Annotated in this window: 110 protein-coding genes and 1 pseudogene (1 of these 111 running past the window's edge); 55 read left to right on the top strand and 56 right to left on the bottom strand. The window is 34.9% G+C overall.

All coding sequences use genetic code 11. The features are described 5' to 3' along the window. Positions 1–3883 carry the 3' portion of an InlB B-repeat-containing protein gene (locus tag CW751_RS06125; protein ID WP_101334120.1) on the top strand. Its footprint begins 752 nt before the window's first position, so only the last 3883 of its 4635 coding nucleotides appear in the window; its start codon lies off the left edge, out of view; it ends in the stop codon at positions 3881–3883. A gap of 68 nt (positions 3884–3951) precedes the next feature. Here CW751_RS06125 and CW751_RS06120 read toward each other — a convergent pair whose 3' ends face one another. From CW751_RS06120 to CW751_RS06105, 4 genes are all read right to left on the bottom strand, one after another. Next, positions 3952–4857 (bottom strand): hypothetical protein, encoded by a 906-nt coding sequence (locus tag CW751_RS06120; RefSeq protein ID WP_101334119.1) that lies wholly within the window; start codon positions 4855–4857, stop codon positions 3952–3954. Positions 4858–5019: 162 nt separating this feature from the next. Beyond that, entirely contained in the window at positions 5020–6453 is a 1434-nt protein-coding gene (locus CW751_RS06115) for a T9SS type A sorting domain-containing protein (RefSeq protein ID WP_101334118.1), read from the bottom strand. A 3-nt stretch (positions 6454–6456) separates the two neighbouring features. Next, positions 6457–6873: a hypothetical protein gene (locus CW751_RS06110; RefSeq protein WP_133122140.1), complete on the bottom strand. Its 417-nt coding sequence runs from the start codon at positions 6871–6873 to the stop codon at positions 6457–6459. A gap of 156 nt (positions 6874–7029) precedes the next feature. Next, positions 7030–8568 carry a YifB family Mg chelatase-like AAA ATPase gene (locus tag CW751_RS06105; RefSeq protein WP_101334116.1) on the bottom strand — a complete coding sequence of 513 codons (1539 nt, stop codon included), beginning with the start codon at positions 8566–8568 and terminating at the stop codon, positions 7030–7032. A 271-nt stretch (positions 8569–8839) separates the two neighbouring features. Between CW751_RS06105 and CW751_RS06100 the strand changes: the two genes are divergently transcribed. Then, positions 8840–9100: a hypothetical protein gene (locus CW751_RS06100; RefSeq protein ID WP_101334115.1), complete on the top strand. Its 261-nt coding sequence runs from the start codon at positions 8840–8842 to the stop codon at positions 9098–9100. A gap of 47 nt (positions 9101–9147) precedes the next feature. Here CW751_RS06100 and lpcA read toward each other — a convergent pair whose 3' ends face one another. Beyond that, entirely contained in the window at positions 9148–9711 is a 564-nt protein-coding gene (lpcA, locus tag CW751_RS06095; RefSeq protein ID WP_101334114.1) for a D-sedoheptulose 7-phosphate isomerase, read from the bottom strand. Positions 9712–9822: 111 nt separating this feature from the next. Here lpcA and CW751_RS06090 point away from each other — a divergent pair, with 111 nt between their 5' ends. Continuing rightward, positions 9823–10269 carry a hypothetical protein gene (locus CW751_RS06090; protein ID WP_101334113.1) on the top strand — a complete coding sequence of 149 codons (447 nt, stop codon included), beginning with the start codon at positions 9823–9825 and terminating at the stop codon, positions 10267–10269. 94 nt (positions 10270–10363) lie between these two features. Here CW751_RS06090 and rsmG read toward each other — a convergent pair whose 3' ends face one another. From rsmG to CW751_RS06075, 3 genes are all read right to left on the bottom strand, one after another. Next, positions 10364–10987, bottom strand: coding sequence for a 16S rRNA (guanine(527)-N(7))-methyltransferase RsmG (rsmG, locus tag CW751_RS06085; protein ID WP_101334112.1), 624 nt, complete (start codon positions 10985–10987; stop codon positions 10364–10366). An 86-nt stretch (positions 10988–11073) separates the two neighbouring features. After that, positions 11074–11682 (bottom strand): RNA polymerase sigma factor, encoded by a 609-nt coding sequence (locus CW751_RS06080; RefSeq protein WP_101334111.1) that lies wholly within the window; start codon positions 11680–11682, stop codon positions 11074–11076. Next, positions 11673–12806, bottom strand: coding sequence for a glycosyltransferase (locus CW751_RS06075; protein WP_101334110.1), 1134 nt, complete (start codon positions 12804–12806; stop codon positions 11673–11675). Before CW751_RS06075 ends, CW751_RS06080 begins: the two co-directional genes overlap by 10 nt. A 75-nt stretch (positions 12807–12881) precedes the next feature. Here CW751_RS06075 and tgt point away from each other — a divergent pair, with 75 nt between their 5' ends. Further along, positions 12882–14012 carry a tRNA guanosine(34) transglycosylase Tgt gene (gene tgt / locus CW751_RS06070; RefSeq protein WP_101334109.1) on the top strand — a complete coding sequence of 377 codons (1131 nt, stop codon included), beginning with the start codon at positions 12882–12884 and terminating at the stop codon, positions 14010–14012. Positions 14013–14019: 7 nt separating this feature from the next. After that, on the top strand, positions 14020–15108 hold the full coding sequence (locus CW751_RS06065) for an LptF/LptG family permease (protein WP_101334108.1): 1089 nt from the start codon (positions 14020–14022) through the stop codon (positions 15106–15108). Between the two features lie 399 nt (positions 15109–15507). Here CW751_RS06065 and CW751_RS06060 read toward each other — a convergent pair whose 3' ends face one another. Continuing rightward, positions 15508–16110, bottom strand: a complete 603-nt coding sequence (locus tag CW751_RS06060; RefSeq protein WP_101334107.1) for a NifU family protein — start codon at positions 16108–16110, stop codon at positions 15508–15510. A 161-nt stretch (positions 16111–16271) separates the two neighbouring features. On the opposite strand from CW751_RS06060, the gene CW751_RS06055 reads away from it, so the two are divergent. The 16 genes and pseudogenes from CW751_RS06055 to CW751_RS05980 all read left to right on the top strand — a co-directional run bounded on the left by CW751_RS06055 (position 16272) and on the right by CW751_RS05980 (position 37500). Further along, positions 16272–16709, top strand: coding sequence for an HYC_CC_PP family protein (locus CW751_RS06055; RefSeq protein WP_101334106.1), 438 nt, complete (start codon positions 16272–16274; stop codon positions 16707–16709). A gap of 87 nt (positions 16710–16796) precedes the next feature. Beyond that, a complete protein-coding gene (locus CW751_RS06050; protein WP_101334105.1) occupies positions 16797–19034 on the top strand; it encodes a TonB-dependent receptor in 2238 nt (745 codons plus the stop codon). A gap of 30 nt (positions 19035–19064) precedes the next feature. Next, entirely contained in the window at positions 19065–19409 is a 345-nt protein-coding gene (locus CW751_RS06045; RefSeq protein WP_101334104.1) for a heavy-metal-associated domain-containing protein, read from the top strand. A 142-nt stretch (positions 19410–19551) separates the two neighbouring features. After that, the gene (gene atpD / locus CW751_RS06040) at positions 19552–21054 is read left to right on the top strand and encodes a F0F1 ATP synthase subunit beta (protein ID WP_101334103.1); all 1503 of its coding nucleotides are present in this window, start codon (positions 19552–19554) and stop codon (positions 21052–21054) included. A gap of 11 nt (positions 21055–21065) precedes the next feature. Continuing rightward, on the top strand, positions 21066–21356 hold the full coding sequence (locus tag CW751_RS06035; RefSeq protein ID WP_101334102.1) for a F0F1 ATP synthase subunit epsilon: 291 nt from the start codon (positions 21066–21068) through the stop codon (positions 21354–21356). 131 nt (positions 21357–21487) lie between these two features. Further along, a pseudogene (locus CW751_RS06030) lies at positions 21488–22230 on the top strand (isoprenyl transferase). A gap of 1 nt (position 22231) precedes the next feature. Further along, complete coding sequence (gene bamA / locus CW751_RS06025) at positions 22232–24739, top strand: outer membrane protein assembly factor BamA (protein WP_101334101.1); 2508 nt, start codon at positions 22232–22234, stop codon at positions 24737–24739. A 68-nt stretch (positions 24740–24807) separates the two neighbouring features. Next, positions 24808–25326, top strand: coding sequence for an OmpH family outer membrane protein (locus tag CW751_RS06020; protein ID WP_101334100.1), 519 nt, complete (start codon positions 24808–24810; stop codon positions 25324–25326). 35 nt (positions 25327–25361) lie between these two features. Continuing rightward, the gene (locus CW751_RS06015; RefSeq protein ID WP_101334099.1) at positions 25362–25892 is read left to right on the top strand and encodes an OmpH family outer membrane protein; all 531 of its coding nucleotides are present in this window, start codon (positions 25362–25364) and stop codon (positions 25890–25892) included. Between the two features lie 63 nt (positions 25893–25955). Continuing rightward, entirely contained in the window at positions 25956–26777 is an 822-nt protein-coding gene (gene murI / locus CW751_RS06010; RefSeq protein ID WP_101334098.1) for a glutamate racemase, read from the top strand. A gap of 2 nt (positions 26778–26779) precedes the next feature. Continuing rightward, on the top strand, positions 26780–27304 hold the full coding sequence (locus tag CW751_RS06005) for a gamma carbonic anhydrase family protein (RefSeq protein ID WP_101334097.1): 525 nt from the start codon (positions 26780–26782) through the stop codon (positions 27302–27304). Positions 27305–27490: 186 nt separating this feature from the next. Beyond that, positions 27491–31261 (top strand): carboxypeptidase regulatory-like domain-containing protein, encoded by a 3771-nt coding sequence (locus tag CW751_RS06000; RefSeq protein WP_101334096.1) that lies wholly within the window; start codon positions 27491–27493, stop codon positions 31259–31261. 20 nt (positions 31262–31281) lie between these two features. Next, a complete protein-coding gene (locus CW751_RS05995; protein ID WP_101334095.1) occupies positions 31282–35469 on the top strand; it encodes a T9SS type A sorting domain-containing protein in 4188 nt (1395 codons plus the stop codon). A gap of 27 nt (positions 35470–35496) precedes the next feature. Next, positions 35497–36561, top strand: a complete 1065-nt coding sequence (locus CW751_RS05990; protein ID WP_101334094.1) for a PorV/PorQ family protein — start codon at positions 35497–35499, stop codon at positions 36559–36561. Positions 36562–36637: 76 nt separating this feature from the next. Further along, positions 36638–37114 carry a transcription elongation factor GreA gene (gene greA, locus CW751_RS05985; protein WP_101334093.1) on the top strand — a complete coding sequence of 159 codons (477 nt, stop codon included), beginning with the start codon at positions 36638–36640 and terminating at the stop codon, positions 37112–37114. Then, positions 37111–37500, top strand: a complete 390-nt coding sequence (locus CW751_RS05980) for an HIT family protein (RefSeq protein WP_101334092.1) — start codon at positions 37111–37113, stop codon at positions 37498–37500. The genes greA and CW751_RS05980 overlap by 4 nt, the downstream gene beginning before the upstream one ends. Before the next feature lie 12 nt (positions 37501–37512). Here CW751_RS05980 and ruvC read toward each other — a convergent pair whose 3' ends face one another. Further along, a complete protein-coding gene (gene ruvC / locus CW751_RS05975; RefSeq protein ID WP_101334091.1) occupies positions 37513–38079 on the bottom strand; it encodes a crossover junction endodeoxyribonuclease RuvC in 567 nt (188 codons plus the stop codon). Between the two features lie 8 nt (positions 38080–38087). Between ruvC and CW751_RS05970 the strand changes: the two genes are divergently transcribed. Further along, positions 38088–39050 (top strand): lysylphosphatidylglycerol synthase domain-containing protein, encoded by a 963-nt coding sequence (locus CW751_RS05970; protein ID WP_101334090.1) that lies wholly within the window; start codon positions 38088–38090, stop codon positions 39048–39050. 97 nt (positions 39051–39147) lie between these two features. Beyond that, on the top strand, positions 39148–40125 hold the full coding sequence (locus CW751_RS05965) for a glycosyltransferase (protein ID WP_165779230.1): 978 nt from the start codon (positions 39148–39150) through the stop codon (positions 40123–40125). Here CW751_RS05965 and CW751_RS05960 read toward each other — a convergent pair. The 8 genes from CW751_RS05960 to CW751_RS05925 all read right to left on the bottom strand — a co-directional run bounded on the left by CW751_RS05960 (position 40122) and on the right by CW751_RS05925 (position 47796). Continuing rightward, positions 40122–41336: a hypothetical protein gene (locus CW751_RS05960; protein WP_101334088.1), complete on the bottom strand. Its 1215-nt coding sequence runs from the start codon at positions 41334–41336 to the stop codon at positions 40122–40124. The two genes, CW751_RS05965 and CW751_RS05960, sit on opposite strands and share 4 nt — an antisense overlap. Before the next feature lie 6 nt (positions 41337–41342). Beyond that, positions 41343–42125 (bottom strand): ABC transporter permease, encoded by a 783-nt coding sequence (locus tag CW751_RS05955; RefSeq protein ID WP_101334087.1) that lies wholly within the window; start codon positions 42123–42125, stop codon positions 41343–41345. Next, positions 42118–42825 carry an ABC transporter ATP-binding protein gene (locus CW751_RS05950; RefSeq protein ID WP_101334086.1) on the bottom strand — a complete coding sequence of 236 codons (708 nt, stop codon included), beginning with the start codon at positions 42823–42825 and terminating at the stop codon, positions 42118–42120. Before CW751_RS05950 ends, CW751_RS05955 begins: the two co-directional genes overlap by 8 nt. Then, positions 42822–44066, bottom strand: a complete 1245-nt coding sequence (locus CW751_RS05945) for a nitrous oxide reductase family maturation protein NosD (protein ID WP_101334085.1) — start codon at positions 44064–44066, stop codon at positions 42822–42824. The genes CW751_RS05950 and CW751_RS05945 overlap by 4 nt, the downstream gene beginning before the upstream one ends. 3 nt (positions 44067–44069) lie before the next feature. Further along, entirely contained in the window at positions 44070–44501 is a 432-nt protein-coding gene (locus tag CW751_RS05940) for a nitrous oxide reductase accessory protein NosL (protein WP_101334084.1), read from the bottom strand. A gap of 14 nt (positions 44502–44515) precedes the next feature. Further along, positions 44516–45130, bottom strand: a complete 615-nt coding sequence (locus tag CW751_RS05935) for a hypothetical protein (RefSeq protein WP_101334083.1) — start codon at positions 45128–45130, stop codon at positions 44516–44518. A 116-nt stretch (positions 45131–45246) separates the two neighbouring features. Next, on the bottom strand, positions 45247–47217 hold the full coding sequence (nosZ, locus tag CW751_RS05930; protein ID WP_101334082.1) for a Sec-dependent nitrous-oxide reductase: 1971 nt from the start codon (positions 47215–47217) through the stop codon (positions 45247–45249). A gap of 39 nt (positions 47218–47256) precedes the next feature. Continuing rightward, entirely contained in the window at positions 47257–47796 is a 540-nt protein-coding gene (locus tag CW751_RS05925; RefSeq protein WP_101334081.1) for a c-type cytochrome, read from the bottom strand. 268 nt (positions 47797–48064) lie between these two features. Between CW751_RS05925 and CW751_RS05920 the strand changes: the two genes are divergently transcribed. From CW751_RS05920 to CW751_RS05900, 5 genes are all read left to right on the top strand, one after another. After that, on the top strand, positions 48065–48790 hold the full coding sequence (locus CW751_RS05920) for a DUF542 domain-containing protein (RefSeq protein ID WP_101334080.1): 726 nt from the start codon (positions 48065–48067) through the stop codon (positions 48788–48790). A 29-nt stretch (positions 48791–48819) separates the two neighbouring features. Next, entirely contained in the window at positions 48820–49257 is a 438-nt protein-coding gene (locus tag CW751_RS05915) for an RrF2 family transcriptional regulator (protein ID WP_101334079.1), read from the top strand. 203 nt (positions 49258–49460) lie between these two features. After that, positions 49461–49736: a hypothetical protein gene (locus tag CW751_RS05910; protein WP_101334078.1), complete on the top strand. Its 276-nt coding sequence runs from the start codon at positions 49461–49463 to the stop codon at positions 49734–49736. Between the two features lie 6 nt (positions 49737–49742). Further along, positions 49743–50165, top strand: coding sequence for a hypothetical protein (locus tag CW751_RS05905; protein WP_101334077.1), 423 nt, complete (start codon positions 49743–49745; stop codon positions 50163–50165). An 8-nt stretch (positions 50166–50173) separates the two neighbouring features. Beyond that, positions 50174–51076, top strand: a complete 903-nt coding sequence (locus CW751_RS05900) for a tryptophan 2,3-dioxygenase family protein (protein WP_101334076.1) — start codon at positions 50174–50176, stop codon at positions 51074–51076. A 73-nt stretch (positions 51077–51149) separates the two neighbouring features. On the opposite strand, the gene CW751_RS05895 is transcribed toward CW751_RS05900, so the two are convergent. After that, on the bottom strand, positions 51150–52559 hold the full coding sequence (locus CW751_RS05895; protein WP_101334075.1) for a TIGR00366 family protein: 1410 nt from the start codon (positions 52557–52559) through the stop codon (positions 51150–51152). A 267-nt stretch (positions 52560–52826) separates the two neighbouring features. Between CW751_RS05895 and lhgO the strand changes: the two genes are divergently transcribed. Further along, a complete protein-coding gene (gene lhgO / locus CW751_RS05890) occupies positions 52827–54047 on the top strand; it encodes an L-2-hydroxyglutarate oxidase (protein WP_101334074.1) in 1221 nt (406 codons plus the stop codon). Between the two features lie 122 nt (positions 54048–54169). Beyond that, positions 54170–54619 (top strand): DsrE family protein, encoded by a 450-nt coding sequence (locus tag CW751_RS05885; RefSeq protein WP_101334073.1) that lies wholly within the window; start codon positions 54170–54172, stop codon positions 54617–54619. A 180-nt stretch (positions 54620–54799) separates the two neighbouring features. On the opposite strand, the gene CW751_RS05880 is transcribed toward CW751_RS05885, so the two are convergent. After that, positions 54800–55279, bottom strand: a complete 480-nt coding sequence (locus CW751_RS05880) for a hypothetical protein (protein ID WP_101334072.1) — start codon at positions 55277–55279, stop codon at positions 54800–54802. A 74-nt stretch (positions 55280–55353) separates the two neighbouring features. Between CW751_RS05880 and CW751_RS05875 the strand changes: the two genes are divergently transcribed. Then, complete coding sequence (locus CW751_RS05875) at positions 55354–56028, top strand: DUF4294 domain-containing protein (protein WP_317045796.1); 675 nt, start codon at positions 55354–55356, stop codon at positions 56026–56028. Positions 56029–56164: 136 nt separating this feature from the next. On the opposite strand, the gene yajC is transcribed toward CW751_RS05875, so the two are convergent. The 5 genes from yajC to CW751_RS15895 are packed head-to-tail and all read right to left on the bottom strand — an operon-like array spanning position 56165 to position 58963. Further along, positions 56165–56452 (bottom strand): preprotein translocase subunit YajC, encoded by a 288-nt coding sequence (yajC, locus tag CW751_RS05870; protein ID WP_240612538.1) that lies wholly within the window; start codon positions 56450–56452, stop codon positions 56165–56167. Between the two features lie 29 nt (positions 56453–56481). Beyond that, a complete protein-coding gene (locus CW751_RS05865) occupies positions 56482–56883 on the bottom strand; it encodes a DUF1573 domain-containing protein (RefSeq protein WP_101334070.1) in 402 nt (133 codons plus the stop codon). A gap of 9 nt (positions 56884–56892) precedes the next feature. Then, entirely contained in the window at positions 56893–57861 is a 969-nt protein-coding gene (locus CW751_RS05860) for a transcription antitermination protein NusB (RefSeq protein ID WP_101334069.1), read from the bottom strand. A gap of 5 nt (positions 57862–57866) precedes the next feature. After that, the gene (locus CW751_RS05855; RefSeq protein WP_317045795.1) at positions 57867–58655 is read right to left on the bottom strand and encodes a Glu/Leu/Phe/Val dehydrogenase family protein; all 789 of its coding nucleotides are present in this window, start codon (positions 58653–58655) and stop codon (positions 57867–57869) included. After that, complete coding sequence (locus CW751_RS15895; protein ID WP_317045794.1) at positions 58652–58963, bottom strand: Glu/Leu/Phe/Val dehydrogenase dimerization domain-containing protein; 312 nt, start codon at positions 58961–58963, stop codon at positions 58652–58654. The genes CW751_RS05855 and CW751_RS15895 overlap by 4 nt, the downstream gene beginning before the upstream one ends. Before the next feature lie 99 nt (positions 58964–59062). Here CW751_RS15895 and CW751_RS05850 point away from each other — a divergent pair, with 99 nt between their 5' ends. The 8 genes from CW751_RS05850 (at position 59063) to CW751_RS05815 (ending at position 66917) form a co-directional block, all read left to right on the top strand. Next, complete coding sequence (locus tag CW751_RS05850) at positions 59063–60826, top strand: ABC transporter ATP-binding protein (protein ID WP_101334068.1); 1764 nt, start codon at positions 59063–59065, stop codon at positions 60824–60826. Positions 60827–60900: 74 nt separating this feature from the next. Further along, positions 60901–63684 (top strand): excinuclease ABC subunit UvrA, encoded by a 2784-nt coding sequence (gene uvrA, locus CW751_RS05845; protein ID WP_101334067.1) that lies wholly within the window; start codon positions 60901–60903, stop codon positions 63682–63684. Positions 63685–63848: 164 nt separating this feature from the next. Further along, positions 63849–64256 carry a hypothetical protein gene (locus CW751_RS05840; RefSeq protein WP_101334066.1) on the top strand — a complete coding sequence of 136 codons (408 nt, stop codon included), beginning with the start codon at positions 63849–63851 and terminating at the stop codon, positions 64254–64256. 486 nt (positions 64257–64742) lie between these two features. Then, a complete protein-coding gene (locus tag CW751_RS05835) occupies positions 64743–65090 on the top strand; it encodes a cupin domain-containing protein (protein WP_101334065.1) in 348 nt (115 codons plus the stop codon). After that, a complete protein-coding gene (locus tag CW751_RS05830) occupies positions 65090–65491 on the top strand; it encodes a group III truncated hemoglobin (protein ID WP_205677794.1) in 402 nt (133 codons plus the stop codon). Before CW751_RS05835 ends, CW751_RS05830 begins: the two co-directional genes overlap by 1 nt. Before the next feature lie 13 nt (positions 65492–65504). Continuing rightward, a complete protein-coding gene (gene tpx, locus CW751_RS05825) occupies positions 65505–65996 on the top strand; it encodes a thiol peroxidase (RefSeq protein WP_101334063.1) in 492 nt (163 codons plus the stop codon). 125 nt (positions 65997–66121) lie between these two features. Then, positions 66122–66448, top strand: coding sequence for a phosphoribosylpyrophosphate synthetase (locus CW751_RS05820; protein ID WP_101334062.1), 327 nt, complete (start codon positions 66122–66124; stop codon positions 66446–66448). Between the two features lies 1 nt (position 66449). After that, positions 66450–66917: a hemerythrin domain-containing protein gene (locus CW751_RS05815; protein WP_101334061.1), complete on the top strand. Its 468-nt coding sequence runs from the start codon at positions 66450–66452 to the stop codon at positions 66915–66917. 18 nt (positions 66918–66935) lie between these two features. On the opposite strand, the gene CW751_RS05810 is transcribed toward CW751_RS05815, so the two are convergent. The 3 genes from CW751_RS05810 to CW751_RS05800 form a co-directional block, all read right to left on the bottom strand. After that, positions 66936–68318, bottom strand: coding sequence for an FAD-binding oxidoreductase (locus CW751_RS05810; protein WP_101334060.1), 1383 nt, complete (start codon positions 68316–68318; stop codon positions 66936–66938). Between the two features lie 68 nt (positions 68319–68386). Continuing rightward, positions 68387–70462, bottom strand: coding sequence for an OmpA family protein (locus CW751_RS05805; protein WP_165779229.1), 2076 nt, complete (start codon positions 70460–70462; stop codon positions 68387–68389). A gap of 13 nt (positions 70463–70475) precedes the next feature. Beyond that, the gene (locus tag CW751_RS05800; RefSeq protein ID WP_101334058.1) at positions 70476–71570 is read right to left on the bottom strand and encodes a tetratricopeptide repeat protein; all 1095 of its coding nucleotides are present in this window, start codon (positions 71568–71570) and stop codon (positions 70476–70478) included. Positions 71571–71748: 178 nt separating this feature from the next. On the opposite strand from CW751_RS05800, the gene CW751_RS05795 reads away from it, so the two are divergent. Together CW751_RS05795 and CW751_RS05790 are read left to right on the top strand one after the other, a co-directional pair. Beyond that, positions 71749–72960 (top strand): acetyl-CoA C-acyltransferase, encoded by a 1212-nt coding sequence (locus CW751_RS05795; protein WP_101334057.1) that lies wholly within the window; start codon positions 71749–71751, stop codon positions 72958–72960. A 351-nt stretch (positions 72961–73311) separates the two neighbouring features. Beyond that, the gene (locus tag CW751_RS05790) at positions 73312–73515 is read left to right on the top strand and encodes a hypothetical protein (RefSeq protein ID WP_101334056.1); all 204 of its coding nucleotides are present in this window, start codon (positions 73312–73314) and stop codon (positions 73513–73515) included. Here the strand turns inward: CW751_RS05790 and CW751_RS05785 are convergent. The 6 genes from CW751_RS05785 to murB all read right to left on the bottom strand — a co-directional run bounded on the left by CW751_RS05785 (position 73499) and on the right by murB (position 78998). Next, the gene (locus CW751_RS05785) at positions 73499–74011 is read right to left on the bottom strand and encodes a GNAT family N-acetyltransferase (RefSeq protein ID WP_101334055.1); all 513 of its coding nucleotides are present in this window, start codon (positions 74009–74011) and stop codon (positions 73499–73501) included. The two genes, CW751_RS05790 and CW751_RS05785, sit on opposite strands and share 17 nt — an antisense overlap. Before the next feature lie 98 nt (positions 74012–74109). Then, positions 74110–74877, bottom strand: a complete 768-nt coding sequence (locus CW751_RS05780) for a CDP-alcohol phosphatidyltransferase family protein (protein ID WP_101334054.1) — start codon at positions 74875–74877, stop codon at positions 74110–74112. 210 nt (positions 74878–75087) lie between these two features. Next, on the bottom strand, positions 75088–75369 hold the full coding sequence (locus tag CW751_RS15280) for a TolC family protein (protein ID WP_240612540.1): 282 nt from the start codon (positions 75367–75369) through the stop codon (positions 75088–75090). Continuing rightward, positions 75333–75803, bottom strand: coding sequence for a TolC family protein (locus tag CW751_RS15640; protein ID WP_101334052.1), 471 nt, complete (start codon positions 75801–75803; stop codon positions 75333–75335). The genes CW751_RS15280 and CW751_RS15640 overlap by 37 nt, the downstream gene beginning before the upstream one ends. Positions 75804–76350: 547 nt before the next feature. Continuing rightward, the gene (locus CW751_RS05765; protein WP_101334051.1) at positions 76351–77616 is read right to left on the bottom strand and encodes an aminotransferase class I/II-fold pyridoxal phosphate-dependent enzyme; all 1266 of its coding nucleotides are present in this window, start codon (positions 77614–77616) and stop codon (positions 76351–76353) included. Between the two features lie 371 nt (positions 77617–77987). Continuing rightward, entirely contained in the window at positions 77988–78998 is a 1011-nt protein-coding gene (gene murB, locus CW751_RS05760; protein WP_101334050.1) for a UDP-N-acetylmuramate dehydrogenase, read from the bottom strand. Positions 78999–79102: 104 nt separating this feature from the next. On the opposite strand from murB, the gene CW751_RS05755 reads away from it, so the two are divergent. Next, positions 79103–79522 (top strand): PaaI family thioesterase, encoded by a 420-nt coding sequence (locus tag CW751_RS05755; protein WP_101334049.1) that lies wholly within the window; start codon positions 79103–79105, stop codon positions 79520–79522. A gap of 8 nt (positions 79523–79530) precedes the next feature. Next, positions 79531–80508, top strand: coding sequence for a chorismate-binding protein (locus CW751_RS05750; protein WP_101334048.1), 978 nt, complete (start codon positions 79531–79533; stop codon positions 80506–80508). Here CW751_RS05750 and CW751_RS05745 read toward each other — a convergent pair. The 5 genes from CW751_RS05745 to CW751_RS05725 all read right to left on the bottom strand — a co-directional run bounded on the left by CW751_RS05745 (position 80501) and on the right by CW751_RS05725 (position 84697). Next, positions 80501–81205: a glycoside hydrolase family 25 protein gene (locus CW751_RS05745; protein ID WP_101334047.1), complete on the bottom strand. Its 705-nt coding sequence runs from the start codon at positions 81203–81205 to the stop codon at positions 80501–80503. The genes CW751_RS05750 and CW751_RS05745 overlap by 8 nt on opposite strands. A gap of 223 nt (positions 81206–81428) precedes the next feature. Next, a complete protein-coding gene (rplS, locus tag CW751_RS05740; protein ID WP_101334046.1) occupies positions 81429–81779 on the bottom strand; it encodes a 50S ribosomal protein L19 in 351 nt (116 codons plus the stop codon). Positions 81780–81936: 157 nt separating this feature from the next. Then, positions 81937–82578 carry a hypothetical protein gene (locus CW751_RS05735; RefSeq protein WP_101334045.1) on the bottom strand — a complete coding sequence of 214 codons (642 nt, stop codon included), beginning with the start codon at positions 82576–82578 and terminating at the stop codon, positions 81937–81939. Beyond that, positions 82550–83668 (bottom strand): DNA polymerase III subunit gamma/tau, encoded by a 1119-nt coding sequence (dnaX, locus tag CW751_RS05730; protein ID WP_101334044.1) that lies wholly within the window; start codon positions 83666–83668, stop codon positions 82550–82552. Before dnaX ends, CW751_RS05735 begins: the two co-directional genes overlap by 29 nt. 159 nt (positions 83669–83827) lie before the next feature. After that, positions 83828–84697, bottom strand: a complete 870-nt coding sequence (locus CW751_RS05725; RefSeq protein WP_101334043.1) for a sigma-70 family RNA polymerase sigma factor — start codon at positions 84695–84697, stop codon at positions 83828–83830. 252 nt (positions 84698–84949) lie between these two features. Between CW751_RS05725 and CW751_RS05720 the strand changes: the two genes are divergently transcribed. Both CW751_RS05720 and meaB read left to right on the top strand, forming a co-directional pair. Continuing rightward, a complete protein-coding gene (locus tag CW751_RS05720) occupies positions 84950–85756 on the top strand; it encodes a 2,3,4,5-tetrahydropyridine-2,6-dicarboxylate N-succinyltransferase (protein ID WP_101334042.1) in 807 nt (268 codons plus the stop codon). A gap of 15 nt (positions 85757–85771) precedes the next feature. Further along, complete coding sequence (meaB, locus tag CW751_RS05715) at positions 85772–86803, top strand: methylmalonyl Co-A mutase-associated GTPase MeaB (RefSeq protein WP_101334041.1); 1032 nt, start codon at positions 85772–85774, stop codon at positions 86801–86803. A gap of 664 nt (positions 86804–87467) precedes the next feature. Here the strand turns inward: meaB and ffh are convergent. After that, positions 87468–88811 carry a signal recognition particle protein gene (gene ffh / locus CW751_RS05710; RefSeq protein ID WP_101334040.1) on the bottom strand — a complete coding sequence of 448 codons (1344 nt, stop codon included), beginning with the start codon at positions 88809–88811 and terminating at the stop codon, positions 87468–87470. Positions 88812–89201: 390 nt separating this feature from the next. Here ffh and CW751_RS05705 point away from each other — a divergent pair, with 390 nt between their 5' ends. The 7 genes from CW751_RS05705 to CW751_RS05675 all read left to right on the top strand — a co-directional run bounded on the left by CW751_RS05705 (position 89202) and on the right by CW751_RS05675 (position 96100). Then, complete coding sequence (locus CW751_RS05705; RefSeq protein WP_101334039.1) at positions 89202–90335, top strand: DegT/DnrJ/EryC1/StrS family aminotransferase; 1134 nt, start codon at positions 89202–89204, stop codon at positions 90333–90335. 75 nt (positions 90336–90410) lie between these two features. Further along, positions 90411–91400, top strand: coding sequence for a UDP-glucuronic acid decarboxylase family protein (locus CW751_RS05700; protein WP_101334038.1), 990 nt, complete (start codon positions 90411–90413; stop codon positions 91398–91400). 1 nt (position 91401) lies between these two features. After that, a complete protein-coding gene (locus tag CW751_RS05695) occupies positions 91402–91983 on the top strand; it encodes an acyltransferase (protein WP_101334037.1) in 582 nt (193 codons plus the stop codon). 4 nt (positions 91984–91987) lie between these two features. After that, positions 91988–93019 (top strand): Gfo/Idh/MocA family protein, encoded by a 1032-nt coding sequence (locus tag CW751_RS05690; RefSeq protein WP_101334036.1) that lies wholly within the window; start codon positions 91988–91990, stop codon positions 93017–93019. Then, positions 92997–94301 carry a nucleotide sugar dehydrogenase gene (locus CW751_RS05685; RefSeq protein ID WP_205677793.1) on the top strand — a complete coding sequence of 435 codons (1305 nt, stop codon included), beginning with the start codon at positions 92997–92999 and terminating at the stop codon, positions 94299–94301. Before CW751_RS05690 ends, CW751_RS05685 begins: the two co-directional genes overlap by 23 nt. Further along, a complete protein-coding gene (gene rfbB, locus CW751_RS05680) occupies positions 94301–95350 on the top strand; it encodes a dTDP-glucose 4,6-dehydratase (protein ID WP_101334035.1) in 1050 nt (349 codons plus the stop codon). The genes CW751_RS05685 and rfbB overlap by 1 nt, the downstream gene beginning before the upstream one ends. A 9-nt stretch (positions 95351–95359) precedes the next feature. After that, the gene (locus tag CW751_RS05675; protein WP_133122138.1) at positions 95360–96100 is read left to right on the top strand and encodes a tyrosine-protein phosphatase; all 741 of its coding nucleotides are present in this window, start codon (positions 95360–95362) and stop codon (positions 96098–96100) included. A 52-nt stretch (positions 96101–96152) separates the two neighbouring features. Here CW751_RS05675 and fabD read toward each other — a convergent pair whose 3' ends face one another. From fabD to cdd, 16 genes are all read right to left on the bottom strand, one after another. Next, positions 96153–97037, bottom strand: coding sequence for an ACP S-malonyltransferase (gene fabD / locus CW751_RS05670; RefSeq protein ID WP_101334033.1), 885 nt, complete (start codon positions 97035–97037; stop codon positions 96153–96155). Between the two features lie 121 nt (positions 97038–97158). Further along, a complete protein-coding gene (locus tag CW751_RS05665) occupies positions 97159–97500 on the bottom strand; it encodes a type II toxin-antitoxin system PemK/MazF family toxin (RefSeq protein ID WP_240612537.1) in 342 nt (113 codons plus the stop codon). Beyond that, positions 97487–97735 (bottom strand): CopG family transcriptional regulator, encoded by a 249-nt coding sequence (locus tag CW751_RS05660; protein WP_101334032.1) that lies wholly within the window; start codon positions 97733–97735, stop codon positions 97487–97489. Before CW751_RS05660 ends, CW751_RS05665 begins: the two co-directional genes overlap by 14 nt. Before the next feature lie 72 nt (positions 97736–97807). Beyond that, positions 97808–101296, bottom strand: a complete 3489-nt coding sequence (locus tag CW751_RS05655) for an ATP-binding protein (protein WP_133122137.1) — start codon at positions 101294–101296, stop codon at positions 97808–97810. Further along, positions 101293–102585 carry a metallophosphoesterase family protein gene (locus CW751_RS05650; RefSeq protein ID WP_101334030.1) on the bottom strand — a complete coding sequence of 431 codons (1293 nt, stop codon included), beginning with the start codon at positions 102583–102585 and terminating at the stop codon, positions 101293–101295. The genes CW751_RS05655 and CW751_RS05650 overlap by 4 nt, the downstream gene beginning before the upstream one ends. Before the next feature lie 309 nt (positions 102586–102894). Further along, positions 102895–103890 carry a S41 family peptidase gene (locus CW751_RS05645; protein WP_101334029.1) on the bottom strand — a complete coding sequence of 332 codons (996 nt, stop codon included), beginning with the start codon at positions 103888–103890 and terminating at the stop codon, positions 102895–102897. Between the two features lie 3 nt (positions 103891–103893). Further along, complete coding sequence (locus tag CW751_RS05640; protein WP_101334028.1) at positions 103894–104790, bottom strand: hypothetical protein; 897 nt, start codon at positions 104788–104790, stop codon at positions 103894–103896. Between the two features lie 60 nt (positions 104791–104850). Next, positions 104851–105438, bottom strand: coding sequence for an SOUL family heme-binding protein (locus CW751_RS05635; RefSeq protein WP_101334027.1), 588 nt, complete (start codon positions 105436–105438; stop codon positions 104851–104853). A 322-nt stretch (positions 105439–105760) separates the two neighbouring features. After that, positions 105761–106468, bottom strand: coding sequence for a ZIP family metal transporter (locus CW751_RS05630; RefSeq protein WP_101334026.1), 708 nt, complete (start codon positions 106466–106468; stop codon positions 105761–105763). Between the two features lie 272 nt (positions 106469–106740). After that, on the bottom strand, positions 106741–107310 hold the full coding sequence (locus CW751_RS05625; RefSeq protein ID WP_101334025.1) for a hypothetical protein: 570 nt from the start codon (positions 107308–107310) through the stop codon (positions 106741–106743). Then, positions 107307–107801, bottom strand: a complete 495-nt coding sequence (locus CW751_RS05620; protein WP_101334024.1) for a hypothetical protein — start codon at positions 107799–107801, stop codon at positions 107307–107309. Before CW751_RS05620 ends, CW751_RS05625 begins: the two co-directional genes overlap by 4 nt. Before the next feature lie 57 nt (positions 107802–107858). Beyond that, entirely contained in the window at positions 107859–108113 is a 255-nt protein-coding gene (locus CW751_RS05615; protein ID WP_101334023.1) for a TRL-like family protein, read from the bottom strand. 555 nt (positions 108114–108668) lie between these two features. Continuing rightward, complete coding sequence (locus CW751_RS05610; protein ID WP_101334022.1) at positions 108669–108902, bottom strand: FeoA family protein; 234 nt, start codon at positions 108900–108902, stop codon at positions 108669–108671. Between the two features lie 237 nt (positions 108903–109139). Continuing rightward, on the bottom strand, positions 109140–110444 hold the full coding sequence (locus tag CW751_RS05605) for a pyruvate dehydrogenase complex dihydrolipoamide acetyltransferase (RefSeq protein ID WP_101334021.1): 1305 nt from the start codon (positions 110442–110444) through the stop codon (positions 109140–109142). Between the two features lie 14 nt (positions 110445–110458). Further along, positions 110459–111511 carry a pyruvate dehydrogenase (acetyl-transferring) E1 component subunit alpha gene (pdhA, locus tag CW751_RS05600; protein WP_101334020.1) on the bottom strand — a complete coding sequence of 351 codons (1053 nt, stop codon included), beginning with the start codon at positions 111509–111511 and terminating at the stop codon, positions 110459–110461. A gap of 90 nt (positions 111512–111601) precedes the next feature. After that, complete coding sequence (gene cdd / locus CW751_RS05595; protein ID WP_101334019.1) at positions 111602–112072, bottom strand: cytidine deaminase; 471 nt, start codon at positions 112070–112072, stop codon at positions 111602–111604. Between the two features lie 145 nt (positions 112073–112217). Between cdd and CW751_RS05590 the strand changes: the two genes are divergently transcribed. From CW751_RS05590 to CW751_RS05580, 3 genes are all read left to right on the top strand, one after another. Continuing rightward, a complete protein-coding gene (locus tag CW751_RS05590; RefSeq protein WP_101334018.1) occupies positions 112218–112970 on the top strand; it encodes a polyphosphate polymerase domain-containing protein in 753 nt (250 codons plus the stop codon). After that, positions 112960–113580, top strand: a complete 621-nt coding sequence (locus CW751_RS05585) for a DUF4956 domain-containing protein (protein ID WP_240612536.1) — start codon at positions 112960–112962, stop codon at positions 113578–113580. Before CW751_RS05590 ends, CW751_RS05585 begins: the two co-directional genes overlap by 11 nt. 112 nt (positions 113581–113692) lie before the next feature. Beyond that, on the top strand, positions 113693–115343 hold a 1651-nt coding region (locus CW751_RS05580), incomplete at its 3' end, for an SBBP repeat-containing protein (RefSeq protein ID WP_205677792.1).

The raw sequence follows: 115343 nt of genomic DNA, 5'->3' as shown, positions 1-115343 counted from the left end.
GGGAAATTATAATGATATGATCTTAATTGCCGGTGGAGGTGTTCCTTCCGCAAATGAACCAGTCGTTAGTCTTTCAGGTGAGGTCTACGAAGCTTATGACATCATCTTTAATTCAAACGGAGGAACAGGAACCATGCCTAATCAAACTATTGTTTCAGGAGCTACGGCAAACTTAAACTCAAATACATTTACGAGAACAGGTTATGTCTTTGCTGGTTGGTCAACCTCTGCAAGTGGCGCTGTAGTTTATGCAGATAACGATGCGTATACAATGGGTGGCACAGATGTGACGCTGTATGCACAGTGGGATGTTTATGTTGGACCTTGTTTTTCAATGAATGGACCTGATTTTCCTAATACGTCTGGATATACATCTTCAGGACATACCGATTCTGGTGGTTCCCCTACAAATACAATTAGGTTGGCTTCGGGCAGTACTGCAGGTTCTATTTCAACAACTGCAACTGGTGTTACCGCTGGTGACATTACATTAAAGTTTAGAGCAAAAGGTTGGAGTGCTTCTGAAACAGAAGTAACGGTTACAGTAAATGGAACTTCGCAATTAGTAACTTCTCTGTCCACTTCTTTTGATGAAGTGGTGTTAACCTTTACATCAGTTCCAGCAGATCCGATTATTGAATTTAGTACTGTCTCAGGTAAAAGAGTCCATATAGGAAATGTTGAAATTATTTGTGAACCGATTGTTGTGTGCACACCCATAGCATCCATCACTTCTTTCCTCCCTAATTCTGGTCCGGCGGGAACAATAATTAGCATTACAGGTTCAGGTTTTACAGGAACAACAGAGGTGAAGTTTGGAACGGTGGATGCTACTAGTTTTACAATTGTTGATGATAACACGATTACTGCTGAAGTACCTGCAGGAATTGGAAACAGCGAAACGATCTCTGTCTTTGATGCAAGTGCTTGTGAAGAGGTGAGTGTTGACACCTATAGTTTGACAACTTCAAGTGGGACTTGCTCAGCATATCCTGGTTATACAGATTTGTTTATGTCTGAGGTTTATGATCACTCACCTGGAAATGGCTGGTATTTAGAGTTATACAATCCAACGAGTTCTCCAATTGTACTTACAGGAGTATATCAAATTGAAAGATATGGAGAGTTGAATTTAACAGGAAGTCATAATTTGATTGACTTAGTTGGAACGGTTCCACCCATGAGTGTTTTTGTAATTCAATTGCATTCAGATGTGACTTGCTCTGGTCTTTCGGTTGATTTTCAGACACCGGGAGAATGGGGGATTAATGAAAATGACAGAATTCGTTTAGTGAAAAATGGAACAGTGGTAGATGATGTTTCTACTCCAAATAATACTGGTTATACGATTATGAGAGATATTAATCCTTCAGGAGTCGCTCCTTCTGATGTTTATCCTACCGTGGGTTGGACAACAGGTAGTAATGATTGCTCCGATTTAGGTGTTTTTACCCTACCTCCTGCAACGAATATTGATGTTACTTCACCAACTGATGTTAGCGGATGTTCATTAAATATGTCTGTTACTTCAACAACTCCTGGAGTGACTTATTCTTGGAAATTTAACGATCCAACAACAAATACGTGGTTAACTGTTAACTCTACAAATTTACCAGGAGTAACAATTACGGGCGAAACAACTTCTAACTTATCTATCACTGGTGATCTTGCTTTTATGGAAGACTTTCAGTTCTATTGTGAAGTTTCAGAGTCAGGATGTTCATCTGCTTCAGATGCTGCACAATTTAACACAGATTCTCGTCCGATTTATCGTTCTGTAGCGGGGTCAAATGGAGTTTGGTCAGATTACACCAATTGGGAAATGTCTTTCGATTATATTACTTATGTTCCAGCGTGTACCTATCCAAGAGACATAAACTCTTCAGAAGTAATTATTCAAGCAGGAACGTATATTCGTTTGGATTTGACTGGAACTGATGATGTGACGATTGATAAGGTAACTATTGAAAATACAGGGACTTTAGAAATTGAAGCCAATGCTCAGTTAACCGTAAATAATAGCGTTGCCGCTTCAGATTTTATAGTAAACGGAACATTATTCGATAGGACAAACGCAACGAATGTAATGGTTTTCGTTACTGGTGCTACTTGGGAACTGGGTGCTAACGGTACTGTAATAAAAAGTAACGAAAGTGATGTTGACTTCTATAGAGATGTATACGAAGGTGGAATGGCTAATATTCCAGCAACAGCAGGTTGGATTTACCGATTTAATAATGACGGTGATCCAACTGTAGGGACAATTGACTTCTTTTATCCGAATCTATCATTTGAAAATACTACGGCTACTGCATATTCTTTTGGAGGAAACTTTAACTCTTTTAATGGAAGTACAGGGTTTGCAACAGTAAAAGGAGATTTCGACATTGGAGTAACAGGTAGTTCTACTTGTTTGGTAAGTAATGCGAATTTCAATGTGCAACCCATGTTGATTTATGGAAATATGCATGTTGATAATGGCTCTGGTTTAGTCAATTACAATACAGCAACAACAGAATTTGGAACTGGTTTTGAATTAAAAGGAGACCTGCTCGTTGATGGAACTTTAAGTGTTTTGTCAGGTACAACAGAAAGGGTTTTCCGTTTTACAGGAATAACAGACCAAACCGTTTCTGGCGCAGGTGTAATTGATTTTTATAAAATGACCGTCAATAAGCCTTCAGGAAATGTGTTGCTAAATAGAGATTTACAAGCGCAAAATGAATTGGTGATGACACAGGGACATATTTTTACCAATGCAAATTTATTGGAATTAGGGTTGTCAACAATACAAAAAGGAATCTTAAACCATAGTAACGGCTATGTAGTGGGAAGAATGAGACGTTGGTTTGATGGTACTAACTTAGGTGATCAAACGGGATTGTATCCAATGGGATATGATGATGGAGGTTTGAAAAATAGAAATACAAAAATTGAATTTACAACGGCATCAACAGATGGTGGACATTTAACGGTGGAGTACATTAATGTTCCGATGGGGCCAGCCGGTTTGACTATTCCAGCGGCCAACACAGGAGGAGCTTTATTTGATGTTACTACAACAGAAGACCAAGGGTATTGGAAAATTGATAATGAGGTTGGGAAGTTGATAGATGGTTTATACACAATTTCTTGTACTGGCGAAGGCTATACTACTATTACTGATTTGTCTAAGTTGACTTTGTTAAAACGTGTGGTGTTGAATAGTCCAGATTGGTTTTGTCCGGCGGTTCATTTGCCACCAACAGGAACAATTTTAATGCCGACAGTTTCTCGTGAAGGAGTTTCTGGATGGTCAAACTTTGGTTTTGGGAGTGTTTATGATATCAACCCATTGCCGGTAACTTTAACTTCATTTGAGGTTAATTGTTTTGAGGAAAGCGCAAGAATAAATTGGAGTACCTCAAGTGAGTCTAATTCCACGCATTTTATAGTTGAGAAAAGTCGTGATATGATCAGTTGGTCAACTGTTGGTGAGCTTGAAGCAGCGGGGAATTCAAGTGATATTATACACTACACTTTGGTGGACGAAAACCCAGGCAGCGGGATCTTTTATTATCGTTTGAAACAGGTTGATTACAATGGAACGTCTGAAGTGTTCAATGCAATTAGCGCTTCTTGTGAACCATATAATAACAAGGTGGTTGTTTATCCAAACCCTTCGAATGGTAGTTTCTCTGTAGAAGTGACTTGGGGTGAAGATACAGTGAACTCTCAATTACAAGTGTTAGATATGACAGGAAGAATAATTGAGCTTCGAGATGTGGAAATCAATAAGGGAGTTGCTCAGTTTTATATAGAAAGGGCAGATGTTCAGTCCGGAACTTATATTGTTGTATTTTCAAATACAGAATTGAAACCGATTCGAGTTATAGTGAATTAACAATTAAAATAAAGTCAAAAAAGAGAGCTCACATAGCTCTCTTTTTTTAATCAACAAACAAATTGTTTTTAATTTTCATCAGCCAAAACAGCATCACCAAAGCGTTCATAATTAACCAACCAAGCAGCAGCATTTTTAACGTAGCGGACTGTTCCAGCAGTATCCCATTTTATAAATAAACGTGTAAAACCTCCATCGATTAATAAACGTTTTCCCTCTTTTTCGTAGGCTGCGGTAACTAAATTACCTTGAGAGCCATAGATTATAGGAGTGAGTTCTGAATGCGTAGCAATTGTTGCTATAGTAATTCCTTCGTAAATATTTTGAAGGCCTGTCGTAATTAAATGATTAGGCATAATTCCAGATTTGCTGCCGTCTCTTAATAAACCTACAGTTTGGTCGCCCATAATATTTCCTTCCATTTTATTTCCAATGAGGTACTCCGCAATGTAATTTGCATCAGCATAGTAAGGCAAATTGTCGCCCCAGATATATACACCCTTTCCGCTGTCAAAATACTTTTTAATTACTTTCGCGTGTTCCTCATTTAGTTTTCTTACACTTGAAGAAATAATCCACAATTGACAAGATTTTGCTAAGGCAGAATCTAAAGCTTCAGGAGAAGGTGGATTGTTGAGCCAGCGATAAACAGAAAACCCTTTTTCTTTTAATGCCATATTCGGTAAAGAAAAATCAAATCCTTCTCCAGTGTACAAGTGTAAAACTGCAATGGTTTGACCTTCAAAAGCGCCATCAACTGCTAAATCATATTGGTTTCCTTCAGCATTCCCAAAGTTATCAGCTGCAACTTCGCGTTCTTGTTTGACAATGCGTGTTTGTTGAGTAGACTCGTCGTATACCTCTACGTTAACATCTTCAGTAATTACATTTTGTTTTGCTACTGCATTGTATTGCGCGTTAATATTTCCAATAAACAGCGTTGCAAGCAACCCAGATAATAATAGCTCTTTCATAATGATTTGTTTTAATTTTTATACTTGTACAACAAACCAAAGAATGGGTTCGATTCATTAATGAAATGATTGTAAAAATAAATTACTTTAATATCGTTAAAAAAAACACTAAATAGAGATTACTATTTAGTGTTTTTTACTCAAGGACTGTTTTTTTTGAATTTAGTAAATAACAATACGTTTATAATAAACTTGATGGTCTGTAGTGGAAATTTCAACAATATAGACACCAGGTGTTAAACTTTCGCAGTTAATAAAAACCGTCGCATTATTGTAATCAGTTAGATGAATGACTTCTTTTCCATTGTTATCTTTTATAGAGACCTCTTTTATTTTAGAATTATTAGCACTAATGTTGAACCAGTCTTTTGTCGGGTTGGGTGACAAATTAATTTCTCTTTTGTTTGTAGAGAATTCTACAGATCTAATAGGAAGAAGTTCAAATTGTCCATTAAAATCTACTTGCTTCAAACGATAATAAGAAATACCTCGATAAGGTTTTTTATCAATTTTATAATAAGAACTCTCTATGTTGGAAGTTCCGCTTCCTTTTTCAAATCCTATAGTTTCCCAAAATAGACCGTTCTGAGAACGTTGTATTTCATAATAATCACATTGTGTCTCTGTTGCGGTTCCCCATTTTAAATTTACCTCTCTTGAGTTTGCGGTCGCTTCAAAACTAATAAGTTGTATTGGGAGAATCGTACAATCAGTTGACGCTGAGTTTGAAGCTGCTTCGTTTACAACAATTGATTGAATAACACTTGCATAGTTGGTAACTAATAAAACATAAACTTCTCCACTATTTACTCCCGAAATATTAGCTTGCTCTATTGACGATGTTGAATAACTACAATCAACTGGAGGTCCGTAGCTTGAGCAATTATTCTGTGCGTCTGTTAGGTTGGGAAAAGGTCCCCATATAGCATAATCTATATCCGCTCCAGCAGTAATGTCAATAGAAAGTGTTCCAGGATTACTAATTTCTAGAAAAAACCATGTTGGATTTGGTTGTGTACTTAAACATCCATAATCATTTCCAATTGGTGCGGATCCACCAGCTCCTGAAGCTTGAAAAGAAATAGTTGAACCAGAACAAATAGGTTCCATAGCCGCACATGTTGTATTGCTAGGAGGCGGTGGCAGTGTACCAATACACAAATCAAAAGTTGTTGTGGCGCCACTAGAACTTGACCAACTATATACCCTGACTAAGTATGAATTTCCGGGGGTTAGTCCTGTCAAAGTGCTGTTGTTCATATCACTACATTCCAGTGCTGTGCCTAAGGCTCCGCAATTATTATTGTAGACTGAGTGATATAAATCAGTTGTAGAACCTGAAACATTTAATAAATCAATTGTGTGAGCTGAGTTGGTTGCCGTAAAAGAATACCATACATCATCATTGGCTGTTCCGCTACAACCGTTTGGTTGAGGGGAGTTAGTGGCGCTTGCAATAGATCCTGGTGTTATTGAGCCGCATAAAAGATCTGGGTTTACAGGAACACTTATCGCTCCTGAACACTCATCATTAGAGGGTTGACTATAGAGGTAAGGAAAAGTTAATATAAAAAGCATCAATGTTAGATTCTTCATACCTTAATTGTTTTCTGATTCGAAATTTAATATATCTTCCATTGTAATAAGCTCACCGATTAAAACAAGACACCTTAAACACTCCATGTATTCGGTTTGGCTGGAGGCCGGAGCGTTTATGAAGGTAGATTGTTTAATCAATTTTAGATCTTGATTAACACCAAGCCATCTTTTGATTTCATCTGCATGAGGTGAATTGGCGTCTTCATATGTTTTTGTAGAATGATCAAAGGCATATATGTCATCCATATTGATGTTTTGGTGATAGAATATAACCTTCAAGCTTTTTAAGCGTACTCGCTCCTCAGGACTCATTAATTCAAATCTTTCATAAGAAACAAATAAAACATTTGGATTTTGCTGTTGCCAAACTTTAATTGCAGCCTGATTATCTTGACCGCTTACATAAGTTGTTATCAAGCATAAAAATGTGGAAAAAAAAACAAGTTTTAGCATCATAAAATAGTTGTTGTGTATACAAGAATAAGAAAAAATAATTAAATACTATTCAGAATTTCTTCATTATTTAGTCAAGGCTTCAATTAGATACTAATTTTATTATGTATTAACAATTGATTACCTCGCCCAATCTTCCCTGTCCAAACTCCTGAATTGTATGGCTTCTGAAATGTGAGATGTGTTTATTTCAACATTTTGTTCTAAATCAGCAATGGTTCTTGCAACTTTTAAAATACGATCATAAGCTCTTGCAGAAAGTCCCAGTTTATCCATGGCCTGTTTTAAGATTGCGTTACACGCTTCATCTATTTTACAAAACTTGCGCAGTTCTTTGCTGCTCATCTGTGCATTACAATGTGTTTCTTCCGATTCTTTAAAGCGTTCTTCTTGAATTAGTCGTGCTTCCACAACTCTTTTTCTAATATCTTTACTTCCCTCCTCAGGTTGGTGGTAGGCCAATTCATCAAAACTAACAGGAGTAACTTCAACATGTAAATCTATTCGATCCAATAATGGTCCACTGATTTTATTCAAGTAATTTTGGACAATACCAGGAGCACAAACACAATCTTTTTCAGGATGATTGAAATAGCCGCATGGACATGGATTCATAGCGGCTACAAGCATAAAGCCTGCGGGATATTCTACTGTGAACTTAGCCCGAGAAATAGTAACAAATCGATCTTCAATGGGTTGACGCATCACCTCAAGTACGGAGCGTTTATACTCAGGTAATTCGTCTAAAAACAAAACACCGTTATGAGCAAGGGATATTTCGCCAGGTTGTGGATATCCGCCTCCACCAACCAAGGCAACATCTGAAATCGTATGATGTGGCTTTCGAAATGGGCGTTCTGTTACTAATCCAGCGCCAGCATTTACCTTACCAGCTACCGAATGTATTTTTGTTGTCTCCAAAGATTCATTTATACTCATTGGTGGTAGAATGGAAGGAAGTCTTTTAGCAAGCATCGACTTTCCTGCCCCAGGAGGTCCAATTAAGACAACATTATGTCCTCCTGAAGCTGCAATTTCAAATGCTCTTTTGATGTTTTGTTGTCCCTTTACATCTCTGAAATCAACTTCAAACTCGTTGAGCTTATTATAAAACTCTTGGCGAATATCAATGGTTGTTGGGGTTAAACCTATGCCTTCATTTAAGAAGCTTACTACTTCGTTGATATTGGTTGCTCCATATACTTCGAGACCATCAACAATTGCTGCTTCTCTTACATTTTCTTTCGGTAAGATAATGCCTTTAAAACCTTCCTCTTTTGCTTTAAGAGCAATAGGAAGAACGCCTTTCATAGGTTGCAAACTTCCATCCAGAGATAGTTCACCCAAAAGAATATAGTCTTCTAGGGCATCTGTTTTCACTTGTTCACTAGCAGCCATAATTCCAATTCCAATTGGCAAATCAAAGGTGGAACCCTCTTTACGGATATCTGCTGGAGCCATGTTTACTGTTATTTCTTTCATCGGGTATTTATAGCCGTTATTTGATAATGCAGCTTTAATACGTTGTTGACTTTCTTTTACGGCACTATCTGGTAGTCCTACGAGAATAAAACTAACGCCTTTATCGATATTTACTTCGATTGTAATTGTGGTTGCTTCAATGCCGAATACGGCACTTCCAAAAGATTTGACTAACATTTTGATTTAGGTTTTTAAATTATTCTAAATTAAGATAGTGAAAAAAATGATTTCCAAAAATGATTTTTTTAAAAAAGTTTTTTCAAATGTAGAGAAGAGCATTCTTTTAAGTCTTGATTTGTTTGAGCTTAACACACTTGTTGTAGCATTAGGCCGAATTAAGTCCACAATCGTAATTCATGAGTTTATTTTTAATTTCATCTCTTTTAGGTTGTTATATCTCTAAGGAATCTTTATTTTTAATGAATAAACATTTAAAAAAATTAATGATATGGGATATTACAAAACAATAAATGGGAAAAAGTATGATGCTGAACTTCTTGAGCTAGCAGACAAATTGACTGAAGGAGCTGGAGATGGGAGGTTGTCAAAGGAAGATGCTGGACAGCTCTTTGATGCCGTAAAAGATGGTAATTCTTATACCGATATCGAAAAAGATACTGTTGCTTATGTTAGAGATAATTATAAATGGACAGATGCAGCAGATGAGTGGTTTAGAACTGAGATTCGTAAATGGGCTGCTTCAAAATAGATCGTTAAAATTTCAATACAAGCGGCTTTTGAGCGGCTTGTATCTTTTTAAAGATGACGCTCAACGTAATCAATTAGATTATGAATTACTTTAATATGTATTTCTTGTGCACGATCTGCATATTTTGAAAACGGAGCTCTAATTTCTACATCGCATAAATCTGCCATCATTCCGCCATCTTTTCCTGTCAGACCAATGACTTTCATTCCTTTACTACTAGCAGATTTGATTGCATTAATGACATTTGCCGAGTTTCCGCTTGTTGAAATTGCCAACAAGACATCACCTTTTCTTCCCACCCCTTCAACAAATCTTGAAAATACATGTTCATATCCGTAATCGTTTGAAACACATGAAAGGTGTGAGGGATCAGAAATAGAAATCGCACCAATTGCTGGCCGGTCGTTTCTATAGCGACCCGTTAACTCTTCTGCAAAATGCATAGCATCACACATAGATCCACCATTTCCGCAACTAATAATTTTGCCGTTGTTATTTAGACTAGAGACAAGCGTTTTTCCCGCTTCTTCAATCTTTTTAAAATTATCTGGTGTACTGAATTCTTTCAAAATCGAAAGTGCTTCATTAAATTGGTCTGTAATTTGCTTCATGATGTGAAAATTAAAAAATCAAATTTAAAAATTTAAACAGAATTTTCTGAGGATTTCAAGCATTTTGTTATATTTGACCTCCTAGACGAAAACTGTGCTAAACTAAACATTATGAGAAAATTTTTATTAATTGCAATTACCAGCTTTTTATTTATCGGGGCAGAGTTTTCCTATGCACAAAAAGGAAAAAAAGAATTAAACTGTTTCGAACGTTATGAAAACGCATTCAAAGATCGTGGATCTTACACTATTTCAGATAACATTTATCGAAATGTAATGATTTCATTTTTTGAAGGCGACGAAGTATTCTGTGTTAGAGGTAAAGTGAGGGTTGAAAATGGATATGTAAGTGCTATCTTTTATTATTATGATGATAATACTGAAGAACTTTACGATAAAAAGTTTCATAACTTAAACAATGAACCACCTACCATTTCAAATGGGATTTCTGAAATGATAATTAATGCTGATAGGGAAAAATTTAGAGTGGTATTTATTGATAAATTAAAACCAAAAAGAAAATCGTTACAACGCATGAGTGTTCCAGATGATCTTTAAAAAAATTGAATTTTAACAAAAAAAGAGCAATTATTAAATAGTTGCTCTTTTTTTATGATTTTCTTTATTCCTTTTCCCTAGCATAAATTAAATATTAGTACAATTGTACGTAAACAACTTTTTTCGTTTCAAAGAAAGGATTATTAAAATAGTCTGCAATAGGATAAGTTGTATTGAAAGTTTGAACAGAACTCATCTCTTTGGTGAGGTCTCCACCCTTAAGATATAAAATACCGTTTGGTAAAGCGTTAATATGTTTTTTATTGATTTTCTTTCTTACCCACGATATAAATTGAGGCATCTGGGTAACTGCCCTACTGATTATGAAATCGTATTTTCCTTGAATTTGTTCTACACGAGAATGACTTGCTTTTACATTTTTTAAATCTAAGGCTTCACAAACCGCTTTAACTACTTTTATTTTTTTTCCAATCGAATCCACGAGATGAAAATCACATTCTGGAAATAATATAGCTAAAGGAATTCCAGGGAATCCACCTCCTGTTCCAACATCAAGTATCGTCGTTCCAGGGTTAAAACGAATTATTTTTGCGATAGCCAAGGAATGTAAGACATGATGCGTGTAAAAAGAGTCCATATCCTTCCTACTAATCACGTTTATTTGACTATTCCATTCACGATATAAGGCGTCTAATTGTTCAAATTTCTGAATCTGATCTTGATTCAAATTCGGAAAATATTTTAAAATTTCATTCATGATACAAATTTAGTAATATCCGTTTGACATTTCATTTAGAATGTAAAATATGCTGAATAGGAACCTTCCTTTCATTTGTAAAAAGTCTAAATGGTGTCTTTTGTTTTCTCCATTAAATTGGCCAAAAATTCTCTAGCTCTAAACAATTGTGCTTTAACAGTTCCTAAAGGAAGATCTAGTTCTGTAGCGATTTCATCATAACTCATTTCTTTAAAGTATCTTTTGATAATGAGTGTTCTATAATGCGGCTTTAGTTTATCAACAACCTCTCTCATTGCTTTTACCTTTTGTTGTTTCATATAAACTTCCTCTGGGTCTGGTGAACCTCCATCAACTTCCATGGCAACACCCTTACCGTTTTCATCCGTATAAGCATGGTCCATTGAAGTAAGGTGAACTCTTTTCTTTCGAATAAAATCAATGCAATTATTAGAAGCAATTTTAAAAAGCCACGTACTAAAAGCATAATTGGGTGTGTATTGCTCTATGCGATTAAATGCCTTGCCAAAAGCCTCAATTGTGAGGTCTTCGGCATCGTCATTATTCTTGATCATTTTAAGCAGCATGAAGTAAACGGGCTCTCTATATCTATTTAAAAGTTCTGCGAAAGCTGATTGATCGCCAGATTTAGCCTTTTCAACAAGTGTTAAATCACGTCTCCCTTTCTCTGATAGATTTTTGTTTTCTATTTCCATTTTGCTGCTGTTGATTGTTCTGTAGCGTAGTATATTATTGGCGCTATAATTGCATATAATAAATCCCAAAATAAAATACCTACAATAAATGAAGGTTCGGCTAATTTTTTAAAAGATAGGCCGAGGACAACCCACTTGGTCATCATTATAAATGCAAATACACTGAATGAAAACCAATTCATCCATCCACTAAATAACAAAGTAACAAAACTTATGAATAACAATAGGAGGGTTAACGGATATATTCCTAACATAAGCTTTTTGAAAAGTGGATAGCGTGCTGATGTAGTGAAGTGTCTAGACTTTTGATTAATCCAATCTTTCCAGGTTTTCTTTGCTTCAGAGTAGCAAAATGTGTCCGGATTTAAGCAAATCGTATAATTGTTTCTTTTAGCCACTTCTTGAATAAATAAATCATCATCTCCTGATTTTAAAGCGTAATGTGACTTAAAACCTTTGTTTTCAAGAAATAATTCTTTCGTATAAGCTAAGTTTCTACCTACTCCCATATATGGAATACCGGATTTTGCGTAAGAAAGGTAGTTCAAGGCAATAAATGATGTGTCCAGTCTTATAATTTTATTGAGAATTCCTTTTTCTTTTAACATTGGAGCGTATCCAAGAACAATTTTTTTCTTTTCAGTGAATTGGTCTGACATGTTTTGAAGCCAATTTTCGCTAAGTGGTGCACAATCTGCATCTGTAAGTAAAATTTTGTCATATTTTGCACCTTTAATTCCTATAGTTAATGGTAACTTTTTACCAAATGCCAAGTGATTATTTTTTTCAATCTTTATACTCTTTAGATGAGCATGAGTTTTTTTTAACGTATTGATTATATATTCAGTGTCGTCTGTAGACTGATGATTGACAACAATGACTTCAAATTCAGGGTAATTTTGTTCCAATACTTTTGGCAGAAATAGCGATAAATTTACGGCTTCATTTCTTGCGCAAATAATAATACTCACTGGTGCAGTACTTTTCGTTTTCTTTTTCTCCCGATGAAAAGCAATACGTATATAAAAAAATGCTATCCAAAATAAATGAATAAGTCCAATTGTCCAGAAGCAAATATTGACAATCCATTCAACTGTATTTTCTATTTCTGGTAAGAATTTCATTTATTTAGTTTTTACAAATATGGCACACTTGTTTAAATACAATTATCTTTGTTGCTTTTATTTTTCAACATTGTTATGCACTTCGAATTATTACATCAAGATAAAGACACTAAAGCTCGGGTAGGAAAACTACACACAGACCATGGTGAGATTGAAACTCCTATATTTATGCCTGTTGGTACAGCGGGTACAGTGAAAGGAATTCATCAATATGAAATTGAAAATGAAATTCAAGCTCAAATTATTCTAGGAAACACATATCATTTGTTTTTACGACCAGGTACTGAAGTAATTGAGGCTGCTGGTGGACTTCATAAGTTTATTAATTATAATCGACCTATTCTAACAGATAGTGGTGGATATCAAGTTTATTCCTTGTCGGGAAGTCGGAAGATTACCGAGGAAGGTGTCAAGTTTCAATCACATATTGATGGGACTTATCATTTTTTTACACCTGAAAGAGCGATTGACATACAAAAGTCTATTGGTGCAGATATTATTATGGCCTTTGATGAATGTACACCTTACCCATGTGATTATCAATACGCCAAAAACTCAATGAAAATGACACACCGCTGGCTTGATCGGTGTTTTGCTCAATTTAATAAAACACCTGGGAAATATGGGTATGAACAAGCATTGTTTCCTATCGTTCAAGGGAGTGTTTATAAAGATTTACGACAAGAATCAGCCAAATATATTGCAGATACTGATTCTTTAGGAAACGCTATTGGTGGTTTATCTGTTGGCGAACCAGCAGAGGAGCTTTATGAAATGACAGAAGTAGTAACGGATATCTTACCTTCAGAAAAACCAAGGTATTTAATGGGAGTGGGGACACCAATAAACCTTCTAGAATGTATTGCCTTAGGTATTGATATGTTTGATTGTGTTATGCCAACACGAAATGCTAGACATGGATTATTGTTTACCAGTGAGGGAACAATTAATATAAAGAATAAAAAATGGGAAAAGGATTTTTCACCGATAGATCCTAACGGAACCTCTTCTGTGGATAGCTTTTATACCAAAGCCTACCTGCGTCATTTAATTAAAACAAAAGAATATTTAGGTGTACAAATAGCATCTATTCATAATTTAGCCTTTTATTTGGCGTTAATTAAAGAAGCGCGCGTAAAAATCATGGAAGGAACGTTTTTAGAATGGAAAGATGAGATGGTGAAAAAGTTAGGACAAAGACTTTGATAGAGTTATGCTAAAAATTATAGATCGATATATCATAAAAAAATACTTGATTACCTTCTTTTTTATGTTGGGAGTGATCATGATTTTAGCTATGGTTTTTGATCTTGCTGAACGTTTGGGTGAGTTTATTGAAAAAGAAGCCCCCATTAGCGCAATCATTTTTGATTATTACTTAAATTTTGTCATCTATTTTGGTAATTTATTTTCACCGCTAATTGTCTTTGTTGCTGTTATTTGGTTTACTGCTAAAATGGCGCAAAATACGGAGATTATTCCGATGTTGAATAGTGGAAGACCTTTTCGTAGAATTCTTAGACCGTACATGATTGGGGCAACTATCTTAATGCTTATTTCTTTGGCTTTGAATCACATAGTTCTTCCAGAATCAAATAAAGTTCGGTTGCAATTTGAGGAAGATTATTATCGGAACATTCGAACAGTAGCTAACTATTTTGCTGAGTTTCCTGGGAAAAAAGTGGTGTATTTTGATTCTTATCGATCTGATAAGAGTAGGGCACTTGGTTTTGTTATGGAAAACCGAAACGAAAAAGGTGAATTGGTGTCAATTTTAAAAGCCAACCAAGCTATAAATCCTGATAGTACAGAGCAATGGCAGTTAATTGATTACCATATAAGGTATGTTGGTGAACCTCATGATGAATTGGTGTTTCCGCCCAATAGTGGTCATCGTCTCGATACTGTTTTTCCTTTTCAATTAAGTGAAATGGCGCAAAGAGAGACAGTGGTTCAAACCATGGGGTTTTACGAATTAAAAGATTTTATTTCAAGTGAAAAAGAAAAAGGATCTCCTTATGTGCCTTTTTATGAGATTGAACTTTATCAAAGAACCTCTTTTCCTTTTGCTACCTATGTTCTTACATTAATTGGTATGTCCGTGTCTTCTAGAAAGTCTCGAGGAGGAATCGGAGTGAATATTGCTGTGGGGTTGTTATTAGCTTTCATTTATATTTTTGCAATGAAAGTAACTTCTGTGGCAGCAGAAAATGTTGGCTTTCCCGCTATGATCGCTGTTTGGATTCCAAATATAATCTTTGCAATATTAGGACTGATTCTCTACAGGTTAGCACCGAAATAAGAATTAATCAATTACGAATTAATCAATTACGAATTTATCACTTACGAATTGTTCGTTTAACTTTTAATAATTCGTAATTCTCCAATCGGATACCAAGTTTAGCCATTAATAAACATATGAAGGACAAATCTCCAATTTATTGGGGTGCCGAGAAATCTTATTGGAATTGTTTGATAACTCGAAAAGCAGTTCAGGCTAGGGAAGATACTCTCCTTGCAACGACTTAACTTTTCTTTATAACCAACGAATTTTAAGCTTTACAAATTAGTTATCAAGATTATTGATAAATACTAGAATTTAGGTCTCTTGTTCACCTTAAGAAGTTAACAACCTAGCTTTGTAATTCGTAATTCTCCAATCCGTAATTCTCCAATCCGTAATTCTTCAATTCGTAATTAATTAAGATTCAGCAACAACCTCCTTAACTTCAGGTATGTGTTGTTTAAGTATTTGTTCAATACCGCCTTTGAGTGTATTCGTTGAAGATGGACAACCAGAGCATGCACCTTTTAGGACAACCGTTACTATACCATTGTCAAAATTTCGAAACTCTATAGCTCCTCCATCACCTTCTACTGCTGGTTTTACATATTGGTCAAGTAAACCAATAATAGCTTCATCAAACTCGGATGGTGTGTAATTAGAAGTATCAATCGTTTTGTCTTCTGATTTAGCTACAGGTCTTTCTTCTGGTATTTTTGTAACCACTTGTTTGCCTTCTGCAATATAGTTTCTTACGTAATCTCTTAATTCTGTTGTTACAAAGTCCCAAGCTAAGGTGTCGTCTTTGGTTATAGACACAAAATTATTTGCAATATAGACCTCTTTTACAAATGGAAAGTTAAATAGCTCGTCTGCCATCGGTGAAAAACCTTTGGTTTCTTGTTGGTTTTTGAACTCTGCAGTTTTTGACGGATCAATTAAATAGTTATTGGCCACAAATTTCATTGTGTTTGGATTCGGTGTCATTTCAGCATATATGGTAACGGGTATTTTAGACATATCTTTATATTTTATTTTACAAAGTTATGAAGTATATCACGAATAAAATAAGTTTTATTTGAAGAAATGCATTTCGCTTACTTTTTGTACTATAATTCGCGTTTATAATTATTATTATGTTAATTTTTCTCTAATTAAATGAATTGATTTATTTTTGTGGTGTGAAGCAAAAACCGAACATACTTCTTTTTCTTTTTGCGGTTGTATTTTTTTTGAGTACAACGGGAGTGACAGTGTACAAGCATTATTGTAGTCATGATGGAGCGTATTATGGTGTTTTTGTTGATGTTGAACACGAGTGTCAGCCAAACTCCCATGATAAAGACGAATCTGATCATTCATGTTGTGCCATCGAAATTGAAGGGCAAAATCAATTCGAGACCGATTGTTGTACTAGTGATGTTAAGGTTTATCAGTTAGATACAGATCTAGCTACCCATGACAATTCTATTGACTTTAAAAACCACTTTTCTACAACGTTTAATGTTCTTCCATTATTTGCAATTATTCAAGTGGAAGATTCTAAATTTTTGAATAAATCTCCTCCCGCTCTTCCAACTTTAAAGCGTTTATCCTTTTTCCAACGTTATTTGATTTAGATTGTTATTTACAAATAGAAGCGTAGTGTCAATAATTGTTGACTTGCGTGTAAAAAGTGTTTAACAAATAATTCAAATAATAATTACATGAAAATATATTTAACTTTAGCTACTGTGCTGTTTGCAAGTTTTTTGTTGGGTCAAAAAATAAGCATTCGTGGTGCGGTCAATAGCTATATAGATGGTAAAAATACCGAGCCTTTATTTGGGGCTGACGTGTTTTTAAAAAATGCCAAAACAGGTGATATAACTGATGAAAAAGGAAGTTTTAGTATCCAATCAAAAGTACAATTGCCAGACACATTAATAATTAGAGCTTCTGGATATTACTCGGATACTGCAATAATCAACGCTAACGGTTCTGTAAATTTGCAAATTACGCTTTATCCTGAATTTGTAACGGAAGAAGTAGTGATAAAAGCCAAAAGAGACAATTCTAGTATTTTGCGTTTAGACCCAAGAAACGTTGAAAACCTTTCTCAAGGAGAATTGCGAAAGGCTGCATGTTGTAACTTGTCTGAATCTTTTGAAACCAACGCTACTGTTGATGTAAGTTTAGCAGATGGTGTTTCTGGATCAAAACGAATTCAAATGATGGGCTTAAATGGAAGGTATACCCAACTTCAATTTGAAAATATTCCGTTTATGCACAATCTTGATCAAGCTTTTGGTTTGGCTTCTGTTCCAGGCACTTGGATTCAATCAATACAAATTACTAAGGGTGCTGGAACTGTTGCGAATGGATATGAATCAATGGCTGGACTCATTAATCTTGAATACATGAAGCCGGATAATATGGAAAAGCTATTTGTGAATGGCTATGGAAGTATTCAAGGTCGTGCTGAACTCAATCTTCATGGCAGTAAGAAAATTGGAGATAAATGGAGTACTGCATACTTTATTCATGGTGCAAGCTTGAAAGCAGAAAATGATAGGAATAATGATGGATTTCGGGACATGCCGTTGGGTGATAATATAATCGTTATGAATCGATGGAAGTATGCCTCTGAGCTATTTCGTGGTCAAATCGGGATTAAAGCAAGTCATACGGATCAGCAAGGTGGACAAATTGGGTTTGATCGTTACCAAAATCAAAATAACCAAGGTCTTTATGGTGTAGGAATTCGAAATACTAATGTTGAGTTATTCGGTAAAACTGGTTTTCTCTTCGAAGAGGACATATTTAGTTCTATAGGAGTGGTCTATTATATGAAATATAATGAACTGAATACTGTTTTTGGGAATCGTACTTTGAATGCGACTGAAAAAAGAGGATATATTAATGGGATGTATGAAACAATTTTAGGAAATACAAATCATAAACTGAAATCTGGATTAAGTATTGTGTATGATGACTTAGAGCAAACGATGAATGATGTGCTGCCAACAGATACCACAACAAGAGTGTATAATCGATTAGAAGTTGTTCCAGGTGCTTTTACAGAATATACCTACACTGGTGTTCGATCGATACTAGTGCTAGGAGCGAGGGCGGATCATCATAATCTTTATGAATGGCAATTTACGCCTCGAGCAAATTATAAGTTTGATTTAACCGAAAATATGGATATTCGTTTAACTGCTGGAAGGGGATTTAGAGTTTCCAATTATGTTACCGATAATTTGTCTTTGATGGCGACAAACTTACCCTGGGTTGTTGATAATGATATCGCTCCAGAAGTCTCTTGGAATTTTGGAGGTAGTTGGATGTGGGATTTTAAATTATTCAATAGAAAGGCAACGTGGACAGCCGATTTTTATCATACCCTTTTTGAAAACCAATTAGTGGTAGATAGGGATGAGTCAACAGATTATATTCGAATGGGAAACCTGGATGGATCATCATTTTCTAACGTTTTTCAAACGGATATCAAGTTTGAGCCGTTGAATAGGTTTGAAATTAAAGCCGCATATAAATGGTTAGATGTACGTGCAACAACTGGAGGAGAGTTGAGCGCGGTGTTAATGGTGCCAACTCATCGAGGGTTTGTTAATTTTGCCTATGAGTCAAGAAATAACCGCTGGCTATATGATTTAACACTTTCTGTTTTTGGAGCGCAACGTTTACCTATGGTAATGCGTTCTGATGGAACTTTTACACAGGATAATAGTAGCGAGGTGGTTCCAATGATGTCTGCTCAAATAACCCATCGATTTAAACATTTCGAGGTATATTTAGGGGGTGAGAACATCCTTGATTATCGACTGAAAAATCCTATTATTGAAGCTGAAAATCCATTCGGAGAAAGGTTTGATGCAACAAGGGTGTATAGCTCTATTTTTGGTGTAAATGTTTATGCTGGATTTAGATTTAGTTTAGATTAAAACAAATATTAATTAAAAAAAAATTACAAAATGAGAATAACAGTATTAATAGCGATTATCGCTATATTGACAAGTTGTGCAACTTCAAAAGAAGGAGGTGCAAAAAAGAAAACAGGAAGTATTCAAACTAATGCACAATGTGGTGACTGTAAAGATCGAATTGGGGATGTTTTAAATTATGAGAAAGGAATCATTTATGCCAATTTAGATTTGGATACGAAAATTGTAGAAGTCAAATACAATACCCGATCAACAACACTTGCGAAAATTAAACAAACAATTGCTGAAATTGGTTATGATGCAGATGAGGTTAAAGCTGTAGAATCGGCTCAAAAAGCTTTGCCAGCATGTTGTCAGCCAGGAGGACATGATTGATTTGCTTATATCTATTTATAAGGAATGAAAAAACTAATTAACAATAAAAACAGTATTGTTGAAAAAATACAGTTATTATATTCTTGATAAGAAATAAATACGCTATATTTGCGCCAAAATTGAACATTTAAAAGACAGGACAATGTCGGAAATCAAAGGAGAAATTTTACAGGTTATTGGGCCTGTAGTTGATGTAAGCTTCGAAAAAGGTGTCGAGCTACCAAATATATACGATGCGTTGTATGTGCCAAGAGAGGATGGTTCTAAAGTGGTTTTAGAAGTTCAGTCTCATGTTGGTGAGAGCGCTGTAAGAACCGTATCGATGGATACGACGGATGGTTTTACGAGAGGTATGGATGTGGTTGCTACAGGTGCAGCTATCCAAATGCCAATTGGAGATCAGGTTAAAGGTCGTTTGTTTAACGTTGTTGGAGAAGCGATTGATGGTATTAAGGAGACAGATAGAACGGAAGGGATGTCGATCCATAGAGAGGCTCCGAAGTTCGAAGACTTATCAACTTCTTCTGAAGTGCTTTTCACAGGGATTAAAGTTATTGATTTAGTTGAGCCATACTCAAAAGGAGGTAAAATTGGATTATTCGGTGGTGCTGGAGTTGGTAAAACCGTTTTGATTCAAGAGTTGATTAATAACATTGCTAAAGCTTATGAAGGGCTTTCTGTTTTTGCAGGGGTAGGTGAGCGTACCCGTGAAGGGAATGACTTGTTGCGTGAGATGCTAGAGTCTGGTATTATTCGTTACGGTGAAGATTTCATGAAGTCTATGGAAGCTGGTAAGTGGGATTTGTCAAAAGTTGATCCTAAAGAGTTAGAAGAATCAAAAGCTGCTTTCGTTTACGGACAAATGAATGAGCCTCCAGGAGCGCGTGCTCGTGTTGCACTTTCAGGTTTGACGCTTGCAGAGTACTTTAGAGATGGTGACGGTGAAGGATCAGGAAGAGATATCTTGTTCTTCGTTGATAATATTTTTAGGTTTACACAAGCAGGTTCAGAGGTTTCAGCATTGCTTGGGCGTATGCCTTCTGCGGTTGGTTATCAGCCAACTTTAGCGACAGAAATGGGGGCGATGCAAGAGCGTATTGCTTCAACAAAAAACGGTTCGATTACTTCAGTGCAAGCAGTATATGTTCCAGCGGATGATTTAACTGACCCCGCGCCAGCAAATACGTTTGCTCACTTAGATGCTAAAACGGTATTGTCAAGAAAGATTGCCGAGCAAGGTATTTACCCTGCAGTTGACCCATTGGATTCAACATCTCGAATTCTTTCTGCATCAATTTTAGGTGATGACCACTATAATTGCGCGCGAAGAGTACAGTCCACTTTGCAACGTTATAAAGAATTGCAAGATATTATTGCAATTTTAGGTATGGATGAGCTTTCTGAAGAAGATAAGTTAGTCGTTCACCGAGCACGCCGTGTTCAGCGTTTCTTGTCTCAGCCTTTCCATGTTGCTGAACAGTTTACCGGTTTGAAAGGTGTGTTAGTAGATATTCAAGATACTATCAAAGGATTTAACATGATACTTGATGGTGAGCTTGATCAATATCCAGAAGCAGCCTTTAACTTAAAAGGAGATATAAACGATGTGATTGAAGCAGGTGAGAAAATGCTTGCTGAAGTTTAATTTTTGATAAGATGAATTTAGAAATAATTACTCCAGAAAAGAAAATGTTTGAAGGAGAAGTCGATGCAGTTCGATTTCCAGGTATCGATGGATCATTTCAAGTCTTGAAAGGTCACGCTCCTATCATTTCAGCACTTACTGAAGGAAAGGTAAAGGTTGATCTGAAAAACGATGACAGAGATTATGATGAGTTTTCAGGTTCTTTTGAAACAGATTCAACTAGCTCTAGAGTCATTCGTTTGGCAATAAAAGGCGGAGTAATGGAAATGCAAAATGATAAAATAATTGTTCTTGCAGACTAAGTAAATAATATTTTTCGAAAAAGGGAGTTGTAATAACAATTCCCTTTTTCTGTTAAACAAGGTTAAGTAAGTTTAACTTTATGATGTAAAATTCTAATTGTTATTGTAAATTCGTCGACTAAGTAAAAAAAATGAGTCTAGTAGATCAAATAAATCGCAGTAAATGCCCCGAACACATCGCTATCATAATGGATGGTAACGGCCGTTGGGCACAACAACATGGCGAGGTGCGTTTATTTGGGCATTCCTCAGGAGTCGAGGCAGTGCGTGAAGTACTTAAAGCTTGTGTGGATTTGGGGGTGCGTTACCTAACCCTGTATGCTTTTTCAACTGAGAATTGGAACAGACCGAAAGAAGAAGTTGACGGACTGATGAATCTAATGGTTGAAACGATAGCAAATGAAGTTTCAGAATTAAATGATAATAATATTCGGCTTAGAAGTATAGGTGATAGTTCAAGACTCCCAGTCGATTGTAATATAGAGCTAAATAAGGCGAAGGAGGAGACAAAAGAAAATGACGCTTTAGATTTGATTTTGGCTTTGAATTACAGTGCAAGATGGGAAATAACTAACGCAACAAAAAAATAGCAAGCCTAGTTAAGAATAAGGAACTTGAAATTGATGAAATCAACGAAGAATTATTAAGCCAACAAATGTGCTTGAATGATCTGCCAGATCCAGAATTGCTAATTCGAACATCTGGTGAATGTAGGTTAAGTAATTTTATGCTGTGGCAAATTGCCTACTCAGAACTGTATTTCACCAATAAATTATGGCCAGATTTCAAAAAAGAAGACTTGCACGAAGCTATTATTGATTATCAAAATAGAGAAAGACGTTTCGGTCAAGTATCTGAACAATTGAAAAGTTAGTATGAAACATTACACGATTTTATTTCTAATGATTTGTTTTTCCCATCTTTTGTTTGGGCAAAAAATAGATTATGAAAACCCAAAAACCTATGAAATTGGACCAATAACGGTAAATGGTGTAGATAACTTTGATCATCAGGCAATTAAACTTATATCTGGACTGAAACAAGGGAGTAAGGTTAAAATTCCAGGAGAAGAAATTACTAAAGCAATCAATAACCTGTGGGATGAAGGATTGTTTTCTGATGTTCAAATTCAATTGGAAAAAGTATTAGGTGATGTTGCATATCTGGCTATTAACTTAAAGCCTCGACCGAAACTTTCACGGTTCAAATTTATAGGAGCAAAGAAAAAAGAGGCTGATAAAATTAGGGAAGAAATAAATTTGTTTTCGGGTAAAAATATTACTGAAAACTTAATATTTAATACACGGGCAAAAGTTATTGGTTTTTATCGTGAGAAAGGCTTTTATAATGTAAAAGTTAACATTGATCGCGTAAATGATTCTTTAATGAATAACTCAGAAATATTCATTATTAATATTGATAGAGGAAAATCGGTTAGAATTGCAGAAATTAATTTCTATGGCGCCGAGTCTATAAAAGATGGTAAGCTGCGTCGTAAAATGAAAGACACTAAACAAAAAGCTTTTTGGAGATTCTTTAAGCGTTCTAAGTTTACAGAGTCAGCTTATGCGCGTGATAAAAAGTTAATGCTACAAGAATTTAAAGAAATTGGTTTGCGAGATGCTACAATCATCAAGGATTCCGTCTATGCCAGAGATGAGAAAAATTTGATTGTAGATATTTATATTGATGAAGGTGAAAAATATTATTTTGGGGATATTTCATGGGTGGGAAATGCTAAATATTCCTCTGGATTTTTAGATACTGTGTTGGGGATAAAACATGGTGATTTATATAATCAAACCTTATTAGAGACACGACTTTTCCAAAGTATGGACGGTAGAGATATCACGTCTTTATATATGGATAAAGGTCATCTTTTTTTCCAAGCAACTCCTGTAGAGGTTAGTGTGAACGACCATCATATTGATTATGAGATAAGATTGATTGAAGGGAAAGAAGCTAGAATTAAAGATATTATTATTAAGGGTAACTATAAAACAAATGATTATGTTATTCGTAGAGAAATTAGAACTAAACCAGGTGATCTCTTTAATCGAAATGATATAATTAGAACCCAAAGAGAGCTCGCGCAATTAGGATATTTTGACGAACAAGCATTTGAAATTAACCCTTTGCCAAATCCAGCGGATGGAACAGTAGATATTGAATACGTTGTAACGGAAAAATCATCTGATCAAATTGAATTATCTGGAGGATATGGTGCAGGTCGAATAATTGGAACTTTAGGATTGACTTTTAATAACTTCTCTATTCAGAATATGTTTAATAAAGAAGCTTGGCAACCCTTACCAACTGGAGATGGTCAAACTTTTTCTGTTCGTGCACAAACCAACGGAAAGTTTTATCAAGCATATAATCTTTCTTTTACAGAACCATGGTTAGGTGGGAAAAAACCAAACGCATTTTCTGTTTGGATGAATCATTCTAAATACGGAAGTGGTTTCGATACTGGGAATGAAAACTATTATAATGTGTCAATAACTGGAGCAGGAGTTGGTTTGCAAAGAAGAAAAAAAATTCCTGATGACTATTTTAGTGCTTATTATGAATTGTCATATAGTTATTATGATATTACAAACTATTCTTCTTTTGCATTTGATAATGGATATTCGAATGATATTGCTTTAAAATATGTTTTGGCTAGAAACTCTGTTGATGCACCAATTTACCCAACAAGTGGATCACGTATTTCTTTTACAGCAAAAGGTACCTTGCCTTACTCACAATTTGACAATAGAACCGATTATAGTGGTTTAACAGATCAAGAACGATTTAAATATGCAGAATATTATAAGTTGAAATTAACTGGTGAATGGTATCTACCTTTAACGCCAGATAAAAAGTTGATTTTAACGCCTAAAATAGGTTTTGGATTCATGGGAAGTTATTCTTCAGATAAAGGACTCTCACCTTTTGAACGATTTTATTTAGGAGGAAATGCATTAACGGGTGTTCAACGTTTGGATGGTCGTGAGTTAATTTCTTTAAGAGGTTATGAGGAACAAGAAATTTCCTCTAGAACGGGAGATCCTATTATCACCAGGTATAGTCTAGAATTACGCTATCCGATTTCGCTAAACCCTTCCGCTACTTTCTTCGTTCTTGCATTTGCTGAAGCTGGAAACACATACACAGGATTTGATAACTTTAACCCATTCAATGTAAAACGTAGTCTTGGAGGTGGAGTTAGAATCTATTTACCAATGTTTGGTTTGTTAGGGTTTGACTATGGTTGGGGCTTTGATCCTTTAGATCCTCATAGTAAAGGTGCAGGCAGTGGAAATGATATTTCACGTATGGGAGGTAAACCAATAGGAGCTTTCCAGTTTATAATAGGTGCAAATCTTGGTGATTTATAATAATTTGAATGAAATGTCGTTTTCTTTTTCTGGGTAGAAATATTGAAGCATAACTAAAAATAAAAGAAATGAGAAATTTAATTTTAATGGTTTTAATTTTGTTTGGTACGACTTTTGTCTCAACTGCTCAAAAATATGCTTATATAGATTCTGATTACATTCTAGAAAGTATGCCAACATATAATGATGCGAAAGAAGAATTAGATAAATATGCAACACGGTGGCAAAAAGAAATCGATAATTTATATAAGCAAATAAAAAAACGAAAAGATGAATTTCTAAGGGTTGAAGCAATACTCCCCGAGGAAGAAAGAGAGAAAAGAAAAGAAGAAATTGAAACCATGGAGTCTGAAGCGCTTGAAATGCAGCAAGTAAGATTTGGAGTTAGTGGGGATTTGTTTGCTAAAAGAAGAGAGTTAATCGAGCCGATTCAAGATGAAGTCTTTGAAGCTTTAGAAAAAGTGGCCAGTAAACGAAATTTTGCATTTGTTTTTGACAAAGCCAATCAATCAAATCTTATATTTGCTGATCCTAAATACGATATCAGTAAAATGGTACTTAGAGAAATGGGAATTAATGCCCGATAAATTAAATTGTTTAATAAAAAAGAAAAAATAAAACCATGAAAAAATTAATGTTAATATTTTTAATCGCAGTTACTACTTTTGGAACTGTAAAGGCACAATCTTCAGTTGCACATGTTAATACACAAAAGGTGTTAGATACAATGCCTTCTCGTAAAAGTGCTATGAAAGAATTGGAAAGTTTTGAGAAAAGAGCTGTTAAAGAATTACAAGAAACGCAACAAAAGCTACAAGCCGATTACGGGAAATTGCAACAAGAGCAAAAAACGATGAGTCCAACAGCGTTTAAGTTTGAAGAGGAGCGTTTAATGAAAAAGTCTCAAGAATTTCAAACTCGTCAACAAGAGTTAGATCAACAAATTCAAATTTTATCTCAAGAATTGAATGCACCAATTTTAGAGCTTGTTCAAAAGGCTGTTAAAAAGGTGTGCGAAGATCAGAAAATTGATTACGTGATCGACGAATCGTCACTACTCTATAGTGGAGGTAAAGATATTACCCAAGCAGTTATCGTGAAAGTATTAGAAATGGAAAAAAATGCCGCCACCAAAGAAGCAGAAAATAACTAAGATAGGTTTTACATTATTTAAAAGGCTGTTATGATTCTATAACAGCTTTTTTTATATTTGAATATGAATAAATACGCACCTATAGGTTTTTTTGATTCTGGTTTTGGCGGCTTAACAGTACTGAAAGAAGTACGTAGTTTGCTTCCTGACTACGATTATCTGTACTTAGGTGATAACGATAGAGCGCCCTATGGAAATAAATCTTCTAAAGAAGTTTATGAATATACTTGGGAGTGTGTTCAAAATCTTTTTAAAAAAGGCTGTGACCTTGTTATATTGGCTTGCAATACTGCATCAGCTAAAGCACTCCGGAAAATTCAACAAAATGATTTAAAGAATTTTCCTGGAAAAAGAGTTTTGGGAGTAATTCGACCGAGCGCAGAGATCGTTGGAGATTACAGCATAACCAAAAAGCTTATTATTTTAGGTACGCAAGGCACAATTGATTCATCAACCTACCTAGAAGAGTTTGCGCATATTAGTCCAGAAATCGATGTTTGGCAACAAGCCTGTCCTGAATGGGTTCCATTAATAGAAGCTCAAAAATATTCAACCGAAGAAGGAAAGCAACAGATTGTCAAAGATGTAGAGAGGGCTTTAAAAAGTTTGCCATCAGGAGATGTTATTCTTTTAGGTTGCACTCACTATCCCATTATTCAAGATATAATTGAAGAACAAGTGCCTACTAATGTGAAAGTTATTAGTCAGGGAAGTATAGTTGCCATATCCCTTATGTCTTATTTAGAGAGACATGGATGGATGAAAACAAAACTCTCCAAAGGTTCAACAATTGAATACTTAACAACAGGGGAAAAAGATCAGTTTGAAACGCATGCTTCAATGATTCTCGAAGAGAAGATCAAAGCAAAAAATATTATACTTTAAATATGGCCTTAATTAAATCATGTCGTGGGAAATCTCCAGATTTTGGAGAGAGTTGTTGGTTTGCTGAAAATGCAACGATTGTGGGTGATGTAAAAATGGGAAATCATTGTTCGGTTTGGTTTTCTGCAGTTGTCAGAGGTGATGTCAACTCCATTACTTTAGGCAATTATTGTAACGTTCAAGACGGTGCTGTAATTCACTGCACTTATGAGAAAACAAAAGCTACTATTGGAGACAATGTTTCTATTGGACACAATGCTATAGTGCACGGTTGTACTATTGAAAGTAATGTTTTAGTGGGGATGGGAGCCATTGTTATGGATAGTGTCTTGGTAAAATCTAACGTTTTGATTGCCGCTGGATCTGTTGTTTTAGAAAATACTGTATTAGAATCAAACAGCATATATGCGGGTGTCCCTGCTAGGAAAGTAAAAGCCTTATCAGACAAACAGTTTAATGCAGAAGTTAAAAGAATTGCTAAAAATTACACAGTGTATTCAGGGTGGTTTGCAAACGAGAATGAATAGACTTGTATATTTTAAATTATATTTTCTGATTTAACATAAATTATATATCTCAACTAGTATTACATTTGTTAATCATGAATGTGTATAGATTAAATATATTTTTTACAGCTTGTTAATTTTTCTAAATGAATTTTTTCTATATTTACACTTTTTGAATAAATAAGTAAGAATAAATAAATATAACTTATGATACGAAAACTCTACTTTTTGTTTTTAAGCATCACGTTATCAGTAGCCACCGTATACGGACAGGCAGGTAATGGTACAATTAAAGGGTCTGTAATAGATGGAGAGACCGAAGAACCAATTCCGTTTGCCAAAGTGGTCTTGTACCAAGGAGGTATAATTAAAGGGGGGACTGAAACTGATTTTGATGGGAAGTTTGAATTCCCTTCTATTACATCAGGTACGTATGATGTTGAATTTCGTTCGCAGGAATACCAAGCGATGAAAATTGAAAACGTTGCGGTGTCTGCGGAAAGAATTACCTTCTTAGATAAAACTAAGATGACAAAGCCGGAAGATGTTCAACAAATGGAAGAGGTGAGAATTGTTGCTTATAAAGTCCCTTTGATTAATAAAGATGGTGGAGCGCAAGGTCAAACTGTAACGCGAGAAGATATTTCAAAACTTCCTGTTCGTTCTGCTTCTGGAGTTGCAGCTACTGTAGGAGGTGTAAATGAATCTGAAGGATCTGGAGAAATTAGTGTAAGAGGATCTCGTGAAGGTGCTTCTTATTACTATATTGATGGTATTAAAGTTAGAGGTTCGTCTAATCTACCAAAGTCCGCACTTGAGGAGGTGCAGGTTATTACAGGTGGTGTTCCTGCAAACTATGGTGATGCAACAGGAGGTATCATTTCTGTTACAACTAGAGGTCCTTCCGCACGTTACTTTGGTAGTGCAGAAGCAGTGACTTCTGGCTTTTATTTTCACGGTGAAGATGAATTAGGTTACGATAGTAAGGTTATTGGATTAGACCAATTTGGATATAATTTAGTAGAAGGAATGATTTCAGGTCCGCTATTGATGAGAAAAGATTCGACAGGGAAAAAAACAGAGCCGCTTTTAGGTTTCTTGCTTTCTGCCTCTTTCAATGATCGAGCTGATTATCGTCCTTTTGCGGGTGGTTCATGGAGAATTAAGAAAGAAGCACGTCAAGAGTTGATCGATAACCCTTTACGTCCGTCATCAGATGGGGAAGGATATTTCGCAAATTCAAACTTCTTGCGTGAAAGTGATTTTGAAAAAACGGATTACCGCATGAATTCACGAAGAACAACATTAACAGCATCAGGAAAGATTGATGTAAACACGGGACCAACAGTAAACCTTTCTTTTGGAGGTTCTATGAATTACAGTGGAGGGAAATTATATAATTATAGAAATTCATTGTACAACTTTGAAAATTACGGTAATAGAAATATTTTAGATTGGAGAGTCTATGGGCGTTTTAGACAAAGCTTCAGAAATGATACCGAAGGTTCGAGTTCTAAAGTAAAAAGCTTTTACTATAACTTAATGGTGGATTACTCTAAATCAAATGAAAAATTTTTCGATGAAGAGCATGAATACAACATTTTCAATTATGGACACGTTGGTTATTTTAACACGACAAGAAGAAGAACGTATGGATTTAATGGTGCTAATGACAGTTTAATCCATAATGGTTTTGAATCAGTAGTGGTTGACTTTACACCATCTGATATTAATCCAACTTTATCTGCCATTACCTCTCAATATTATGAATTAGCAAACGGACCAACAGGAAATTATCAAAACCTTGACCAGATTAACAAAAACGGAGCGTTAAGAAACGGAGATCGCCCTGCAAACGTCTATGGAGTTTGGGAAAGTTTAGGTACGCCTTATGAAAGATATTTTAAATCAGAAGAAGAACAATTGCGTATTACTGGATCTGCCTCTATTGTAATTGGTGGTCACAACATTTCTTTGGGAGTAGAGTATGAGCAAAGATGGGACCGTGGATGGGGTGCTGGAAACTTCTTTACAAATTCTGGTGAAGGACCGGTTGGTATTTGGACAATTGCAAGACAATACATGAATTACCATATTCAAGAATTAGATGTTAATTCACCGACTTATGATTTTTATGGTACCTACCCACGTGTGACTTATGATCGATTGAATACTGGATATGCTGCAAATGCAGGGAATGGTCAGTATGGTGGAGCGGCTAATAACGACGAACAATACTTCTTTGATTACAACTTCAGAAAAGCGCTTGGATTAGATCCAGCTGGAAATGACTTTGTTGATATCGACGAGTATGATCCAAATATGTTTAATTTGGGTATGTTTTCACCAGATGAATTATTTAATCAAGGACAAAGTTACATTTCATACTATGGTTATGACCATACAGGTGAAAGAGTGAACGGAACTACAGATATTAATTCTTATTTTAATGATACTGATGAAAATGGAAATTATGAACGTTTTGTAGGCGCTTTCCAACCAACTTATGTTTCTGGTTATATTATGGATAAATTTTCATTTGATGATATCGTTTTTAACGTTGGTTTGCGTGTTGATGTATTTGATGCGAATCAACCAAAGTTAAAAGATCCTTATTTGTTTTTTAATGCTCGTTCAGCTGCGGAAGCACGTTCTTTAAAAGAACAAGATCCAAATACTTATGATTGGGTTAATATTCCTCAAAGTATTGGAGATGATTATGTAGTGTATGTTAATAATGTTGACAATCCAACTCAGATAAATGGATTTAGAAATGGTGAAAACTGGTTTGATGCTAACGGTACAGTTACACAAGATCCATCGACATTACAAGGTAGTGCTGGTATTGCTCCATGGTTGTTAAATCCTGGTCAAAGTACTCCAACTGCTGATGCGTTTGAGGATTACAAAGTTGCAATAAATGTTATGCCTCGAATTGCATTCTCATTCCCTATTTCTGATGAAGCTAGTTTCTTTGCTAATTATGACATCTTAACTAGAAGACCTAGTACAGGTTTGAGATTTGATCCAATAGATTATCAATTTATTACTGCACGATCTAATACAACAATTAATAATGCTAATCTGAGACCTGAAAAGACAATTGATTATTCTTTTGGTTTCCAACAAGTATTAACAAGAACTTCTTCTTTAAAGTTGAGTGCTTTCTATCGTGAGCAAAGAGATCAGGTTCAAATTCGAAATGTTTTTGAAGCTTATCCTGCGACTTATAAAACTTATGGTAACAGAGATTTTGGTACTGTAAAAGGATTGACAGTTGAGTATGATTTGAGAAGAACGGGTAACATCAGAATTACTGCGAATTATACCCTGCAATTTGCTGAAGGAACAGGGTCGGATGCAAATTCTGCTTTGTCATTTGTAAACTCAAATCAACCTGATTTAAGAACAGTTTATCCGTTCTCATACGATCAAAGACATGCATTCGCATTTACTATTGATTACAGATATGGATCTGGAAAAGACTACAATGGTCCTGTTATTAAGGATGTTAAATTGTTAGAGAATACAGGTGTAAACATTATTACTTTGGTAAATTCAGGTACTCCTTATTCTCGTCAAAAGAATATTACTCCTGCGGCAATCAACTCAGGTACTCCACAGTTAACTGGTGGTTTAAACGGGTCGCGTAAACCATGGACTTATAGTTTAGACTTTCAAGTTGACCGTTCTTTTGATTTAGAGTTCGGAAAAGAAAACGAAAAGAAAAAACGTGCTTATCTAAATGTTTATTTAAGAGTTACCAACCTTTTAAATCAATTTAACGTTATCAATGTATACCGTGCAACAGGAGTTGCTGATGACGATGGTTACTTGGCTGCTGCAGAATGGCAAAACACCATTCAAAGTAAGTTAGATGAACAATCTTACAGAGATTTATACCGAATGGCAATGAATAATCCATTTAACATAAGTCGTCCAAGAACAATTAGACTAGGTGTAAAATTTGACTTTTAATAGATATAAATTCAGTAGTTATGAAAATATTTTTAATAATTTTAATTCTCTTAACCTCTATATATGAGGTTAACGCAATGCAAGATCCAACTGCAAAGCAAAAGACAAATACTAAACCCACCGGACAGAGTGATAACTATTTGAAAGCAAATTGTCCGCCTTCAGATGCAAAACTCTTTATGGATTTCAACGACGTAAGAGCTTTAGTTGAGGCTGGAGGTTCGTTATGGCAGAATCGTCAAAATTCATCCGCTTCTTATGAAGTTCCTGTTGGTGGTGGTAACCATGTGATTTACTCCGGTTCTATTTGGATGGGGGGTAATGACGTGAATGGTCAGCTTAAACTTGCTGCTGTTAAATTTAGACAACAAGGAAACGATTTTTGGACAGGTCCACTTTCTCAAACTGTAGGGACAGGAACTTATGATCCTTCTCAACCAGTTGGAGATGATGCAACTCGTGATTTCGGTGCAGCAACAATCGACCCAGATGTTTGTCTAGAGTATGACAAATTCTTCCCAATGTCAAAAGCAGATGTAATTAATTATACACTTGCATTTGAATGTGATTTAAATCCGGATTGTGATGAGGATTTTCCAATTAGTAATGCAGCTATTCAAAGAATTAATACATGGCCTGCACATGGTGATGTGTCTAGAGGTCAAGATTATTATTTAGCTCCATTTTACGATTATCCATCTCAGAATGGTGCAGGAGATGGAGTTTATGATCCTTCTCAAGGTGATATTCCTTGGTTTGATGATATTTTAGGTCGTGATGATGTTAAATGTGGATTTGATAGACGTGTAACTTTGTTTGGTGATAAAACCAACTGGTGGGTATTTAATGATAAAGGAAATATTCATACGGAAACTGGTGCAGACCCAATTGGTATGGAAATTCGCGCACAAGCATTTTCTTTTGCAACAAATGATGAAGTAAACAGAATGACATTCTACAACTATGAAATGATAAATCGTAGTACACAGACATTATATGATACATACTTTACGCAGTATGTGGATTCTGATGTTGGTTTTTCTGAAGATGATTACGTTGGTTGTGATGTTTCTAGAGGTTTAGGTTTTGCATACAATGGACCAAATAATGATCCTGGGCAAAGTGGTTCGCCTGGTTACGGTGATAATCCTCCTGCAGTTGGGGTTGACTTTTTTGAAGGTCCCTATCAAGATGCGGATAATTTAGATAACGTAGGTCCACGCTTAGAATTAGTTAATGATACTTTACAATATGTTGTTCCTACTGTTAACGAAGCAATCGCTGGAAAAGGAATTGTTTATGAAGGTATTGGAATTGGATATAGTGATGGAATTATTGATAACGAAAGATTCGGTATGCGTAGGTTTAACTATTATAACCGAGAAGATCTTGGAACACCTGCTACAATTGACCCTTCTTCTCCAAGTGGTTTTTATAATTACATGACAGGATATTGGTTAGATAACTCTCAAATTATTTATGGAGGTACTGGTTATGCAGGAAGTAATGGTGGAACTAATCAGCCTGCTGATTATACTTATCCTGGAGATTCTGATCCTTATAACTTTGGTACTGACGGTGTTGATATGGGTTGGGATTGGACAGAAACTAATATTGATGGTAATAATAACTCTAACACAGCAAGTGATAGACGTTTCTTACAATCAGCTGGTCCGTTTACCTTAACGCCTGGTGCAATAAACAACTTGACTGTTGGTGTTGTATATGGTCGTGCGTTTGAAGGTGATGCTTCTGCTTCTATTAATGTATTAAAAGCAAACGATACCAAAGCACAAGCTTTGTTTGATAACTGTTTTGAAATTATGGATCCTCCTACAGCTCCTGTTTTAGAGATTGTAGAGTTAGAAAATGAATTAGTTTTAATGTTAGATAATCCATTTGGAAATAACGTTGATGAATCATTTGCTGAAGAAGATAACGTGAATATTCCAGACCCTATTGATGGTTCACAAATTGATAAAGTATATACTTTCGAAGGATATCAAATTTATCAGATGAAAGACGAAGAAGCTGGTGTGAGTGAAATTGGAAACCAAGACAAAGCAAGATTAGTAGCTCAATGTGATATTAAAAACGATATTTCTAGAATTATAAACTTTGAATTTAATGAGGCACTTGGTTTTGCATCGCCCGTTAAAAAAGTTGACGGAGAAAATCGTGGAATACGTCACTCTTTTAAAATTACCGAGGATGCGTTTAGTAATGGAGCATTGGTTAATCACAAAACATATTATTACATTGCAATTGCTTATGCACACAATGAATATGCTGAGTATGATCCAACTGATCCTGATAAGTTAGACGGTCAAAAAACTCCTTATTTAAGTTCACGTTTAGCTGCTGATGGTTCTGCCATAAAAGCTGTTGCTGGAATACCTCATTCTCCAAAGCCGCGTTTTGACGGAACAATTGTTAATTTGCCTTATGGATCTTCTCCTCAGATTACCACGTTAGACGGTAGAGGGAATGGAAATAATGTTGTTGAATTGACGCAACAAAGCGAAAACTTTATTGTTAAAAACGGTTCAATTGATACGCCTACCTATCAAAAAGGGTTTGGGCCAATTGATGTCAAAGTTGTTGATCCATTAAACTTAGTTGACGGTTATTTCCTTCTTTCTTTTGATAATTACTCAAATATTGATACTGCAAGTTGGACTTTAAATCGTTACGATTCAAAAGGTGGTCAGTTATTAGGTTCCGTAACATCTAAACGAACTATAAATAACAATAATGAACAACTTATTCCAGAATGGGGTATATCTGTAAACATTTTTAGAGATCCATATCCATGTATTACTGGAGATGGTTGTGCACCAAACGCTAGATACGCTGAGCCGATAGAGTCAACTATTGAATTTGCAGATAGTTCAAAAATATGGTTATCTGGTGTTGAAGACGTTGATTCATATACACCTGAAAACTGGATAGCTGCAGGAACTGATGATCCGTCAGATTGTGATCCTGCTGCTGGAGTATATAATCCATGTTGTTACAAAGACTTGTCCGCTTTAGATCCGGATAAACGATTTAATTCTCTTATTGAAGGTACTGTTTCTTTAGCACAATTGGCTCGAGTAAATGATTGTGGTTATTCACCTATTACCGCTCCAGGATATGCGGGTATGACGACAAATTCATTCTCTTCATTACAAGCTAATAAAATGTCTTCTATTAATCAAACAAGTGTTGATATTATAGTTACTAATGATAAATCTAAATGGACTCGTTGTCCTGTAATAGAATTAGGTATTGATCCAAACCTTAACGTTTTAGGTGGTAAGCCTGGATTGTTAAGACAAAGTCCTTCTATCGATAAAAATGGAAACCAATTAGGAGATCCTGGTTATGTTGCCAATGAGGCTAATCCATCAGGTGCTACACCGACTGGAATGGGTTGGTTCCCAGGGTACGCAATTGATGTTGAAACTGGAAGAAGATTGAATATGGCTTATGGTGAAAATTCTTTCTTAGTTGGTGAAAATGGTGCAGACATGGTTTGGAATCCTACTGAAAACATTTCTAGTGCTACTAATAATCCGCTATTAGGTGGGCAACATGTAGTTTATGTTTATGGTAACATTGATGATGATATTCCAAATTATGATGAAGGTGAATATGTTCATAACCTTTTATCGCAAGAAAAATCATCAGAATTCAGAGAAGCATACGGTGGTTTATCATGGGTGTTAAATCCTTTATTGAACGAAGGTTCTACGTTACTAGAAACTGATGTACGAATTCGATTACGTATTAATCAAGCTTATGAAGACCATGTACAAACTGGTGCATTCGGAGGGAAACCAACTTATGAGTGGTCAATGGATGGTTTCAGAACTGTAAAAGATGATGCTGAAACACTTTCTGAAGTACTTGATATGATCAATGTTGTACCAAATCCTTATTATTCTTATTCAGAATATGAAAGATCAAAATTAGATACACGTGTAAAGATTACCAATCTTCCAGAAAGATGTAAAGTAAGAATCTACAATACATCAGGTAAATTAATTCGATCTTTCGATAAAGATAGTCCTATTACTTCTATTGATTGGGACTTGAAGAACGGAGAGAATATTCCAGTTGCTGGTGGCGTTTATTTAATTCACGTTGATGTAGAAGGAATAGGTCAAAGAGTTGTTAAATTCTTTGGAGGACTTCGTCAACCAGATTTAGAAAATTTATAATTAAGGACACTAAAACTTTAGCATAACATGAATATTTTTAAAACTATAATAAACGGCGCGCTAATCATTAGTACTTTCTCAATTGGTTTTGAGTCAATAGCCGGAAATGAAGATCGAATTGGGTCTGCAGGAGGAAGTGAGATGCTCGTGAACCCATGGGCAAGATCTAGCGCTTTTGGTAGTGCTGGTGTAGCATCAACTAATGGTTTAGAAGCACAGTTCAGTAATATCGCTGGATTGGCTTTTACTGATCAAACTCAAATAAAATTCAATTACACAAATTGGTTGGGTGATGCAAATATTTCTCTTAACTCTGCTGGTATTGCTCAAAGAGTAGGAGACCAAACTGTAATTGCTTTATCGCTTCAAGCTTTTGGATACGGTGATATTGATATCACAACAGTTGATTTACCTGAAGGAGGGATAGGACAATTCTCTCCCCGTAAAAACATTATCAATTTAGGGTTCGCAAGAGAATTTTCAAATTCAATTTACGCTGGATTAAATGTTAAGATAATCAACGAAAATATTGCCAACCTCAAAGCTTCTGGGGTTGCTTTTGATGCCGGTATTAGATATGTAACTGGTGAACAAGATCACATTAAATTCGGTATAACCTTGAAGAATGTTGGAACACCAATGAAGTTTGAAGGTGATGGACTTTCGCAAGAAATATTCTATCAAGGAACTGGAGGTAATGCAACTATGGTTCAACGAGGAGCTTCATTCGAATTGCCTTCATTACTTGCGTTAGGTTTTGCTTATGATTTTATCTTTGATGAAAATAATAAGCTAACTGCTGCAGCAGCCTTTCATGCAAACTCGTTTACAAATGATCAATTCAATATAGGTCTTGATTATGGTATGGCTTTTGAAAAGGCGGCTGTTAACGTTAGAGCAGGTTTCGTTGGTGAAAAAGCTATCTTTGATAGAGAAGAGTCTACAACTAGTTTAACGGGTTTAACTGCTGGTGTATCTGTTGATGCGCTTTTAGGAGAAAAGAAAATACCTTTAGGTTTCGAATACGGAATGCGTTTATCTAATCCTTTCGGTGTGATAAATACTTTTGGAGTAACCCTTAGTTTGAAATAATATCTTTTTTATTATATTTGTTAAAGCGAGAGAGCCGATATGGCTCTCTTGTTTTTTTATTTACACAATATAAGTTATGTCAAAAATTAATTATTATACAGAAGAAGGACTTAAAAAGTTAAAAGCAGAGCTTCATGAAATGGAGACTGTTCAGCGTCCTAAGATTTCTGCTCAAATAGGAGAAGCTATTGATAAAGGTGATTTATCAGAGAATGCAGAATACGATGCAGCGAAAGAAGCTCAAGGTATTTTGGAAATGAAGATTTCTAAATTAAAAACTGTTTTATCTAATGCGCGTTTAATAGATGAATCTGAATTAGATACTTCTAGGGCATTGATTCTTTCAAATGTTAGAATTAAAAACCTTAAAAACAATGCAGAGGTAACTTATACCTTGGTTGCAGAAAATGAAGCTGATCTAAAACAGAAAAAGATATCTGTTGAATCTCCTATTGGAAAAGGATTGTTAGGGAAGTCTGTTGGAGATGTTGCCGACGTTGAAACACCAAGTGGTGTAATTCAATTTGAAATTTTAGAAATTACAAGGTCATGAGTACAATTTTCACAAAGATTATTAATGGAGAAATTCCAAGTTATAAAGTTGCAGAAAATGATGATTTCTTAGCTTTTTTGGATATTCAACCGATTGTAAAAGGACATCTTTTGGTGATTCCTAAAAAAGAGACAGATTACATTTTTGATATCGAAGAAAAGGAATTAGGTGAAATGATGAGTTTCGCTAAATCTGTTGCTAAAAAAATGGATAAGGTTTTTGATTGCGAACGCATAGGTATGACTGTAATAGGATTGGAAGTTCCACATGCTCATATTCATTTGATGCCAATAAATGGTATTGCCGATATGGATTTTAACAAAGAGAAACTTGAGTTATCCAAAGAAGAAATGCAAGCTATTGCTAAATCAATTCAAGAAGCGTAAGCAAAAGATACTTTACTTTTTTGAATTTTTATTTCTGTTAGGATTTTGATTAACGAAGGCTTTCCAATTGGAGGCCTTTGTTTTATTATGTTCACCTCGTCCTTTTGAGTAATAATGACAAACCGCTGCCGCTAGTCCATCCGTTGCATCTAGGTTCTTAGGAATTTCCTTCAAATTAAACAGACTTTGTAACATTCCAGCTACTTGTTCTTTACTTGCTGATCCTTTACCTGTAATGGCTTGTTTAATTCGACGTGGAGCATATTCCTCGAAAGGAATGTTTCTGTTAAGTGATGCCGCTATACAAACGCCTTGTGCTCTTCCCAATTTCAACATGGATTGTACGTTCTTTCCAAAGAAAGGTGCTTCAATCGCCATTTCATCAGGCTTGTATTCTTGTATGATGGCGTCAACTCGTTCAAAAATGCGTTTTAATTTATCGGGATGTGTGGCTAATTTTGATAAATGGATAACACCAAAATTTATCAAATGCATTTGCTTACCTTTGATGTGTATAATTCCGTATCCCATGATGGTGGTACCAGGATCAATTCCAAGAATTATTTTATCTTCAACCATTATTTGTTTTGAGCAATTTTAAAAACATAAAGGTACGAAAGTCTTTGGTGTGGTTTCTAAAACTCACCTTGTTTCTTGGTTTATGTATTATTTTTATTCAACAACTTCTTTCCGTTGATTGGAACGCTATTCAATCTGCTCAAATCAAAAATCCCTTATTCTTTCTGTTTTGTGTGTTGCTTCTTCCTTTAAATTGGGGATTAGAAATGCTAAAATGGAAGTCTATACTTAGGATAACGTCCAGCAATTACAATTTGTCTAGTCTTTTTAAGTCTTTACTTTCTGGCATAAGCACAGGCTTAATTACACCAAATAGAATTGGAAACTTCATTGGTCGCTCCTTATTTTTTAAGGGTAAACAAAGAGCCAATTTAATCTTGGGAACTTTATACGGTAATTTTGCTCAGTTTTTGTCAACCCTTATCTTTGGCTGTATTGGAATCCTGCTAATCGGAAATGAAATAGCTTCATTGTCTAATTCTAATTCTAATTCTAATTCTATTTCCATTACATTCATCTTTCTATTTACTCTTTGTCTTCTCTTTTATTTTTTAGTTCCCTTTTTCCCAATACAAAAAGTTCGATTCTTTAATGCTAAACAGAATATCCTTGTTCAATTTCAAGACTTATGTAAAGGGATAACTTTTCCTCTTTTATTTTTAAGCTTAGTTCGATTCCTTGTGTTTGTGAGTCAATATGCATTGATTTTAATCGCTTTTGGTGTAGATTTAAGCTTTTCTTTGATCTCAGGAATCTTCCTTGTTTATTTATTGAGCACCTTAACGCCTTCTATTTTCTTTAGTAAAATCATTGTAAGAGAAAGCGCTGCAATTTTTGTTTTAAGTCATTTTGTAGATCAAACAATTATCATTGTTTTTTCTTCTTTACTGCTGTGGATTATCAATTTGGGGATTCCTTCTTTGCTGGGCATGGTTTATTTGTTTAGACATAAATCGCTCGCCAATGCTTAATTTATACCTTTTGTTTCTGTTGGCTTTTTTTCTTTTGATGATTATGTTGAAACTTTTTGACATTTACAGAAAGAAAATATCTTTACAAAACGTGAATTTGAAGGAACTAACTCTGCTTGTTCCTTTTAGAGATGAAGAAAAGAATTTACCACAATTATTAGAATCATTATACAATCAAACCGTTCAGCCGGAATACCTCATTTTTGTAAATGACCATTCTTCTGATTATTCTGTTTCAATTATTCAGGCTTATCAGAGTAAATTGTCAAATATAAAGTTGCTTCATTTATCAGAAGATAAAACAGGAAAGAAGTCGGCATTAAAGAAAGGGATAGCTGAACTTGAAACGCGATATGTACTTACATTGGATGCAGATGTAAAATTGTCTTCAAACTATTTTGAGACCTTAGCTTATTTATCTTCTAATACAATTATTGGGCTTCCTGTAATCATGGAATCCTGCAATGGTTTTGGTCAAATTATTAAGGCAGAACATCTTTTCTTTAATGCTTTTAATTACTTAATTTCTGCTGTTTGGCCCATTTCTTTAAGTGGCGCCAACTTATTAATTGATACTTCCCAAATTGATTATAATGCGCAGTTAAAAGAACACGAACACATTGCTTCTGGAGATGATTACTTTTTACTTCAACATGCCCGAAAAAAAGGAATTCCTATTGCGATAAATAATGATTTTAATTTATCAGCAACTACCGAATCACCGCGAGATCTTTCTTCTTATTTGCAGCAAAGAATCCGTTGGTTAAGCAAAGGTAAATTGAAAGTGAATTGGACAGATTTAGTCATTGGAGCTTTTATACCTGTGTATTTCTTTGGTGGAATTATTGTGCTGATTTATGAAGTTATTCAATTAAATTGGATTGGTGTTTTGACTGTTTTGGTCTTGCGATTTTTATTAGATGCTTTTGTATTGATAAATTATGCACAAACCTTAAGACAAACGAAAATTGTATTCATTTTGCCTTTGTTTCAGATTGTTTATCCTTTCTTGTTTTTGATGGTGCTTATTGGTTCAATATTCTACAAACCTACTTGGAAGAAGCGTCGCATTTAAGAAGACCGGTTTTTTCTTTTTCTCTGACTAATTAAAATTGCTGTGATTCCAATAAATAACAAAAGACTTGCTACAAAGAGTAACCAATGATAATAGGGGAGGGTAGGGAAGTTGAGAATGATTTCAGCAGGTTTGTAAAAGATGATAAATTCAGTAAGAATGAATCCGAAAATGTAAAATCTTATGCTGGCGGCATTCAATTGTATAAGTGAAGACGTGTTGAGTAAAGCCAATAATCCCATCGTGACAACCCCCAAGAAAACCCAATGTAAAAAACCTATGGTTAAAAATGTATTGTTACTCACAAGTGCGGCCGTATAAGGGAATGAACCTAAGAATTGCATCAGCATTTTAATGAAAAGTAAAAGGAACATCCATCGTAATAACTGCCAAGGAATCTTACCAAAAATATTTCCTATTTTTCTGTATTTGCTTCGTACAAATTGAAAGAAATATTTAAATGAAAGAAGCTGTATTAATGCACCAACAATGGATAAACCATAAACGCTAATGTGGGGCTTTGTAAATAAGATCGATAAAAAGAAAGTTAAATTAACTCCAATATGAAAGGTGATTAAAAAGCGTTTAAACAGGGATTGATTTATTTTTAAATCATGATTTTCCAATATTTTTAGAAAGATTCCTAATACACCTAAAACCATCCATGCATTGTATTGGAAGTGGAGATAGAAGTAAATTGATGTTCTGTACCAAACAGATCCTGGTCCCAAAGTTGCCATAACTGCTCCAATTGTCCATGGACCAATACTTGAGATTGCCATGTACATTAAAGCATATTTCACAGTTGTATAGGCAGGAGTTGAACGCTTTTCCTTTGGAATGTATTTGAAAAATGCCCATACATAAAAGTAACTCGCAATTAAGAAAAGCGTTGAGAAAATAATCGAAAACAAGGCGTATCCTGTAAAAGGAAAAGTGACCATCATTCCAAGTACCGTAATTGTGGTGAAAGCAAAAATGTTTCGATATACCTTTTTTGGAATGTGGCTTTTAAGAAAAAAATATCCGATTAAAGTAATGAGTGCGAAATAAACCCAACCCAATAAAGCTACGTGGGAATGGGCATGCACAACATATCGGTATTCAAATTCTATTGATGAAACAGCAAAAAAACGCAGCAATAGTCCTAGTGAGGCTGCCGCTAAGAATAGTATAAGGGCAATTTTTGCATGTTTTTTAAACGGTATCATTGAATTTTAAAAATCTTTTTTCTGTGCTTTTCTTTTAATGTTCCAAACAGGAAGTATTATCCACAAAAGTAACATTCCTAAGGCAGAAAACAGACCAATGCTCGTTCCAAAAAATTGATTAAAGATTGCTCCAGTGTATCCCAGTAAAGCGGAAATGTCTAATTTCAATAGAATTAAAATCCGCGAAAGATCGATTGGATTAAATACTGTAGCAATTAAAGTGAATTTATCTAAAGGATAGGTTTCGAAAATGATTAAAGATAAAAGAAACAATCCATCATAAATTACCGCTAAGAAGAGCCAAAGTAAAATGGCATAGCTAAATCCTTTAATCTTGTTTTCGTTGTATAAAGCAATGTTAAATGCCAATGCTGTGAAAATCATTGTGAGCATGGCGCCTGTGATTAACAACAATGAAAAATCCCAAATGGCGGAAGATTCAAACAAGCCATAAAGAACAAAGGGCAAGCCTAATCCGATGACTAAACTCATCACCAAAGAAAGCGCAACTCCTAAGTATTGACCGATAAATATGGAAGATCGTTTTATGGGTTGTGCAAGCAGTAATTCTGTGAATTCTTTGGAGTTATAATAGTACATGACGCCAAATATTGTCCCGATTAATGGGACGAGAATAATGATTACATTCATTAAGGTAATTACGGCTTTGCTTAAATCATTGTTTAAGAAAAGCAGTACAAATCCAAGAATGAGATAGAACAGTAAATACACATAACTCCATCTACTTCTGATTAAATCGTAAAAGCTGTATTTTAATATTTTAAGCATTGTTCTCTTTTAAAATGTTTGCAATCGCATGTTCTAAATCTACTTCGTTAGTTTTTTCTCTCAATTGTTGAATGCTGCCTTTGAAATAGATTTTCCCTTCTAATAAAAACACAATTTCATCTGCAATTCCTTCAACGAAACTCATGATGTGAGAAGTAACCAAGATGGTTTTTCCTTTGGCTTTTTCTTCTGCGATTAATTCCTTTAAATTCAATAAAGCTACTGGATCTAGTCCAGTTGTAGGTTCATCTAAAATGATAATTTGACTGTCAAACATAAAAGTCAATACGAGATTCACTTTTTGTTTAGTCCCTCCAGATAGATTACTCAATTTTTTATCCAAAAAAGGAGTCAAGCCAAATCGCTGGATCAATGCATTTTCATCGGCTTTTGTATCTCGGAGGTCTTTGATCATTTTAATCAATTCCTTTACGCCTAAGTTGCCCGGGAAATTGGCGATTTGTGGTAAATAATCAATGTTTTTACGGTATAATCCGTTGGAATGTGTCTTTTGACCATCAATGAAAATATCTCCTTTCTCTGGAACAACCATTCCTAAGATAGATTTAATCATTGTTGTTTTTCCTGATCCGTTTGGACCTAGAATGGCAAAAATTCCTTTTTCGGGTATCTCTAAATCTACACCAGTGAGGATTTTATTTTTACCGTATTTCTTATGTAAATTGTCTATTTTAATCATTTCACTTGCTTCATTAAGGGTCGTTCGTCCATTAAATTATCAGGAGTAAACGCCGGTGAGACACTTTCAGAAAAATCAATTATATCCACAAATAAACTACGCATTAGAATAATGGTGTTGGGCGTTCTGTTGACTACATAACTGAATAGTTTGACAGGACGGTAAGGAATATCTCCAAATCCATTATCGTCTAAATCATAGCCTGTGTAACCACTCCAGAAATTTTCGTTGAATGAATTGTTGTTCATTTTACTGTTGTAGCTCACATCGAAGGAATTGTATAGAAAGTTGTTTTGCGTAAATACATTTTCATAACATGCTCCGTTTACTTTTATGGCCCAACCGTTTCTTTTAAAGGTATTGTTTTTGTAATTGATGCGATTTGTTCCTTCTACGTTAATCCCAATGGTATTTTGTTCAAAGGTATTTCCAACGATATCTGCATCATTTATTTCTTTGAGTAATAATCCATAAGATGCCGATCCCCAATTGAACTGAAAATGATTGTCGTGCATCTGAATTTCTTTAGAAAACATCACCGCAACCCCAGCGCCGTTGTTTTCGAATGTGTTGTTTCTGTATTCATCGCGATTAGAAAACATAAAATGTAAGCCGTAGCGCAAATTATCTTTACTTAAATTGTTGGATATAATACAGTCATCTGAAAACTCCAAGTAAATTCCATCGCGAGATTTTACTAGTGTGTTGTGCTCGATGAGAATATGATTTGAATGCCATAAATGAATTGCATTTCCCGAACTGTGTTGATGAACAGCATCTCCGTAAACATTTACATTTCGAATGGTTCCATGTTTAGCTTTGGCAAGCATAATTCCAAAGAAAATGTTGCGCAATTCTATGTTTTGAATCAGGAAGTGTTTTGATCGATCTACACGAATGGCAGAATAATCTGTAACGTGACTCGAACCTACATTTATGATTTTAAATCCGTCGATGGTAACACTATCGGCTAAAACCTGAATAATATCGTCTTTGTCTTCGCCGTCTATGGTTACTTTTTCATTGGTGAAAAGGGTAATTGGTTTATCAATAAGAATCATGTGTTCTTTGTAAACCCCTGCTTTTACCGTCACTTTTTGATGCGGTTTTGCTTGTTTTATTCCTTCTTTAATTGTCTTTATAGGACAAGTTTTGCAAACTTCAATTTGTGAGAAAACTGAAGAGAAGTGAGAAGAGAAAACAAACAAAAGCAATAAAGAATATTGAGCTGCTTTTTGCATTTGTTATTTGCTTTGTTGTTCAACTAACGCTTTCCAAGTATAAACTTTTCCGTCGTGTTTCTTTTGTGCTTCTTGAGCCAAAGACTCATTTTCAAAAGCAGTGATAAATTCTCCCATTGGACTCGGTAGATTTTCACTGATTAAAAACGAAGCGGTTTCGGCATTAATTAATTCTTTTGGTGTGTGATAATGATTGGTAAGGAACAACTGTGGCTGTTCCTTACTCATTTCATTACTATAGTTAATCATGCATTCTATAGCATCGAATTTATAGACTTTTCCTTTGCTCGTTACGATTTCAGCGCCATGGATTTGATCCACAATTGACATTTTACAGAAATCGCAAGCGTCTGTTCCATAATTAATCGGTTTAGACTCTATGCTACAACTTGATATTAAAATTGATGCGAAAACAAATAGAAAAACTTTTTTCATTGCTATAAAATTAATTAGTTACTTTTTTTGCTTAATTTTTTACCTACGAAATAGGAAATAAAAGTTAATGCCATTCCGATACCCAATAATATTCCTCCGAGAGAAGGGTAGGAAACTGCTGTAAAGTTAAGGATGTCTTTACTACCGAAAAGAGGAGGTTTATAACTTAGCGGATTTCCGAAGTCATCCGTCATTTTCATAATTGCATTAGGGTCTAGGTTGGTTCCGTAATCCGTCATCCATGCATTGAAATCAATCATCCCGAGAATCCCCAAAACGGTCATTAAGACAAACCATGCCATAAACCATTTGTATGCGGATCTTTTGAAAAAACCGAATAGACCAATAATAATTCCCAGTACTGACATACCGCCAACTACTAATGGGAACACAGTAAATTCCCACATGTCTCCCTTTTTAGGAAGGGTTTTCATTCCGATGTAGTGATTTAACCCATCGATGTTTCTAATGTCGTGTTTTGTATATCCTACGATTCCATCCAAATGAATGTTCATTCCGAGACCTCGAGGATACTGAGGAGCCTCTAGTTCAACGTGCCACAATGGGTAAATAAATAACCCAAGGAGTAGTGCTGAACCAATTACCATTATTGTACTTGCTAACTTCATAACACTTTTTTTATGAAAAAGGATGAGCCTTTTTTAAAGTAGTGCTCATCCTTTTTATATCTAATTGTAAACTAAAATTTACCTTATTCTTTGAACATTACTGTTCGCGATTGGACTTATTCGTCATCTCCCAAAGACCAAGTCAACTCAATGTCTGAATCTTTTGGAGAAACGCGAATGTATCCTTGCATCTCTTGGTGCAATGCTGAACAGAAGTCTGTACAGTAGAATGGCCAAACACCAACTTTCTTAGGATTCCAAGTAGTTGTTTTTGTTTGCCCTGGCATAATCAATAGCTCAGAGTTGTTTTGACCAATCATTGCGAAACCGTGAGGTACATCAAAGTCTTGTTCTAAGTTAGTTACGTGGAAGTAAACCTTGTCTCCAACTTTAATTCCTTCAATGTTATCTGGTGCAAAGTGACTACGGATTGTTGACATATAGATATGTACTTCGTTTCCGTTTCTTTCTACACGCGCTTCACCTTCTGATTTTATGGCATATTCGTGCTTGTTATCTTCAAGGTCATAAATCTCAAGTGAGTTTCCTTTAACAACATCTGCTTTAATTGCAGCTGCGTAGTGAGGTTCACCGTGTGTTGGGAAATCTAAGATCAATTCCATTTTCTCTCCTGAAATGTCGTACAACTGAGCAGAGTGCTCTAATTCTGGACCTACAGGTAAGTAACGGTCTTTTGTAATCTTGTTCATTGCGAACATGTATTTTCCGTCTGGTTCTCTTGAGTTACCTCCTGGGATAGTTAAGTGACCAACAGAATAGTAAGTTGGTTTTCTGTCTTTTACTTCCCAAGTTCCTAATTCCCATTTCACTACCTCAGATGAGATAAAGAAAGTAGTATACGCATTTCCTTTGTCATCAAACTCAGTGTGCAATGGTCCAAGACCTGCTTTCTTCACAGAACCTGCGTGAATGTCATCGAAGTTTAAGATTGGAATACCATAAGCTTCACCATCGAATTTTTTATTTTCAATTGCATCGATCATTTTAGTAAAAGAGTGAACCGTTAAATCAGTAGATAATTTACCATTTCCAACAATGTATTCACCATCTGGAGAAACATCACATCCGTGAGGAGATTTTGGAGTAGGTAAGAAGTATACAGCACCTGGAACTTCAGTAGGATCGATTACACGAACCTCGTTTTTCATTGTAGAAGTTGCAGTATGTGTATGATGATCGTAAACATTATGCGCGTATTCAGCAGGCATCATTTTACCACCACCGTTTTTCACATATTCTTCGATTTTCTTCCAGTTTACCGCTGCAATAAAGTCTTTATCATTTTGTGATGCGTTCACCTCTAATAAAGTGTTAGCTTCCTCAGTGTTGTATGTTGTAAAGAAGAACCAACCATGTGACTTATCACGACCTGGGTGAGATAAATCGTAGTTGAACCCTGGCATTAACAATTGAAAATCAATTTCCATTCTACCTGTTTCTTGATCTACACCAATGAAAGATAAAGCACCTTTAAATTCACCTTTGTAGTCTTTAATACTGATGTCTCTTTGAGGAACGGGTACAGAGAAACGAGTTCCTGCAACAACATACTCAGTGTTTTCAGTAATGAAAGATGAACTGTGGTTACCCGCACTGTTTGGAACCTCAATGATTTCAGCAGTTTCAAAAGTTGTTAAGTCAACTCTTGCAATACGCGGAGTATTATTTTCGTTGATGAAAACCCAACGACCATCCATTACACCATTTGTTTGTGAAATGTCTGGGTGGTGAGCATCACCCCATGGAATAAATCCATAAGATGTATTGAACATCGGTTTTGTTTCCTCAGAATATCCATATCCCGAAGTTGGGAATTGACTAAAAACTGGGATTTCTTTAAACATACGGCCTGAAGGTAGTCCGTAAACAAGTAAGTTACCACTGTATCCACCAGAGATGAATGCATAATAATCATCATGCTCTCCTGGTGCAATGTAAACCTGTTCAGCAGCATTTTTTGTCAGAGCACCTTCAGTGCCGTTTTTGTTTTTTGTGCCGGAGTTTCCACAACTGGTCATTAGCGATGCTGCCGCCAATAATCCGACTCCTAATCTTAGAATTTTCATACGTCTATTTTTTAATGGTTACTATATTTTTGTATGCTATTATAATGTACGGATATACTCTAAGATGGCACGTGCCTCATCTTCAGTAATTCCTTGGTTTGACATTGGTGATCCGTTAAATTCAATTAATAAATCTTTTGCTAAAGGATCTTCTTGCACCATTTTGTCAGGATTAATGATCATGTTCATTACCCATTCTGGTGTTCTACGCTCAAGAATATCTTTTGGCGCTGGACCGATGTGTTTCTTGTCTGGTTTGTGACATGCAGTACAGTTTTTCTCATATACTTCTTGTCCTTTCGCAGCCAATTCTTCATCAATCGTTTCTGGAATAGTTACATCTGTAACAGGTCCTACTCCTTTATTTTCTAAATCCACACGCTGAGATGCAGGGATTTCTTCTTCTGCTGCTTCTTCTTCATTTGATTCAGATGAAGCGGTGTTGTTTGGATTGTTTGGGTTGTTAGGATTAACAAGAGCCTTTTCTTCTTTTTGGCCTTCTGTCTCTCCTTCACCGCCACCACAACTGTATAATGATACAGCTAAGATTAACAATCCGAGTTTAAAGTAATTCTTCATAACTTGTTCTTTTTAGTTTTAATTAATTAATACAAAAATAGACGTACGTAACTCATACAATTGCAAAATAACGAAAAACAATGGGATTTATGATAAAAATCATATAAAGACCTTAAAGTCTTTTACATTTACTGATTCAATCCCATGTTTGTGAATGGTTTTTACTTTTAAATATGTTGAAAACGGACGTATATCTACATTTATACAACATTCTAGAAAGAAGAAAAACCGATTTTAATTTTGGGAAAGCAATTTAATAATACAAATTATGAAACATATATTGAATCAAAAAGTAAGTGATCTGGCTGTCAAAAACTTTGCAATTCTTCAGTTCTTTATTGAACATCAAATTGACTTTTATTGTGAAGGAAATTTATCTTTAGAAGAAGCCATTAAAAAATCCGATTTAGACCAAAAAGAAATCCTAAGTCAAATTGAGGAGATAAACAAGCAAGATGCCTTGAATTATAGTGTAGACATTGAGAATTGGCCACTTGATCTTTTGGCTGATTATATTCAGAAAACACATCATAAGTTCACTGAGGAAGCTTTAGTAGAATTAAAAGATAAAGTTGATGCTTTTATAGCTGACAGTAGTGGAGACCAAAAAATGACAATTGTAGATTTTAAAGTCAAATTGAACTTATTGGCCAAGGAATTGGGTGGACACATGAAGAAGGAAGAACTAATTTTATTTCCTTTTATCCGAAAGATGGTCAGCGCAAGAAAAGAATTAGAGGCGCCTAGATTTGGAACTGTGCAAAAACCTATTGATATGATGATTCATGAGCATGATACTGCTTTTCAGTTGTTAGTGGAAATAAGAAAGCTTTTCAATGATTATAAAATTGAATCTGATATGAATTCAGAATGTGAAAATATTGTATTGAAAATGAAATGTTTAGATTGTGATTTACAACATCATTTGCATTTGGAAAACAATATCCTCTTTCCTAAAACTGTGGAGTTAGAAAAAAATAAAGTAACTTCGTAGGTTTGAATCTAATAAATAAAAGCAAACGAATGTTTTCTAAGGCATGTGAATACGGTATAAAAGCTACGCTCTATATTTCAGAGCAAGCTTTGCACAGTGAGAAAAAAATTGGTGTAAAAGATATTGCCAAGGAAATTAACTCACCTGAGGCATTTACGGCTAAAATTATGCAGATTTTGACCAAAAAGAAGATTGTAAAGTCGGCTAAAGGTCCATCTGGAGGATTTTTTATACCTAAGGAAGAGCTTGACAAAATAATGTTGAGCGAAATCGTTGAAGCTATTGACGGTGATCATATCTATAAAGGATGTGGTTTGGGATTGGATCAATGTAATGCAGACAAGCCATGTCCTGTTCATGATAAATTCAAATTGATTCGAGACGAATTAGCTGAAATGCTAACCAAAACCTCACTTTTAGAATTGGCAAACGGATTAGATTCAGGTTTAACTTTTCTTAAGAGGTAACGAAAATCAATACTGTGTATAGTTTCACTTTAGAAGTTATGATTAGCTAGAAACCCTATACTAGTGTGTCTTTTCCATTTCTGATATCTAAATAAAATGATTTAGCTCATATTTTTTTGATGTTTTTCGAAATTTTTCTACATTCGCACTATAAAAGGATAAAAGACTCTTTTATTCTTAATGTGAATTAAAACTATAGAGAGATGGGATGGTTAACAAAACAAGAAGCGAATTTCGAGAAAAACAGATTTGGAGCAATGACGGCAATGCTAACTTTTCAAAGTTGTTTGGGGTCGGTTGCAGCAATGCTAAGTATGCAAAATGATTTATGGGCATTGGTGAGTGTAATTGCAGTGATTACAATGGCTTCAAACGCTATGTTTATTGCTCAAGCAGATGCAAAAACCTGTATTATTACTTTTTATATTAGCGTAGCTTTAAATGCATTGGCTACTTTGTTTATTCTCATATTCTTATAGGAAATCATGTTGGAATTGGTTATTATCGCTACCTATCTATGGGTAGGTTTTGTTTGTGCGATTAGTTTTATGGAGGCATGGTTGAAATTTCGTGCACCTGGAGTTAGTTTAGAAATCGGTTTAGGAATCGGTCAATTGGTATTTTCTGCTCTGAATAAAGTAGAGTGGACCTTGGCTGCAGTTATACTTATCAATTTATTAATAAATACAGCAGTTGTTTCTACTTACTTAAATATTCTTCTTGCGGTTTGTTTGCTCATTTTGGCAGCTCAAACTTTTGTTTTGCTCCCAAAATTAAAAGCCATGGCAGCACTAAGAATCGAAGGAAAAGTTGCAAAAAAATCATACATTCATTTTTATTACGTTATTTTTGAATTAATTAAAGTTGTTATTTTAGCAGGTATAGGATACCAGTTATTCAATTTATAAAGAAGACCATGAGTGAAGAAGATAAAACCAAAGAACTAGTTGAAAAAATCACCAAAAAATATAGCGATTTAGGAGAAAATCCAAACACCTATTTAGAAGGTTTACTGCAAGCAAAACCAATTTCATATTGGGATTATATTGAAGTTGATGCGCTTTTCTCTTTGCAAAAAACGCGTACCGATTTTAAAGACGAGAAAATCTTTATTATGTATCATCAAGTCACAGAATTAGTGTTAGGAATGATGATGCACGAACTCAAGCAATTGGTCAATGAGGATTTATCAGACGCTGTTTGGATCGATAAAATTAATCGACTCAATCGCTATACGGAAATGTTAATCAACTCTTTCAGTGTGATGAGTCACGGAATGGATTACGATGATTACAATACATTCCGAAAGACATTGGCTCCAGCAAGTGGTTTTCAATCTGTTTCCTTTAGATATGTGGAGATTTACTGTACACAATTGAAAAATCTATTGAACGAAAAAGGAAGAAAACGTATTCCCGAAAATCCAACTACAGCAGATTATTTCGAGCATATTTATTGGAAAGATGCTGGTCTAAATAGAAAAACTGGCGAAAAGACATTGACCTTAAGAATGTTTGAAGACAAATACATGGATGATTTAATCAAGAAAGCCGATGAAGTAAAAGGAAGAACGCTTCAGGAAAAGTTCGAGAAGATGAAATCCCCATCCAAAGAATTAGTTGAAATCCTGCAAGAATTTGATCAGTTATACAACGTAAAATGGCCAATGGTTCACCTCGAAACAGCACAGCATTACCTCGATAAAAAAGGAGAAAACCAAGCAGCTACCGGTGGAAGCGAATGGAAAAAATATTTACATCCGAAATTTCAACAACGTAAGTTTTTCCCTGAGATATGGGAGGATAATTATGAGGATTAATTATGAATGATGAACGATGAATTTTTTTAAGTAGCCGAATACAGACGTGAATCACAATGTGAAAATATTGTTTTTAAAAAATCAATAATCCAATTCCGAAGATAATCACGCCAACAATGAATAGTAGAAAAGTATAGGGGAGAAGTTGTTGCGGTTTCAATTGCGTGATTCCCAACAGCGGTAAGGCCCAAAAGGGTTGTAGCATGTTGGTCAATTGATCTCCATACGCCATGGCCAAAATTGTTTTGGGTAAACTCCCGCCTAGTTGTTGAACCGTTTCAATAATGATTGGTCCTTGAATTGCCCATTGTCCGCCACCGCTAGGAACAAAGAAGTTGACTACTCCGGCACTGATAAAAGTAAACAGAGGCAAAGTATAAGCGTTGGCAACAGACGTTATTCCATCAGAAAAAAGTACGATTAATCCGCTGCTTTTCATCAAGGCGAGAATTCCAAAATAGAATGGAAATTGAATTAAAATTCCAGAAATATCTCCAATGGCTTCCTGCAATGCTTTACTAAAATTGCTAATCGTTTGATGCAGAGTTAAGGCCAATCCCAAAAACATCAAGTTGATGAAATTCAGCTGAATAAAACCCAAGGAGCTTTGTCCAGTATAAGTAAAAGCTTTAAAAACACCGACTAGCAAAATACCAATCCCTAGTCCCATTCCTAAAATCTTACTGAAATCTAGTTTTTCAGCTCCTTTTAATGTGTTTTTGGCAGTTTTCTCTTCTTTTTGAGTTGTTGTATTGAATTGTGGGACAGCTTCAGATTTTACTTTTTTTGACAACCAATATAAAAACAAAGGAATCACAATCAGACAACTGACAATCATCGTAATGTTTAATCCAGATCCAATTGTGGCTTCAAAAGGAATACTGTTGGGAAAGTCTCCGGCGATATCCATTTCTTGCATCAACGCAGGAATGTAACCTTCCTCCATAGACTTCGTGGTGGCGCTTCCCGATAATCCAGCATGCCAAACCATCATTGTTGCATATCCTGCAGCACCCACCAAACCATAATTAATCGCCTTGTTTTCGAAGGCAAATTTTTCTCCAACTTTTCGTGCGATAATTGCCCCGAAAATTAAGCCTAATCCCCAGTTCAATAATCCCATGGTGATAGCACCCAGAGAAACGATAACCACACTTGATGAGGTAGAAGTACAGTATTTAATTAATCGCTGAATCAGTCCATCAACAGCTGGAGTCAAGGCCAAAATATGACCCAAAACCAAGATCAGCATCATTTGAAAAGCAAAATACAATCCACCACCCGAATCATCCCAAAGTCCTTGCTCCCAATCGAGCATCAATTGCATAAAATATTGACCATGAGAAGTCTCGCTTGGTTTAGTGAAAACCTGAGCAATCAACAAGGTGAGAATCGTCAATAAAATTGCAATGGTAAATGGACTTGGTAAAATCCGTTTAAAAATTTCCACAGCTTTATGTGATTGTTTTTCTGAATTATTCATGCCTTTGATTTCGAAGTAAAAGTGAGGTGAAAGTACTGAAAAAAATGTGGATTTATAGGCGAGTTAGATGCTTTGATTATTATTATTTTTGTTCTAGTCTGATTTTAGCGAATAGAGCGTAGTTGGGAGAGGAATGAACAACAACAGTCCAATAACATATTCTAAACTAATCGGAAATCCAGCCACATTCCAGACAAACTCCAATTATCAATTGCTAATTAACGATTATCAATTGCGAAATAGTTACTTTTGTAAAAAATCATTTACGTGGAAAATCAAGTTTACGACATCGCAATAATTGGAGGAGGAATCGTTGGAGCCGCAACATTTTATAAGCTTCAAAAACGCAATCCTGAGTTGAACATCATTCTCATTGAAAAGGAAAAGCGTTTTGCAGATCACCAAACAGGAAACAATTCTGGTGTGATTCACTCGGGATTGTACTACAAACCTGGTTCTTTAAAAGCGGAAAACTGCGTAAAAGGTCGACATGAATTGGTTGATTTTGCCAAAGAAAACAAGGTGCCGCATGATGTATGTGGGAAAGTTGTAGTGGCAACAAAGCAAAGTGAACTGCCATTTATGGACAAGATTTTCGATAATGGAATTGCCAATAATACCGAAGGAATTGAGAAAATTAATGCCGACCAAATTAAGGAACATGAACCTTTCGTAGAAGGTATCGGCGGAATTTGGGTTCCATGTACCGGAATTATTGATTACCGTGATGCCACAGAAAAAATGATTGCCAATGCGGAAGGAATGAACAGTAATTCCAAAACTGTTTTAGGTCAAGAAGTGATTGGCGTTGAAAAACATGATGATTACTCCACAGTTGTTGGAGCAACACAAAAGTTTAAAGCTAAACATTTAATTTTCTGTGCTGGATTGCAAGCCGACCGTCTGGCGCGTAAAGATGGTGTGAAACTGAAAGAACAAGTCGTTGGGTTTAGGGGGGATTATTATGAACTCACCGACCAAGCGAAACATAAAGTTAAGAACTTAATTTATCCTGTTCCCAATCCAGATTTTCCATTCTTAGGCGTTCACTTTACAAGAATGACAGACGGAGAAACAGAGTGTGGTCCAAATGCAGTTTTCACTTTTAAAAGAGAAGGGTATGGAAAGACCGATTTCAATTTAAAAGATTCATTTGATGCTTTGGCTTATGGAGGAACTTGGAAATTATTCTTCAACAACATGAAATTCGGAATCAACGAATACCGTAGAGCGTTTTCTAAAAAGCTATTCTTAAAAACATTACAAGGCTTAATTCCAACTTTAGAAATGGATGATTTACGTCCAGGAAGATCAGGAGTTAGAGCATTGTTGTTAGGACAAGACGGAGACACCAGAGACGATTTTAGAATTGAATACCACGGACATTCTATTCACGTGTTAAATGCCCCTTCGCCCGCCGCAACAGCTTCCTTAGCAATTGGAGGGCAGATTGCCGAAAAAGCAGAAAAGCATTTTGCATTGAAGTAAGAGAGGAACTTTATTTAAAAATAACCTCGCTGTCATTCATACGGATTAATAGGTAACATTTGTTACCGTTTAAGCTTTGTTTATTGGCTTTCTTTATTTTTTAACAAAATAAATAAGAGACGATGAGAAAAACAATTCAATTATTAAGTTTAGCAGGTGCATTGATGTTTACAACTTTTGGAATAGCTCAAAATGAAGTTCCGAAAATCGAAAAATCAGTAGTAGAAACCTTAAATACCACACCTAATCTAGGTTTTGGCGTTTCCCAAGAGCGACCATTGCGTTCTGCATTTATGATGTACGAACAAATGAAAGCTAACGGAGTAAAGTTCGATAATTACGAAATCGTGATTTGGGGAATGGTTGTAAAAGACATTGCTGAAAACAAGGAGTTATCGAGCTTCCTATCCAAATATATGGACGAAGATTTATCGGTGACAGTATGTTCTGTTGCCATGGATAAATTAGGCGTAAAAGCATCAGATTTACCTAAAGGCTTTAAAGAGGTAGATGACGCTTATGTTAGGATTTTTGAATTACAAGCTTTAGGATATAATTTGGTGATTCCTTAAGATTTTTTGGGGGCCTTTAATCTGTCTCCAATTTCAAGTTGCTTTCTCGTTGGTTTTGACCCTACGTAAAAATAAGAGCTTCTAAAGTCGCTTTATTTTTGCGGTGGTCAATAAACCAACGCGTTCAGCAAGCTTTCCATTTCCGCCTGGGCCTTTAAATTTAGCTGTTAAACATAAATTTTATGTGTTCAATTTTTGTTTTGCTGAATCTAAACATCCTTTAACTTTCTTTTCGTGTTTATATCGATCTTCAGGCGTCGCATTAGGCTGAATCAATAGACCTTTACATTTATTATCAATAAAATCAGAGCGCTCCATGACTTTATCAAAATCATCATCAGATGCTTCCATGAGCGCCGTGTTGACTGAGTCGCTTTTTACAATACATGTACAAAAGTCCCATTGTTCACCATACTTTTTAACGATTTCAACATGTGCTTCCTGAATTTCAGGATCTTTATAAACTTGTGTAATGGTGTCTATATCTGCATCTGTATCTACTGAATCAATTGTTTGGGTTTCTTCAATAGCTGTACTTTTTTCAGCCACCTCAGTTTCTTGTTCTACTTCTTTTTCAATAGGAGGCTCTTCACTTTTACAAGATGTAAAAACAAAAATGAAAGATAAAACCAATAAAAAATAGGTATGTTTTGTTTTCATGGCAGAGTATTTGTAAATTAATAATTATAAATAAATATACCTCAAAATTTCAATATATTCCAAATGAATAAGTTATTAATTTTCTTTTTTTACTTTTTGTCACTTTTGCACATACACAAAAGGATGAAAAAGATACCACAATTCAAAGACTTCAGGTATACGAGGAGTTTAATATGCCTCAGGATTTTAACCGTCAATATAGAATTGCTTTAAGAAGGGTGAGACGCGTATATCCTTTGGTTTTAGAAGCCGCCAGAATTATTGATTCTTTAGATCAAGAATTAGAAAGTATTGAAAAAAATAGAAAGAAAAAGAAACTAATGCGTAAAACACATAAGGCGCTAAAAGATGATTTTAAATATTTATTGAAAGACTTATATATTTCTGAAGGTAAGGTACTCACCAAATTAATACATCGCGAAACTGGAATGACCGTTGCAGAAATCATTAAAAAATATAAAAACGGATTTCAATCTTCTCTTTATACAGGATTGGCTGGTTTTTTTGACCAAGAATTAGATGTAAAATATAAGCCCAATACAGATGATTTTGTCTTAGAATGCGTCGTTCAAGATATTCTTCAAGGAAATGTCGATTTCGACCCCGACTTTGAAAAAATCGATAAGGAACAGCACAAAATAAATCAAAAAGAATATAGAGCACAAAAAAAGAAAACCCGTAAACGCTTGAGAAAACAAAAACGTGAAAAGAGAAAAGAAAAACGGGAAAAAAGAAAGTCTCAAAAATAAATTTTGAATAAGAATGAAACAGAAATTAAATCATCTTCTGTTACCAAATTCCCACATCAAAATCTTTTTTTGAGACCTCAATTTTATTTTGTCTAATTAAATGGTAGTAATTACCTAATAAGACATCACTCGGTTCTTACTTGTTGGTTTGAGCGATTTGCTGCGCATCCATACCCGTAGAAACCGCTGATTTTTCAACGCGGATTTTTGAACCTCCTTCACAGTTTAACAAAATATTAGTGTCATTGATTTCTAATACTTTTCCATGTATTCCACCGATTGTTACAACCTTGTCACCTACTGCTAAACTCTCACGAAACTTTTTTAATTCTTTTTGTTTTTTCATCTGTGGTCTAATCATAAAGAAATAAAACACACCCAAGATGAGTAATAACATAACTAATTGCATTCCTCCTTCACCCATAACTTTACTTTTTAAATTTTTATTATTAATTAATCAATCACTGTTGCCTTCAGCATCACCGTCGTAGTTGATGGACGTGTGTTTGCAGAGATTGTGATTGGTTTTTTGACAACACCTTTTCCTATTGCATCCGTGTCGATTGATGCTTTTATAATCGTTGTTTCTCCCGCAGCAATTGGCGCTTGATCATATTCTGAAACTGTACAATTGCATGCTGGCTTAATATCGGCAATAACTAATGGATAATCCCCCGTGTTTTTTACCGCTATTTTAAAATCAACAACTTCTCCTTTTGCTACCGACCCAGCATTTACCATTTCTTCTACTTCAATAGTAGTGTGTTGACCAATTTGAGCCTCGGTTTTCTCCTCTTCTCCACAAGATGCTAAAAGGAAAAGTGAGAACGATAATAAAATGATTATACTTTTCATATTTTTTATTTATTGCATGAGACCGCGTCCCATCTTGTTAATTTTTCCTTGAGATTCAAGTTTAGAGATCGCTTTATCAAGAACACCGTTAATAAAAACGTTACTTTTCGGCGTACTATAAAATTTTGAAATCTCTATATACTCATTCAGTGTAACTTTTGTAGGGATATTGCTAAAAGTAACCATTTCTGTAATGGCTAACTCCATTAATAAAACATCCATCTTTGCGATACGATCTAACTCCCAGTTCTGTGTTAACTCATCAATTATTTGCAAGTTTTCATCACGTAACCCAATGGTCTGCCTTAAAAGATCAGTGATGAATTCTTTCTCATCATCATGTGGTTTATAAAGCGGAAGAATACTATTTTGTTGCGTTTCTTCCTCCGATTCATCCACAGGCTGAAAGCTTTTTATCGTTTTGATTACCATGGCGCAAGCCAAATCAATATCGTCAATCCAATACACGCTTTTCTCCTCTAAGAAATCATATAGAAGTGGGAAATTCGCTATCTCAGTTTTGAATAACTGAACCATAAACGCTTTGTCTTCTTCAAATCCAGATTTTTCATTGTTCATGAATTCAAAATACACTTCAGATTCCCGAATGTGATTGTACATTTTGCGAATTAGCTCCTGCTTTTCGTCTCCCATCCAATTGGCTTTCAGATTTTCCGATTGGTGACGCAGCTCAGCACTCTCTTCGAGAATCTTTATGATTTGATTATCGAAAAATTTCATATTAGGATTGATATCCTCATCTTTGGGGAGCATTTTCTTTTTATTCTCCTCAATTCTGTGCTCTGCCTTGTCTTTTAATTCGGGTAACAACAAAAGTAAAGAGACGTAAAGCTCATACATTTGATCGATGGCTTTGAACAATTCCTTTTTTGCCCACAAGAAATCTTTGTCTTCTCGTTGTGAAAAGGCGTAAAGCGTTTGTAATACCTTTATCCTTAGATGTCTTCTGTTTAACATTGATTTTAATAAGATAATTTTACTTTACCTACTGCTTCAATTCTTTCTTCAGCAACCTTGTTTGCAATGGCGTAAGCAGGAATATTTTCATTTGATGAACGTTCAATTATTTGATAAATTGTATCATAAATTCCTTCAGCTTTTTGTAGCGCCCATTCTGCAGTGTTATCTGTCAATTCAGCATATACATTAATAACTCCACCAGCATTTAATGCAAAATCGGGTGCGTAAATAATGCCTTTGTCCAAAACAGCCTGACCGTGTTTTACTTCATCTTCTAATTGGTTATTTGCAGATCCAGCAATAATTGAACATTTCAAACGTGAAAGCGTATCATCATTTACTGTTGCACCGAGCGCACATGGAGCGTAAATATCCATGTCAATATCATAAATCTCATCTAAGCCAACTACTTTTGCACCATATTTATCAGAAACATGTTTTAAGCTTTCCTCATCAATATCTGAGATGTAAACTTCAGCATTCTCTTCACGTAAATGTTTTACTAGGTATTCACCAACGTGACCAACACCTTGAACAGCTACTTTTTTTCCTGAAAGACTGTCATTGCCAAATTGCTTTTTTGCACATGCTTTCATACCAACATACGTTCCTAACGCCGTGATAGGAGAGGGGTCACCACTTTTACCTGGTAGTCCAACTACATGGTCAGTTTCCATATTTACCCACGTCATGTCAATTGGAGAAATTCCTACATCCTCAGCTGTGATGTATCTTCCAGCTAAACTATCAACAAACTTTCCAAATCGACGGAAGAGTGCTTCTGATTTCATTTTTTTGAATCGCCAATGATAACAGCTTTTCCTCCACCTAAATTTAATCCAGAGATTGAATTCTTGTAGGTCATACCTCTAGATAAACGCATTACATCGTTTAAAGCTTCTAGCTCATTGTTGTAAACCCACATTCTTGTTCCACCTAAAGCTGGTCCAAGTGTGGTGTTGTGCATTGCAATAATAGCTTTTAAACCTGTTGCATTATCGTTACAAAATAAGATTTGCTCATGATCGTACTCACCCATCGCTCCAATCACAGGATTGTTTTTCAGGTCTTCAGCACTTAATTTTCTTGTTTCTATCATTGTATTAAGATTTTTTACACATTCATTAAAATCAAATGGCTACTTTTGTACTATAATCAAAAGAACGCACATTTCTGTGCAAAAATAGGAAATTAATAGATGAAGTCTCTAAGCTATCTCAACAAATATTTTCTTAAATACAAATGGAGGTTACTATTGGGTGTGATCTTTATTATTGGATCTAACTTTTTGTATGTTAACATGCCACTCATAGTCAAGGATGCAGTGAATCAATTTCAAACAGGATTTGATGCAGAAAATTGGTTCCAATTTGCATTTTATTTAGGAGGAATGTATGTCTTATTGTCTATTGGAAAAGGAATTTTTCTTTTTATGCAAAGACAAACCGTAATTATCGTGTCTCGATTAATTGAGTATGATTTGAAAAATGAAATTTATGAACAGTATCAAAGCTTAAATTATAATTTTTACAAAAGAAATAATACGGGGGATCTGATGAACAGAATTGCAGAAGATGTTTCTTACGTTAGACAGTATTTGGGGCCAGGTGTAATGTATACCATCAGCACTACTTTTCTGTTTGCTTTCACACTTACTTATATGCTCAATATTAGTGTTGAGTTGACTTTGTACACCTTGGTTCCATTGCCTATCATGACGTTTATTATTTATAAAGTGTCGAGTATTGTGAATAAACAAAGTGTTCAAGTACAACAACAGCAATCTAAAATATCTACACAAGTTCAAGAGTCTTTCTCAGGAATTACTGTGCTAAAAGCCTACGGAAGTGAAGGGAGGTTTGAACGTGAATTTAATGGCAATGTAAAGGAATACCTTAAAAGACACATGGCATTAGTTAGAACAAATGCTTTTTTCTTACCAACAATCACTTTTTTGATTGGAATTAGTACTATTTTGACCATCTATTACGGTGGTGTACTATCTTTTGAGACGCAGAATCAAATTTCATCTGGTGATATTGTAGCGTTTATATTCTATGTAAACATGCTAACTTGGCCTTTTGCCAGTGTAGGTTGGGTAACTTCTATGATTCAAAGAGCTGCAGCAAGTCAGGAAAGAATTAATGAGTTTTTGAGAGAAAAACCAGAGATTAAGAATATCAATACAGAGCCTTTTGACTTTAAAGGAAATATTGCGTTTAAAAATGTGAGTTATACTTTTCCATCTTCTGGAATCCAAGCTGTAAAAAACTTAAGTTTTTCCATCAATAAAGGAGAAACACTGGCCATTATTGGAAGAACCGGTTCAGGAAAAACTTCAGTAATCAATTTGTTGATGAGGCAATTTGATCCAACAGAAGGTGTTGTAGAGGTTGATGGACAAGATATTAAAACAATTAATATTAATGATTTTAGAAAACAAGCGGGAGTTGTTCCGCAGGGTGTTTTCTTATTTTCAGATTCTATTCGGAATAATGTTAAGTTTGGATTAGCAGCAGATCAGAATGCTAATGATGAGGAGTTAATAGAGGTGCTTAAAACGACACATGTTTGGCACAATATTAAAGATTTTAAAGAAGGCTTGGATACAGTTTTGGGTGAAAGAGGTGTGAATTTAAGTGGTGGACAAAAACAACGATTAAGTATCGCTCGGGCACTAATTCGAAAGCCAAAGCTCATGATTTTTGATGATTGTTTGTCTGCAGTTGATACAGAAACCGAAGAAATAATATTGAATAATTTAAAAAACACCATCGAAAACAATACGACTCTTATTGTAAGTCACCGTGTTTCTTCCATACGAAATGCAGATCGTATTTTGGTGTTAGCTGAGGGAAGTAAAATTGAAGAAGGAACACATGATGAACTTTTAGCAATAGGCGGTGTTTACTACGAAATGTACAATAAACAATTACTAGAAGAACAAGAGGATAATTCGTAATTGACTAAGTCGTAATTCGTAATTGACTAATTCGTAATTGATAATTGATAATTGACTAATTCGTAATTAAACAGATGAGGACTGAATATATTCACATAAAAGGCGCAAAAGAACATAACCTAAAAAACCTTGAGGTTAAAATACCACATGGTAAAATGACTGTGATAACTGGTTTGTCTGGATCTGGTAAATCTTCTCTTGCTTTTGATACTTTGTATGCAGAAGGACAACGACGATATATTGAGAGTCTTTCGGCTTATGCACGTCAATTTTTAGGTAAGCTCGATAAGCCGAGTGTAGAATTCATTAGAGGCGTAGCACCAGCGATTGCTATTCAACAAAAGGTATCTTCTACAAATCCAAGATCAACTGTTGGAACAGTAACTGAAATTTATGATTACTTAAAAGTTTTATTTGCCCGTGTTGGTAAAACGTATTCCCCAAAAAGTGGAGATGAGGTAAAAAAACATGGAGTAACCGACGTGGTGAATTTTGTACAGGAAAAAGAGGAGGGAGTTCGTTTTATGGTGCTTGCTCCAATTTTAAATTATTCAAAATATGGTATAGAACGTCAGTTAAATATTTTTAAAGAACAAGGATTTTCTCGTGTGCGTATTAATGGAAAAGTACAACGTGTTGACGATGCTATAGGTCAGTCTTTAAAAAACCTTGAAACACTTGAACTTGTTGTTGATAGAATGGCTGTTAGGCATAATGATGAAGATCATCAATCACGCTTAGCTGATTCAGTTCAATTGGCCTTTGCGGAAGGAGGCGGTTCTTGTTGGATATCCTTTCCGACATCAGAGGAGATCGCAGAATTTTCTAATCGCTTTGAATTGGATGGAATAACATTTACGGAACCGAATTTACATTTCTTTACATTTAACAATCCCTATGGAGCCTGTGATACTTGTGAAGGTTTTGGTTCAGTAATCGGTGTAGATGAAGATTTAGTTATTCCGGATCGCTCACGTTCTTTGTATGATCAAGCGGTTGTCCCATGGAAAGGGAATAAAATGAGTCAATACCTTGACGATTTTATTGTTCAATCTGCTGAAATCGACTTTCCTATTCATCGACCTATACGTGATTTGACGGATGAAGAATACGCTATTCTTTGGAATGGAACCAAGAATATTAATGGAATTAACGACTTTTTTGATTACCTGAACACCAAAAAGTATAAAATTCACGTTCGTGTTATGCTTGCACGCTACCGTGGGAAAACTTTATGTCCAGATTGTAAAGGAACACGACTCAGGAAAGATGCTAATTATGTCAAAGTTGGTGGAAAGAGTATTTCTGAACTTGTTCTAAATTCTATTGAAGAAAACCTTGCTTTTTTTGAAAAAATCGAACTTGATAAACAACAAAAAGAGATAGGAAAACGTGTGCTTACTGAAATTTCAAACCGATTAAATTGGTTAAGTCAGGTTGGGTTGGGGTATTTAACGCTAAATCGACAAGCTAACACATTATCGGGGGGTGAATCTCAAAGAATTAACCTCGCTACTTCTTTGGGAAGTAGTCTTGTAGGGTCTATGTATATTTTAGATGAACCAAGTATAGGTTTGCATCCGAAAGATATAGAGCGTTTAGTTAGCGTGCTTCAGGAGTTAAAAGAACTAGGGAATACCGTAATTATTGTTGAGCACGAAGAAGCAATTATGCAAGCTGCCGATGAAATATTAGATATAGGACCACTTGCTGGAGTGAATGGTGGAGAATTGGTGTTTCAAGGTGACCATAAAAAACTTATTCAAGCGAAAAATAGTTTAACAGCTGATTATTTAACAGGAAGAAAAGAAATTGCTGTACCTAAAAATAGGCGTAAACTCAAACATGCTTTACATCTAATTGAGGCAGCAGAGAATAATCTCAAAAAAATTAGTGTAAAAATTCCATTACACGGAATGGTCTGTGTGACTGGAGTCAGTGGCTCTGGAAAATCAACATTGATTAAGGATATTTTGTACCCTGCACTGGCTAAAAAGTTAGACATTCACGGAAACAATATTGGAAAACATTCAGAGCTCACAGGGGATTTTGCAGAGGTTGAAGCGATAGAGTTTGTTGATCAAAATCCCATAGGACGCTCCTCTCGAAGTAATCCAGTGACTTATGTTAAGGCCTTCGATGAAATACGAACTTTATTTTCAAGATTGAAATTGGCTAAGATGAGAAATCTAAAACCAGGCTTTTTTAGCTTTAATGTGCCTGGAGGTCGCTGTGAAGTGTGTGAAGGAGAGGGTCTTATCAATGTTTCTATGCAGTTCATGGCAGACATTCAACTTACTTGTGAAGCATGTCAAGGATCAAGGTATAAGGATGATGCTTTAGAAATCAAGTACGAAGATCGTTCTATTGCAGACATACTATCCATGGATATTCAAGAAGCTTTAGACTTTTTTAAAAGTAAAGATGGAAATTTAGAGCAGAAAATTGTTGATAAAATACAACCGTTGGTGGATGTCGGTTTGGGGTATCTAACGATGGGTCAAGCATCTTCAACTTTGTCAGGAGGTGAGGCTCAGCGTATAAAACTCGCCTCTTTTTTAGTGAAAGCTAAGAATCCAACACAAACCTTATTTATCTTCGACGAACCAACAACAGGCCTGCACTTTGATGATGTTAATAAATTATTGATCTCACTGAATCGTTTAATTGAAATTGGACATTCTGTTGTAATTATAGAACACGATATGGATGTAGTGAAAAATGCTGATTGGGTCATTGATTTAGGACCCGACGGAGGTGTAAATGGAGGCCGATTAGTAGCTCAAGGAACACCAGAAGAGGTAGCCAAAGTAAAAGGAAGTTACACGGGGAGTTATCTTAAAGAGAAACTCATATAGTTGTCGGGTGGATGTATAGCTTTTTGATTGTGAAACATCTATGAGATTATTATGTTTGTCGATCAAAACTATTTATAAACGTATTCAGAATCAACTAATAAACGCTATAAAGTTGTTTATTAAACATTTTAGATATATTTTTGAATCAAAATAAAATTAAAAATATGAAAAATACTATGAAGTTTTTAACACTAGCTTTAGGGCTTTTGTTCGTTTTGGGATCATGTAATAAGTATGAGGAAGGTCCAAAATTTTCTTTGTTGACAAAGAAAATGAGAATAACAGGAACTTGGGTTCCAGATAAAATTGTTACAAGTGAAGGTGTAGAAACCAATGCCGAAGCAGGAGATGGTGAAATTGTTATTGATAAAAGTGGTTCGATAACATTGAAAACTGAAGGTTTTGGAATCAATGGAGATTGGGAATTTACCAACGACAAAGAAAATATCAAAATGACTTTTAGTTTTTTTGGAGAAAAAACAGTTCAAGAGTATCAGATTCTGCGTTTAAAGAACAAAGAACTGTGGCTTAAAGATGAGGACAATACTGTTACTCAATACGTGGCTAAATAAAATAAAGCACTGCATTTTTTTGGCAAAACCACCTCTTATTTGAGGTGGTTTTTTTTTGAACTATTCTTTTTTATTTTGTCGATGAAAAATCGCTAAATGAATTCGCAAGAGTCTAAATTATAAAATCATTATTACTTCTCTCCATTACTTCTCTCCTCTCGATTGAAATATGCCCTTATTTTAATGTCATCTTGAAGTGAATTTCTCTTTTCAACTGAATAGAGAGTGAAACTTGCGCAGAATCTTGTCAGCTAACCGTTTATTAACATGATCGACGACTTAGATTTATATACTGGTAAAGTATTCAAAAGGTATTAAATCATATAGAGCTATTTATTCTTAATAACCAACAATTAACATTAACGTCAAAAAGTAAATGAAAACTTTAACAACTTATAACGGATAAATTTGTCTTTATATGTATTTCTAACTATCTTTGATTAGAATGCACAAGCATTCGATTGTAATTAGAAAAATATAGAAGAGATGAAGAGTAATTCGTATACCAAGGATTTAGAATTTTCCGATGACAAAGTAAAGGTGTCTTTAATTTTAGAGACCCTTTTTTCTAAGGAAATTCGTATCGCTTTTAAGGCTGGCCAAGTCATGAAAGAGCACCAAACACCATTCCCAATCATAGTTCACTTATTAAAAGGGGCGATTGATTTTGGTGTCAATGGAGAACAGCATCAGTTGGAGGCTGGAGATATTTTAACCTTAGAAGGTGGAATTCCTCACGACTTAAAAGCCAAAACTGAAAGTGTGGTACGATTAACACTTTCCAAGCAGGATGTTTCTAGTAGAGTAGAGCAAGTGGCAAAAGATTCTAAATAATGAAGGAAATAGAAAATAGAAGTGACGTGAGTCATTTGGTTCATTCTTTTTACGACAAGATTAGAGCAGATGAAGTATTAGGTCCCATATTTAATGCGCATTTATCTGATGAAGAATGGCCGCCTCACTTAGAGAAGCTTACAGATTTTTGGGAAACCAATTTATTTGGAATTCGCAAATTTAAAGGTAATCCACCGCGTGTGCACGCCGAAGTTGATCGTAATCTGAATCATGGTGTTACACAGGAGCATTTTGCACAGTGGATTCGCCTTTGGTTTGAAACAATAGATGAGTTGTTCATTGGTGAACGAGCAGAAAGAGCAAAAAATGCTGCGAGAAGAATGTCAACAGGTTTGTTTCTCGCAATTTGGAATTCAAGACCTGAAAATAACTTACATTAAAAAAAAGAAAAAGATGAATTTAAAATTTAAAGGTAAAGAAATTAAAACGAATGGAAACTTTCCAAAAGTAGGGGATAAGTTGCCTGGTATGCAGTTGGTAAAAACGGACTTATCAGAGCTGAATACAGATGAGTTAAAAGGAAAAAAAGTTGTTTTTAATATTTTTCCGAGTGTTGATACAGCGGTTTGCGCTTTGCAATTGAATAAGTTTGCGGCGCAATTGAAAGACCGCTCTGATGTAGCATTGGTATTTGCTTCACTTGATTTACCATTTGCTTTTAAGCGGTTTTGTACAGATGAAGGTATTGATAATGCAATTACAACCTCAGATTTTAGACACAGAGATGCTAATAAGTTAGGCGCTGTAATGGAGGGCGGTCCTTTACAAGGTTTACATGCGCGCGGAGTTATTGTAACTGATGAGGATTTAATTATACAATATGCTGAATTAGTTGAGGAGGTTACCGATGAGCCAAATTATGAGGCTGCACTCGCTAAAGTATAAACTTTGTCTTGTCTTTTAATTTATTAGCTGCTAAACTCTTGAATGTTAATTAAAACGCTTATATTGAGTATTTTACTTTAGGTAGAAGGTGAAAAGTATGGATTAATTTATATAAATAAAATGTTATGGCTAAAAAACCAACTTACGAAACTGTTTCAGGTGCAATTAATGATTTAATTAAAAGAGGATATACCACTGATTTTTATATAGAGGCAACTAAAGATTGTATTGTTTGCAGGAAATCGGAATTGGCCTTATCCGCAGATGAATTTAAAATAGATGAGGTTCATCGGTTTGAAGGAGAGACAGACCCAGGTGATTCGATGATAGTATATGCAATATCCTCTAATACGCATGATGTAAAAGGTGTTTTAATGAATGCCTATGGTGTTTATGCTGACGGAACAACTTCTGCAATCGTAGCCCATTTGGAAAAACAATTAAAAAAATAAAATGAGTACTAAAAATAAACCTTTAAAACGCGACTCTGCATTAATTCCTTTTAGTAGAGAACATCACCATAGTCTTCTTTTGGGATGGAAAATTCGAAAAGGAATAGCAAATGGAGTGGAGATTAAGAGAATAAAAAAATACACCGATTGGTTCTATAAAAATCATGTCAAAAAACACTTTGAGGATGAGGAAAAGTATATCTTCCCTATTTTAGGTGAAGAGCATGAACTGATTAAAAAAGCTCTGGCAGAACACAGAAGGCTAACGCGATTGTTTGAAGAAACGGATGAAATCGAAAAATCTTTACATCACATTGAGGAAGAACTTGAACGACATATTCGATTTGAAGAAAGAGAATTGTTTATGGCTATTCAAGAGGTAGCAACATCCGATGAATTAAAGAAAATTGAATCATTACACGATGAATTGAAATTCGAAGAAAACACAAAAGATGTGTTTTGGGAATAATCAATCTCGCAGTTCAATTCAAATGATTTTTTCTGGATTCAAAATATTTTTTGGGTCAAATATAGATTTTATTTGTTTCATAAGGTGAAGTGAAGTTGATGAAAATGGTATGTCCATATATTCTTTTTGAACCCATCCAATTCCATGCTCGCCTGAAATTGTTCCTCCCAAATCAACAGTGAGTTTGAAAATTTCTCGAATAGCTTTTGGCAATTCATTATTCCATTGCTGATCAGTTAGTGTTCCTTTTATGATATTTACGTGAAGGTTTCCATCGCCGGCGTGACCGTAACAAACAGATTGAAAACCATATTTTTGTCCTATATTTTTTACACCTAAAAGTAAGTTAGGTAACGCAAAACGTGGAACCACTGTGTCTTCCTCTTTATATATCGAATGTGATTTAACCGCTTCACCTACTTTTCTTCGTATTTCCCAAAGTTTATCTTTTTGAGCTTGGTTGTCTGCAAAAAGAATTTCTCCTGTTTTGAAATTAGAGAGTTCGTTAGCTATTATTTCACAGTCTTCCATAAGTTTAGTTTCATCGAAACCATCAACTTCTATGAGTAAATGAGCGGCATGGCTTTCTCGAATCTCCATTTGTATGTTGGGGTGTTTTTCTAGCGTCCATACGATAGCGTCTCGTTCCATAAACTCAAGTCCACTCGGTGTAACTCCTGTTTTCATGATCGCAGCAACGGCTTCACAAGCATCTTTGGCAGCAAAGAACGGAACAAGCATTAGCATGTCATGGCTTGGGTGGGGAATTAAACGCAATACAATTTGAGTTACAATGCCCAAGGTTCCTTCGCTACCAACGATTAATTGAGTTAAATTATATCCTGTAGCGTTTTTGAGTACATTTGCGCCGGTCCAAATTATTTCACCCGAGGGCAAAACCACCTCCAAATTCAGAACGTAATCAGCAGTAACACCGTATTTAACTGCTTTTGGACCACCACTATTTTCAGCAATGTTCCCACCGATGAAACAACTTCCTTTTGAGGCTGGGTCAGGCGGATAAAACAAGCCTTTTTCTTTTACAGATTCTTGGAGCACTTGTGTAATAACACCAGGTTGAGTTGTTACTTGCGCATTGTTTTCATCTATGGAAATAATACGGTTCATTTTTTCCGTGCTTAATGCTACGCCACCTTGAACAGGAAGTGCGCCGCCACTTAAACCTGTTCTCGCACCTGACGGTGTTACTGGAATGTTGTGTTCATTGCAATATCGCATAATCTCCGCAACCTCTTTTGTTGTGCTAGGCTTTAGGACAAGATCGGGAGGGAAGTTTAAATCTTCTGTTTCGTCACTGCCATATCGCTTCAAATCATCTGGTGAATTTGTTGCGATAGCCTTAAATTTGTCGAGCAACGTTTTTATGTTCTCTTTTTCCATAGTAAACCAATTATAAATGAAAAACCCTTAGCAAAACTAAGGGTTTTCAATGAATTTTATATTTAAAATTAATTTTCTATTATTTCAAACTCTGTTCTTCTGTTCTCTTGTCGTCCTTGCGCGCTTTTGTTACTTGCCACAGGATGGGTCGATCCATATCCTTTTGCTGTAAGTCGATTGGCCGCAATTCCTTTACCTTTTAAATATACAACAACTGCTTCAGCACGCTCCTGAGAAAGTTGATTATTGATAGACGCCGAGCCTGTGTTGTCTGTATGACCAGAAATTTCAACCTTTAATGAAGGAACATCTTTTAGTAATTTTACCAAACGATCAAGCTCAGCATTAGATTCACTTCGGAGACTTGCTTTTCCAACATCAAAGAATATGTTACGCAATGCGATTTTACTACCAACAGCAATGTTCTTTAACTCAATTGTCTTATTAATTAAGTTGTATTCACTGCCGTCTGGAATATCAAAATTCTCTGAATGAAAAAGATATCCATCGGCTTTAACAGCAATACCATAGTTTTTTCCTGCCGTTAACGAAAGTAAAAACTTTCCAGAAGCACTGTTCGTTGTAAATCGTTCAATAATTTGACCAGACTTATTATCTGTAATTTCTATTGAAGCTTCCACAGGTTTATTGGTTAGTGCATCTATTGTTTTACCTTTAAATACGGTAAGTGAAACCTTATTTATACTTACAACATCTTCTATTTGTGGATCTTTTATTGGATTAGCAACTGAAGCCAATAAATAATCTTCAATATCTACAATTGGTTGTTTTGGTGCTCCCCAAAATGTAACTTTATATATGTCAAACCCTCCTGCTCCTCCAGGTCTATTTGAAGAAATATATGCAAATTTACCGTTTGCCGTTGAAGCAAAAAAGAAATCATCATAAGGCGTGTTGATTGGGTAACCCATGTTTTCTGGTTTTGACCAGCTTCCTTGTGTTCTATGGGAAACAAAAATGTCATACCCTCCAATAGATTCATGTCCTTGTGATGCAATATACATTGTTTTTCCATCGATATGCATGTAAACAGGACCATCGTTGAAAGGGCTACTTACAGAGCTAATTAAAGAAGCTGTTCCATAATTTTTTTGCATTTTACTTTGCATCCCTGAAAACATAATATTTGTTCCTTTACTATTGTTTTCATTACCTCTGGCAAACGTAATGTTGTATCCATCGTGGCTGTATGAAGCATACATATCGTTGGTCTTTTTAGAGCTAATTTGAAATGGCAATATTTCAGGAGCACCCCAATGGGCACCTTTCAGTTCAGTTTCATAAATATCAGTTTGCCCTTCATTATCCTTATGAAGTAACATCCGTGTTCCATCATAAGAAAGGTTGTTAACGATATCGTCGAGACTTGAATTCACATTTCCAGGTATTGATTTTACTTTCTGCCATTCACCGTTGTCATTGTATGAGCTGTAAATGTCATGATCGTATTCACCGACCTCATTTGGTTGGTGGTCATTTGGACGATTTGAACTGAAGATGATGTCTGCTCCATCGGTAGTTATTGCAGGCGCTATTTCATCGTATTCTGAATTGATTGCGCTCACATTATCTACCCAACAGCGAACAGGATCGTTGTTAAACTTTTTAGCAGCTCTTACTTCTCGTTTATGCATCGAAACGAATTTGTTAAAATTATCAGATTTTCTATAGTTATCTTCAAATTTTTGATACGCTTTTAAGGCTTTGTCGTATTCGTTTTCCAATTGCATTGCATTTCCGTAATAGTAGTATAGGAAAGGATCACATTCAGGATCTAGTTCATACGCCTTTTTTAAATAAGGAATCGCTTTATAAGGCGAAGTTGAATGGATGTAACAAACGCCTATTCTAAAATTATTTAACGCATTATCTGGATTAAAAGCTTGTGCTTCTTCAAAGTTTTTAAGGGCTTTTTTAAACGCTAACCCTGGAGGTCTTACCTCAAAAATTGCTAATGAACCCTCTTCAAAAAAGGGAACTCCTCTGTCTATGGCATCAGTAGCAGCTTTGTATCCATCTATGTCATCTTTAAAGTTACCACGCTTAAATTCTACATTTTGAGCAGAAATAATTCCGCTAACAAACATAAAAGAAAGCAGTATGTATATATTTATTGTTTTCATTTTCATCATCTTTTTAGTATCCACAATTTTGAGCTGCATATTTTCCACCAGATTCTGCCCCCAGCTCATTTGCTTTATTCCAGTCCTCGCATGCACCATTCATATCCCTAAGCATTTCTTTAATCATGCCTCTATTTACATAAGCCGTAGCGTATTCATTGTCAAGTTGTATTGCTTTATCAGCAGCTTTTTTAGCTCCTTTATAATCCTCTTTCTTAAACTTTACGGCAGCAATATTTGCGTAAGCAGGTGCATAATCATCTTTTATGGAAATACACTTATTGAAATCCGATAGCGCTTCATCAAGTCTATTTTTTTCAATTTGTGTTGCCCCGCGATTATTATATGCTAAATAGAAGTTTTTATCGACAGAAATTGCACGGTTGAAGGATGCGATAGCACCATCATAATTCTCCATTTTTAATTTTGTTGTACCAATATTATTTAATACAAAAGCTAAATTTGGATTTTTTCTAGCGGCTTCTTCATAGTCGGCAAGTGCTCTTTTGTACTCACCTTTCATTCGGTAAGCACTTCCTCTGTCGTTAAAAGCATAAGCTAAATTTCCTTTTAAATCTATGGTTGTTGTAAAAGAAGTAATTGCACCATCATAATCTTGTTGTAAAAATTTCAATGTTCCATAATTATAATGTGCTTTCGGATTTTTAGGCGCTAACTGAATGGCTTTCTTGTAATCTTTTTCGGCTTTCGTATAATCACCTGTACCTTGGTAAGCTCGTGCGCGCTGAAAATATGCCTTAGCGTATTCCGGGTCTTTATTGATTAAAGTTGATAAAGTCTTAGCTGCTGCAGCATATAAATTTGTTTCATTTTCGGCAACACCTTTATTGTAATATGCAGCTGTAAAGTTTGGATCAGCTTCTATTGATTTTGAAAAGGATTTAATGGATTGTTTATAAGATTTTTTGTTAAACAATTCAATTCCTTGATTATAGGCTTCTTGACTAGCAGCGATGGTTGCATTTTCCTCATTTAAAGCCGCTATGGAATCACGATAAGCTTGTTCTTTCTCTGTTAATTCTTGTGCAATTGACATACTTCCTAAGAAGCAAATACAAAGTCCACAAAGCAATAGGTTTCGTTTCATTTTCGTTTTTTTTATTAAACTCCCTCTAAAATAGAATAAATATTTGAAAGAGCGAATAACAAGTTATACACAAAGACCTTATTTTAATTATTTGATTTACGCAACTTACTGATAGTCTTTATTATGATTGTTCTCTAAAATTGTTATTATTTTAGCAGTTCAATAGAATTTCAAATACATGAGTAAAGAAGTATATATTATAGACGGTGTAAGAACACCAATCGGAAGTTTTAGAGGTTCATTATCAACAGTTAGACCAGATGATATGGCTGCATTGGTTATGAAAACTGTAGTGGAACGCAATGAAACACTCAATCCAAAAGCTATAGAAGATGTTATTTTTGGTTGTGCTAATCAGGCAGGTGAAGACAATAGAAATGTTGCAAGAATGTCCTTGCTTTTGGCCGGATTACCGCATACAATTGGTGGAGAAACCGTGAATCGTTTGTGTTCATCAGGATTGTCGTCGGCCGTAAGTGCAGCGCGCGCAATAAAAGATGGTGCGGGTGATGTTTATTTAGCTGGTGGTGTAGAAAATATGACCCGTGGACCGTGGGTGATGAGTAAATCGGCAATGCCTTTTGGTAGCGATGCAAAGCTTTATGATTCTTCGTTTGGATGGAGATTTATAAATCCAAAACTTCATGAGGTTTATGGAACTGACGGAATGGGACGAACGGCAGAAAATTTAGTTGAAAAATACGATATTTCGCGCGCAGACCAAGATCAATTTGCAGCATGGTCTCAGCAGAAAGCTGAACGCGCATGGGAAAATGGGCGCTTAGCCGAAGAGATTGTTCCTGTGCATATTCCACGTAGAAAAAAAGAAGACCTTATTTTTGATAAAGATGAGTTTTTTAGACCAGGAACGACTGTTGAGACTTTGAGTAAGTTGAGACCTGCATTCAAAAAAGATGGTGGTTCAGTTACTGCTGGAAACTCTTCAGGTTTAAACGATGGAGCAGGAGCTTTACTTTTGGCAAGCGAACAAGGTGTAAAAGACCATCAGTTAAAACCAATGGCAAGATTTGTTGGCGCAGCTGTAGCTGGTGTAGAGCCACGTATAATGGGGATAGGGCCTGTTCATGCAAGTAACAAATTGTTTAAACGCACTGGATTAACCATGGAAGATATGGATGTAATCGAATTAAATGAAGCTTTCGCTGCACAAGCGTTGTCTTGCACTAGAGCTTGGGGAATAGCAGATGATGATTCACGTTTAAATAGAAATGGAGGAGCAATTGCATTAGGGCATCCTTTAGGAATGACTGGTGCAAGAATTCTTCAGACTGCAGCGATTGAACTCCAAAAAACCAAAGGGAAATATGCTTTGGTTACACTTTGTATTGGTGTCGGACAAGGATATGCAGCAATTATCGAAAGGGTTTAATAAAGATTAAAAACTAAGTTTAAATTTAAAGACGGTAGGCATTTGTTTATCCCGAATTATTAACTCCTTTAGTCGTTGAGCTCGCAGGCTCGGTTCACCAATCTTAAAGTTTAAGAGTATTAACATCTGTAAGTCAGTATTTTAACTGTGTTTCCTGTGAAATTTGAGAAACCCATTTTTGGGTATTTGTGTATTTGTAAGATTTAAAATTAAATGCATGAACCGAGCCTGCGAGCTCAACGACTAAAGGAGTTAATAATCCGGGTTATCGTCTTTTTTGTTTTTTTAATAGTTATTATTTTTAGTTAGAGTGGATGTTTTCTATATTGATTGTAACTAAAAATAAATATTATGTCACGAGATAAGTTTAAAGAACGAAACAAACAGAATGATAAAAAAGGACCGATACAAGAGAAAGACGTAATGGGCGAAAATGTAACGCCCATGGGTAAAAAACGGTCTAAAAAAGATGATTCGTTTGAAATTAAACATAATCAAAAGAATCATGAGAAGAAAGATAAAGCCAATCGTTCAACCACTAATAAAGATGAATAACCTTTTCAAAAGCTTTTCGTGGACTTCCTTTTAACATGACTTCGCCGCACAATTGGTAACCCATTTTTTTGAATAAATACAGCATGGCATAATTGTCAAAATTTGTATCGGCTTTTATGCTTTCAATTCTTAATTTACGCGCATACGCCTCGATTTCTTTAAATAGGAGTGTGGCATATCCATTGCCTATTTCATTTTGGCTGATTGCCATACGGTGAAAAACCACATAATCTTTATTGCTCAGCCAAGCGCCATTTATATGTTTATAGTCAGGTTCATCATTGATGAGGATGGCACAGTAACCAATAACTTGTTCTTTTTTTGTAAGAACGAAACCATGCCCTTGAAGAATATCCTTTTTTATAATTTCAAGATTAGGGTAGCCGTTTTGCCATTGAGTACTACCTTCTTTTTTGCGCTGTGCAATTCCATCTTGAAGCACTTTCCATATCTTATTTTGATCTGCTGTTCTAGCTTTTCTAAATTGTAAATGCATGGTTTTAATCTAATATTTATCTTGTGTTCGATTTGACAAGCAATAAATTCACTAAAATATCAGTAGACGGCTAATCAAAACTTGGACAGCAAGTGTGATTATTTCAAAAATAATTTTCGAATTAATATCATAACGACAATTAGCAGTGAATATCCAATAAAAAATGGAATTATATAATGATGTTGCTGAATAGCTAATAAAACCGCAATGATAAGTAGTTGAAAACCTAATCCATACATTGATAGAAAAGTCATAAACCATTTAGGAAAAGGTTTACAATCTTTGGCACGACGATCTAGCCCATAAATGATTTTATCAAAAGGGCCATAAAGTGCGCTATAAATAGCAAACATTTTATTGACAGTGCTTTGTTTTTCTATTGGAAAAGCCGTGGGAGGTTCATGTTCAAAAACCCTACTTGTTGTATCGCCATTGGAATTGTTTCTTAAGATTACATAATAAAAATTATAAAGTGTGCCTTGTAATTGTATGCCGAAAAATGCCAGCAACATGAGTCCAAAAGCAGTATCAGTAATGAAAGCAATTGCCCCTAATAGTAAAAAATTTAGAAGTAAATCGGCAATAGAATCATAGTATCTTCCTGTATGTGAGGGTGTTTTCTTTAATCGGGATAATTCACCATCAGCGGCATCTAAAATTGACTTTAGAACAATAAGTGCTGCGGCGGCGTAATAAAAATTATTCAGTATACAGAAAACGGCCAATAATCCTGTTATAATGAATGCAGTAGTTACGTGGATGGGGGTTGCAGATGTTATTGCTAATGAACGTGCAATCCACCGACCTGGAATTCTACCGTAATCTGAAATATCAATAAATTTAGCGGAAGCGGGAAGTTTTGACATTTATTTTATGATTCAGAAATTCAATTTCTTATTTTCTCGAAAATATGTTCTGTTCACAAATTTAGTATAACCTATGAATGTCCAATTGCATTAAACTATAAAAATGAATATTAAGCGTCAAAAATAAAATAGAGAATAGATCATTAAGATGCAACATAAATTTTTATAGACTATTAGTTCTGTGTCATTTCTTTTTTATATTAAATTAATTCAATTCAATCTCCCCAATTCATACTCAATATTCATGAAAGCTATTTGAGATTTAATCAATAAATCAATAAATTTGATTTGTGTGTTGATGTTGCTCCATTCTCTAGCATTAACAAGAAAGAGTGAACTTTCTCCCGCTTCAAACTTTTGTTGTTCCGCTTGCAATAAACGATTTGTTCCATTCATAATTGTTGTATAACCTGATAATTGTTGTTGTGTAGTTTCCCAAGTGTTTATAGCAACTTTTAGGTTCTGGTTAAGTGAACGTTCAGTTTGATCAATCTCATATTGTTTTCTAATATGGTAATGTTTGTTTTTTGTAGTTGCCCTCTTTCTTTTCTCAGAAAAACTGGCATTTTGAATGATAATCCCCAATTATAATTGTTTATGGAATAGCCTTGAATGATATCTCCATCAATGGGTTCGTTTAATGCGTTATATTTTAAATCAAATTTTGGCTTTAAACGTTCTAAATCTAATTGTCGTTGTATATGAAGTTGCTCTAAATACATTTGTTTTTTTGCTAATTTTGGATGGTTTTCAATTAAGGAGTCTAAATGTAGTTTCATTGATGCTAAGTCCAACTTGTTTTCGAATTGATTTGAACTTGGAGGAGCAATGTCATCGGTTAACTCTAGAGGAACTCCATCTTGATTCCATAAATAAACTTCTAACTCGGCGTTGGCGTTCTTATATGCTAAAATTGCATCTTGCAATACTATAGATTTATTTTGATATTGAATGAATGCCTCAACTGTATCAATGCCTAATAGCGTAATTAATTCTTGGACACAAAGTTTAGTAATAACTTTAAATTTGTGTTATGAGTTTACATCAAAGAGAAGTATACCCTAACCCTGTCAGTAATCACGAATATTTGCATGACAATCCTAATGGTAATTTTGAAATTACAGACCTTAATGGGAAGATTATTTAAACAGGAGAGATAAAAAATAAAAAAAATTATTTCTCCTATTCAAAAAGGACTATATCTACTTAAAGTACATTCGACTTCTAATACACATTCTATCACTAAAATATTGATAAAATGAAAAATTGAATTAGATGTTAGTCTACTTTACAATGGTTATTATGTTGTAAGGCTCATCAACGATTGTCGGCTTAAACGCGATAAGAAATTAGTTGTTGATTAATCAATCAATATTTATTTACAGCAATCTACAGCTCTAAAAAAATACCACTCGCAAATTGCGAGTGGTATTTAATTATATTAACGAGGGTAAACAAATAAAAAATTAAATTTTATTTGTCAACTTCTACATCGGCAAGTTCTTCTGCTTTGTATTCGCCTTTATCTAGTTTTTCTTTAACAATTTTAAAAGTATCAATGGTGTGTTGTACATCGTCTAGCGTATGTGCAGCTGTTGGAATTAAACGCAACATGATTGTGCCTTTAGGAACAACTGGATAGATAACAATAGAACAGAAAATGCTGTAATTTTCACGTAAATCGAATGTTAAATTAGTGGCTTCTGCAAGATTTCCTTGTAGGAATACAGGAGTCACCGCTGAATTAGTGTCACCGATATTAAAACCATTTTCTTTCAATCCTTCTTGTAATGCAGTTGCAATTTTCCATAAATTGGCTTTGTGCTCTGGTTGTGTTCTTAGTAATTCCAAACGTTTACGTGCACCCACAACCAATGGCATTGGAAGAGATTTTGCAAACATTTGAGAACGCATATTGTAGCGCATATATTCAACGATTTGCTCTTTTGCACATATAAATGCTCCAATTGAGGCCATTGATTTAGCAAAAGTTCCAAATAGCACGTCTATTTCTTCATGTACACCTTGGTGTTCACCTGCACCCATTCCTTTTTCTCCTATTGTACCAAAGCCATGAGCGTCGTCTACAAAGAGTCTAAAGTCATATTTGCCAGATTTTCTAAACTCAACAATGCCTTTTAAATCTCCTTGATCGCCAGCCATTCCGAAAACACCTTCAGTAATTACTAAAATTCCACCATCGGTATTTTCAACGAGTTTTGTCGCACGTTCCATTTGCTTATCAAAGCTTTCCATATCGTTGTGCTTAAAAACGAAACGCTTTCCTGAGTGTAATCTCATTCCATCAAGAATACAAGCATGTGATTCACTGTCGTAAACAATAACATCGTTTCTATCCACTAAACAATCAATCGCAGAAACCATTCCTTGATAACCGAAGTTCAATAAAATAGTGTCTTCTGATTTCATGAAATCTGATAGCTCATTTTCCAAGGCTTCATGCTCACTGGTTTGACCTGTCATCATTCTTGATCCCATCGGATAAGCCATTCCCCACTTTGCAGCTGCATCGGCATCTGCCTTACGCACCTCTGGTTGGTTGGCCAAACCTAAATAGTTATTTACCGACCAAACCAAGCATTCTTTTCCACGAAACATCATTTTGTTTCCGATTTCCCCTTCTAATTTTGGAAAGGTAAAATACCCGTGTACTCCTTTTGCAAATTGTCCTATTGGACCTCTATTTCCTTTTATTTTTTCAAATATGTCTTTAGCCATAGATGTGTTTTTTTATCTGTTCAAACGAAAACAGATTTTTAATACGAATGCAAAGATAGCCGATTTTTAGAGATTTACATATTTAAAACGGCGAATTATTAAATTGAAGATAGGTTTTTGGATATTCTTTTCAAAGGTTTGACTTCTTACACGTCGTGTAAATATGAAACCAAATGTAATTGAAAAAATCTTTTTTGAAGTCAAAATTGATGTGCTTTATCGTGTTTATCTATCTACTTTTTATAAAACAATACCTTTAAACATGTGGGATTGGAGATGCGCTCAATATATAATAATGGTTCAGCTCATTATCGCGAATCATTGGGAAGTTTTGATTTAACAGAAAAGTGAGAGAAGTACTCCGCAAGCTTTTAGTCTATTATATTCACCTCACGTTCTAATTTGATGTTGAATTTAGTTATGATGTCGGCAATGATTTCATTAGAAAGCGCTACAATATCTGCTCCTTTAGCGTCTTTGTAGTTAACCAAAACCAAAGCTTGTTTTTTGTGAACACCATAATTGTTGAACGTTTTTCCTTTCCAACCTGCTTGGTCAATTAACCATCCAGCGGGAACTTTTACTTCTGTTTTACTTACAGGATATGCGGGGATTTCAGGATGTACTTTGCGTAATTCTTCGTGGTGCGTTTTTAAGATCACTGGATTTTTGAAAAAACTTCCAGCGTTCCCAATTTCTTTTGGGTTGGGAAGCTTAGATTTTCGAATGGAAATGACCGCGTTACTAACGTCTTTAATTGTCGGCTGATCGATGCCCTTCTTTTGTAATTCGGTTTCAATTGCGCCGTAACTGGTGTTGAGTTTTGGGTTTTTTGAAAGTCTGTAGCTTACAGATGTAATGACGTATTGGTCTTTTAATGCTTTTTTGAAAACGCTTTCTCGGTAACCAAATTGACATTCAGCATGCGTAAATTCTCTAAGTTTACCTGTCTTAATTTCAACTGCTTCTAAAGATTCGAACACATCTTTGATTTCAACGCCATAAGCACCAATATTTTGCATTGGACTAGCGCCAACACTACCAGGAATGAGGGAGAGATTTTCGATTCCTGCCCAATTTTGTGTAATTGTATGCATAACTAAATCATGCCATATTTCACCTGCACCTACCTTGATGAGTACAGTTTTGTCGTCTTCGCTAATCACTTCGATGCCTTTTATTTTATTGTGTAAAACAATACCATCGAAATCCGATTGAAAAAGTACATTGCTTCCGCCACCAAGAATTAATAAAGGCTGTTCAGATGTTGACTTTAAAAGTTCTTGAAGTTCATATACGTCAGTAAAAGGCGCGTATAATTTGGCTTGAACATCCATTCCAAAGGTGTTGAAATTTTTAAGACTTACGTTTTCTTTTAGCATTTTGACTTAGTTTTATGCGAATGTAATTACTTTTAGGGTGCACAAATACATTTTATAATTGTTTTATGAGCAATTGGTATTTAAAAACTTTTAATTTATAGAATATGTTAAAGCAAGTTGATTTAGATTTCATCAATTCTTTTAATAAAGATACATTGATGGAAGTCCTTGATATTAAATGTATAGAGATTGGTGAAGACTATGTAGTTGCTACGATGCCTGTTAATTCAAAAACTCATCAACCCATGAAATTATTACATGGTGGCGCGAGTGCTGCCCTGATTGAAAGTGTTGGATCAATGGGGTCTACTTTGTTGCTCGATCTTGAAAAAGAAGTTCCTGTAGGAATCGAAATTAATGCAAATCATGTAGGAGGAATGCATAATGGTATGGTAAAAGCTATCGGGAAAATTGTTCATGCTGGTCGGAGAACTCATGTTTGGCAGGTTGATTTAACGGATAATGAAACTGAAGAATTGATATGCACTGGACGTTTAACAGTTATGGTCGTACCTCGTAAATAAATTACAAAATGGCAGTATTGGCATATCAGTTTCCAGATGGAGACATTAAAAAGATGAGTGGGAGATGGGTAAAGTCATCAATTGAGGATTTACCATTAGATCATTTTTTTATTTCCAATTTCACAAAATCTGAAGTCTTTTATTTTGTTGCGGAGCAAGTAATTGAAAAAATCGTTAATCAATCATTATACTTTAATTCTTCGGATTCAATTTTCGTTGTGCATCCAAAAGCTTATCTGAATGGGTTGCAGTATTTTATTGATGGTTTTGAACACGAAGGAATTCAAAAAGCAATTTTTTCACGCATTAAACTGGTTGAAAAGCATAAGGAGGATAATATTGATGGAATTTTCCATAGTTTAACAGACCGGTATAAGCATGAAGCTTTGGTGTACTTGGTAAGTGATGAGAAATTCGGGACTTGGATGGGAGCAACGCCAGAAATTTTACTTTCTGGAAATCAAGAATTGATGAAATCTGTTGCTTTGGCTGGAACAAAGCGTGAAAAAGAGGATGAATGGACCAAAAAAGAAGAAGAAGAGCATCAGTATGTAGTAGATTTCGTTAAAACTAAGATCGCTTCACAAGCTCCATTGCGCTTGCAAGTTTTACCAACTGAAACCGTTAAAAAAGGAGCGGTATATCATTTAGAAACTCGGTTTGAGTTTTCGATAGCCCCGATAAAATGGAATACATTAATGCGAAGTTTGCATCCGACACCCGCTGTTTGCGGTACGCCGCAAGAGGCAGCACAAAAGTATATTTTAGAAAATGAGCCACATGATCGGATGTTTTATACGGGGCTCATTGGATGGCGTGGTAAAGAATCGCTTTCTGTTTATGTGAATTTACGATGTATGCAGGTTGTCTCAGATGCGTTTGCACTGTATTTGGGTGGTGGTATTACGCAGTCTTCTGACATTGTAAGTGAATTGCAAGAAACTGAAGATAAAAGTGAAACTTTGCTAAAAGCGATTGTTAATTAAATTGGACACGCCCAACATTTAAATCTATTTTTATCCCTTCATGATGAGGTAATTGAGCTTGATCTGTAAATTGCCAGTATAAAATGCGTTTGTCTTTTGGTAGGATAAATGGTAGGGAATAGGCTGCAATCCAAAATTTGTAATCCTGAAATTCATTTTTAAATTTTGTTTGATAGAAATGATATGAAGTGTAGATAATGGGGCGTTTTCCTGTTTCTTGTTCAACGGTTTTGAGAAACGTATATACGTCTTTAATTAATTGCTCATCAGAGCTTCCTTCAAGTTCAACATCTAATACTGGTGCAAGATCCGTAGGGAGTGGATTGTAATGTTTTAAGAAAAATATTGCTTGTTCCCGAGAATCTGTTTTTGGTCTGAAGAAATGATAAGCGCCATGTTTGGCTTTGAGCTTTATTAGTTTTTGACGATTGTACTCCCATTGTGAATCTAGGTGGTCTCTTCCTTCAGTTGCTTTAGCGTAAATGAATTGTATTTGAGGTTGAATATCCTCTTGTAATAGAGCTTCCCAATCTATTTTTCCTTGATGATGTGAGACATCGATTCCAAAACTGGCGTAGTTGCTAGGTATAACAAAGTTGAAATCGTTTTTAAATTTTAGAACAACAGAACTCCAAAGTAGGTATCCAAAAAATGATAGTACTATGAGGTGAAGAATCAGGTGTGTCGATTTTTTCATGTTTATTCTAGGTCAAAAAAACTACAAATAAAATATAAAATCAAAAGAATCCAAGCTTTAAATGCTGTTAACCAGATTAGGTTGAGTGTATACCTTTACAAACAAGGGGATTGTTTTGAGGTTGACTAACTATTTGTTGAAACAAGAATCAAATACGATTCATGAAAAAAAGGACTTCCTAATTTTAGAAAGTCCTTCGAATATTTTAATGGTTAAGACTGTTTTAGAATCTTCTTTTCTCTCTAATACGAGCAGACTTACCAGTTCTTTCACGGAAGTAGAAAATACGTGCTCTTCTTACTGCACCTTGTTTCAATACTTTTATCTCTTCGATAAATGGTGTGTGAAGAGGGAAAATTCTTTCTACACCTATTCCTCCAGATACCTTACGAACAGTAAATGTTTCTGTTGAACCTGTACCACGACGTTGAAGAACAACTCCAGTAAATTGCTGGATACGCTCTTTGTCGCCTTCCTTAATTTTATATGAAACAGCAACGGTATCTCCAGCTCCAAAATTTGGGGCTTCTACTGCTGTTGAAAATTCGTTTTGAACTTCTTTTATTAAATCCATGACTTTTATTTTATCTTCTCCGAAATTGGGGTGCAATATTACATATAATTTATGAATTAAACCATTCTAAAGCTGATTTATTTACAAAAAAGATTTCGGAATGTAAAAAATGCATTTTTTTATCTTTAGTTTGATGCCTACGAAATGAATTAACTATTTAAATATCAATGTCTAGTTTGAATTTTTGACGTAGCGTTTTTAAATGGGGATTGCGTTCGGCCATATCTTCAAATTTTGCTTTACTTGAATATAATTTTCCACTTTCCGATGCTTCTTCTTTTATGGTTAATTGAATTGCGTAATTGTTTAATTCCTTTCTTAAATAACTTACTAAATTCGTTTCATGGGATTTTATAAACCCTAATTGAACATCGTTGTCAACGGTATGGTTTACAGTAAAATTCTCTGTTAAAACTGGGTCATGTGCAATCATTGCAGTGTAAAGTGTACCAATCCCTTCTTCTTTTGCTTTAAAAGCGAATTTTCTCCAACTCATTCTTAATTCATCAATAGAAAACGGATCTGTAGCTCGGCTTCCCTTTTCTTCTTTTTGCTGAACTTTCTCTTTTTTCTTTGAAGCTTCAGAGATAAGATCGTTAATTCCTAAATAGGATTGATTCAGTTTTCGTGTTGGAGCATCTAGTTTTTTTGCCTCTTTGTTTAAGGTAATACTTGCTGGCTTTGTCTTTTTTTGAGGAGTGACACTTTTTTTATTATCTCTTTCAGACTTAGATTTTTTCTGACCTTTAAATGGGATTATGTGTACTGGATCAGTTAAGGCTTTTTTTTTCAAGCTCATTTTTTAATGAACACAACTGCATGAGTACTAATTCCACAAGTAACCTTTGGTTTTTAGCGGATTTATAATTTGTATCAGCTGTGCTAATCACGCCTAGCGCACGCATAATATGCCTTGCCTCAATTGTTGCTGCTTGCTCTTTGTATCGTTTTTTTATACTTTCTCCTACTTCAAGAAGATCCAATGTTTTAGGGTCTTTCGCAACCAATAATCCCCTGTAGTGTTCTGATAAACCTATTAAAAATTGATGTCCATCAAAACCATGGTTGACTATTTCATGATATAATAATAAACTGTTGGTAATGTCTTCTTCAAGTGCATAATCAACAAGTCTAAAGAAATAATCGTAATCAAGTACGTTTAAGTTTGCTAAAACCGATTGATAGGTTATTGTTTTTCCAGCAAAACTTACTATTTGATCAAAAATTGAGAGGGCATCTCTTAAAGCACCATCTGCTTTTTGTGCAATAAGATGTAAACCTTCACTTTCTGCATCTATACCTTCGTTAACAGCAATTTTCTTTAAATGCTCTGCGATATCAGCAACTTGTATTCGGTTAAAATCAAAAATCTGACAGCGAGAAAGTATTGTGGGAATGATTTTGTGCTTCTCAGTTGTTGCTAAAATAAAAATTGCATGTTTTGGAGGCTCTTCTAATGTTTTAAGAAATGCATTGAAGGCTGCTGTTGAAAGCATGTGAACCTCGTCAATAATATATACTTTAAAATCTCCAAGTTGTGGTGCTATTCGTACTTGATCTATCAAGTTTCTTATGTCGTCTACGCTGTTGTTCGATGCCGCATCGAGTTCGTAAACATTTAAAGACTGTCCTTCATCAAATGACAGACACGAATCACATTCGCCACAAGCTTCAATGTTTTCTGTTCGGTTGGAACAGTTAATTGTTTTGGCTAAAATTCTTGCAGTTGAGGTTTTTCCGACCCCTCTTGAACCACAAAATAAAAAGGCCTGGGCCAATTGATCATTTTTTATTGCATTTTTTAAGGTAGTTGCAATATTGCCTTGACCCACTAAAGTATCAAAGGTTTGTGGTCTGTATTTTCTTGCCGAAACAATGTAATCACTCATAAATACAAAAATAAGAGAATTTAAAATCTTTTCCTCAAATATACAAAGAGAAAGTTATTTATTGATAAAATAAAAAAGAGAAAAGGGAATGATGTAAATGTCAATTTCCTTCTCTCTTTTTTGGGTCTAAGGTTGGGTTAAAGTTTTTAGGTTTAGGAATTAACCTAAATACGATTTTAACAACTTACTTCTTGAAGTATGTCTTAATCTTCTAACCGCCTTTTCCTTAATTTGACGCACGCGTTCTCTGGTTAAATCGAAACGATAACCAATTTCATCTAGGCTCATTTGCCTATTTCCATCTAATCCATAATATAGTTTCACTACATCAGCCTCTCTCGTGGTTAAGGTTTTTAAAGAACGATTAATTTCTTTTTGAAGAGATTGGTGTAGTAGACTTGTTTCCGGTGTATCTAAACTGTCATTGTCCAATAAATCGTACATATTTGAACTTGAACTGTCGCCTTCTGTTAATGGCGCATCCATCGAAATATGTCTACCATTAGATGAAAGTGCTTGTTTGATGTCTTTCACAGGTATGTCGAGATATTCTGATAGCTCTTGATTGCTTGGTGGTCGCTCATACTTTTGCTCTAATTCCGAAAAAGCACGATTCACCTTTCCAATTGAACCAATTTTATTAAGTGGTAATCTTACCACTCTTGCTTGCTCTGCTAGCGCTTGAAGAATGGATTGTCTAATCCACCAAACTGCATAAGAAATAAATTTAAAACCTCTTGTTTCGTCAAATCTCTTGGCAGCTTTTATTAAACCAAGATTTCCTTCATTGATTAAGTCAGGAAGTGTTAAACCTTGATTTTGATATTGTTTGGCAACAGAAACAACAAACCTGAGGTTAGCGCGTGTCAAACGATCTAAAGCACGTTGGTCACCAGCTTTGATTCTTTGGGCTAATTCTACTTCCTCTTGCGCAGTAATTAAGTCAACCCGACCAATCTCAACTAGGTATTTATCCAACGACGCTGTTTCGCGATTGGTAACTTGCTTACTAATTTTTAATTGTCTCATATTTTTATTCTTTTTTGGGTGATGTTGTAAGTTTAATAACCTACATTTTTCACTATCTCACTTAATATAACGTTTAAATTTGATAAAAGTTGGTTTTTTAAAATATTTTTATTAATAAAAGCCCGATTTTAACAGTTTTTGTCTCATTTTCGACCGATTAACGGGGGAGTGGGCGCTGGTTTATCTAAAGTTCGTGTTTATTCTTTCGTTCATTGATAGAACTCTGTTATATTTGTTAAAAACGAAAATTAAATGAAAGATATCATTGAAAAAGCATGGGAGGATCGTTCTCTATTGAAAAATGAAGAAACCTTAAATGCTATAAATACTGTTGTTGAAGGTTTAGATAAAGGTGAGTACCGTGTGGCAACTCCAATTGATGGAGGTTGGGAGGTTAATGAATGGATTAAGAAAGCAGTAGTCATGTATTTTCCTATTCGAGAAATGGAAACAATTGAAGTGGGACCTTTTGAGTTTCATGATAAAATGGCTTTAAAAAAGAATTACAAGGAACTCGGAGTTCGTGTTGTCCCTCATGCAGTAGCACGTTATGGAGCGTATATTTCAAAAGGTGTTATTATGATGCCTTCTTACGTAAATATTGGAGCTTATGTGGATGAAGGAACGATGGTTGATACTTGGGCTACTGTAGGTTCTTGCGCTCAAATTGGTAAAAATGTTCATTTGAGCGGAGGTGTTGGTATTGGAGGTGTGCTTGAGCCGTTGCAAGCTGCTCCCGTTATTATTGAAGATGGAGCTTTTATTGGTTCTCGATGTATTGTTGTTGAGGGAGTAAGGGTTAGGAAGGAAGCTGTCCTCGGTGCAAATGTAGTATTGACGAAATCCACAAAAATTATTGATGTAACTGGTGAAGAGCCTCAGGAGATTAAAGGTGAAGTGCCTGAGAGAAGTGTTGTCATTCCAGGTTCATATACCAAGAGTTTTGCAGCAGGTGATTTCCAGGTTCCGTGTGCTTTAATTATTGGAAAAAGAAAAGCGAGTACAGATTTAAAGACTTCTTTAAATGATGCTTTGAGAACGCATAATGTGGCGGTTTAAATAAAAACTACATCAATGAATGAAGACCGATTAAAAAAATGGAAAGCGCAACGAGAGAAGCGAAAGCAGTCACTAAATCATGATGATTTATTAACGGGTATTCGCAATGGGAGTCTTCAAGCGTTGAGCAGTGGAATTACTTTATTAGAGAGTAATCGGTTGGAGGATCAAAAAATCGCACAGCAATTGGTAACCAGCTGTCTTAATTATGCCGGTCATTCAATAAGAGTCGGGATAACTGGTGTGCCAGGAGTTGGTAAGAGTACTTTTATAGAATCGTTCGGTCAGGTTGTCGTGAAAAATGGATATAAGATTGCTGTTTTAGCTGTCGATCCATCTTCAGAAAAAAGCGGTGGTAGCATTTTAGGGGATAAAACAAGGATGAATAAGCTTTCTGTTCTAGAGAATGCCTTTATTCGGCCTTCTGCTGCAGGGAAGTCCTTAGGTGGAGTTGCTAGAAAAACACGAGAGTCTATTGTTTTATGTGAGGCAGCAGGTTTTGATTTTATACTGATTGAAACCGTTGGAGTAGGGCAGTCTGAAACGATGGTTCATTCCATGGTTGATTTTTTCATGTTGTTGATGTTGGCTGGTGCTGGAGATGAGTTGCAAGGTATTAAAAGAGGGATAATGGAAATGGCCGATGCGCTAATTATTACCAAAGCAGATGGAGATAACTTGCTTAAAGCAAGAAGAGCAAAAAAAGAATATGAAAATGCAATGCACCTTTTTCCTCCAAGTAAAAGTGAGTGGATAGCTAAAACCTTAGTTGCTTCTGCTCTGGAGTCCTATAACATTGAAAAAGCTTTCGATATTGTCAAAAGCTATGAAAATCATACAAAAACAAATGGTTTTTTTGCGCATAAAAGAAAGGAGCAAGACAGGTATTGGTTGCACGAAACAATTGCTGACGGGTTAATAACTGATTTTTATGAAAATAGTCGTTTGAAAGATGCAATTAAGCGCATTGAACAAAGAGTTGTCGCTGGACAGATATCACCCTTTGAAGGTGCTGAAAAATTAATGAAACTTTATAACGAAGGTTGATTTTCTCAGTGAAACCCGAATATTCAATAAGAAAATGAAAAACACAACGCGCAAAGCGATGTTGTCTTTGCTATAAAATTATAATGATCGCATTGATTTTATTGAAAGGACTTACACGAGATCAGTAAAAAATACGAGTAGTGAATTTGCAAAAGCCTGGCTTTGATGTGATGATGTTTCCGTAAACGATCTGAATCTCAGTGGCTGAGGAGAGATAAGTGATTAATGTTTTATAACGATATTGTTTATCAAACCGTTTTCTTATAATTAATCCCGAAGGGATGGCATGTTTATAAAAACAAATAAATAGAAAAGTTACACAAACCCGGCTTTGCCGTGGTGACATTTTAGCAAACACTCTACATCACAGCAAGTTGAAAAATAAACCCTTAAAATAACATGTTTAAGTTAATTTGTCTAGGGTACAAACAGATTAACAAATATATTTACTTTTCTCCAACAATTATCTTTGATGCATGATCGCATTGATTTTATTGAAAGGACTTACACGATATCAGTCCAACCACCGATTCGTTGTCAATCATGAGATAGTTAATTAAATAACCATATCCCAAATGGTTAGATGCGTTGAACTACCTTGTTGAACTTAATTCAGTAGGATTGATACAACATTGAAAAGCAGTTGGTAAAACGGGTTAGAAGCTTACATTCCTGGGATACCGCCACCTTTCATTTGTTTCATCATGCTGGCCATATTTTTCTTATTGCTCATCATTTTCATCATTTTCTTGGTGTCGTTGAATTGTTTCAATAGTTTATTAACCTCTTGTAAACTTTGCCCACTTCCTTTTGCAATTCTTTTCTTTCTACTTACATCAATTGCTTTTGGGTTTTCACGTTCATACGGACTCATAGAATAAATGATGGCTTCAATGTGTTTAAAAGCATCATCTTCAATTTCAACGCCTTTCATGGCTTTACCCATTCCAGGAATCATCCCCATAAGATCTTTAACGTTACCCATTTTTTTAACTTGGTGCAATTGACTTAAGAAATCATTGAAATCAAATTGATTTTTCTTAATTTTCTTTTGAAGTTTCTGTGCTTCCTTTTCATCATATTGCTCTTGAGCTCTTTCAACTAAAGAAACAACATCACCCATCCCTAGGATACGGTCAGCCATTCTCTTCGGATAGAAAATGTCAATGGCATCCATTTTTTCACCTGTTCCAACAAACTTAATGGGCTTGTCTACAACTGCTTTAATAGAAATGGCCGCACCACCTCTTGTGTCACCGTCAAGTTTTGTAAGAATAACTCCATCAAAATTAATCTTCTCGTTAAATGCTTTAGCGGTGTTCACTGCATCTTGTCCTGTCATGGCGTCAACCACAAAAAGTGTTTCGGTTGGCTGAATAGCTTCTTTTACAGATGCTATTTCGTTCATCATCTCTTGATCTATAGCTAAACGACCAGCGGTATCGATGATTACAACATTATGACTGTTACTTTTGGCATGTTGTACCGCAGCTTCAGCAATTTTAACAGGATTTTTTTCTTCTTTATTCGAATATACTTCAACACCAATTTGTTCACCTAAAACATGCAGCTGATCAATCGCAGCTGGACGGTAAACATCACAAGCAACGAGCAATGGGTTTTTACCTTTTTTTGATTTTAAAAAATTAGCTAATTTTCCAGAAAATGTAGTTTTTCCAGAGCCTTGTAGTCCCGACATTAATATAACAGCAGGGTTTCCTTGGTAATTAACCTCTGTTTCATTTCCACCCATTAACTCTACCAATTGTTCATGGCAAATTTTTGTCATTAATTGACCAGGAGAAACAGCTGTTAAAACATCGCGACCTAACGCTTTTTCTTTTACTGTTTTTGTGAAATTTTTAGCTGTCTTGAAATTAACATCCGCATCCAATAACGCTCGGCGAACCTCTTTGAGTGTTTCTGCAACATTGACCTCAGAAATTTGTCCTTGTCCTTTGAGGACTTTAAACGCTTTTTCAAACTTATCTGTTAAATTCTCGAACATGCTTATAAATTTTGTTGAAATGCAAATTTAATAAAAACACATACACTAATCAAGAATTATTTTTTCTACTTCTTTTTTCCTGTAAATTAATGGTTTTTACGCCTATATTTTTATTTTGATCTTCAGAAGGCTATTCGATTTTCTGTTTTTTTAGCTAAATAATTTTTATCGGTGATTTGGTTTTTCGCTTTTTAGAAGAGTAGTTATTTATTGCGATGGTGTAATGGTTTTTGTAAAACAAATTAGTTGGACTCAAGTGTACGTTTAATTTAAGCTCTTCTTTTAATCAATTAAAATCTTAACCCCTTGTCTTTTTTGAATGTATCCATCTAAATATCTTTTCTTTTTGTTATTTTTGTCTGACCGAATTTAAAGGTGAAAATACATTTTATGAAAAAGATTCAAATGGTTGACTTAGTAAGTCAATATGAAAAAATAAAACCACAAGTACAATCAGCAATTAATACAATTTTAGATAAAGCACAGTTCATTAATGGACCTGATGTGGAGTCATTTAAAACTGAACTGGGTGATTACTTAGGGGCAGCACATGTTGTACCATGTGCCAATGGAACAGATGCTTTACAAATTGCAATGATGGCTTTAGGGTTAAAGCCAGGTGATGAAGTGATTACGCCTTCGTATACTTATATTGCAACCACGGAAGTGATTGGTCTGCTGGGATTAAAGCCTGTTTTTGTAGATTGTGAAAAAGATACTTTTAACATCTCTCCAAAAGCAATAGAGGCTGCAATAACTTCAAAGACTAAAGCGATTGTGCCCGTTCATTTATATGGTCAATCTTGTGATATGGAGGCGATAATGGCAATTGCTGAAAAGTATGACCTGAAAGTGATTGAAGATAATGCACAAGCGATAGGATCCGATTATACCTTTTCTGATGGAACAAAAAAGAAAACAGGAACCATCGGACATGTTGGGTGTACGAGCTTTTTTCCTTCTAAAAACCTAGGATGTTATGGTGACGGAGGTGCATTGTGTACACAAGACGAGCAATTAGCCGAAAAATTGGCCATGGTTGCTAATCACGGACAGAGTAAGCGTTATTATCATGATATGGTTGGCTGTAACTCACGATTAGATTCTATTCAAGCTGCAGTGCTTAGAATTAAATTGAATTTATTGGATGAATATATCGATGCTCGACGAGAAGCAGCAGATTATTATGATTCAAGGTTTAAAAATATCGACGCCTTAACAATTCCTTATAGAGCGCAAAACACGAAACATGTTTTTCACCAATATACTTTACAGTTGACAGATGATGTAAATCGAGATGAATTAGTTGCCTTTTTAGGAAAAAAGGATATTCCGGCTATGATTTACTACCCCGTGCCAGCTCATGCCCAAAAAATGTTTGCTACAATTGAAACTTCAAGCGGAAAATTAGAAAATACAGATTGGTTAACGAGTCGTGTTTTTTCATTACCAATGCATACAGAATTAGAAAAAGATCAGTTGCAATATATATGCGATGCTGTAATTGAGTTTATTGAGCAATAATGAAACTGTTTGTTTTAAAATGGAGATATAATGTGACTAACAGTTTAATTGATAACTCCATATAAATCTTTAAAGATGTCAAGAAAAAGAGTTTTAATAACAGGTGCGGCTGGATTTTTAGGTTCACATTTATGTGATCGTTTTGTAAAAGATGGATTTCATGTAATTGGAATGGACAATTTGATTACAGGAAGATTGTCTAATATTGAACATTTGTTTCCGAATGAACATTTTGAATTTTATCACCAAGATGTTTCTCAATTTATACATGTTCCTGGAAAACTAGATTATATTTTACATTTTGCTTCGCCTGCAAGTCCGATTGATTATTTGAAAATCCCTATCCAAACATTAAAGGTGGGTTCTTTAGGAATCCATAATTGTTTAGGATTAGCACGTGTTAAGAAAGCTCGTGTGCTGATTGCTTCTACATCGGAGGTCTATGGAGATCCTGAGGTGCATCCTCAAACAGAAGATTATTGGGGGAATGTTAATCCGATAGGGCCTAGAGGTGTTTATGACGAAGCAAAAAGGTTCCAGGAGGCAATGACTATGGCTTACCATACTTACCACGGTTTAGAGACAAGGATTGTTCGCATTTTTAATACTTATGGACCGCGAATGCGATTGAATGACGGACGTGTTTTACCTGCTTTTATTGGTCAGTCTTTACGTGGTGAAGATCTAACTATTTTTGGAGATGGCAGCCAAACTCGATCTTTTTGTTATGTAGATGATTTGATAGACGGAATCGTACGGTTGTTATTTTCGGATTATGTTGAACCTGTAAATATTGGAAATCCAGACGAGATATCAATTCGTGATTTTGCAGAAGAAATTATAAAACTTACGGGAACAACGCAGAAAGTAATATACAAGGATTTACCAGTGAATGATCCAAAGCAAAGGCAACCTGATATTTCTAGAGCAAAAAGCATTTTGGATTGGTCGCCTAAAGTAAAACGATCAGATGGACTTAAATTAACTTATAAATATTTCAAAGGGTTGTCGAAAGACGAGCTATTTTTGAAAGAACATAATAAGTTTGACGCATATATAAAGTAATATGAGTAAGAACGAGGACTTTTTTGCACACCAAACAGCTGTAATAGATGAAGGTTGTACCATTGGAAAAGGAACCAAAATCTGGCACTTTTCCCATTTAATGCCTAATTGCCGATTAGGAGAAAATTGCAATGTAGGACAAAATGTGGTAATTTCACCTGAGGTAGTTTTAGGCAACAATGTGAAGGTTCAAAATAATGTTTCTATTTATACGGGGGTTGAATGTGAAGATGATGTTTTTTTAGGCCCATCAATGGTTTTTACAAATGTTATAAATCCGAGAAGTGCCATTGTTAGAAGGGATCAATATAGCAAAACCCTGGTAAAAAAAGGAGCTTCTATCGGTGCGAATGCAACAATTGTTTGCGGTCATGATATTGGAGAATACGCGTTTATCGGTGCAGGAGCGGTAATCACCAAAACAGTTAAGCCTTATGCCTTGGTTGTAGGGAATCCAGCCCAACAAATAGGTTGGATGAGTGAGTATGGGCATCGACTTCATTTTAACGAAAAAAGTGAAGCTATTTGTCCAGAGAGTAAAGAGGTGTATATGATAAAAGATGGAAAAGTGACTAAGCGATAAGTTTATGGAGAACAAAATAAAGTTTGTAATAATTGGAGCTGGACACATTGGAAAAAGGCACGCAACTATGATTCAAGAGAATCAAGAGGCGGAATTGGTCGCGTTAATTGATATTTTACCGCAAGAAAAATTATCAATTGAACATTTTGAAGTCCCTTTTTTTAATTCGATTGCAGATCTCTTAGCGTCTAATATTGAATTTGATATTGCAAGTATATGTACCCCAAATGGTTTACATGCTGAACAAAGCATTCAAATTTTATCGGAAAATAAACATGTGGTATGCGAAAAACCGATGGGACTCTCAAAAGATAATTGCGAACGTGTTATCTTTAAATCTTTGCAAATGTCAAAACATGTCTTTTGTGTGATGCAAAATAGATATTCTCCGCCTTCAACATGGATCAAAAGCGTTGTTGAAGATCAAATTTTAGGAGAGATTTATATGGTTCAAATTAATTGCTATTGGAACCGTGATGACCGCTATTACAAGGATGGAAATTGGAAAGGAACAAAAGGTTTAGACGGAGGAACATTGTTTACACAGTTTTCTCACTTTATTGATATCATGTATTGGTTGTTTGGTGATATTAAAAATATCCAAGGGAAATTTGCAGATTTCAATCATAAAGATACAACAGACTTTGAAGATTCAGGGTTTGTAAATTTTGATTTTGTTCAAGGTGGAATGGGAAGTTTAAATTACTCAACAGCCATTGCTAATCGAAATTTAGAATCCTCGATGACGATTATTGGAGAGAAAGGTTCTGTTAAAATAGGAGGGCAATACATGAATGAAGTGGAGATTTGCGAGATTGAAAACTATGAAATGCCTGATCTAGCTCCAACGAATCCAGGAAATGATTATGGGAGTTATAAAGGATCTGCAGCGAACCATCATTTTGTTATTCAAAATGTTGTTGATACTTTGAAAGGAAAAAACACAGCTACAACTAATGCCCTTGAAGGATTAAAAGTAGTTGAAATAATTGAACGAATTTATAAAATAAGAGATGAACAATACAATGCACAGTAACCTAATTGAAAAGAAAGAAAAATTAGCCGTAATTGGCTTAGGATATGTTGGATTACCTATAGCCTTAGAGTTTGCACGAAAGATGGATGTTATTGGGTTTGATATCAATCAATCACGTGTTGAGATGATGAATAATAATGTAGACCCGAGTAATGAATTGGAATCATCAGATTTTGAAGGTAAAACAATTAAGTTTACTTCGAATTTGCAAGATTTAAAGGCAGCCAAATTTTTTGTTGTGGCTGTTCCAACACCGATAGACGAATCAAACCGTCCAGATTTAACTCCACTTTTAGCGGCTTCCAAAACAGTAGGAAAAGTCCTAAAGTCTGGAGATTATGTGGTTTTTGAATCTACAGTATATCCAGGATGTACAGAAGAGGATTGTATACCTGTATTAGAAAAAGAATCAGGGCTTAAGGCGGGTAAAGATTTTCACGTAGGCTATTCACCAGAACGGATCAATCCAGGTGATAAAGTTCATACATTACAAAATGTAGTAAAAGTTGTTTCTGGAGACACAGAGACTTCATTGGATCAAATTGCTAAGGTTTATGAAGAGGTAGTTGGTGCTGGTGTTCATCGTGCTTCTTCTATTAAAGTTGCAGAGGCGGCAAAAATTATTGAGAATACGCAAAGAGATGTAAATATTTCATTAATTAATGAGCTCTCAAAAATATTTAATAAGCTAGATATCAATACTTATGAAGTGTTGGAGGCTGCTGGAACAAAATGGAATTTTCTTAATTTTAAACCAGGACTTGTAGGTGGACATTGTATTGGAGTTGATCCTTACTATTTAACCTATAAAGCCAAACAATTGGGGTATCATGCTGAGATAATCAATAGTGGTCGTTCTGTAAATGACTCAATGGGCTTTTACATTGGTAAACAAACTGTAAAACGCATGATTGGACAAGGCAAAAATATGAATGAGTCTAAGGTACTGATCATGGGGGCGACATTTAAAGAAAATGTGAGTGATATTAGAAATTCAAAAGTTATTGACTTAATCAATGAATTGAAATCTTTCTCTGTTGCTGTTGATGTAATTGATCCACACGCTTCCTCTGAAGAAATGAAAAAGGAATACGGTGTTGAATTAGCAAAATCTACAGCTGAAGATTATGATGCTGTGATTGTTGCGGTTAATCATCAGGAGTACCTTAACCTTGAAGAAAAGGACTTTAAAGCTTATTTAAAAGATGGAAACGGTGTTTTTGTGGATATTAAAGGTGTGTTTAAAAACAAAATTTTGGAATTAGAATACTGGAGTTTATAATGGAAAAGAATATCTTGATTACTGGAGGCGCTGGATTTATTGGATCACATGTCGTAAGACGAATGGTGAACCGTTATCCTGACTATCATTTTGTGAATTTTGACAAATTGACTTACGCAGGGAATTTAAAAACACTTGCCGATATTGAAAGTAAATCCAATTATACGTTTGTAAAAGGAGATATTTGTAATCCAGCGGATTTAAACAAGGTGTTTTCTACCCATGATATTACAGATGTTATTCACCTTGCAGCAGAGTCGCATGTTGATCGCTCTATATCAGGTCCCATGGAATTTGTTTTGTCAAATGTTGTTGGAACAGTAAACTTATTGAATAGCTGTAGAAATCATTGGTCAGACTTCTCAAAGCATGTTTTTTATCACATTTCAACTGATGAGGTATATGGTAGTTTAGGAAAAGAGGGTTTGTTTGAAGAAACGACTCCTTATGATCCCAGAAGTCCATATTCTGCCTCAAAAGCTAGTGCAGATCATTTTGTAAGAGCTTACTACCATACTTATAACATAAACATTAAAATATCTAATTGTTCAAACAATTACGGAAGCCACCAATTTCCCGAAAAGTTAATTCCTTTAATGATTCATAATGCAGTTGAAGGAAAAGATTTACCTATTTATGGTGATGGATTAAACATTCGTGATTGGTTATGGGTGGAAGATCATGCGGCTGCCATTGATTTGATTTTTCACGAAGGTAGAGTTGGAGAGACATATAACATTGGTGGGTTAAATGAGTGGACTAATATTGATTTAGTAAAGCGTTTAGCTAGTATTATTGATCAAAAATTAGAAAGAAAAGAAGGAACTACCGCCAAACAGATTACTTTTATAAAAGATAGAGCTGGACATGACCGACGATACGCAATTGATGCTTCAAAATTAGAAAGGGAACTAGACTGGAAACCTTCTATTACTTTTGAAGAAGGTCTCGACAAAACAGTTGACTGGTATCTATCTAATCAAGAATGGGTAAAAGACGTTATTTCTGGAGAATATCAAGAATATTACCAAAAGCAATATCAAAAATAAAAAACAAAAATGTTTAACACTCTTTTTAGAGGTAGAAAGAAGCATCCTTTTGATCTCAATCAACTAAAGGTGGATATGCATAGCCATTTGATTCCAGGAATTGACGATGGTTCACCTTCAATGCAGGCAACTATAGAAATGTTAAAGGGTTTTGTAGATTTAGGATATGAAAAGGTGATTACTACGCCACACATTATGTTTGATTTCTATAAAAATACGCCAAAAATTATTCGTGATGGATTAGCAGATGTACAAAATGAAATACGTAATCAACAAATTCCAATCACGCTAGAAGCTGCTGCTGAATATTATTTTGATGAACATTTTTTATCTCTTATTGATAAGGACGAACTTCTGACTTTTGGAAATCGTCATTTATTGTTTGAGTTTTCCTTTAGAACTAAACCAAATGGTGTAGATGAAGTTGTTTTTGAATTGAAATCGAAAGGATATCAACCTATTTTGGCACATTATGAGAGGTATTTGTTCTTTCTTTCAGATGGAGTTAAGCCAGCTGAAAAATTAAAATCTAAAGGCGTTGAAATTCAGATGAATCTAAATTCATTAACGGGGTATTATGGACAAAAAGTAAAGCGTCAAGCTGAGCTTCTTGTAGACGCTAACTTAATTGATTATCTAGGTACAGATTGTCACAGATTAGTACATTTAGAAATGATAAAGGCAAATTTGGATAGTAAATACTTTAGAAAGCTTAATGAAATGACTTTTAAAAATGCAGATCTATATTAAAAATATTGTAAGGTTATTATTTTAACAACCTTACAATAGATCTATGTGTATTTTATTCAATTCCCGCGCTAGATGTGGGGAACTTACGATCAACTTTTTTGAAAAGTCCTTGTAAGACCTTTCCAGGACCTACCTCGATTACTTCTTCGCATCCATCAGCAATCATTTGCTGCATCGTTTGTGTCCATTTTACAGGAGCTGTTAACTGTGCAATTAAATTGTTTTTTATTTCATTAATATCAGAAACAGCTCTTGCAGTTACATTCTGATAAACAGGACAAATACCATTAGCAAACGGAGTTTCTTGTATTGCCATCTCCAGCTTCTCACGCGCAGGTTCCATTAAAGGAGAATGAAAAGCTCCACCAACGGGTAAGGGTAAAGCCCTTTTTGCACCTGCTTCTTTTGCTTTCTCACAAGCTATTTCTATACCTTTTTTAGATCCTGAAATAACAAGCTGACCTGGACAATTGTAATTAGCTGCTACTACAACTTCGTCAATATTTGCGCAAATTTCTTCAACCTTCGTATCTTCAAGTCCTAAAATGGCAGCCATTGTTGAAGGTTCAGCATCACATGCCTCTTGCATTGCTAAAGCACGCTGGTAAACTAATTTTAAACCATCTTCAAAAGACAGAACACCATTGGCCACCAATGCAGAAAACTCACCCAAGGAATGACCCGCAACCATATCTGGCTTAAACGAAGTTCCAAGGACTTTAGCTAAAATTACCGAATGTAAAAAAATTGCAGGCTGTGTTACTTTCGTTTCTTTTAGCTCCTCATTTGTCCCGTTAAACATAATTTCTGTGATGTTAAACCCTAAAATCTCATTCGCTTTTTCAAAAAGATCTTTGGCTATCGGTGACGTTTCATAAAGGTCTTTTCCCATTCCTATAAATTGAGCTCCTTGACCTGGAAATACGTATGCTTTCATATTTTTCTATTTTTATGCGAATTTAAAAATTTTTTGTCTAATCAACCGATGTCTTCTCTTTTGATATTTTTCAATGGTTTTTAAATAGTAGTATTAAGCAATATTATTCTACCACATTAATTTAATACCTTAAAATATCATCCAAACAGTTCTTAATTTGCTGAAGCTCTTCATTGGAAATAACTCCCACTTTTTTAAGAAGTCGGTCTTTTGACATTGAGCGCAAATGAAAAGTTAAAATCTCTGATGTTTGCTTAAGTTGGTTCTTATCATCGGGTAAGAGAACAACATTTCCTTGGTAGTTTTTAATTTTAGTTGTTAAAGGACAAGTGATGACGACGTTCAAATGTTTGTTCATTAAATCCCCACTAATAATAACTACAGGTCGAATCTCAGCCTGTTCACTACCTTTTGTTGGATCAAGATCAGTGAGCCAAATGTCACGTTGTTTAATCTTTTTCATCTTCGGCTTCTAGTTGAGAAAGATAATCCTCCATTCCTTCTTCGGCCATTGTTAGTAAGTTTTTATCGTTGGCCATACGTTTGAATGATTGTGCATAAGCATTTTTATTCAGCTGATCCAAATAAATTGTAAGTGCTTTCTCAATGAGTTTGTTTTTAGGCATACCAAGTGCTTTAGCTTTTTTTTCAAGAAGCTGAAGCAGGTGATCTGGAAGTGAACTTGTGAATGTTGCCATGATACTTTGTATTTATAAAATGTAAATATAAATAATATTTATCAATATTGTTTACAAATAATAGTTTTATTTCTAACTTACCACCCTTTCTAAAAAACGCTCAATATCTTCAACGCTTAAATTACTATTCGAAATCACTGCCTGTAAGCGAATCATGATCTCTTCATTATCGAGGACTTCATTGTTGTCAATATATTGATGCGTGAGCAAATAATTCTCTAATTCTTCGATGTTATCTGTTCTGAATCGTGAAACGTCTCCATTATTTAATGCCTGTAGAAGCGCTTTTGGATCTCCGTTAAGATCATTGAGTTTTTCGCTGACTTTGTCAATAAAAGAAGAACTAACAGCATCTGAATTTTGTAAAATACTTCTGTCAATTGGAAGACTGCGCCCTGTTTTATACAGTTCTTGGAATCGTTTTAAGACATTGATTTGATTTGAAAGTTGAGTGAAAGTAGCTTCATCTAAATTTTCAATCTTTCCTTTATTTTTGTGATAACTTTCTAATTGCCCCCATGTTTTTATTCCTTTCTCTAAGGCTGAATGAAGTAAATCTAAATCTTCTACAAGGTACCAAAGTGACATTTTACCAAGGTTTTGGGTCAAAACATTAAATGATGGAACAGCAATAAAATCTTTATATTCTTGATGTGTCTTACCTGATGGCGAAGGGATTTTATGTGTTAACTGAAAACCGCTGAATTCAGTTTTAAATTGATCAGATGAAATAACTTCATTTCCTTCGCTGTTTAATCGAATGACTTTGCTTTCAAGATTCGTTTTTGATAAATAAGTTTGCCATTTTTTTACTTCATCTTCTTGTGCTGTAAAATAAAAAACTTGACGACCTTTTCGGCTGATTTCAATCAATGCTTCAATTATGGCTTGCGCTCTTTCATCATCACTGTTGGCCAATAATTCATCCGCTAAAATAGGCAGCCTCACAACAGATTCAACAGTTTCAATATAGGCTAAGCGAACGGCAAGTAAAAGTTGAACGCGTGTTCCTGTAGAAAGTTCTGTCAACCTAAAGCTGCGTTTCAAATTGGTGTCGAAAGCCTGGAACTGCACGTCGTTACCTTCGTTTAATATCAATTCATACCTTCCTAATGTAATTTGATTGAACAACTTATTTGCTTTGTTGAAAACCTCAGGTCTGTTTTTGTGTTGCGTTTCTTCTTTTAAAGCTTCAATAATTAAGCTTCCCGTAACACTGGTTAAATGATTTTCGTAATCTTGATAAAGCACTTCCAATGCTTCGTCTTTTTGAATAAGTACATCTTCTAATTCATGGCCTTTCTTTTTTTCCTCAATTCTTGTTTTAATTTGAGTAATCTCTTCTTTTATTTCATCTAATTCTTTAGCCGCTTCGGTGAAAAATTGCTGCTTTTCAGCTGCTTCATCTATGGCGAGTGTTGATATTTCGTTCTTATATTCATTAAAAAGAGAATGCTCTTGTAACGCGTGATCTAGCTTGTTGAAATTTTGTTTTGCAGCAAAATGTTTGTCCTTTGTAGCATTGTAATTTCCTTTTTGTTGAATCAATTCTTCCAACTCATTTTGTTGATGTTCTTGGATTCCAATTTTGTCATAAATGGTTTGCAAACGCTGATTGTAAGTGTCTAATGCCTTTTGCTGTTCTTCTTCAATACTTCTATTTCTGTCTATTTCGTCATTCTCATTTTTAAAAATTTGACTTTCCTCTTTTAATTCGCGTGCCAAAGATTCCGCAGAAATTAAATCTGAAGCTTTTTCAAAATTAGCCTTGACAAAAATTGTGTTTATAATGTCTAAAATTTCTTGGATATTTTTATTTGCTATCTCGAATGCTGATTCCAGAGACTTACGATTTACATTAGCTTCTTGCCATTTCTGAACCTGAACAAGATAAAAATACAAACTACTGAAATCAGTTTGATCTATTGTAGGAAAACTAGGTACACTTTGAAGTTTTGTGAGCCACTTTTCACGTTCCGTGTTTACGCTGTTAATCTTATCTTCTAATTTATCTAGCTTGGTTTTACAAGTGTTTAATCGTCTTTCAAGTTCTTCATTTTCTTTCGATTTTGACAATGCAACAAATAATTCTTCGAGTCTTTCAATGATTTTGTCAGTTTCCCAACTTTCAGGAGGAGTCAAACCAGTTTTTAAAAAATCTTCACGTCTAATCTTTAAAGTGCTCGACTGAGGAGCCGAATTGGATGAAGTATTTTTAGCCATGAAATAAGCAATTCCAACAAAAATAACTGAAGCTGCAATACCAATCCAACCTAGAAAAAAACCTAGAATTGATGTCAATACTGCAAAACTCGCGATGAGCATTACTTTACTCAGTGAAATTCCTGCTTGTTCAAATTGAACAGGCTCTTTTAACCAAGCTGATAAGGCGTTAATTCCTAAATTGTAAGTGTTTTCATCGTGACTTAAATCTTTTTGCTGATTAAGCTCTTGCTCTAAATCTATTATTTCAGCTTCAAGCCAATATTTTTCTCCCAAGACTTGTTGCGCTTCACGGTATAAAGTGTCGAGTCCCTTAACGTTCTCTAGGTTTACACCTTGCCAATCATCCGGGTTTATGTTCTCATCAATGGCAGAAATCGAATTTTTTTCAACAGTTTTCGCTTTTTCAATTTCTACTTTTAATTGATTAACCTCACGATGATTTTCGGCTAAAACTTTAATTCTTTCTTCAAGCTCTTGAATCTTTGATTGGTCTATTTCTTCAGGATTTAATTTCAAAGATTTTAATTGATTTTCACTCGCTTTAATCTGTTTTTGAGCTGTATTAATCTTGGCCTGACAAGCGTTTACATCTGTTTTTAAATTCTGAATCTGTTCAGGTTCATCTCCATTGATTTTTTCTAATTCTTTTGGAAATGAGTTGAGTTCACGCGTTAATTGAGTGTATTCACTTTTTGCAGTTAAATAGGTTTTTACTTTTAAATAGAACTGACTTAATTTATCTGCTTCTATTGCTTTGTCTTTATCCTTGTTGAGTTGAGCTAGTTTTTCTTCCTCACTTTTTAAGGCTTTATGTTGATTTCGAACTTCTCGGAATTTATTCTCAATTTCACTCAGGTTTTTAAACTCTTTAGACTTCCTTTTATTTATAGAACCAGAATATTCTAACTTGTTTTTGGCAGCTTCTAAATCATAACCTCCAATTGATTGTTTTACAATTTCTTTGGCAAGATCATTTTCATTTCCTTCCACAAAATTATGTAAAGCCAGCAGGTACTTCTGGTGTCCTTCTTTTGGAGGAAGTCCTGTGATTTCTTCATTAATTCCGTTTCTTTCACTTCTTATGTGGCCGGCATCAATATCTACTTCCCATTGGGATGCATCAATTTTAACTGTACCGTGTAAGCTTAGGTTTTCAATCTCATTTTTCCAAATCAATTCTTGAATCGCTCTTGCAGTTGTGCTTTTTCCAGAAGCATTTGGCCCCGCTATAATGTTCACATTTGGCGCAAGTTCATCAATGTTTTGAAGTCCATGTATAAAACCTGGTGCTTTTCTAATAGAAAGTGAATGTATAGTGTAAGGTGACTTTTTCATTTTTGTTGTTCGATTAATTCGGTGAGTATTTTGTTGCATTCATTCATCAAAAAAGAAGTTCTGTTTTCATGGTTTTCAATGTCGAAGCGTTCACTTTGTTGAATGGGTTGATAAACGGGTAATTGACGAATCTGTTCTTGTTTCTGCTCCCATTTTTCTAATAATTGGTCAGCAAAAGCAGTGCTTTCTCCTTTTTCTAATGCAAGAATAGTTTGTGCCAAAACTCCTGTTGGAGATGCTACTTTAGCAAGTTCTTCTAAGTTGTCTACCTTTGATTTTAGAAAGTTTTTTACTTTTCGAACCGTACATAATGTTTCAGTTGTACTCACTTCATTTGAAAAATCATCGATGATTGGTCTTACCCAATTTATCGCTTGTTCAATGTTGCTGTTTCGACCGATTAAATGAATGTCAAATATCAAAAATGCAACATGTTCCAATTCATCAACCATATTTTCTGCAAAATCGATTAATGTTTGCGTTACTTTATTTCTAACCCATTCTTGCGTATTCAAATCAGATAAGTCAATATCAACTGATTCATATCGAACAGGAGAAAGTGAAATATTCGTTTTTTCAATAGAAGTCGGAGATTGAATGGTAAGCAAAACTGGTCCGTGCGCTCCTGTTTCTTTTGCACTTAAAGCATGAGGAGAGCCAGGATAGAGCACCAAAGGTTCTGCGTTATTAATGATTTGCGGTTTGTGAATATGTCCAAGCATCCATGCATTTACGGGGAGATTTAAAAACTGATTGGAGTTTATTGGAGCGTATCGACTGTCGGGAACATCAACATCTCCGTGCAATAAACCGATAGATGGAATAGCTTTGTTTAAAGCTGGAAGATTAAATGAAAGTAAGGGACTATCATGAAAATGGTTTGATGGAAATGACCAACCAACAAATTGCAGTTTATCTGAGCCTTTCTCAAAAGTTTTCATTTCCCAGGTTCCACCTTTTCCAAGTAAATGAATGTTAGGATATTTCTCATTGTCTACCAATTGAGATAAAACCTTGTAATCATGATTTCCAGACACCATAAAAACTTCGATATTGGCTTTTAGCAAACGTTCAAATCCTGATTGCAAAGGACCAATCGCTTCAAAATACCTGTTGTTTTGATCTACTACATCTCCCGTTAGGGCCACGGCATCAATCTTATTTTGAATCGCGTAATCAACCAATTTCAACCAAGTTGTTTTCGTTGCGCTGATTGGAGTGTTTTCAGGTGTGCTTGATGATTTTTTTCCGATATGTATATCGCCGGTGACAAGTATTTTTAGTGCCATATTCTGGATTTATTCTAATGGTTTTCGATTGATGAAGATACAAGGATTGTTTATCATTTGCAAGGAGATTTAAACTTAGAATCTTTATTTAATGAATATTTCTTTTCAAAGAAACATATCAGAATCTTAATTTTTATTCTAATTATTTTTCTATCTTAATGTAGAGTTATGTCAAAATCTAAATCAAATGGCATATATAAACGGTGGAAAAGTTCCATCAGTACTAACCTAATTAAAATAAATAACCATGGGTCATGGGGTTTCAACCCCATGTTTTCGATTTTTATTTGATTATCAATTGATTTGTTTTTAATCCAACTCTAAAATTGCTCTATCCAAAATTTCATCTTTCGTTAAGTCATTCCAGTCAAAAGCAACGTTTATATCTGCTGGAACACCGTTTTCAGCATAATTGTTTTCATTAATGTCTAGTAATTGACTAATGCTAAATCGATATGTCCAACCATTGGGTAATTGTCCACCGTTGGGTAATCCGCCGCCACCACCAGTAGTGTCACCAATTAAAGTAATGTTAGCAAAAGCTTTTGTCGCCATTGCAAAGAACGTTGTTGCGCTATATGAACCACGGTCGATTAAGACTACAACTGGTTTTGTATACTTTTTATTAGCTGAAGGCGTAACGTAGAAATCTTCTTTTTCACCAAAATCATTGGGTTTAGGTCCGTTCCTGGTGATACTGTATCCAACCAAAGTTTCTTTGTCTGTAAAACGCCCCAATAAAAGAGGAACATTAAAAATACTACCACCTCCGTTTTCTCTTAAATCTAAAATGATTCCTTTGGTGTTTTCGTATCGTGAAAGCACTAAATCCATTTGAGAAGCGCTAAAATTCGATAAAAAACTACCATAACGAATGTAGCCGATTTCTTTATTGCTTAAAAAATCATGTTTTAAGGCGCCAGTGCTCCACGGATCAGTTAGATAATGCTCGTTGATGGTTCTTGCGCGATAGTTTTTTGGACTATTTAAGGCTACATTATAACGAGAAACATTGAAAGGAGAAATCAAATTTGAGTGATCATCTCGCAACTCGTTCATCATGTCTGCCATGACTTCAAATAACTCAATTACACTTGAGTTTTCATTCAATTGTGGGCGATATGTGCTCTTAACTGCATCCCAATCTATATCTTTTAGTTCAAAGTAACTATACTTTTTGTCTACTTCGTTCCATAAATAGTCGAAGTTTTTTAGAGCGTCGGTAGAACCTTCATCAGGTCTGAAAAGTGCTTTCTCACAAGAGGAAAAGACCAAAATGGATAAAATAAAAATAAGTTTTTTCATGATTTAGCGTTTTTTGGTGTGAAAATAAATGGTGTATTGCAAACGATGACTAGCCATTTGGAAGTCTTCGAATTTTCCAGGGGCATGGGCTGCTTGCCACACATAAGATAAACTTCGGGCATTTCCATTAGGTAAATATTTGATGTATTCAATTTGAGTTTGTAATCGCCATCCATTAAGCGACCATTTGTAGTTTTCGAAAGCCCACTCCACAGGATTTGTCTCTGTTCCTTTTAATTCGCCATCATAAGAATAAGCATATCCAGGTCGATAATTAAAATTTAAAATCCCTACATTAAGTAAAACGCGCAAATCTCTCTTTATAGGTTTTAAAGTCGGTTTCCAAATCCATAAATTCAGCTGTTTCTCTTGAACTCTTGAAATGTCTCGTGTCCATTGCGCAGCTGCTGATAAATTTGAAAGGTTTTCTAAACCCATCGCATTGTTCTGTAAAGCCGGATTCCCACGAACGTTTTGTGTTAATTGTAATGCACCACCAACTTTCGTATTGTTTTTTTGGTTAGACAAATATTCAATTTTCCATAATTGTTGATAAAATAAATTGAAATTCCCCATAAATCCGAGCGTTGAAGGCTGAATTAGATCACTTTGAGAAATGCGAGCAGTGAGCGCACTAATATTCATCCCAATTTTAAAGATGCGTTCTCTTTCTTCCGATTTTTTAAGCCATGCCGAACTCAGGTGAAGTCCAATTCCGCTGTAAAATAGAGGAGAGGTGGCAAAGTCTCGGTAAGTGGGGAGAGTTAATCCAGAACCGAATTTTGTATAGAAATTATATGTCGAAATAGAATCTCTACTTAAGTTGTCTTGCGCCTGAATAGCAGGAATGAAAAGGCAAAAAATGATGCAAAGGAATGAGGCTTTTAATAGTTTATTCATCAAATTGAATTTATAAAAACAATCATAAATATAATTAAATAAATCCAGCACTATGAAAATCTATTGAGATAACTCAACAATCACTTCATTCCTACGATTTACCACATCAAAAGGAGGATTATACCCTAAAAAGAAAAAGTTTTGGGTGTGGGCAATGTTCTCTTCTTTTAATAATTTAATGAGTTGATTTTTATATTTTTCAATCTTTTCCGCACTTGCCCAACCAGCAAATGTAATGGCTGCTACTTTTTTATGAGGTGCTGTCTGGAATTCAATTTTAGAGGTGTTTGGATTTGGTAAATCCTCCTGCTTTTTGTCTTCAGGAACCATAAACATTACGGTCATGGAATCTTCTAATGACATTTTAACTGGAGAGGTCATGGCTATTTTTTCGTTTTTGTCATTCCCTCCAAAAATATAAGCTGCCAAAATTGAAAATCCTTCACGAGAAGCTTGGTCATAATCTTTAGTATCGAGCTTTACGGTTGAAAATAAGCGTGATTCATATTCTCGAATTTCGAAGTTTTCATATTTTTTTACAACTTCGTAGGGATAAGTTTCAGAGTCTTTTCTAATGCTCATAGCATAAATTTGAACAGCAATAAAAGCGGAAATAATGACTCCTAAAATGATAAAGAATATTTTCATTGTTGTTTTTTTAAGAAAACACTCAAAATAGGATCTTGTTCAATGTTTGTTGTCTTAACCCGAATTATTCACCAATCTTAAAGTTTAAGAATATTAACATCTGTAAGTCAGTATTTTAACTGTATTTCCTGTAAAATTTGAGAAACCCATTTTTGGGTATTTGTGTATTTGTAAGATTTTGATTTAATTTTGATCTATTCGTCGTTACAAGCCCTGCGAAATATACATATATTACTTTAGGTCTTGTGCCTAGAATAGATTTAAAATTAAATGCATGAACCGAGCCTGCGAGCTCAACGACTAAAGGAGTTAATAATCCGGGTTAAACAATCTTTTCTCCAATAATTCCAACTAAAAATCCTACAGCAGCACCGAGAGAAATTAAGTAATTCTTTTGGAGTTTACTTTCTGGAATTATGTCTTGAATCAGCAGGTAAAGAATTCCTCCGCTGGCAAAACTCATCAATAATGCTGTGAGTTGTGGTTGATCACTCAAGAAAAAATGACCAATTAACGCTCCCCCAATTCCAAAAAAGCTTAAGAAAAAGAAAATAATGAGTGTTTTTTGAGGTGTAAATCCACTTTGTACTAAGTCTCGAAACGAATTAAATGCTTCGGGTAAGTTTTGTAAACCAATAAAAATAGCCAACAAAATGGCCGTATTTGGTTCGATTGCAAACACAGCTCCCAATGCAATTGCTTCAGGAACGAAATCCATCATCATGGCAAGTAGGGTAGCGGTCTGACCTCCTTTTTTAGCTAAATATTGATCGATTAAAAAAAAGACAAATGCACCAATTGAAAACGATATTATCATGGGAAATAAATTCAATTCGTCCATGGCTTTCGGAATTAAAACCAATGCTAAAGCAGAGAGGATTATTCCTGCACCAAAAGACATCATTGTATGCGTAATTTCGTACTTAACGGGTGTTTCTTTAATGTGATGATTAAACAAATTGGCTAAAAGTCCACCTATAAATACAGTAATTCCTGCAAATCCAGAGAAAAGAATGATTTGTTGTAACATCCCGTTAAATTACAATTTCTCAAAAATTTTTACAAGAACATTATTGAAGAAGATGATTCAGTACTTCTATATGAGCTTGTTGTAGGTTACAATAATGAAAAAAAGAAGAGGTTTTGACTATTTTGAGCTATCAGAGGAAGTTGTCATCATAAAGATAATCTTCAAAGAAAAAGAAAACGTCTTATTTGATAAATCAAACTTATTCTATATCAATAAGTAGGTTACTTATAATTTTTAACAATTGCTTTTATAGTCTCTTCAACCGTGAGCATTCATTCAAATAAAACAAATACGTTATTGTAAAGTGTAATTATCTTTTTTGATGTTTTTCTTTTTGGCGTAAAAGAGTATTTTTTTGAATTTGCGTATAATTCCACTTTCCAGTTAGGATCATTAAATATCAATTTCAATTCTTTTAAAATAATTTCTGTTGAAAATCTCGATTCAAATTTATCATCCTCCCTTGCATTAAAGAGCAAGTCATTTTGTGTTTGTTTCACGCTATGAATAGAATTTGAAATGACTAGACTGTCTACTTCTCTTATTATATCTTCTATTTTAGCGCTGTAATTGAGTGTGGTTGTGGTGTTTATATCATCTTTGTAACGAATGGTGAAGTCCATAAATAATTCGTTTTTTAACTTTTTATTTTCAAACTCCATTGGTTTTATGAAATATTGATTGCCCTTATCACCCACATAGAAGGTTTGATAATATTTCTTCCCTGATTTTGAAGAGCCAGGCTTTAGGGACATACAACTAGAAATAAAAAATGTAATTATGAGGAAAACAATCAAATGTTTAGTTTTACTTAATTGTTTGTTTTGAGATGTTAAATTCATTCTATTTTCTTTATTCGATCTGATAATTTTTCAAAAGTAAATAAACTATCTGATAATTCCTTGTTTGTTGTAACAGCTAAGATATAAATCAAATTATTATTCAATAAACGTGTATATTCTGTCAACAGAGTATCTTGATTCTGAAATTGATTAAAATCATAGTGGTGTTTATCAAACTTGTTTTCTAATTTAATTGCATCTTCCATAAGGTTGTTTTTATGCAGATTTTCAAGCGATGTTGCAACGGGTAGACCAATAAAGATATGATGATTTTTTCCCTTTATTATTTTAAATAGTGGAATTTGATTCTTTTTGTTAGAGATTTTAGCGAGATAATTCTCTTTTATTTGGATCGATGGTTTTATCTCTTTTTCATGGTTATTAATTTTAAAACCAATATTATTAAAGAGTATGATTTCTTCATTTGATTGATTGCTTGTGGTACAGGCTGTTAATGCAAAGAAAAGCAACAAATAGATGGATTTTTTCATAAATAGATTCAGTAAAATAGGAGAGAAGACCATAGATCGACTCTCCTAAGTTCATGTTTATTTACCTGTTACGATTGTTTCGTAGGTAACAACGATGTTTAAAATACTCGTGTGCTTAATGTCTACTGTAGAAATTTCAGTAATTCCTCCGTTTTTAGCAGCAGTACTGATACTAGCATCAGCATCAAAGAAAAGAATCCCTAAGAATCCTGTTGCTTTAGCTGTTCCAACTTTATCCCCAACAGGGTTACTTGTTGCGTTAACAGGCATAGTTAATGAACAACTTGCCAACATTGCGGTTATCGCTAGCATTGCGACGATTGGTTTGATTTTTTTAACATAAAATAGTTTTTTTGTTTGCCTACTCGTATGGCTTTTCGGCTTCGCCCCGTTTTTGATGGTTTCTGAACTCCATTAAAATTTGACAGTAAAATTAATTTAATTTTAATAACTGCAATAAATAATTTTGATTTATAGGGTTTTCCCTGATATACTATTTTGTGTTAAAATTAATAGAGTTGTCTTTTAAAAACAAAAAACATGATTTCTTTATTGATTCCCCGCTATAATATCACTAACAATTTTAGAGGCGTCCCAAACTTAACCGACTGTTATGTGTGGTATCTATGAAGTTCTTGATTTTATAGCTGGAGAAATCATATTAAATCTATCCTAGCATAAATATAGGAAATCAATTATTTTACTTCAATTGTTACTAATGACAATCAAACATAAAATATTTGTTTTTTGAGAGATTTTCTTTCTTGCTTTTTGAAAAATGATTTCTTCAAATCAAAGCATAAAAAGATTTATAAAGCAAAATCTAACAGCTTTCTGACGAATGTGGTAATTTGTGGTGAAAATTAATTAAGATTTAGGCATCACAATAATATTCAAAGCATCAATTAGTCTCAAGCTTACAGCGAAATCATTTAAGCGAATCGCGATTGGATCACCAAATGGAGAGATTGAACGAATTTGAAAAGATGTTCCAGGTGTTAAGCCCATTTCTATTAATCTTTGTGAAACTTCACTTTGCTTAATCTCAGTAATGATTCCCCGTGCTCCTTTCTTTAACGTTGCAATGCTTGTCTTTTCCATACTTACAAAAATAGAGTAGGGCACGAGATTTTACAATACCTAGTTGTTGGTATTTTTATTCATTCTAAATAAACTTAAATAGTTTAAATACCGTTTGTTCAGTTTTATTTTAAATATTCTATGTGGATAAGGATTTGTTTGCAAATGGTTAGTTTATTTTGTTGATGAGATATAAGGTATAAAAAAAGCGCCCAAACAGAATTGAATGGACGCTTTATATATTATTGTTCATTAAAATTACACAAGCATCATCATTGGATTCTCCATGTATGACTTAAATGTATTTAAGAATTCTGCTCCTGTAACCCCATCAACGACTCTATGATCACACGATAAAGTTACTTTCATAATATTTCCTGGAACCACTTGCCCATCTTTTACTACTGGAACTTGTTTGATTCCTCCGATAGCTAAAATACAGCTGTCAGGTGGATTTATAATTGCTGTAAATTCTTCAATATTATACATTCCTAAGTTAGAGATGGTAAATGTATTTCCTTCCCAATCTTCTGGTTGTAATTTTTTATCTTTTGCCTTTTGAGCATATTCTTTTACTTCTGAACCAATTTCCATTAAACCTTTCGAGTCAGCAAAACGAACAACTGGAACAAGTAAACCTTCTTCAACAGCTACAGCAACACCAATATTCACATGGTCATATCTTCTAATTTTATCACCCATCCATGCACTATTAACATTTGGATGCTTTTTAAGGGCAACAGCACATGCTTTAATAACCATGTCGTTAAATGAAATTCTAACTCCATCGTTTGCGTTTACTGCTTTTCTGGCAGTTATCGCATTGTCCATGTCAATTTCTAAGGTTAAGTAGAAATGTGGTGCTGAAAACTTGCTCTCTGCTAAACGCTTAGCAATGGTTTTTCGCATTTGAGAAATGTTCTCATCTGTGTAAGACTCTGTTAATACATTTCCTCCGTTTGATGAAGACTTACTTTTTGCGCTATTTTTAGGTCTGTCCTCTGGTTTATAGCTTTCTATATCTCTTTTTACAATTCTGCCATTTTCTCCAGAACCTTCAACATCATTAAGGTCAATATTCTTCTCTTCTGCTAATTTTTTAGCTAGCGGAGAGGCAAAAATACGTGTTCCATTGTCGGAAGAACTGCTACTTGTTTTATCTTGATTAGAAGATGAACTTGTTTTAACATTCTTCTCATTTTCTTTAGGCTCTTCTTTCTTTGTTTTTAAATCTTCTGTATCAGGTTCAGGTGTTTCCTCAGCAGATTCATCGTTTGAAGAATCTTTAGCTTTGTTTTCTTCAATTAATTGATCAACATCTTCACCTTCATCACCAATTATGGCAAGGATATCATTTACAGGAGCTCCCTGGCCTTTTTCAACCCCGATGTATAAAAGTTTTCCATCATAAAATGATTCAAACTCCATAGTCGCTTTATCTGTTTCAATTTCAGCGAGTAATTCACCTGATTCTACATCATCTCCAATTTTTTTATGCCATTCAGCAACGACACCTTCGGTCATTGTATCTGATAGTTTGGGCATTAAAATAACTTCAGCCATTGTTTTCTAATTTTTTAGTATTCAATAATAAATGGATAATCTTCAGATTTATAAACGTCCTTGTAGAGTTCATCTTTAGTTGGATAATCTGAATTTTCAGCGAATTCGATCGCTTCTTTCACCTCATTAGCTACCCAATCCTGAATTTCTTTAATTTCATCTTCTTTAAGGTATTTATTTTCTTTAATTACCTTCAAGCAATGCTCAATTGGGTCTTTTGATTGGTATTCCTTAACCTCGTCTTTTGTTCTGTATTTTTGAGGATCTGACATTGAATGACCTTTGTATCTATAGGTTTTAATGTCTAATAAAGTTGGTCCATCTCCTTTTCTTGCACGATCTGCAGCCATTGCAACAGCCTCATGAACCTCTTCAGGTGACATACCATTTACCACAAAAGATGGCATTTCATAAGAAGAACCGAGCTTTGATAAATCCATAACATTCGTGGTTCTTTCGACAGAAGTTCCCATTGCATAATTATTGTTTTCCACAATAAATATAACAGGAAGCTTCCATAGCATTGCCATGTTGAATGTTTCGTGAAGTGCACCTTGTCTTGCCGCACCATCACCAAACGAAACCATAGTTACGTTGTCCGTACCTTTGTATTTTTCTGCAAATGCAACACCAGCTCCCATAGGTATTTGTGCGCCAACAATTCCATGACCTCCCAAAAAGTTTTTTTCCTTATCGAAAAAGTGCATTGAACCACCTTTACCCTTTGAAATACCAGTTTTACGTCCGTACAATTCAGCCATTAATTTGCGGACATCCGTTCCTAAACCTATTGGATGCGCATGATCACGATAGGCCGTCATGTGGAAATCACTTGGTCGGGTAGCGCTTACTGTTCCAGCAACTACTGCTTCTTGACCAATGTATAAGTGACAAAATCCACCAAATTTCTGTTGGATATAAAGTTGTCCGGCCTTTTCTTCAAATTTCCGCATCAATAGCATATCCTTATACCATTTGATGTAAGTTTCCTTTGAGAATTTTTGCTTTTTCGAAGCACTTTCCTTTTTCGTTGTTTTCTTGGGTTTTTCTGATGATTTTGCTGCCATAGTTTAATACAGTTTAATACGATGTGACAAATATAGAATATATATTTTTTTAAAATAACTATCTAACATTAGAATTAGTGAAAATAGTTGTTAACTACCAAAAATAAAAGGAAGTAAATGGCGTATTCCTTCAAAAATAGTGAAACTACCATCACCGTTTTTAAGTATGATTTCAAATGATTCGCCTTGCATATCAGTGTATTCAGCCATGGCTTGGCGACAAGCACCACAGGGTGAAAAAATATCCCCAGCTTTTAATAGGTCACCGTCTCCAACTATTGCAATTGATTTTATTCCTTGTTTTTTCTGTTGTGCACCATAGGAAAATAATGCAACGCGCTCTGCACACAGTCCTGTTGGATAGGCTTTATTCTCTTGATTACTGCCAATAACAATCGTGTCGTCTTTGAGCAGTAACGCAGCGCCAACTTTAAATCTTGAATAAGGAGCATAGGCATTTTTTGCTGCTTTTTCTGCTGCTGAAACAGTTTTTTGCTGTTCGGCTGTTAATTCATCAACCGAATTAACATATTGATAGGAAAATTTGAATTCTTTCTTCATAATTTATTCTATTATCCATAAAAGAATGCAATTCCTTATATGGAAGGCTAAAATATAAGGATTATTCAAAGGGATGATATTTTTTTGACTATTTTTCTCGAAATATACGCATCATTCGAAAGGCAATTTATATTTTTATGCGCACATGGAAAATTATACGGAATTACTTTCACATTTTCAATCGATTAGCTTGCCAGCGTTAATTGATGCTCAATTAATGAATCGTGTGGATACAAAGTTTGTTTTTCGTGTGGAGGATTTACCGGAACTTTTAATCGAATTGCAAGATAAGTACCACGTCTTAGTCGTTAATCAACAACGAATAGCGAATTATGAAAACATTTACTTCGACACACCAAGTAAAACATTTTACTTGGATCATCATAATGGTAAAGATCATAGATATAAAGTGCGTTACCGTAAATATGGGAATTCGGATAACACCTTTTTTGAAGTAAAGGAAAGGTGTCAAAATAGAACTATAAAACGTAGGATTCAAGTGGATAAGTTTCAGCATAATCTTGGTGTGAAGGCGACTACATTTTTAATTGAGAAGTTTCCTGAATTACCCCATTTGGACCCTCAACTTTTAAACACTTATCAACGCATAACTTTAGTTAATGAAGAATTAATGGAAAGATTTACTTTAGATCTGAATATTAGTTTCCAGTTCGAAGGCAAGTCAGTATATTTTGAAAATATCGTGATTGCTGAACTAAAACAGGCTTATGTAAATCGCAATTCTTTCGCATATCAATATATGAAAAAGCAGCAGTTACGTCCATCAAAATTGAGTAAATATTGCTTGGGAACATTGTTTACTTTTGACCAACCCATTAAATACAATAACTTTAAATATTCTTTCAATAAATTAAAAGCCTTAAATAATGCTTCTTGAAATGTCTACTCAATTTACCGAAATGCTAAATATTCAGATTTATAATCCAGCAATATTTAGTTTACTTTTTCGTTTGTTACTCAATTTTTTCTTCTTAACGATTATTGTTAGATGGGTTTACTATCCAAAAACTAAAAGGAAGGATTATGTTTTTACTTATTTGTTGATAGGATTGGTTACGTTTTTTCTGTCCTTCGCACTTAAAAAGTTTGATATTGGCATAGGTATGGGCTTGGGTCTCTTTGCTATTTTTGGAATTATCCGTTACCGAACACAAACCATTGAAATAAAGGAGATGACTTATCTATTTGTTGTGATAGGACTTTCGGTAATAAACGCAATGGCAACAGAGGAAATTAGTTTATTGGAAGTTTTATTGCTAAATGGAACTGTGATTATCATTATATCAGGGTTAGAATATTTTTGGTGGAAGGACAATGAACAAATGAAAATAGTAATTTATGAGAAAATTGATCTAATTAGACCCGAAAATTACAATGAAATGAAACATGATTTGGAGCAAAGAACAGGACTAACTATAATCCGTTTTGAAGTTGGTAATACTAATTTTTTGAATGATACAGCCGAGGTAAAGGTCTATTATAAGTAATAAGAAACTGGTTATTCAATTTTAGGTTGTTTAGATTATTTCTAAATCTTAAATGTTTTTTATTTAGGATAATAAATTGCATACCTTTGTCACCAAAATAAAACTACAACAAATGAAAAAACAATTACTACTTTTTATATCTTTCTTCTTGTGTATGCAAATGAGCTATGCACAAATAGCTAGTTTGAAATGGGCGAAACAACAAGACGGTAATGTTAGAGCTATGGCCACAGATTTATCTGGAAATGTATTTACTGGAGGAGTATTTGCTGGAACAGCCGATTTTGACCCCGCTGGATCAAATTTTAACCTTGTTTCTGATGGAGGTTATGAAGGATTCGTTTCTAAGTTGGATGTTGATGGAAACTTTCAATGGGCTTTTAAATTAGGAGGTACGTCAGCTGATTATGTGTATGATGTAGCAGTCGATAATGGTGGTAACCTGTATGTGTCAGGAGCTTTTCAAAACACTGTGGATTTTGATCCGAGCGTCAATACAGTGAGCCTTACGGCAGTAGATTCGCAGGACGGCTTTGTTGCCAAATATGATGCTAATGGGGCTTTAATTTGGGTTAGACAAATTGGAGGTACTTCCCAACAGGATGCTTATTCAGTCACAGTTGATAATGCAGGTAATGTTTATACGACAGGTTCTTTTTATGGAACTGTGGATTTTGATCCCGGTGCTGGTGTGGAAAATCTATCGGCACAAAACGCTTTTGACGCATTTGTTTTAAAATTAGATAACAATGGTGATTTTATTTGGGTGAGACAATTAAAGGGAAATTCAGAAATTTCTGCAGTAGATATTCAACTTGATAATAATGATAATGCTTTTGTGGTAGGATACTTTCATGAAACAATCGATTTCGATCCAAATGCTTCGAATTTCTCAATGACTTCTAGTGTTGGATTTGTTGATGCGTTTTTCATGAAATTGGATAATTTGGGCGATTTTGTTTGGGCAAAGCAAATTGGAGGTTCTGGAAATGCAAATACCTTATCGATTAGCATCAGTGCTTTAGGTGATTTATATCTCGCTGGAGAATTCAAAAGTACTGCTGATTTCGACCCTAATGCAGGAACAACGAATTTAAATTCTTTAGGGAATAATGATGCGTACCTCGCTAAATATGATAATGATGGAAACTTAGTTTGGGTCAATCAGTTGGGAGGAACAGATCGGTCAGCTGCCAGAGATATTGCTTTAAGTGCAAATGATCAAGTTTATGTCACAGGATACTTTAAGGGGACTGTAGATTTTAATATGGGAGGAACACCAAACTCGGTCACCTCTAATGGCCAAAATGATGTGTTTATTGCGCAATATGATGATAATGGTGTTTTTGTAGATGTGAATGGCTTTGGGTCATCAACTGGTTCTGATATTGGGTTTACTGTTGATGTGGATGTCAATGGTTTTGTTTATGTTGGAGGAGATTTTCAGGAAACAGTTGATTTTGATCCTAGAGTAGGAGTGAATAATTTAACTGCTACTGGAACAGATGGATTTGTTATTAAATTAGGAGATTGTAGTAATACAGGTACAGACACCCAGACTGCTTGTGAAAGCTTTACTTGGATGGATGGTGTTACTTATACCTCTTCAAATAGTACAGCAACTTATACACTTCTCAATGCTGAAGGTTGCGATTCTTTGGTAACACTTAATTTAACGATAAATCAACCTGTAAATCACTCCGAATCAGTTGAAGCGTGTGAATCAATCGTAATTAACGGAACAACTTATACAAGTAGTCAGA

Origin of the sequence: Brumimicrobium salinarum, from assembly GCF_002844555.1 — a bacterium.
Taxonomy (GTDB): Bacteria; Bacteroidota; Bacteroidia; order Flavobacteriales_D; family Crocinitomicaceae; genus Brumimicrobium; species Brumimicrobium salinarum.
This window is presented reverse-complemented; position numbering and strand designations above follow the sequence as displayed.

Coding starts and splice junctions, on each gene's coding strand:
- CW751_RS05815 (WP_101334061.1), top strand. CDS start 66,450: ATGAGTACTAAAAATAAACCTTTAAAACGCGACTCTGCATTAATTCCT.
- yajC (WP_240612538.1), bottom strand. CDS start 56,452: ATGGGTGAAGGAGGAATGCAATTAGTTATGTTATTACTCATCTTGGGT.
- CW751_RS05960 (WP_101334088.1), bottom strand. CDS start 41,336: ATGATACCGTTTAAAAAACATGCAAAAATTGCCCTTATACTATTCTTA.
- CW751_RS05655 (WP_133122137.1), bottom strand. CDS start 101,296: ATGAAAAAGTCACCTTACACTATACATTCACTTTCTATTAGAAAAGCA.
- greA (WP_101334093.1), top strand. CDS start 36,638: ATGTCAAAAATTAATTATTATACAGAAGAAGGACTTAAAAAGTTAAAA.
- CW751_RS05685 (WP_205677793.1), top strand. CDS start 92,997: ATGAACAATACAATGCACAGTAACCTAATTGAAAAGAAAGAAAAATTA.
- CW751_RS05945 (WP_101334085.1), bottom strand. CDS start 44,066: ATGCAAAAAGCAGCTCAATATTCTTTATTGCTTTTGTTTGTTTTCTCT.
- CW751_RS05615 (WP_101334023.1), bottom strand. CDS start 108,113: ATGCTAGCGATAACCGCAATGTTGGCAAGTTGTTCATTAACTATGCCT.
- CW751_RS05755 (WP_101334049.1), top strand. CDS start 79,103: ATGTTAAAGCAAGTTGATTTAGATTTCATCAATTCTTTTAATAAAGAT.
- CW751_RS05990 (WP_101334094.1), top strand. CDS start 35,497: ATGAATATTTTTAAAACTATAATAAACGGCGCGCTAATCATTAGTACT.
- CW751_RS06000 (WP_101334096.1), top strand. CDS start 27,491: ATGATACGAAAACTCTACTTTTTGTTTTTAAGCATCACGTTATCAGTA.
- CW751_RS05955 (WP_101334087.1), bottom strand. CDS start 42,125: ATGCTTAAAATATTAAAATACAGCTTTTACGATTTAATCAGAAGTAGA.
- CW751_RS06045 (WP_101334104.1), top strand. CDS start 19,065: ATGAGAATAACAGTATTAATAGCGATTATCGCTATATTGACAAGTTGT.
- CW751_RS05940 (WP_101334084.1), bottom strand. CDS start 44,501: ATGAAAAAAGTTTTTCTATTTGTTTTCGCATCAATTTTAATATCAAGT.
- CW751_RS05915 (WP_101334079.1), top strand. CDS start 48,820: ATGTTTTCTAAGGCATGTGAATACGGTATAAAAGCTACGCTCTATATT.
- CW751_RS05905 (WP_101334077.1), top strand. CDS start 49,743: ATGTTGGAATTGGTTATTATCGCTACCTATCTATGGGTAGGTTTTGTT.
- CW751_RS05835 (WP_101334065.1), top strand. CDS start 64,743: ATGAAGAGTAATTCGTATACCAAGGATTTAGAATTTTCCGATGACAAA.
- CW751_RS05630 (WP_101334026.1), bottom strand. CDS start 106,468: ATGTTACAACAAATCATTCTTTTCTCTGGATTTGCAGGAATTACTGTA.
- CW751_RS05750 (WP_101334048.1), top strand. CDS start 79,531: ATGGCAGTATTGGCATATCAGTTTCCAGATGGAGACATTAAAAAGATG.
- CW751_RS05640 (WP_101334028.1), bottom strand. CDS start 104,790: ATGAATAAACTATTAAAAGCCTCATTCCTTTGCATCATTTTTTGCCTT.
- tpx (WP_101334063.1), top strand. CDS start 65,505: ATGAATTTAAAATTTAAAGGTAAAGAAATTAAAACGAATGGAAACTTT.
- CW751_RS05860 (WP_101334069.1), bottom strand. CDS start 57,861: ATGTTAAACAGAAGACATCTAAGGATAAAGGTATTACAAACGCTTTAC.
- pdhA (WP_101334020.1), bottom strand. CDS start 111,511: ATGGCAGCAAAATCATCAGAAAAACCCAAGAAAACAACGAAAAAGGAA.
- CW751_RS05805 (WP_165779229.1), bottom strand. CDS start 70,462: ATGAAAACAATAAATATATACATACTGCTTTCTTTTATGTTTGTTAGC.
- CW751_RS05850 (WP_101334068.1), top strand. CDS start 59,063: ATGAAGTCTCTAAGCTATCTCAACAAATATTTTCTTAAATACAAATGG.
- CW751_RS05830 (WP_205677794.1), top strand. CDS start 65,090: ATGAAGGAAATAGAAAATAGAAGTGACGTGAGTCATTTGGTTCATTCT.
- CW751_RS05900 (WP_101334076.1), top strand. CDS start 50,174: ATGAGTGAAGAAGATAAAACCAAAGAACTAGTTGAAAAAATCACCAAA.
- CW751_RS05910 (WP_101334078.1), top strand. CDS start 49,461: ATGGGATGGTTAACAAAACAAGAAGCGAATTTCGAGAAAAACAGATTT.
- CW751_RS05840 (WP_101334066.1), top strand. CDS start 63,849: ATGAAAAATACTATGAAGTTTTTAACACTAGCTTTAGGGCTTTTGTTC.
- CW751_RS06015 (WP_101334099.1), top strand. CDS start 25,362: ATGAAAAAATTAATGTTAATATTTTTAATCGCAGTTACTACTTTTGGA.
- CW751_RS05950 (WP_101334086.1), bottom strand. CDS start 42,825: ATGATTAAAATAGACAATTTACATAAGAAATACGGTAAAAATAAAATC.
- CW751_RS05610 (WP_101334022.1), bottom strand. CDS start 108,902: ATGGAAAAGACAAGCATTGCAACGTTAAAGAAAGGAGCACGGGGAATC.
- CW751_RS05895 (WP_101334075.1), bottom strand. CDS start 52,559: ATGAATAATTCAGAAAAACAATCACATAAAGCTGTGGAAATTTTTAAA.
- CW751_RS05885 (WP_101334073.1), top strand. CDS start 54,170: ATGAGAAAAACAATTCAATTATTAAGTTTAGCAGGTGCATTGATGTTT.
- ruvC (WP_101334091.1), bottom strand. CDS start 38,079: ATGGTTGAAGATAAAATAATTCTTGGAATTGATCCTGGTACCACCATC.
- rsmG (WP_101334112.1), bottom strand. CDS start 10,987: ATGAATGAAATTTTAAAATATTTTCCGAATTTGAATCAAGATCAGATT.
- rplS (WP_101334046.1), bottom strand. CDS start 81,779: ATGGATTTAATAAAAGAAGTTCAAAACGAATTTTCAACAGCAGTAGAA.
- CW751_RS05735 (WP_101334045.1), bottom strand. CDS start 82,578: ATGAGCTTGAAAAAAAAAGCCTTAACTGATCCAGTACACATAATCCCA.
- bamA (WP_101334101.1), top strand. CDS start 22,232: ATGAAACATTACACGATTTTATTTCTAATGATTTGTTTTTCCCATCTT.
- dnaX (WP_101334044.1), bottom strand. CDS start 83,668: ATGAGTGATTACATTGTTTCGGCAAGAAAATACAGACCACAAACCTTT.
- CW751_RS05650 (WP_101334030.1), bottom strand. CDS start 102,585: ATGGCACTAAAAATACTTGTCACCGGCGATATACATATCGGAAAAAAA.
- CW751_RS05935 (WP_101334083.1), bottom strand. CDS start 45,130: ATGAAGTTAGCAAGTACAATAATGGTAATTGGTTCAGCACTACTCCTT.
- CW751_RS06005 (WP_101334097.1), top strand. CDS start 26,780: ATGGCCTTAATTAAATCATGTCGTGGGAAATCTCCAGATTTTGGAGAG.
- CW751_RS05855 (WP_317045795.1), bottom strand. CDS start 58,655: ATGAAATCAGAAGCACTCTTCCGTCGATTTGGAAAGTTTGTTGATAGT.
- meaB (WP_101334041.1), top strand. CDS start 85,772: ATGAATGAAGACCGATTAAAAAAATGGAAAGCGCAACGAGAGAAGCGA.
- CW751_RS05880 (WP_101334072.1), bottom strand. CDS start 55,279: ATGAAAACAAAACATACCTATTTTTTATTGGTTTTATCTTTCATTTTT.
- CW751_RS05795 (WP_101334057.1), top strand. CDS start 71,749: ATGAGTAAAGAAGTATATATTATAGACGGTGTAAGAACACCAATCGGA.
- CW751_RS05660 (WP_101334032.1), bottom strand. CDS start 97,735: ATGGCAACATTCACAAGTTCACTTCCAGATCACCTGCTTCAGCTTCTT.
- CW751_RS06090 (WP_101334113.1), top strand. CDS start 9,823: ATGAGAAAATTTTTATTAATTGCAATTACCAGCTTTTTATTTATCGGG.
- CW751_RS05605 (WP_101334021.1), bottom strand. CDS start 110,444: ATGGCTGAAGTTATTTTAATGCCCAAACTATCAGATACAATGACCGAA.
- CW751_RS05925 (WP_101334081.1), bottom strand. CDS start 47,796: ATGAAGAATTACTTTAAACTCGGATTGTTAATCTTAGCTGTATCATTA.
- CW751_RS05705 (WP_101334039.1), top strand. CDS start 89,202: ATGAAAAAGATTCAAATGGTTGACTTAGTAAGTCAATATGAAAAAATA.
- CW751_RS05590 (WP_101334018.1), top strand. CDS start 112,218: ATGGAAAATTATACGGAATTACTTTCACATTTTCAATCGATTAGCTTG.
- CW751_RS05810 (WP_101334060.1), bottom strand. CDS start 68,318: ATGGAAAAAGAGAACATAAAAACGTTGCTCGACAAATTTAAGGCTATC.
- atpD (WP_101334103.1), top strand. CDS start 19,552: ATGTCGGAAATCAAAGGAGAAATTTTACAGGTTATTGGGCCTGTAGTT.
- nosZ (WP_101334082.1), bottom strand. CDS start 47,217: ATGAAAATTCTAAGATTAGGAGTCGGATTATTGGCGGCAGCATCGCTA.
- CW751_RS05725 (WP_101334043.1), bottom strand. CDS start 84,697: ATGAGACAATTAAAAATTAGTAAGCAAGTTACCAATCGCGAAACAGCG.
- murI (WP_101334098.1), top strand. CDS start 25,956: ATGAATAAATACGCACCTATAGGTTTTTTTGATTCTGGTTTTGGCGGC.
- CW751_RS05800 (WP_101334058.1), bottom strand. CDS start 71,570: ATGAAACGAAACCTATTGCTTTGTGGACTTTGTATTTGCTTCTTAGGA.
- CW751_RS05625 (WP_101334025.1), bottom strand. CDS start 107,310: ATGAATTTAACATCTCAAAACAAACAATTAAGTAAAACTAAACATTTG.
- murB (WP_101334050.1), bottom strand. CDS start 78,998: ATGCTAAAAGAAAACGTAAGTCTTAAAAATTTCAACACCTTTGGAATG.
- CW751_RS06080 (WP_101334111.1), bottom strand. CDS start 11,682: ATGGAAATAGAAAACAAAAATCTATCAGAGAAAGGGAGACGTGATTTA.
- CW751_RS15895 (WP_317045794.1), bottom strand. CDS start 58,963: ATGATAGAAACAAGAAAATTAAGTGCTGAAGACCTGAAAAACAATCCT.
- CW751_RS05920 (WP_101334080.1), top strand. CDS start 48,065: ATGAAACATATATTGAATCAAAAAGTAAGTGATCTGGCTGTCAAAAAC.
- CW751_RS05585 (WP_240612536.1), top strand. CDS start 112,960: ATGCTTCTTGAAATGTCTACTCAATTTACCGAAATGCTAAATATTCAG.
- CW751_RS06120 (WP_101334119.1), bottom strand. CDS start 4,857: ATGAAAGAGCTATTATTATCTGGGTTGCTTGCAACGCTGTTTATTGGA.
- CW751_RS06105 (WP_101334116.1), bottom strand. CDS start 8,568: ATGTTAGTCAAATCTTTTGGAAGTGCCGTATTCGGCATTGAAGCAACC.
- CW751_RS05820 (WP_101334062.1), top strand. CDS start 66,122: ATGGCTAAAAAACCAACTTACGAAACTGTTTCAGGTGCAATTAATGAT.
- CW751_RS06035 (WP_101334102.1), top strand. CDS start 21,066: ATGAATTTAGAAATAATTACTCCAGAAAAGAAAATGTTTGAAGGAGAA.
- CW751_RS05635 (WP_101334027.1), bottom strand. CDS start 105,438: ATGAAAATATTCTTTATCATTTTAGGAGTCATTATTTCCGCTTTTATT.
- CW751_RS05780 (WP_101334054.1), bottom strand. CDS start 74,877: ATGTCAAAACTTCCCGCTTCCGCTAAATTTATTGATATTTCAGATTAC.
- CW751_RS05995 (WP_101334095.1), top strand. CDS start 31,282: ATGAAAATATTTTTAATAATTTTAATTCTCTTAACCTCTATATATGAG.
- CW751_RS06050 (WP_101334105.1), top strand. CDS start 16,797: ATGAAAATATATTTAACTTTAGCTACTGTGCTGTTTGCAAGTTTTTTG.
- CW751_RS05700 (WP_101334038.1), top strand. CDS start 90,411: ATGTCAAGAAAAAGAGTTTTAATAACAGGTGCGGCTGGATTTTTAGGT.
- CW751_RS06115 (WP_101334118.1), bottom strand. CDS start 6,453: ATGAAGAATCTAACATTGATGCTTTTTATATTAACTTTTCCTTACCTC.
- CW751_RS06100 (WP_101334115.1), top strand. CDS start 8,840: ATGGGATATTACAAAACAATAAATGGGAAAAAGTATGATGCTGAACTT.
- lpcA (WP_101334114.1), bottom strand. CDS start 9,711: ATGAAGCAAATTACAGACCAATTTAATGAAGCACTTTCGATTTTGAAA.
- CW751_RS06065 (WP_101334108.1), top strand. CDS start 14,020: ATGCTAAAAATTATAGATCGATATATCATAAAAAAATACTTGATTACC.
- CW751_RS05980 (WP_101334092.1), top strand. CDS start 37,111: ATGAGTACAATTTTCACAAAGATTATTAATGGAGAAATTCCAAGTTAT.
- rfbB (WP_101334035.1), top strand. CDS start 94,301: ATGGAAAAGAATATCTTGATTACTGGAGGCGCTGGATTTATTGGATCA.
- CW751_RS05690 (WP_101334036.1), top strand. CDS start 91,988: ATGGAGAACAAAATAAAGTTTGTAATAATTGGAGCTGGACACATTGGA.
- CW751_RS05675 (WP_133122138.1), top strand. CDS start 95,360: ATGTTTAACACTCTTTTTAGAGGTAGAAAGAAGCATCCTTTTGATCTC.
- tgt (WP_101334109.1), top strand. CDS start 12,882: ATGCACTTCGAATTATTACATCAAGATAAAGACACTAAAGCTCGGGTA.
- CW751_RS05785 (WP_101334055.1), bottom strand. CDS start 74,011: ATGCATTTACAATTTAGAAAAGCTAGAACAGCAGATCAAAATAAGATA.
- ffh (WP_101334040.1), bottom strand. CDS start 88,811: ATGTTCGAGAATTTAACAGATAAGTTTGAAAAAGCGTTTAAAGTCCTC.
- CW751_RS05620 (WP_101334024.1), bottom strand. CDS start 107,801: ATGAAAAAATCCATCTATTTGTTGCTTTTCTTTGCATTAACAGCCTGT.
- CW751_RS06075 (WP_101334110.1), bottom strand. CDS start 12,806: ATGAAATTCTTACCAGAAATAGAAAATACAGTTGAATGGATTGTCAAT.
- CW751_RS05720 (WP_101334042.1), top strand. CDS start 84,950: ATGAAAGATATCATTGAAAAAGCATGGGAGGATCGTTCTCTATTGAAA.
- CW751_RS05790 (WP_101334056.1), top strand. CDS start 73,312: ATGTCACGAGATAAGTTTAAAGAACGAAACAAACAGAATGATAAAAAA.
- CW751_RS05665 (WP_240612537.1), bottom strand. CDS start 97,500: ATGAAAAAGATTAAACAACGTGACATTTGGCTCACTGATCTTGATCCA.
- CW751_RS05765 (WP_101334051.1), bottom strand. CDS start 77,616: ATGGCTAAAGACATATTTGAAAAAATAAAAGGAAATAGAGGTCCAATA.
- fabD (WP_101334033.1), bottom strand. CDS start 97,037: ATGAAAGCATACGTATTTCCAGGTCAAGGAGCTCAATTTATAGGAATG.
- CW751_RS06060 (WP_101334107.1), bottom strand. CDS start 16,110: ATGTCTAAAATACCCGTTACCATATATGCTGAAATGACACCGAATCCA.
- uvrA (WP_101334067.1), top strand. CDS start 60,901: ATGAGGACTGAATATATTCACATAAAAGGCGCAAAAGAACATAACCTA.
- CW751_RS05865 (WP_101334070.1), bottom strand. CDS start 56,883: ATGAAAAGTATAATCATTTTATTATCGTTCTCACTTTTCCTTTTAGCA.
- CW751_RS05645 (WP_101334029.1), bottom strand. CDS start 103,890: ATGAAAAAACTTATTTTTATTTTATCCATTTTGGTCTTTTCCTCTTGT.
- CW751_RS05695 (WP_101334037.1), top strand. CDS start 91,402: ATGAGTAAGAACGAGGACTTTTTTGCACACCAAACAGCTGTAATAGAT.
- cdd (WP_101334019.1), bottom strand. CDS start 112,072: ATGAAGAAAGAATTCAAATTTTCCTATCAATATGTTAATTCGGTTGAT.
- CW751_RS05745 (WP_101334047.1), bottom strand. CDS start 81,205: ATGAAAAAATCGACACACCTGATTCTTCACCTCATAGTACTATCATTT.
- CW751_RS06020 (WP_101334100.1), top strand. CDS start 24,808: ATGAGAAATTTAATTTTAATGGTTTTAATTTTGTTTGGTACGACTTTT.